The organism is Nocardioides sp. Root151 (assembly GCF_001427925.1).
GTDB lineage: Bacteria > Actinomycetota > Actinomycetes > Propionibacteriales > Nocardioidaceae > Nocardioides.
Genome location: NZ_LMGG01000001.1, coordinates 54502 through 165530 on the forward strand (window position 1 = coordinate 54502; position 111029 = coordinate 165530).

The 111029-nt window shown below is 69.6% G+C and carries 107 protein-coding genes (1 of these 107 running past the window's edge); 35 read left to right on the forward strand and 72 right to left on the reverse strand.

Features of this window, described 5'->3' with window-relative positions:
- Nucleotides 1–143: 143 nt before the first annotated feature.
- Both ASD66_RS00295 and ASD66_RS00300 read right to left on the reverse strand, forming a co-directional pair.
- Nucleotides 144–611, reverse strand: coding sequence for a Zn-ribbon domain-containing OB-fold protein (locus ASD66_RS00295; protein ID WP_082564071.1), 468 nt, complete (start codon nucleotides 609–611; stop codon nucleotides 144–146).
- 65 nt (nucleotides 612–676) lie between these two features.
- Nucleotides 677–1342, reverse strand: coding sequence for a uridine kinase (locus tag ASD66_RS00300; RefSeq protein ID WP_235529915.1), 666 nt, complete (start codon nucleotides 1340–1342; stop codon nucleotides 677–679).
- Nucleotides 1343–1412: 70 nt separating this feature from the next.
- On the opposite strand from ASD66_RS00300, the gene ASD66_RS00305 reads away from it, so the two are divergent.
- Nucleotides 1413–2081, forward strand: coding sequence for an HAD family hydrolase (locus ASD66_RS00305; RefSeq protein ID WP_056889717.1), 669 nt, complete (start codon nucleotides 1413–1415; stop codon nucleotides 2079–2081).
- A gap of 9 nt (nucleotides 2082–2090) precedes the next feature.
- On the opposite strand, the gene ASD66_RS00310 is transcribed toward ASD66_RS00305, so the two are convergent.
- The 9 genes from ASD66_RS00310 to ASD66_RS00350 all read right to left on the reverse strand — a co-directional run bounded on the left by ASD66_RS00310 (nucleotide 2091) and on the right by ASD66_RS00350 (nucleotide 11051).
- Nucleotides 2091–2423, reverse strand: coding sequence for a DUF202 domain-containing protein (locus ASD66_RS00310; RefSeq protein WP_056889718.1), 333 nt, complete (start codon nucleotides 2421–2423; stop codon nucleotides 2091–2093).
- Nucleotides 2420–2818 carry a YidH family protein gene (locus tag ASD66_RS00315; RefSeq protein WP_056889719.1) on the reverse strand — a complete coding sequence of 133 codons (399 nt, stop codon included), beginning with the start codon at nucleotides 2816–2818 and terminating at the stop codon, nucleotides 2420–2422. Before ASD66_RS00315 ends, ASD66_RS00310 begins: the two co-directional genes overlap by 4 nt.
- Nucleotides 2815–3804, reverse strand: a complete 990-nt coding sequence (locus ASD66_RS00320) for a LysR family transcriptional regulator (protein WP_056889720.1) — start codon at nucleotides 3802–3804, stop codon at nucleotides 2815–2817. The genes ASD66_RS00315 and ASD66_RS00320 overlap by 4 nt, the downstream gene beginning before the upstream one ends.
- 50 nt (nucleotides 3805–3854) lie before the next feature.
- A complete protein-coding gene (locus ASD66_RS00325; RefSeq protein ID WP_056889721.1) occupies nucleotides 3855–5048 on the reverse strand; it encodes an acyl-CoA dehydrogenase family protein in 1194 nt (397 codons plus the stop codon).
- 23 nt (nucleotides 5049–5071) lie between these two features.
- Nucleotides 5072–6262, reverse strand: coding sequence for a CaiB/BaiF CoA transferase family protein (locus ASD66_RS00330; protein WP_056889722.1), 1191 nt, complete (start codon nucleotides 6260–6262; stop codon nucleotides 5072–5074).
- Nucleotides 6259–7611 carry an MFS transporter gene (locus ASD66_RS00335; protein WP_056890514.1) on the reverse strand — a complete coding sequence of 451 codons (1353 nt, stop codon included), beginning with the start codon at nucleotides 7609–7611 and terminating at the stop codon, nucleotides 6259–6261. Before ASD66_RS00335 ends, ASD66_RS00330 begins: the two co-directional genes overlap by 4 nt.
- Before the next feature lie 258 nt (nucleotides 7612–7869).
- Nucleotides 7870–9033, reverse strand: coding sequence for an acetyl-CoA C-acetyltransferase (locus ASD66_RS00340; protein ID WP_056687013.1), 1164 nt, complete (start codon nucleotides 9031–9033; stop codon nucleotides 7870–7872).
- Between the two features lie 42 nt (nucleotides 9034–9075).
- Nucleotides 9076–9873, reverse strand: coding sequence for an SDR family oxidoreductase (locus ASD66_RS00345; RefSeq protein ID WP_056687017.1), 798 nt, complete (start codon nucleotides 9871–9873; stop codon nucleotides 9076–9078).
- Complete coding sequence (locus tag ASD66_RS00350; RefSeq protein WP_056889723.1) at nucleotides 9870–11051, reverse strand: acyl-CoA dehydrogenase family protein; 1182 nt, start codon at nucleotides 11049–11051, stop codon at nucleotides 9870–9872. Before ASD66_RS00350 ends, ASD66_RS00345 begins: the two co-directional genes overlap by 4 nt.
- 125 nt (nucleotides 11052–11176) lie before the next feature.
- Between ASD66_RS00350 and ASD66_RS00355 the strand changes: the two genes are divergently transcribed.
- From ASD66_RS00355 to ASD66_RS00370, 4 genes are read left to right on the forward strand one after another with little or no spacing between them, the layout of a single operon-like run.
- The gene (locus ASD66_RS00355) at nucleotides 11177–12058 is read left to right on the forward strand and encodes an enoyl-CoA hydratase (RefSeq protein WP_056687025.1); all 882 of its coding nucleotides are present in this window, start codon (nucleotides 11177–11179) and stop codon (nucleotides 12056–12058) included.
- Nucleotides 12055–13221 (forward strand): acyl-CoA dehydrogenase family protein, encoded by a 1167-nt coding sequence (locus tag ASD66_RS00360; RefSeq protein ID WP_056889724.1) that lies wholly within the window; start codon nucleotides 12055–12057, stop codon nucleotides 13219–13221. The genes ASD66_RS00355 and ASD66_RS00360 overlap by 4 nt, the downstream gene beginning before the upstream one ends.
- A gap of 2 nt (nucleotides 13222–13223) precedes the next feature.
- Complete coding sequence (locus tag ASD66_RS00365; protein ID WP_056889725.1) at nucleotides 13224–14204, forward strand: acyl-CoA dehydrogenase family protein; 981 nt, start codon at nucleotides 13224–13226, stop codon at nucleotides 14202–14204.
- 2 nt (nucleotides 14205–14206) lie between these two features.
- Entirely contained in the window at nucleotides 14207–15304 is a 1098-nt protein-coding gene (locus ASD66_RS00370) for an acyl-CoA dehydrogenase family protein (protein ID WP_056889726.1), read from the forward strand.
- 38 nt (nucleotides 15305–15342) lie between these two features.
- On the opposite strand, the gene ASD66_RS00375 is transcribed toward ASD66_RS00370, so the two are convergent.
- Nucleotides 15343–15969 carry a TetR/AcrR family transcriptional regulator gene (locus ASD66_RS00375; protein ID WP_056687041.1) on the reverse strand — a complete coding sequence of 209 codons (627 nt, stop codon included), beginning with the start codon at nucleotides 15967–15969 and terminating at the stop codon, nucleotides 15343–15345.
- Nucleotides 15970–16091: 122 nt separating this feature from the next.
- Between ASD66_RS00375 and ASD66_RS00380 the strand changes: the two genes are divergently transcribed.
- Nucleotides 16092–17684: a FadD3 family acyl-CoA ligase gene (locus ASD66_RS00380; protein WP_056889727.1), complete on the forward strand. Its 1593-nt coding sequence runs from the start codon at nucleotides 16092–16094 to the stop codon at nucleotides 17682–17684.
- Between the two features lie 6 nt (nucleotides 17685–17690).
- On the opposite strand, the gene ASD66_RS00385 is transcribed toward ASD66_RS00380, so the two are convergent.
- Nucleotides 17691–18641: a formylglycine-generating enzyme family protein gene (locus tag ASD66_RS00385; protein ID WP_235529916.1), complete on the reverse strand. Its 951-nt coding sequence runs from the start codon at nucleotides 18639–18641 to the stop codon at nucleotides 17691–17693.
- Between the two features lie 135 nt (nucleotides 18642–18776).
- Between ASD66_RS00385 and ASD66_RS25595 the strand changes: the two genes are divergently transcribed.
- From ASD66_RS25595 to ASD66_RS00410, 5 genes are all read left to right on the forward strand, one after another.
- Complete coding sequence (locus ASD66_RS25595; protein WP_056687048.1) at nucleotides 18777–19175, forward strand: YidH family protein; 399 nt, start codon at nucleotides 18777–18779, stop codon at nucleotides 19173–19175.
- Nucleotides 19172–19489, forward strand: a complete 318-nt coding sequence (locus ASD66_RS00395) for a DUF202 domain-containing protein (RefSeq protein WP_056889728.1) — start codon at nucleotides 19172–19174, stop codon at nucleotides 19487–19489. Before ASD66_RS25595 ends, ASD66_RS00395 begins: the two co-directional genes overlap by 4 nt.
- A gap of 92 nt (nucleotides 19490–19581) precedes the next feature.
- Complete coding sequence (locus ASD66_RS00400; protein ID WP_082599263.1) at nucleotides 19582–19914, forward strand: hypothetical protein; 333 nt, start codon at nucleotides 19582–19584, stop codon at nucleotides 19912–19914.
- A gap of 8 nt (nucleotides 19915–19922) precedes the next feature.
- Nucleotides 19923–20894, forward strand: a complete 972-nt coding sequence (locus tag ASD66_RS00405; RefSeq protein ID WP_056890516.1) for a zinc-binding dehydrogenase — start codon at nucleotides 19923–19925, stop codon at nucleotides 20892–20894.
- Complete coding sequence (locus ASD66_RS00410) at nucleotides 20891–22081, forward strand: alpha-hydroxy acid oxidase (protein ID WP_056889729.1); 1191 nt, start codon at nucleotides 20891–20893, stop codon at nucleotides 22079–22081. Before ASD66_RS00405 ends, ASD66_RS00410 begins: the two co-directional genes overlap by 4 nt.
- Before the next feature lies 1 nt (nucleotide 22082).
- Here ASD66_RS00410 and ASD66_RS00415 read toward each other — a convergent pair whose 3' ends face one another.
- From ASD66_RS00415 to ASD66_RS00450, 8 genes are all read right to left on the reverse strand, one after another.
- Nucleotides 22083–22676, reverse strand: coding sequence for a TetR/AcrR family transcriptional regulator (locus ASD66_RS00415; protein WP_056889730.1), 594 nt, complete (start codon nucleotides 22674–22676; stop codon nucleotides 22083–22085).
- A gap of 116 nt (nucleotides 22677–22792) precedes the next feature.
- Nucleotides 22793–23740, reverse strand: coding sequence for an alpha/beta hydrolase (locus ASD66_RS00420; RefSeq protein ID WP_056889731.1), 948 nt, complete (start codon nucleotides 23738–23740; stop codon nucleotides 22793–22795).
- Nucleotides 23737–25143, reverse strand: coding sequence for an MFS transporter (locus tag ASD66_RS00425; RefSeq protein ID WP_056687063.1), 1407 nt, complete (start codon nucleotides 25141–25143; stop codon nucleotides 23737–23739). Before ASD66_RS00425 ends, ASD66_RS00420 begins: the two co-directional genes overlap by 4 nt.
- Entirely contained in the window at nucleotides 25140–26792 is a 1653-nt protein-coding gene (locus ASD66_RS00430) for a thiamine pyrophosphate-binding protein (protein WP_056889732.1), read from the reverse strand. Before ASD66_RS00430 ends, ASD66_RS00425 begins: the two co-directional genes overlap by 4 nt.
- A gap of 117 nt (nucleotides 26793–26909) precedes the next feature.
- Nucleotides 26910–27524: a transferase hexapeptide repeat family protein gene (locus ASD66_RS00435; RefSeq protein ID WP_056687069.1), complete on the reverse strand. Its 615-nt coding sequence runs from the start codon at nucleotides 27522–27524 to the stop codon at nucleotides 26910–26912.
- Nucleotides 27521–27943 (reverse strand): MaoC/PaaZ C-terminal domain-containing protein, encoded by a 423-nt coding sequence (locus ASD66_RS00440; protein ID WP_200949816.1) that lies wholly within the window; start codon nucleotides 27941–27943, stop codon nucleotides 27521–27523. Before ASD66_RS00440 ends, ASD66_RS00435 begins: the two co-directional genes overlap by 4 nt.
- Nucleotides 27940–28389, reverse strand: a complete 450-nt coding sequence (locus ASD66_RS00445; protein ID WP_056889733.1) for an FAS1-like dehydratase domain-containing protein — start codon at nucleotides 28387–28389, stop codon at nucleotides 27940–27942. Before ASD66_RS00445 ends, ASD66_RS00440 begins: the two co-directional genes overlap by 4 nt.
- 26 nt (nucleotides 28390–28415) lie before the next feature.
- Complete coding sequence (locus ASD66_RS00450) at nucleotides 28416–29201, reverse strand: SDR family oxidoreductase (RefSeq protein ID WP_056889734.1); 786 nt, start codon at nucleotides 29199–29201, stop codon at nucleotides 28416–28418.
- 69 nt (nucleotides 29202–29270) lie between these two features.
- Between ASD66_RS00450 and ASD66_RS00455 the strand changes: the two genes are divergently transcribed.
- Nucleotides 29271–30071, forward strand: a complete 801-nt coding sequence (locus tag ASD66_RS00455) for a sugar phosphate isomerase/epimerase family protein (RefSeq protein ID WP_082599264.1) — start codon at nucleotides 29271–29273, stop codon at nucleotides 30069–30071.
- Nucleotides 30072–30083: 12 nt separating this feature from the next.
- On the opposite strand, the gene ASD66_RS00460 is transcribed toward ASD66_RS00455, so the two are convergent.
- From ASD66_RS00460 to ASD66_RS00485, 6 genes are all read right to left on the reverse strand, one after another.
- Nucleotides 30084–31289, reverse strand: coding sequence for an acyl-CoA dehydrogenase family protein (locus ASD66_RS00460; protein WP_056890518.1), 1206 nt, complete (start codon nucleotides 31287–31289; stop codon nucleotides 30084–30086).
- A gap of 73 nt (nucleotides 31290–31362) precedes the next feature.
- Nucleotides 31363–32337: an NADPH:quinone oxidoreductase family protein gene (locus tag ASD66_RS00465; RefSeq protein WP_056687080.1), complete on the reverse strand. Its 975-nt coding sequence runs from the start codon at nucleotides 32335–32337 to the stop codon at nucleotides 31363–31365.
- A gap of 13 nt (nucleotides 32338–32350) precedes the next feature.
- Nucleotides 32351–33262 carry an SDR family oxidoreductase gene (locus tag ASD66_RS00470; protein WP_056687083.1) on the reverse strand — a complete coding sequence of 304 codons (912 nt, stop codon included), beginning with the start codon at nucleotides 33260–33262 and terminating at the stop codon, nucleotides 32351–32353.
- A 30-nt stretch (nucleotides 33263–33292) separates the two neighbouring features.
- A complete protein-coding gene (locus ASD66_RS00475) occupies nucleotides 33293–34366 on the reverse strand; it encodes an NAD(P)H-dependent flavin oxidoreductase (RefSeq protein WP_056889736.1) in 1074 nt (357 codons plus the stop codon).
- Nucleotides 34363–35121: a CoA-transferase subunit beta gene (locus ASD66_RS00480; protein WP_056889737.1), complete on the reverse strand. Its 759-nt coding sequence runs from the start codon at nucleotides 35119–35121 to the stop codon at nucleotides 34363–34365. Before ASD66_RS00480 ends, ASD66_RS00475 begins: the two co-directional genes overlap by 4 nt.
- Nucleotides 35118–35990: a CoA transferase subunit A gene (locus tag ASD66_RS00485; RefSeq protein ID WP_321163483.1), complete on the reverse strand. Its 873-nt coding sequence runs from the start codon at nucleotides 35988–35990 to the stop codon at nucleotides 35118–35120. The genes ASD66_RS00480 and ASD66_RS00485 overlap by 4 nt, the downstream gene beginning before the upstream one ends.
- A gap of 93 nt (nucleotides 35991–36083) precedes the next feature.
- Between ASD66_RS00485 and ASD66_RS00490 the strand changes: the two genes are divergently transcribed.
- Entirely contained in the window at nucleotides 36084–37121 is a 1038-nt protein-coding gene (locus ASD66_RS00490; protein WP_056889738.1) for a phosphotransferase family protein, read from the forward strand.
- Between the two features lie 108 nt (nucleotides 37122–37229).
- Here ASD66_RS00490 and ASD66_RS00495 read toward each other — a convergent pair whose 3' ends face one another.
- The 8 genes from ASD66_RS00495 to hsaA all read right to left on the reverse strand — a co-directional run bounded on the left by ASD66_RS00495 (nucleotide 37230) and on the right by hsaA (nucleotide 45586).
- Nucleotides 37230–38108, reverse strand: coding sequence for an ATP-binding cassette domain-containing protein (locus ASD66_RS00495; protein ID WP_056687093.1), 879 nt, complete (start codon nucleotides 38106–38108; stop codon nucleotides 37230–37232).
- Complete coding sequence (locus tag ASD66_RS00500; protein WP_056889739.1) at nucleotides 38105–39130, reverse strand: ABC transporter ATP-binding protein; 1026 nt, start codon at nucleotides 39128–39130, stop codon at nucleotides 38105–38107. Before ASD66_RS00500 ends, ASD66_RS00495 begins: the two co-directional genes overlap by 4 nt.
- Before the next feature lie 2 nt (nucleotides 39131–39132).
- Nucleotides 39133–40035, reverse strand: coding sequence for an ABC transporter permease (locus tag ASD66_RS00505; RefSeq protein WP_156388482.1), 903 nt, complete (start codon nucleotides 40033–40035; stop codon nucleotides 39133–39135).
- On the reverse strand, nucleotides 40032–40976 hold the full coding sequence (locus ASD66_RS00510; RefSeq protein WP_162254232.1) for an ABC transporter permease: 945 nt from the start codon (nucleotides 40974–40976) through the stop codon (nucleotides 40032–40034). The genes ASD66_RS00505 and ASD66_RS00510 overlap by 4 nt, the downstream gene beginning before the upstream one ends.
- A gap of 156 nt (nucleotides 40977–41132) precedes the next feature.
- The gene (locus ASD66_RS00515) at nucleotides 41133–42017 is read right to left on the reverse strand and encodes an IclR family transcriptional regulator (RefSeq protein WP_056687105.1); all 885 of its coding nucleotides are present in this window, start codon (nucleotides 42015–42017) and stop codon (nucleotides 41133–41135) included.
- Nucleotides 42014–43519 carry an FAD-dependent oxidoreductase gene (locus ASD66_RS00520; protein ID WP_056687108.1) on the reverse strand — a complete coding sequence of 502 codons (1506 nt, stop codon included), beginning with the start codon at nucleotides 43517–43519 and terminating at the stop codon, nucleotides 42014–42016. The genes ASD66_RS00515 and ASD66_RS00520 overlap by 4 nt, the downstream gene beginning before the upstream one ends.
- 41 nt (nucleotides 43520–43560) lie before the next feature.
- Complete coding sequence (locus tag ASD66_RS00525) at nucleotides 43561–44301, reverse strand: SDR family NAD(P)-dependent oxidoreductase (RefSeq protein WP_156388483.1); 741 nt, start codon at nucleotides 44299–44301, stop codon at nucleotides 43561–43563.
- A 118-nt stretch (nucleotides 44302–44419) separates the two neighbouring features.
- Entirely contained in the window at nucleotides 44420–45586 is a 1167-nt protein-coding gene (gene hsaA / locus ASD66_RS00530; protein ID WP_056687116.1) for a 3-hydroxy-9,10-secoandrosta-1,3,5(10)-triene-9,17-dione monooxygenase oxygenase subunit, read from the reverse strand.
- Nucleotides 45587–45747: 161 nt separating this feature from the next.
- Here hsaA and ASD66_RS00535 point away from each other — a divergent pair, with 161 nt between their 5' ends.
- Complete coding sequence (locus ASD66_RS00535; protein ID WP_056889741.1) at nucleotides 45748–46890, forward strand: Rieske 2Fe-2S domain-containing protein; 1143 nt, start codon at nucleotides 45748–45750, stop codon at nucleotides 46888–46890.
- 11 nt (nucleotides 46891–46901) lie between these two features.
- Here the strand turns inward: ASD66_RS00535 and ASD66_RS00540 are convergent, their stop codons facing one another.
- Genes ASD66_RS00540 through ASD66_RS00560 form a run of 5 tightly spaced genes read right to left on the reverse strand, consistent with a single transcriptional unit; the run spans nucleotide 46902 to nucleotide 52202 of the window.
- Nucleotides 46902–47807, reverse strand: a complete 906-nt coding sequence (locus tag ASD66_RS00540; protein WP_056687119.1) for an LLM class F420-dependent oxidoreductase — start codon at nucleotides 47805–47807, stop codon at nucleotides 46902–46904.
- Entirely contained in the window at nucleotides 47804–49321 is a 1518-nt protein-coding gene (locus ASD66_RS00545; protein WP_056889742.1) for an FAD-dependent oxidoreductase, read from the reverse strand. Before ASD66_RS00545 ends, ASD66_RS00540 begins: the two co-directional genes overlap by 4 nt.
- Nucleotides 49322–49330: 9 nt before the next feature.
- Nucleotides 49331–50518 (reverse strand): MFS transporter, encoded by a 1188-nt coding sequence (locus ASD66_RS00550; protein WP_056889743.1) that lies wholly within the window; start codon nucleotides 50516–50518, stop codon nucleotides 49331–49333.
- A gap of 35 nt (nucleotides 50519–50553) precedes the next feature.
- On the reverse strand, nucleotides 50554–51426 hold the full coding sequence (locus ASD66_RS00555) for a TIGR03619 family F420-dependent LLM class oxidoreductase (RefSeq protein WP_056687128.1): 873 nt from the start codon (nucleotides 51424–51426) through the stop codon (nucleotides 50554–50556).
- Nucleotides 51426–52202 carry an SDR family oxidoreductase gene (locus tag ASD66_RS00560; protein ID WP_056889744.1) on the reverse strand — a complete coding sequence of 259 codons (777 nt, stop codon included), beginning with the start codon at nucleotides 52200–52202 and terminating at the stop codon, nucleotides 51426–51428. The genes ASD66_RS00555 and ASD66_RS00560 overlap by 1 nt, the downstream gene beginning before the upstream one ends.
- A 169-nt stretch (nucleotides 52203–52371) precedes the next feature.
- Between ASD66_RS00560 and ASD66_RS00565 the strand changes: the two genes are divergently transcribed.
- Together ASD66_RS00565 and ASD66_RS00570 are read left to right on the forward strand one after the other, a co-directional pair.
- Nucleotides 52372–53436: a DUF1214 domain-containing protein gene (locus tag ASD66_RS00565; protein WP_056889745.1), complete on the forward strand. Its 1065-nt coding sequence runs from the start codon at nucleotides 52372–52374 to the stop codon at nucleotides 53434–53436.
- 59 nt (nucleotides 53437–53495) lie between these two features.
- Nucleotides 53496–54314, forward strand: a complete 819-nt coding sequence (locus tag ASD66_RS00570; RefSeq protein ID WP_056889746.1) for a TIGR03619 family F420-dependent LLM class oxidoreductase — start codon at nucleotides 53496–53498, stop codon at nucleotides 54312–54314.
- A 66-nt stretch (nucleotides 54315–54380) separates the two neighbouring features.
- On the opposite strand, the gene ASD66_RS00575 is transcribed toward ASD66_RS00570, so the two are convergent.
- The 6 genes from ASD66_RS00575 to ASD66_RS00600 all read right to left on the reverse strand — a co-directional run bounded on the left by ASD66_RS00575 (nucleotide 54381) and on the right by ASD66_RS00600 (nucleotide 62116).
- Complete coding sequence (locus ASD66_RS00575) at nucleotides 54381–54887, reverse strand: VOC family protein (RefSeq protein WP_056687139.1); 507 nt, start codon at nucleotides 54885–54887, stop codon at nucleotides 54381–54383.
- A gap of 12 nt (nucleotides 54888–54899) precedes the next feature.
- On the reverse strand, nucleotides 54900–57095 hold the full coding sequence (locus ASD66_RS00580) for an arylsulfatase (protein ID WP_056889747.1): 2196 nt from the start codon (nucleotides 57093–57095) through the stop codon (nucleotides 54900–54902).
- Between the two features lie 48 nt (nucleotides 57096–57143).
- Entirely contained in the window at nucleotides 57144–58067 is a 924-nt protein-coding gene (locus ASD66_RS00585; RefSeq protein ID WP_056687146.1) for a VOC family protein, read from the reverse strand.
- A 33-nt stretch (nucleotides 58068–58100) separates the two neighbouring features.
- Nucleotides 58101–59282, reverse strand: coding sequence for an acyl-CoA dehydrogenase family protein (locus ASD66_RS00590; protein ID WP_056687150.1), 1182 nt, complete (start codon nucleotides 59280–59282; stop codon nucleotides 58101–58103).
- A gap of 111 nt (nucleotides 59283–59393) precedes the next feature.
- The gene (locus ASD66_RS00595) at nucleotides 59394–60428 is read right to left on the reverse strand and encodes a ferredoxin--NADP reductase (RefSeq protein ID WP_056687153.1); all 1035 of its coding nucleotides are present in this window, start codon (nucleotides 60426–60428) and stop codon (nucleotides 59394–59396) included.
- 11 nt (nucleotides 60429–60439) lie between these two features.
- A complete protein-coding gene (locus ASD66_RS00600; protein WP_056687156.1) occupies nucleotides 60440–62116 on the reverse strand; it encodes an FAD-binding protein in 1677 nt (558 codons plus the stop codon).
- Between the two features lie 150 nt (nucleotides 62117–62266).
- On the opposite strand from ASD66_RS00600, the gene ASD66_RS00605 reads away from it, so the two are divergent.
- The gene (locus ASD66_RS00605) at nucleotides 62267–63439 is read left to right on the forward strand and encodes a hypothetical protein (protein WP_056687158.1); all 1173 of its coding nucleotides are present in this window, start codon (nucleotides 62267–62269) and stop codon (nucleotides 63437–63439) included.
- A 39-nt stretch (nucleotides 63440–63478) separates the two neighbouring features.
- Complete coding sequence (locus tag ASD66_RS25600) at nucleotides 63479–64330, forward strand: IclR family transcriptional regulator (RefSeq protein WP_082599266.1); 852 nt, start codon at nucleotides 63479–63481, stop codon at nucleotides 64328–64330.
- A 21-nt stretch (nucleotides 64331–64351) separates the two neighbouring features.
- Here the strand turns inward: ASD66_RS25600 and ASD66_RS00615 are convergent, their stop codons facing one another.
- On the reverse strand, nucleotides 64352–65518 hold the full coding sequence (locus tag ASD66_RS00615; RefSeq protein ID WP_056889748.1) for a Rieske 2Fe-2S domain-containing protein: 1167 nt from the start codon (nucleotides 65516–65518) through the stop codon (nucleotides 64352–64354).
- 184 nt (nucleotides 65519–65702) lie between these two features.
- Nucleotides 65703–66449: an SDR family oxidoreductase gene (locus tag ASD66_RS00620; protein ID WP_056889749.1), complete on the reverse strand. Its 747-nt coding sequence runs from the start codon at nucleotides 66447–66449 to the stop codon at nucleotides 65703–65705.
- 186 nt (nucleotides 66450–66635) lie between these two features.
- Between ASD66_RS00620 and ASD66_RS00625 the strand changes: the two genes are divergently transcribed.
- A complete protein-coding gene (locus ASD66_RS00625; RefSeq protein ID WP_056889750.1) occupies nucleotides 66636–67406 on the forward strand; it encodes an SDR family NAD(P)-dependent oxidoreductase in 771 nt (256 codons plus the stop codon).
- A gap of 32 nt (nucleotides 67407–67438) precedes the next feature.
- Entirely contained in the window at nucleotides 67439–68143 is a 705-nt protein-coding gene (locus ASD66_RS00630; protein ID WP_056889751.1) for an EthD domain-containing protein, read from the forward strand.
- A gap of 55 nt (nucleotides 68144–68198) precedes the next feature.
- Here ASD66_RS00630 and ASD66_RS00635 read toward each other — a convergent pair whose 3' ends face one another.
- The 9 genes from ASD66_RS00635 to ASD66_RS00675 form a co-directional block, all read right to left on the reverse strand.
- Complete coding sequence (locus ASD66_RS00635) at nucleotides 68199–68723, reverse strand: nuclear transport factor 2 family protein (protein ID WP_056889752.1); 525 nt, start codon at nucleotides 68721–68723, stop codon at nucleotides 68199–68201.
- A gap of 53 nt (nucleotides 68724–68776) precedes the next feature.
- Nucleotides 68777–69943, reverse strand: coding sequence for a sulfotransferase family protein (locus ASD66_RS00640; RefSeq protein ID WP_235529918.1), 1167 nt, complete (start codon nucleotides 69941–69943; stop codon nucleotides 68777–68779).
- A gap of 44 nt (nucleotides 69944–69987) precedes the next feature.
- Nucleotides 69988–70803 carry an SDR family oxidoreductase gene (locus ASD66_RS00645; protein ID WP_056889753.1) on the reverse strand — a complete coding sequence of 272 codons (816 nt, stop codon included), beginning with the start codon at nucleotides 70801–70803 and terminating at the stop codon, nucleotides 69988–69990.
- Nucleotides 70800–72056 (reverse strand): sulfotransferase family protein, encoded by a 1257-nt coding sequence (locus ASD66_RS00650; RefSeq protein ID WP_056889754.1) that lies wholly within the window; start codon nucleotides 72054–72056, stop codon nucleotides 70800–70802. The genes ASD66_RS00645 and ASD66_RS00650 overlap by 4 nt, the downstream gene beginning before the upstream one ends.
- A 121-nt stretch (nucleotides 72057–72177) precedes the next feature.
- Nucleotides 72178–74526: an arylsulfatase gene (locus ASD66_RS00655; RefSeq protein WP_056889755.1), complete on the reverse strand. Its 2349-nt coding sequence runs from the start codon at nucleotides 74524–74526 to the stop codon at nucleotides 72178–72180.
- Complete coding sequence (locus ASD66_RS00660) at nucleotides 74523–76076, reverse strand: FAD-binding protein (RefSeq protein WP_056687197.1); 1554 nt, start codon at nucleotides 76074–76076, stop codon at nucleotides 74523–74525. Before ASD66_RS00660 ends, ASD66_RS00655 begins: the two co-directional genes overlap by 4 nt.
- The gene (locus ASD66_RS00665) at nucleotides 76073–78430 is read right to left on the reverse strand and encodes an arylsulfatase (RefSeq protein ID WP_082564079.1); all 2358 of its coding nucleotides are present in this window, start codon (nucleotides 78428–78430) and stop codon (nucleotides 76073–76075) included. The genes ASD66_RS00660 and ASD66_RS00665 overlap by 4 nt, the downstream gene beginning before the upstream one ends.
- Nucleotides 78427–79350, reverse strand: a complete 924-nt coding sequence (locus tag ASD66_RS00670) for a carboxymuconolactone decarboxylase family protein (RefSeq protein ID WP_056687200.1) — start codon at nucleotides 79348–79350, stop codon at nucleotides 78427–78429. The genes ASD66_RS00665 and ASD66_RS00670 overlap by 4 nt, the downstream gene beginning before the upstream one ends.
- Nucleotides 79350–79721: a nuclear transport factor 2 family protein gene (locus ASD66_RS00675; protein WP_082564080.1), complete on the reverse strand. Its 372-nt coding sequence runs from the start codon at nucleotides 79719–79721 to the stop codon at nucleotides 79350–79352. Before ASD66_RS00675 ends, ASD66_RS00670 begins: the two co-directional genes overlap by 1 nt.
- A gap of 168 nt (nucleotides 79722–79889) precedes the next feature.
- Here ASD66_RS00675 and ASD66_RS00680 point away from each other — a divergent pair, with 168 nt between their 5' ends.
- From ASD66_RS00680 to ASD66_RS00690, 3 genes are all read left to right on the forward strand, one after another.
- On the forward strand, nucleotides 79890–80873 hold the full coding sequence (locus tag ASD66_RS00680) for an alpha/beta fold hydrolase (RefSeq protein WP_200949817.1): 984 nt from the start codon (nucleotides 79890–79892) through the stop codon (nucleotides 80871–80873).
- A gap of 90 nt (nucleotides 80874–80963) precedes the next feature.
- A complete protein-coding gene (locus ASD66_RS00685; protein WP_056687206.1) occupies nucleotides 80964–82004 on the forward strand; it encodes an LLM class flavin-dependent oxidoreductase in 1041 nt (346 codons plus the stop codon).
- On the forward strand, nucleotides 82001–82750 hold the full coding sequence (locus ASD66_RS00690) for an SDR family NAD(P)-dependent oxidoreductase (protein ID WP_056687209.1): 750 nt from the start codon (nucleotides 82001–82003) through the stop codon (nucleotides 82748–82750). Before ASD66_RS00685 ends, ASD66_RS00690 begins: the two co-directional genes overlap by 4 nt.
- An 18-nt stretch (nucleotides 82751–82768) precedes the next feature.
- On the opposite strand, the gene ASD66_RS00695 is transcribed toward ASD66_RS00690, so the two are convergent.
- From ASD66_RS00695 to ASD66_RS00710, 4 genes are read right to left on the reverse strand one after another with little or no spacing between them, the layout of a single operon-like run.
- Nucleotides 82769–83233: a nuclear transport factor 2 family protein gene (locus ASD66_RS00695; RefSeq protein WP_056687212.1), complete on the reverse strand. Its 465-nt coding sequence runs from the start codon at nucleotides 83231–83233 to the stop codon at nucleotides 82769–82771.
- Nucleotides 83234–83279: 46 nt separating this feature from the next.
- A complete protein-coding gene (locus ASD66_RS00700; protein ID WP_082564099.1) occupies nucleotides 83280–84530 on the reverse strand; it encodes a sulfotransferase family protein in 1251 nt (416 codons plus the stop codon).
- Nucleotides 84527–84955 (reverse strand): SgcJ/EcaC family oxidoreductase, encoded by a 429-nt coding sequence (locus ASD66_RS00705; protein WP_056687218.1) that lies wholly within the window; start codon nucleotides 84953–84955, stop codon nucleotides 84527–84529. The genes ASD66_RS00700 and ASD66_RS00705 overlap by 4 nt, the downstream gene beginning before the upstream one ends.
- 1 nt (nucleotide 84956) lies before the next feature.
- Nucleotides 84957–85565 carry a TetR/AcrR family transcriptional regulator gene (locus ASD66_RS00710; protein ID WP_056687221.1) on the reverse strand — a complete coding sequence of 203 codons (609 nt, stop codon included), beginning with the start codon at nucleotides 85563–85565 and terminating at the stop codon, nucleotides 84957–84959.
- Between the two features lie 103 nt (nucleotides 85566–85668).
- On the opposite strand from ASD66_RS00710, the gene ASD66_RS00715 reads away from it, so the two are divergent.
- The 4 genes from ASD66_RS00715 (at nucleotide 85669) to ASD66_RS00730 (ending at nucleotide 88611) form a co-directional block, all read left to right on the forward strand.
- The gene (locus tag ASD66_RS00715; RefSeq protein ID WP_056687225.1) at nucleotides 85669–86403 is read left to right on the forward strand and encodes an SDR family NAD(P)-dependent oxidoreductase; all 735 of its coding nucleotides are present in this window, start codon (nucleotides 85669–85671) and stop codon (nucleotides 86401–86403) included.
- Between the two features lie 5 nt (nucleotides 86404–86408).
- Entirely contained in the window at nucleotides 86409–87716 is a 1308-nt protein-coding gene (locus ASD66_RS00720) for an alkyl sulfatase dimerization domain-containing protein (protein ID WP_162251034.1), read from the forward strand.
- A gap of 2 nt (nucleotides 87717–87718) precedes the next feature.
- Nucleotides 87719–88093, forward strand: coding sequence for an EthD domain-containing protein (locus ASD66_RS00725; protein WP_056687230.1), 375 nt, complete (start codon nucleotides 87719–87721; stop codon nucleotides 88091–88093).
- Nucleotides 88094–88185: 92 nt separating this feature from the next.
- A complete protein-coding gene (locus ASD66_RS00730; protein ID WP_056687232.1) occupies nucleotides 88186–88611 on the forward strand; it encodes a universal stress protein in 426 nt (141 codons plus the stop codon).
- Between the two features lie 78 nt (nucleotides 88612–88689).
- On the opposite strand, the gene ASD66_RS00735 is transcribed toward ASD66_RS00730, so the two are convergent.
- The 3 genes from ASD66_RS00735 to ASD66_RS00745 form a co-directional block, all read right to left on the reverse strand.
- A complete protein-coding gene (locus tag ASD66_RS00735; protein WP_056687235.1) occupies nucleotides 88690–90255 on the reverse strand; it encodes an ABC transporter substrate-binding protein in 1566 nt (521 codons plus the stop codon).
- Nucleotides 90256–90412: 157 nt separating this feature from the next.
- Entirely contained in the window at nucleotides 90413–91978 is a 1566-nt protein-coding gene (locus ASD66_RS00740; RefSeq protein ID WP_162254233.1) for an ABC transporter substrate-binding protein, read from the reverse strand.
- A 105-nt stretch (nucleotides 91979–92083) separates the two neighbouring features.
- Nucleotides 92084–92953, reverse strand: coding sequence for an alpha/beta fold hydrolase (locus tag ASD66_RS00745; protein ID WP_056687243.1), 870 nt, complete (start codon nucleotides 92951–92953; stop codon nucleotides 92084–92086).
- Nucleotides 92954–93094: 141 nt separating this feature from the next.
- Here ASD66_RS00745 and ASD66_RS00750 point away from each other — a divergent pair, with 141 nt between their 5' ends.
- Together ASD66_RS00750 and ASD66_RS00755 are read left to right on the forward strand one after the other, a co-directional pair.
- Nucleotides 93095–93541 carry a nuclear transport factor 2 family protein gene (locus tag ASD66_RS00750; RefSeq protein ID WP_056889756.1) on the forward strand — a complete coding sequence of 149 codons (447 nt, stop codon included), beginning with the start codon at nucleotides 93095–93097 and terminating at the stop codon, nucleotides 93539–93541.
- Nucleotides 93534–94400 (forward strand): SDR family NAD(P)-dependent oxidoreductase, encoded by an 867-nt coding sequence (locus tag ASD66_RS00755; RefSeq protein WP_156388484.1) that lies wholly within the window; start codon nucleotides 93534–93536, stop codon nucleotides 94398–94400. The genes ASD66_RS00750 and ASD66_RS00755 overlap by 8 nt, the downstream gene beginning before the upstream one ends.
- Nucleotides 94401–94451: 51 nt before the next feature.
- Here the strand turns inward: ASD66_RS00755 and ASD66_RS00760 are convergent, their stop codons facing one another.
- Nucleotides 94452–95267 (reverse strand): TauD/TfdA dioxygenase family protein, encoded by an 816-nt coding sequence (locus ASD66_RS00760; protein ID WP_200949818.1) that lies wholly within the window; start codon nucleotides 95265–95267, stop codon nucleotides 94452–94454.
- 103 nt (nucleotides 95268–95370) lie between these two features.
- On the opposite strand from ASD66_RS00760, the gene ASD66_RS24640 reads away from it, so the two are divergent.
- Nucleotides 95371–95976: a TetR/AcrR family transcriptional regulator gene (locus ASD66_RS24640; RefSeq protein WP_162254234.1), complete on the forward strand. Its 606-nt coding sequence runs from the start codon at nucleotides 95371–95373 to the stop codon at nucleotides 95974–95976.
- Here the strand turns inward: ASD66_RS24640 and ASD66_RS00770 are convergent.
- Nucleotides 95966–97555: an ABC transporter substrate-binding protein gene (locus ASD66_RS00770; RefSeq protein WP_056889758.1), complete on the reverse strand. Its 1590-nt coding sequence runs from the start codon at nucleotides 97553–97555 to the stop codon at nucleotides 95966–95968. The genes ASD66_RS24640 and ASD66_RS00770 overlap by 11 nt on opposite strands.
- Nucleotides 97556–97775: 220 nt before the next feature.
- Here ASD66_RS00770 and ASD66_RS00775 point away from each other — a divergent pair, with 220 nt between their 5' ends.
- The 3 genes from ASD66_RS00775 to ASD66_RS00785 are packed head-to-tail and all read left to right on the forward strand — an operon-like array spanning nucleotide 97776 to nucleotide 101310.
- Nucleotides 97776–99515, forward strand: a complete 1740-nt coding sequence (locus tag ASD66_RS00775) for an N-acyl-D-amino-acid deacylase family protein (protein WP_056889759.1) — start codon at nucleotides 97776–97778, stop codon at nucleotides 99513–99515.
- Between the two features lie 43 nt (nucleotides 99516–99558).
- Nucleotides 99559–100644, forward strand: coding sequence for a TauD/TfdA family dioxygenase (locus ASD66_RS00780; protein WP_056889760.1), 1086 nt, complete (start codon nucleotides 99559–99561; stop codon nucleotides 100642–100644).
- 33 nt (nucleotides 100645–100677) lie between these two features.
- Nucleotides 100678–101310, forward strand: coding sequence for a TetR/AcrR family transcriptional regulator (locus ASD66_RS00785; RefSeq protein ID WP_082599268.1), 633 nt, complete (start codon nucleotides 100678–100680; stop codon nucleotides 101308–101310).
- Nucleotides 101311–101338: 28 nt separating this feature from the next.
- Here ASD66_RS00785 and ASD66_RS00790 read toward each other — a convergent pair whose 3' ends face one another.
- Genes ASD66_RS00790 through ASD66_RS00815 form a run of 6 tightly spaced genes read right to left on the reverse strand, consistent with a single transcriptional unit; the run spans nucleotide 101339 to nucleotide 109544 of the window.
- On the reverse strand, nucleotides 101339–102313 hold the full coding sequence (locus tag ASD66_RS00790; protein WP_056889762.1) for a transketolase family protein: 975 nt from the start codon (nucleotides 102311–102313) through the stop codon (nucleotides 101339–101341).
- Complete coding sequence (locus tag ASD66_RS00795) at nucleotides 102310–103188, reverse strand: transketolase (RefSeq protein ID WP_056889763.1); 879 nt, start codon at nucleotides 103186–103188, stop codon at nucleotides 102310–102312. The genes ASD66_RS00790 and ASD66_RS00795 overlap by 4 nt, the downstream gene beginning before the upstream one ends.
- Nucleotides 103189–103203: 15 nt before the next feature.
- Entirely contained in the window at nucleotides 103204–104970 is a 1767-nt protein-coding gene (locus ASD66_RS00800; protein ID WP_268788303.1) for a thiamine pyrophosphate-requiring protein, read from the reverse strand.
- Complete coding sequence (locus ASD66_RS00805; RefSeq protein WP_056889764.1) at nucleotides 104912–107116, reverse strand: arylsulfatase; 2205 nt, start codon at nucleotides 107114–107116, stop codon at nucleotides 104912–104914. Before ASD66_RS00805 ends, ASD66_RS00800 begins: the two co-directional genes overlap by 59 nt.
- Nucleotides 107113–107883 (reverse strand): SDR family NAD(P)-dependent oxidoreductase, encoded by a 771-nt coding sequence (locus ASD66_RS00810; RefSeq protein ID WP_056889765.1) that lies wholly within the window; start codon nucleotides 107881–107883, stop codon nucleotides 107113–107115. Before ASD66_RS00810 ends, ASD66_RS00805 begins: the two co-directional genes overlap by 4 nt.
- Nucleotides 107880–109544 carry a flavin-containing monooxygenase gene (locus ASD66_RS00815; RefSeq protein WP_056889766.1) on the reverse strand — a complete coding sequence of 555 codons (1665 nt, stop codon included), beginning with the start codon at nucleotides 109542–109544 and terminating at the stop codon, nucleotides 107880–107882. Before ASD66_RS00815 ends, ASD66_RS00810 begins: the two co-directional genes overlap by 4 nt.
- Before the next feature lie 205 nt (nucleotides 109545–109749).
- Between ASD66_RS00815 and ASD66_RS00820 the strand changes: the two genes are divergently transcribed.
- Together ASD66_RS00820 and ASD66_RS00825 are read left to right on the forward strand one after the other, a co-directional pair.
- The gene (locus tag ASD66_RS00820) at nucleotides 109750–110817 is read left to right on the forward strand and encodes a DUF1214 domain-containing protein (RefSeq protein ID WP_056889767.1); all 1068 of its coding nucleotides are present in this window, start codon (nucleotides 109750–109752) and stop codon (nucleotides 110815–110817) included.
- 68 nt (nucleotides 110818–110885) lie between these two features.
- On the forward strand, nucleotides 110886–111029 hold the 5' portion of the coding sequence (locus ASD66_RS00825) for an SDR family NAD(P)-dependent oxidoreductase (protein WP_056889768.1). It continues 633 nt past the right edge of the window; only the first 144 of its 777 coding nucleotides appear in the window; it begins with the start codon at nucleotides 110886–110888; its stop codon lies off the right edge, out of view.

Consider the following 111029-nt stretch of genomic DNA (forward strand, 5'->3'; position numbering starts at 1 on the left):
GCCGACGATCAGGCCGACGTCACTCCAGTCGACTCCCGCATCGGCCAACGCAACACGGGCAGCGTGGACGCCGTACGACACGAACGAACGACCCCACTTCCCCCACGGGTGCATGCCGACACCGGCCACCACGACATCGCGCTTCATGCCCGGGCTCCCATGTTCTCTACGGTCCCTGTGGACTCGACCGACGAGGCGGGACGCCAGCGCCAGATGGTGCGCTCTCCGGACTCGTCGACGTACAACGTCTCGACGACGAGCTCGACCTGAGCTCCGACCTGCAGGTCGGTGACACCGAAGCCGGTGGCGACCTGGCCCAGCACGACCAGGCCCTCGGGGAGCTGGACAGCGGCGATGGCGAACGGCTCGTGCGACTCACTGGCCGGGATGTACGGCGGCGGCGGCTGGTACTGCGCATCGGTGTAGGACCACACCGTTCCCGTGCGCGAGAACTCGTAGGTCTCGAACTCCTCGCCCGAGCACGCGGGGTTGCGGCAGAAGCCGGTCTCGCGAGGGAAGTAGACGGTGGCGCACGACGTACAACGCGTGCCGAGCAGGGCGGCTGCCTCACCAGTGGTGAACCAGCCGTCGATCACGGGGGTGGCGGTCATGGCACCACCTTGGTGCACCATGCCGCTCGGGGCGAGGGGAGTCCCGCTGATCGGTAGCGCGCAGCCTACATCCGCGTGACGACGGGAGCGGCCGGATCGTCGTACGCAACGACGATGCTGGCGCGCTCGACCGGACGCTCCTCGGCCACGTAGATGTCGCAGGCCGCCATGTAGCGGGCGTCGTACGCCGCCCTGGCCTGTTCCTCGCCCCCGAGGGCCGACGAGTCGCGCCCGACGCCACGCAGCATGGCCGCCTCCCGCGTCGTGTCGAGGTAGATCACCTCGTCCCACAGTTCGCGCAGCTCACCACGCTGGAGGAAGGTGCACGCCGCGACCAGCACTGCGTCCGGTTCAGCGGTGGCGACCCGGTCGTTGAACACCTCGTCCGTCTCGAGGTCGTGCACCTTGGTGGCGTAGGTCAGCGAGCCGCCGGGACCGAGTGGACGCAGCACCCGCTGTGCCAACGAGTCGAAGTCATAGGCGCTCTCGTAGTAGACCCGCGCCTGGTCGTCGGACTGGCGTCGGCGTACGGCGCGCACGTGGTGGAAACCGTCGGAGTCGAGGTGCACCGCCGGCACACCACGGGCCGTCAACCGGTCGGTCAGCTCGTGGGCGAGGGTCGTCTTGCCCGAGCCACAGCGTCCGTCGATGCCCACACGGAGCGGGTGGTCGGTGCGGGCGGAAGCCAGCCGGTCGGCGAGCCGGTCAAGGACGGCGTCACGATCAGTCACCCCCACAGCATGCCGAACCGGCCGTGACGGATGCCGGAGGCATTGCGGGGCATTCGATAGTTTCGCCCGTGTGACCGATGCTCCCGCCCTGGTGATCCTCGACTGCGACGGCGTGGTCGTCGACACCGAACGCCTCGTGCAGGAGGTCGACCTGGCGATGATCTCCGACCTCGGCTGGCCGATCACGCTGGCCGAGATCCACGAGCAGCACCTGGGTCGATCAACCGCGGACGTGGCCGCGAACGTGGCGCGCCACATCGGCCGCCCACTGCCCGGCGGGTGGCTCGACGCGCGCCGCCGAACCTACCGAGAGGCCTTCGCCGAGCGCCTCCAGCCGGTGCCAGGTTTCGTGGATGCGCTCGGCCGGATCACCGCCGCCGGCCATCCGACCTGCATCGCCTCGTCGGGCACCCATGACGCGATCCGGTTCAGCCTCGGCCGCACGGGGCTGCTCGACACCTTTGCCGGCCGCATCTTCAGCAGCCAGGACGTCACGCACGGCAAGCCGGCTCCCGACCTGTTCCTGCTGGCCGCACGCGAAATGGGTGCGGCGCCTCGCGAATGCGTAGTGGTGGAGGACAGCCCGTCGGGAGTCGCCGCAGCTCGCGCCGCCGGCATGCCCGTCGTGGGGTACGCCGGGCTCACGCCCGCGCGCCTGCTGGCCGAGGCCGACGTCGTGATCGACGACATGGCCGCCCTGGTGCAGGCATTGCGTCGAGCCGCAACGCCAGACGCCTAGTGTCGTGGGTCAGGGGGCGACGCCGGCACAGAGCGCGAGCACGACAAGGCACAGTCCCCCGGCCACCACCGAGACCGCCAACGGAAGCATCCCGTCGCGCAACAGCAGGACGAACTCCGGCTCGGCCTTCGAGCGCACGCTCCACCGGCCCCGGCGCAGCGCCGAGGCCGCGACCCACAGGGCCAGCACCGCACCGGCCGCTCCCCCGACGAACAGCACCGGCGCCGACTCGACCAGCGCGATCCTGCTGATCACCAGCGCAGCGACGAACAACGAGAGTCCACTCCGGCGCCAGGCCAGCAGGGTGCGCTCCTGCTGGAGCCCGGGCGCACGGGTGCTCACCCGACCAGGCCCACGACGACCATCACGATCGACACCGCCGCCACGGCGATCGCGAGGACGATGCCCATCGAGTTCGACGGCAACGGGTGACCGCGCCGCAGCGCCTTCTCGGTGCGGGCCCAGCCGAGCCAGGCATGCACGGCACACCCGAAACCAGCCAACGCCAACAGGGCGGCCGTCGTCCGCGCGACCGCCTCAGGCACACCCAGGTCGAGGGCATGTACGGCGGCAGCACCCGCCAGCAGCGCGAGCGTCGTCCGGATCCAGGCCAGGAACGTGCGCTCATTGGCCAGGGAGAACCGCGGGTCTGGCTCACGGCCCTCGGCGTACACCGCGGCCGGCCGGCGCGTGTCGGGGACGTCGAGCGTGTCGTCATGGACGGAGGAGGCGGTCATTCAGGTACCTGTTCTTTCATGCGTGCCTGGCGCAGTTCGTCGTCGGCGAGCAGCGATGCATCGAGGAGGGAGAGCCCGTCGCGCTGGTGAGCGGCAATGCCCGCGCGCCACTGCACGAGGTCGGCATGGCTCTGCACGATGAAGCTCTGCGCCGCCGGATTGAGGGCGCTGCTGCGGTGCACGATGCCGAACGCGGTGGTGATTGCCGGCTCGGTCTCGAAGACCGCCGCACCGAGTCGGTGCGCGGCGGTCGCCATGCGCAGGGGCAGGAACGCGCTGGCCGCGCCGTTGAGGACCAGCGTCATCTGGGCGTGCCGGTTGGGCACGTGGGCCGTGATGCGCGGTGAGATCGACTCGTTGCGCAGGATGGTGGCGACGATGTCGTTCTCCCGGGCGGCGGCGCTGCTGGCCACGAGCGGCACCTTGGCGAGGTCGCGGATCGGGATCGGTGTGCGAGCCGGCTGTGTGCCGGGCGGCATCACCAGCAGCAGTCGCTGCACGCCGAGGTCGATGCGCTCGAGGGTGTCGGTCGGCACGGGGAACGTGGTGAACCCGATCTCGCAGTGCCCGACCAGCACCTCGTCGCAGAGCTCGGCGGCACTGTCGAACTCGGAGAGCTCGATGCGGATCTCGGGGTGCAGCCTGGTGAACGACGCACTCCAGGCCGCGACCGCCTCACTCGACATCTCGGGCATCGTGCCGATCGAGATCGACCCGACCTGCAGCTCACGCGCCTCACGCATGATGTCCTGCGCGGCCAGGAGATCGGCGAGCACCCGGCGGGCCGGCTCCACCAGCAGCTGCCCCGCCGAGTTGAGCACGAGGTTCCGACCAGTGCGGTGGAAGAGGGTCAGCTTCAGCTCGCGCTCAAGCTGCCGGATGCTCTGCGAGATCGAGGCCTGGGCGACGTTGAGGTGCGTCGCAGCCTTGTTGACCCCGTCGCACTCGACCACGGCGAGGAAGTACTCGAGCTGACGGATGTCCATCTTCACGTCCTCACCGTGGGCCTCATCGCTGGCAACCTGATCGTCTCAGGTCACGCGCGGAACGTGTTGGGAAGCGTCCCGTCAGCTGACACCTGCTTGACCATCGCGCGGCCGAGGTTGCGCTCGTGGATCGGCGAGGAGCCTTCGTAGATGCGCAGGGCCCGCACGTCGCGCCACATCCGCGGCACCGGGTGGGGACCCACGATGCCCTCGCCGCCCAGCAACTGGACGCAGCGGTCGGCCACTCGGCTGGCCATCTCGGAGCCGTAGAGCTTGGCGGCCGCGATTCGGTGCCGAGGGATGACGCCGGTGTCGAAGCTGCGCGCACTCTCGATCACGAGCGCCCGGCCGGCCTCCATCTCGGCGAAGCTCTCGCCGAGGGTGGCCTGGACGGCGCCCAGCTCGGACAGCGCGGAGCCGAACTGCTCACGACCGTTGACGTGGGCGGTGGTCTCCTCGAGGATCCGGGTCGCCTGGCCCACGCAGGTTGCGGCGACGTGCATGCGTGCGTGGTTGATGCCGCGGAGCGCCATGGTCAGGCCGGTGCCCTCGACACCGCCGAGCAGGTTGGCGGCCGGCACCTCGACGTCCTCGAAGTGGATCTCGCCGACCGGAGCCTCCGCGTGGCCGTTCATGATCTCGGGGAGCGCGGTGGTGACGCCGGGCGTCGCGGCGTCGACGATGAACGCGGAGACGCCGTTCGCCCCGGGCTGGTTCGGGTCGGTGCGGGCGAAGACGACGAACGCGTCGGCCCAGGCGGCGTTGGTGATGTACCGCTTGCTGCCGTTGAGCACGTAGACGTCGCCTCGGCGCTCCGCGGTGGTGGTCAGGTTGGCGGCGTCGGAGCCGGCGCCCTCCTCGGTCAGTGCGAAGGCGGTGACCAGCTCGCCGGCGGCCATCCTCGGCAGCAGCTCTTGGCGTTGCTCGTCGGTCGCGTGGTCGAGGATCCCCTGTGAGCACAGGCCGATGACGGTCGAGAACCTCGACCGATAGACGCACGACGCCCGGGTGAACTCGAAGGTCAGCAGCACCTGCTGCTCCATGCTCCAGCCGAGCCCGCCGTACTCCCTCGGGATGGTGATGCCGAAGAGTCCGAGCTCGCCCATCCGCTGGACGAGGCGCTCCGGCACGGCACCGGCGGCGACCATCTCGTTCTCGGCCGGGATCAGCTCGTCCTGGGTGAACTCGGCGATCAGCTTGCGGTAGCCGTCGAAGTCGAGGTCGTGGATTTCGGGGGCGATCATGGTCGATGTTCCTAACTCGTGGATCAGTGGGTGGTGACGACGCGCGATGCGGTGAACACGTCGATCTCGTGGTCGGAGTAGCCGAGGCCGGCGAGCACCTCGGCAGTGTGCTGGCCCAGCTCGGGCGCAGCCTCGGAGGCGGTACGGCGCTTGCCGTCGAGCGTGAACGGCAGGCCGGGGCTGGTGTAGGACGCGCCGTCACGCGCGGAGACGTGCACCAGCACCTCGGACTCGATGACGTCCTTGTCCTCGGCGATCTCGTCGTAGGAGCGGACGGCGCCGGCCACGATGCCGACCGACATCAGCAGCTCGACGGCCTCTTCACGGGTCTTGGTCGAGAGCGCCTCGGCCAGCGCAGCCATCAGCTCCGGCCGGTTGGCAACCCGGGCCGGGTTGTCGGCGAAGCGGGGGTCCTGGGCCATCTCGGGGCGGCCGATCACGTTGCACAGAGCGACGAACTTCGACGCCGTGTAGGCAGAGAGCACGATCGTGCCGTCGGCGGTGGAGACCGCGTCCGCCGCCGGAGCGGCCAGCGCCTGGCCGTTGCCGCAGCGCTCGGGGGCTTCGCCGGTCACCGTGTACTGCCCCCAGCTGGCTGCCTGGACCGACAGCGCCGCCTCGAGCAGCGAGGTCTCGACGTGGGTGCCGCGGCCGGTCGACGTACGTGTGAAGAGAGCGGCGAGGATGCCGGTGACCAACGCGTTGGCGGCGGCCGTGTCGACGGCGTGGAAGCCCATGCGCTGCGGCTCTCCGTCGGCCTCGCCGGTCGTGTGCATCATGCCGAACTCGGCCTGGGCCGCGATGTCGAGGCCGGGTCGCGACTTCGACGGACCACGGGTGCCGTAGCCGCTGACACTGGCGTAGATGAGGCCCCGGTAGAGCTCCATCAGCTCGGTCGCGCCCAGCCCGAGGCGCTCGGCGGAGCCGACCCGGAAGTTCTGCACCAGCACGTCGGTGTGCGCCAGCAGCCGGTGCAGGATCTGCTTGCCGGCCTCGGTGGTGAGGTCGAGCGAGACGCTGCGCTTGTCGCGGTTGAACGCGCGGAGCATGGATTCGCCGAAGTCACCGATGCCGCGGACCTGGTCGCCGGCGACGCTCTCGATCTTGATCACGTCGGCGCCGAGGTCGGACAGGGTCTGTCCCGCGCTGGGGCCGGCGATGTACTGGCCGAGGTCGAGCACCCGGATTCCGGTGAGGGGGCCGTGGGTGGTCATCGCGCGTCCTCCTTGGCGGCGTACTCCAGGGTGAGCTTCTCGAGCGTGCGGCGGGCGCGCTCGGGGTTGAGCATGAGGCCGCCGATGATGCCGAAGACGCAGACCGCGATCCCGACGTACATGAAGCCGGTGGCGTAGCCCTCGGCGGGCGTCGCGGCGTGGTCGACGATGACGCCGAGCACGTACGGCGCGACGATGCCGGCGACGCTGTAGGCCGCGATGATGCAGCCGAAGAACCCGACGCGCTGGTGGGCCGGCAGGAAGTCGGAGGCGCCGGCGAAGGCGACCGAGAAGGCGACGCTGTTCACGGCGAAGCCGCAGATCACCAGCACCAGCTGGATCGGTCCACGCTCGAGCTGGGTGAAGACGACCATCGACAGGCCGCCGAAGACGAGGTAGGCGGTGGTCAGGTAGCCGCGGGCCACCCGGGAGGAGTAGCCGCGTCGCAGCAGGCGGCCCGACAGCATGCCCGCCGAGAGCAGGAAGACGACCGCGACGGCGTAGGGAATGGTGACCAGGGTGCCGACCGAGCTCGAGGAGTAGCCCAGGCCCTCGTGCATGTACGCCGGCAGCCACGCGACCTTGAGCGAGGAGATCAGGTAGCCGGCGAACGAGAGCATCACCAGGCCCCAGAAGCTGCGCAGGGTGAGCAGGCGGTGGAACGGGACCACGATGTGGCCGTTGGGGTCGATCTTCTTCTCTGCCTTGGCGACGGTGCTGGTCGCCTCGGCGCCCTTGCGGAACGGGAGGCGCTCGGAGAACCACGCCCAGCCGATGATCCACAGCGTGCCGACCGCGACCAGGACGACGAACGCGCCGTGCCAGTGCCAGGTCAGGATCACCCAGGTGAGCGTCGGGGCGGCGACCAGCGGACCGACCGAGGAGCCGGCGTTGACGATGGCGCCGGCTGTCGCGCGCTTCTCGGGGGCGAAGCGGTCGGCGACGATCGACTGGCACAGCGCGTGGGCCGGGCCTTCGAAGAAGCCGAGGGCGACGCGGGCCGCGAGCAGCACGCCGAACGAGGTCTGCACGGTCAGCGGGAGCATGCACAGCACCCAGGAGGCCATCAGCAGGCCGGCGCCCCAGGTGTAGGAGATCTTGCGCAGCGCCGCGGAGAGCACGACGGCGCCAAGGGCGAACATCCAGAAGAACGCACTGGAGAGCAGGCCGTATTGGCCGGCGGAGAGCCCGAGGTCTTCACGGATCTGCGTGCTGGCCAGGCCGACGGCGGCCTTGTCGGCGAAGTTCAACGTGAAGAAGAGGAACATGAAGATCACGATTCCCCAGGCTCGCTTGTCGAGCGGGGGCTTGCGCTCCGACGTGGAGCGGATTGCTTCGACTGTCACCATGACGACCTTCTCGATGTGGGATGTCGCGATGCGCAGTCGGTGGGTGACTGGCATCACAAGCGGTGTCCTCACATGAGACCTGCGGACGGGCAGGGCGATCAACGGGATCTTCGAGGTCACTCCGTTCGGCTGCGCCTATAGGTGCAGGTCAGAGGCCTGCGGCGCGGCCGTCGTACGGCGACCTGATCGACGATCCCACGCAGGAATGCCCCGCGGAAGAGTCCAGGACTCCTCCGCGGGGCAGGTTCGAGGCGTGTGTCAGAGGCGCTCGATGATGGTGACGTTGGCCTGGCCGCCGCCCTCGCACATCACCTGCAGGCCGTAGCGGCCGCCGGTGCGCTCGAGCTCGTTGAGCAGCGTGCTCATCAGGCGGGTGCCGGTGGCGCCGATCGGGTGGCCGAGGGCGATGCCGCCGCCGTTGACGTTCACCTTCTCCAGCGGCGCACCGGTCTCCTTGGACCAGGCGAGGACGACGGACGCGAACGCCTCGTTGCACTCGAAGAGGTCGATGTCGTCGATCGACATGCCGGCCTTCCTCAGCGCGTGCTCGGTCGCCGTGATGGGACCGGTGAGCATCCAGACCGGGTCGTCACCACGCACGGACAGGTGGTGGATGCGGGCCCGGGGCGTGAGCCCATGGTCCTTGACCGCCCGTTCCGAGGCGATCAGCAGGGCCGACGACGCGTCGCAGATCTGCGAGGCCACGCCCGCCGTGATGCGCCCACCCGGCTGCAACGGCTGCAGCCCGGCCATCTTCTCCAGCGAGGTGTCACGGGGGCACTGGTCGGTGTCGAAGACGGAACCGTCGGCCAGCGTGACGGGCTCGATCTCGTTGACGAACCGCCCCTCGGCGATGGCCGCCTTCGCGCGCACGTGCGACGAGAGGGCGAACTCCTCCATCTGCTCCCGCGAGATGTCCCACTTCTCGGCGATCATCTCGGCCGAGTTGAACTGCGAGACCTCGACGTCGCCGTACCGCGCGAGCCAGCCGGGCGACTGGGCGAAGGGGGTGGTGAAGCCGTACTGGTCGGCCACGATCATGGCCGCCGAGATCGGGATCGCGCTCATGTTCTGCAGGCCACCCGCCACGACGAGGTCCTGGGTGCCCGACATGACTCCCTGGGCGGCGAAGTGCACCGCCTGCTGCGACGAGCCGCACTGCCGGTCGATGGTCACGCCCGGCACGTGGTCGGGCAGCCCGGCCACCAGCCACGCCGTGCGCGCGACGTCGCCGGCCTGCGAGCCGATCGTGTCGCAACAGCCCATGATCACGTCGTCGACGGCACCCGGGTCGACACCGGTACGCCGCATGAGGGCGGCCAGGGAGTGGGCGCCGAGGTCGGCCGAGTGCATCTCGGCCAGGGCGCCGCCGCGCTTGCCGACCGGTGTGCGGACGGCGTCGATGATGTAGGCCTCGGCCACGGTGTTCCTCCGGTGTTCGTTTCTCAGAGTGGGTGGAGCGGATCAGGCGTGCTGGCTGCTGACGGAGACGACCTCGCCGGTCATGTACGACGAGTAGTCGCTGGCCAGGAAGACCATCACGTTGGCGATCTCCCACGGCTCCGCGGCGCGACCGAAGGCCTCCTTGCCCTTGAGCTCGGCGAGCAGCTCGTCGGAGGTGACCTTGGCCAGGAACGGGTGCATGGCCAGGCTCGGCGAGACCGCGTTGATGCGGATGCCGTGCTCGGCGACGTCGATGGCGGCGCAGCGGGTCAGCGCCATCACGCCGGCCTTGGCCGCGGCGTAGTGCGCCTGGCCGTCCTGGGCGCGCCAGCCGATCACCGAGGCGTTGTTGATGATCACGCCGCGCTTGCCGGCGGCGACCATGCGGTTGGACGCCGCACGAACGCAGCGGAACGTGCCGGTGAGGGTCACGTCGAGGACCTTGCTCCACTGGTCGTCGGTCATCTCGAGGATCGAGGCGGTGCCGCCGAGGCCAGCGTTGTTGATCATCACGTCGACGCCGCCGAAGGCCTCTGCCGCGTCGAGCAGCGCGGTGACGTCGTCGTCATTGGTGACGTCGCAGACCACGGAGGTGACCCGGTCGGCGCCGAACTCCTCCCCCAGCGAGTCGACGGCCTCCTTGAGGCGGCGCTCGTGGGTGTCGCCGAGCACGACGGCCTTGGCGCCCTCCTCGAGGCACTTGCGGACGACGGCCGCACCGATGCCGGCTCCCGCGGCCGCGGTGACGACCACGGTGCGGTCGGCGAGCAGGTCGTGGCCCGGGACGTAGGTGGGGGCAGGCTGTTCGGGACGGGTCATCCCCGTGGCTCCTTAGGTAGGCCGAGCACACGCTCGGCGATGATGTTGCGCTGGATCTCGTCGGAGCCGCCATAGATGGTGTCGGCCCGACTGAAGAGGTAGAGGCTCTGGTGCTGGTCGAGCTCGTACGGCGGCTCGGCGACGGTCAGCCCCCGGGCGCCGTGCACCTCCATGGCGAGCTCGCCGAGGTCACGGTGCCACCGGGCCCACAGCAGCTTGGAGACCGAGGCCTCCGGGCCCTGCGAGCCGGAGTCGTAGGAGCTGAGCGTGCGCAGTGCGTGGGTGCGGATCACCTCGAGGCCCAGGCGGGCGCGGGCGATCTTGTCGGCGATGACCGGGTCGTCCCACGTGCCGTTGGCCCGGGCGACCTCCTCGACGCCCTCGAGCTCGCGGGCGAAGCCGATCTGCTGCGCGATCGTGGAGACCCCGCGCTCGAAGCCGAGCGTGGCCATCGCGACCCGCCACCCGTCACCGGGAGCGCCGACGACCAGGTCGGCGCTGGTGCGGGCGCCGTCGAAGAAGACCTCGTTGAACTCCGAGGTGCCGGTCAGCTGCAGGATCGGCTCGACGCGTACGCCGGGCTGGTCGAGGGGCACCAGCAGGTAGGAGAGCCCTGCGTGGCGCTCGGATCCCGGCTCGGTGCGGGCGATGACGAAGCACCAGTCGGAGTTGTGCGCGAGCGACGTCCAGATCTTCTGGCCGTCGATGACCCACTCGTCGCCCTCGAGGCGGGCCCGGGTGCGCACGCCGGCCAGGTCCGAGCCGGCGCCGGGCTCGGAGTAGCCCTGGCACCACAGCTCGGTGGCGTTGACGATGCCGGGCAGGAAGCGGTCGCGCTGCTCGTCCGTGCCGAGGGCGATCAGGGTCGGGCCGAGCAGCTCCTCGCCGAGGTGGTTCACGCCGGCAGGCGCGTCGGCGCGGGCGTACTCCTCGTGGAAGATCACCTGCTGGAAGAGGCTGAGGTCGCGGCCGCCGTGTTCCTTCGGCCAACCCAGGCAGGTCCAGCCCGCCTTGGCGAGATGCTGGTTCCAGGCCACACGCTCGTCGTACGACTCGTGCTCGCGGCCCGAGCCACCACGGCCCTTGATCGCGGCGAAGTCACCGACGAGGTTGTCGGCGAGCCACTGGCGCACCTCGTCGCGGAACTCTTCGTCCGCGGCGGAGTAGGTCAGGTCCACGTCAGGTCTCCTTCTTGGTGCAGGAATGGCGGCCGGCCACCACTGGGACTCACCTTACCTAACCAAGCACTTGTTTGGTAGTGTCGTCCCAGTTCCCCACCGCTGAGGTGACACTGAGGAGAGAGATGCCCCACGACGAGCCGACCGCCGCGAGCACCTCGGTGGTCACCTACGAACGGCGCGGGCCGGTGGCCGTGGTGACGCTGAACCGCCCCGACTACGCCAACGCGCAGAACTCCGAGATGACCTACGCACTCGACGCGGCGTTCGTCCGCGCGGTCGACGACGACGAGGTGAAGGTGATCGTGCTGGCCGGCAACGGCAAGCACTTCTGCGGCGGTCACGACATCGGCACACCCGGCCGCGACATCGACCAGAGCTTCACCCGCCAGGCGGTCATCCACTGGGACCACGTCGACAAGCAGGGCGTCGAGTCCCGCTTCGCCCGCGAGTCCGAGGTCTACCTGGGCATGTGCCGGCGCTGGCGCGAGATCCCCAAGCCGATGATCGCGATGGTCCAGGGCGCCTGCATCGCCGGCGGCCTGATGCTGGCCTGGTCGTGCGACTTCATCGTCGCCTCCGACGACGCCTGGTTCGCAGACCCGGTGGTGCGCATGGGCATCCCCGGCGTCGAGTACTTCGCGCACCCGTGGGTGATGAACCCGCGGGCCGCCAAGGAGCTCCTCTTCACCGGCGACCGCTTCCCCGCACAGCGAGCCCAGGAGCTCGGCATGGTCAACCGTGTGGTTCCCCGCGCCGACCTCGAGCGCACCGTCATGGAGATTGCAGAGAGGATCGCCACGATGCCCCGTCTGGGACTCGCGCTGACCAAGAAGGCCGTGAACCAGGCCGAGGACCTGCAGGGGCTGCGCGCCGGCATCGACTCCGTCTTCGGCCTCCACCACGCGGCCCACGCGCACAACGTCGAGGTGGGCGGCGACCCGCTGGCCGACCTCGACGGCCGTGCGATGGCCACCGCGAACAAGAACGGAGCGGTCACCCGATGAGCCTCGACTTCACCGAGCACGAAGAGGCCTTCCGCGCCGAGGCCCGCGCCTGGCTGGCGGAGCACTCGCCCGGCCGGCTGCCCTCGATGGACACCGCCGACGGCGCCGCCGCGCACCGCGACTGGGAGAAGAAGCTTGCCTCCGGTCGCTGGTCGGTCGTCGCCTGGCCCGAGCAGTACGGCGGCCGCGAGGCCTCGCTGACCGAGTGGGTGATCTTCGAGGAGGAGTACTACCTCTCCGGAGCCCCGACCCGCATCACGCAGAACGGCATCTCGCTGCTCGCCCCGATCATCTTCGAGCACGGCACACCCGAGCAGCAGCAGCGCTTCCTGCCCGCGATGGCCGACGGCACCGATGTCTGGGCCCAGGCCTGGTCCGAGCCCGAGGCCGGCAGCGACCTGGCCGGCATCCGCAGCACCGCCACCCGCGACGAGGCCCGTGGCGGCTGGGTGCTCAACGGACAGAAGACGTGGAGCTCGCGTGCGCCGTACGCCGACCGTGGCTTCGGTCTCTTCCGCAGCGACCCGGCCGCCGAGCGGCACCGCGGCCTGACCTACTTCCTCTTCCCGCTGACCGCCGACGGCATCACCGTGCGGCCGATCCCCCAGCTGGACGGCGACCCGGGCTTCGCGGAGATCTTCTTCGACGACGTGTTCGTGCCCGACGCCGACGTGCTGGGCGGGGCCGGCGACGGCTGGCGCGTGGCGATGAGCACCGCCGGCAACGAGCGCGGGCTCTCCCTGCGCGCGCCGGGCCGCTTCATGGCCGCCGCCGACCGACTGCTCGACCTGTGGCGCGAGCGGGGCGACGAGACCCCCACGCTGCGCGACGACGTCGTCGACGCGTGGATCGGCGCCCGGGCCTACCAGTTCTACACATGGGGCACCGTCGACCGCCTCCAGGACGGTGGCGACATGGGCGCGGCCGGCAGCGTGAACAAGCTGTTCTGGTCCGACCTCGACGTCGACCTCCACGAGACCGGTCTCGCACTGCTCGGCGCCGACCAGGAGCTGCGCGGCGAGGCCGCCCCCAACGGCGGACGATGGATGGACGACTACCTGTTCTCCCTCTCCGGTCCGATCTACGCGGGCACCAACGAGATCCAGCGCAACATCGTTGCCGAACGCATCCTCGGGCTGCCCCGGGGCGAGAAGAGGTCCTGACCATGCGATTCGCCATGTCCGCGGAGCAGCGCTCCTTCGGCGATGCCCTGACCGGCCTGCTCACCGCCTCCGACGTCCCTGCCGCGAACCGGGCCTGGGCCGCCGGCGACGACACCGCCGGCCTGCGCCTGTGGGAGAAGCTCGCCGAGCTCGGGGTGACTGCCCTCGTCGTGCCCGAGGAGGCCGGCGGCATCGACGGCACTCCCCTCGACCTCGCGGTCGCCTTCGAGTGCCTGGGCCATCACGGCGTCCCCGGTCCCTGGATCGAGTCGGTCGCCCTCGCCCCGTCGCTGCTGGCTGGCACGAAGCACCACGACGTCCTGGCCGACGTGGCCGAGGGCTCGGCACGGGTCACGATCGCCGCACCCCCGTTGGCGCCGTACGCCCTCGACGCCGGGTCGGCCACCCACGTGTTCCTCCTCGAGGCAGACACGCTCTCCCCCGCGCGGTCGACGCGCGCGCTCACCTCGGTGGACCCGTCGCGCCGGCTGCAGGCCGTCGAGGCCGACGGTCCGCGCGAGATCCTGGCCGACGACGCCGTCGCGCGTGGTCTCGACCTGGCCACCCTGGCCTGCTCGGCGAGCCTGGTCGGCACCGGCGAGAGACTGCTGCGCGACTCCGTGACGTACGTCGGCCAGCGCCGCCAGTTCGGCCGGGTCATCGGGGAGTACCAGGCGATCAAGCACGCCCTCGCCGACGTCCGCGTGGCCCTCGACTTCGCCCGCCCTCTGGTGCACGGCGCGGCCCGCGGTCTCGAGTCCCGCGACGACGACGCGACGCGCGACGTGTCGGCCGCGAAGGTGGCCGCCACCGACGCCGCCCACCTCGCGGCGCGTACGGCGCTGCAGGTGCACGGCGCGATCGGCTACACCATGGAACACGACCTGAGCATCTGGATCCTGCGCGCCCGTGCGCTGGCCGGCGCGTGGGGCAGCACGTCCCACCACCGCGGCCGGGCGCTCGACCACCTGATGAGGAGCTGAGCGTGCACTTCGGACTGAGCGAGGAGCAGGAGGAGCTGGCCGGTGCCGTGCGCACCCTCGTGGAGCGTCGCGCGGGCCAGGTCGACCTGCGTGCCGCGACGCAGGCTGCCCGGGGCTTCGACGAGGCACTCTGGGAGACCCTGTGCGGCCAGATCGGCGTGGCCGCGCTGGCGATCCCCGAGGAGTACGGCGGCGCCGGGTTCTCCACCTTCGAGACCCACGTCGTCCTCGAGACGCTGGGCCGCACGCTGACGCCCACTCCCCTGCTCGGGTCGGGCGTGCTGGCGACCCGGGCCGTGCTGCTGGCCGGCACGCCCGACGACTGCGCGCGCCTGCTGCCGCCGCTCGCCGAGGGCACCCACGTGGCCGCCCTCGCCTGGGCCGACGCATCGGGTCAGTGGCGTGCCGACGGCTCCGACGTACGTGCGACGGCGGACGGCGACAGCTGGCGCCTCGACGGCGCGGCCACCCTCGTGCTCGACGCGCACGGAGCCGACCTGCTCATGGTCGTGGCAGCCACCGAAGACGGCCCGCGACTCTTCGAGGCCGACCTCTCAGCGGGAGTCGAGCGCACGGCCACACCCGCGCTCGACCTGACCCTGCAGCTCGACACCGTCACGTTCGACGGCGCACCGGCGACCCCGGTCGGCGGCGTGCTCACCGACGAGCTGGCCACCCTGCGCGCGGAAGCGACCGTGGCCGTGACCGCGCTCCAGGTGGGCGGCGCACAGGGCGCCCTCGACCGCACCGTCGCGCACCTCAAGGAGCGCGAGCAGTTCGGCCGGCCGCTCGGGTCGTTCCAGGCGCTCAAGCACCGGGTCGCCGACCTGCTCGTGGCCGTGGAGACCTCCCGGTCGATCTCCTGGTCGGCTGCGTGGGCCGCTGCGCAGGGCGACGCCGACGTCGTGCGGCAGGCCGCCCTGGCCAAGGCCTGGTGCTCCGAGGCGTTCGCAGAAGTCGCCGCCGAGATGGTGCAGCTGCACGGTGGCATCGCGATCACCTGGGAGCACGACGCGCACCTCTTCTTCAAGCGCGCCCACGCCACCGGAGAGCTCTTCGGCTCCGCGCGCGAGCACCGGCGCAGCCTGCTGCCGGCATGACGATGCGGTCCACGGTCGAGCAGCCGGCGGGTCGGGGCTCAGCCGGCCAGCAGCCCGCCGTGCAGCATCGCGAGGTACTGCTCGGCGACCTTGTCGTGACGCAGCTTGCCGCGGGGGTTGTACCACTTCACCGCGGACCACACTCCGTCGCGGATGAACCGGTAGATGACGCCGCTCTCGAGGTCGGCACGGAAGTCTCCGGACTCACGCCCCTGCACCAGCACCTGCAGCCAGACCCGCTCGATCTTGCGGCTCGTCTTCGCGACGACCTCGAACTCCGGCTGGGTCATCAGCAGGTTGGACTCGTTCTGGTAGAGCGCGACGGCGTGCCGCTGCCCGTCGATGGCGACGAAGCTCGCCCGCACCAGCTCGTCGAGGGTCTCGCGCGGGGTGCCGGACTCGTCGACGATCGTGCGGAACGTGTCGTGCAGGCCGGTCAGGAACTCGCGCAGGATCTCGTTGAGCATCGACTCCTTGGAGTCGAAGTGGTGGTAGAGGCTCCCGGACAGGATGCCGGCAGCGTCCGCGATGTCGCGCACGGTCGTCTGGGAGAACCCGCGTGTGGCGAAGAGCTCGGCCGCCAGGGCGAGCAGTTCCGTACGCCGGGCCGAGCCCTGGCCGTTGCCGTTGGCACGGCCGGCCTTCTCGTTGCCTCGTGGCGTCATCGACAGATCCCTTCTCATGGGGTGGCGGTGCGGGAGTCTGCTCCTGCGCCCTGCCTGCGGCCCTCGAGGCCACGTTCCGTGACTAGGATACCTAACAAGCACTTGTTCAGTAAGGAGTTGGCATGTCTCATCTGACCGTGCCCGCACTGATCGACGACAGCGCCCGGCGCTTCGGCGACTCTCCTGCGGTCGTCGACGGCGACCAGCGGCTCACCTACGCCGACCTCGCGGCCGAGTCGCGTCGTACGGCGCGGGCCTACCTGGCGGCCGGCGTACGACCGGGCGACCGGGTGGCGATCTGGGCGCCCAACCGCCTCGAGTTCGTGCTCGCCCTGCTGGGTGCGCAGGTGATCGGCGCCTCGGTGGTGCCGCTCAACACCCGCTACCGCGGCCGCGAGGCGCGGGTGGTGCTCGAGCGCGCCCGGGCCAGCGCCCTGGTGCTGGTCAACGGCTTCCTCGGCGCCGACTACTTCACGATGCTGACCGAGTCGGTCGAGGACGGCACCGAGTCGGGCGAGGGCCCCGTCGCGGGTCTCCCCCACCTGCACACCGTCGTCGACCTCGGCTCGACCGGCCAGGAGGGAACCATCGGCTGGGACCGGTTCCTGGCCGGTGCCGAGTCCGTCACCCCCGAGGCACTGGCCGAGGCCGAGGCCACGGTCACCTCCGAGACGGTCTGCGACATCCTCTACACCTCCGGTACCACCGGCCTGCCCAAGGGCGTGATGAGCGCGCACCGGCAGACGATCGGGGTGGCCGACGTCTGGGCCACAGGCGCCTCCCTCACGGAGGCCGACCGCTATGCCATCGTGAACCCGTTCTTCCACAGCTTCGGCTACAAGGCCGGCATCATGGCCTGCCTCACCGCCGGTACGACGATCTATCCGGTGCGCACCTTCGACCCGCCGGAGCTGATGGCGTTCATCGAGAGCGAGCGGATCACCGTGCTGCCCGGTGCGCCGACGATCTTCCTCACCCTGATCAACCACCCGCGCCTGGCCGACTTCGACCTGTCGTCGTTGCGCTTCTCCATCGCGGGTGCCGCCTCGGTGCCCGAGACGCTCTTCAAGGAGATGCTCGAGGTGCTCGGCTTCGACCAGGTGGCCCAGGCCTACGGACTGACCGAGTGCGTGGTCGCCACCCAGTCGCGGCCCAACGAGGATCCCCTGCACGTCGCGGAGACCACCGGCCCGGCCTGCCCCGGCATCGAGGTGCGCACCGTCGACGCCGAGGGCGACGACGTGGAGGTCGGCGCGGACGGCGAGATCCTGCTGCGCGGCGACAACGTCATGCTCGGCTACTTCGAGGACGAGGCAGCCACGGCGGAGGCGATCGACCCCGACGGCTGGTTGCACACCGGTGACGTGGGCCGCCTCGACGAGCACGGCTGCCTCAAGATCACCGACCGGATCAAGGACATGTTCACCGTCGGCGGCTTCAACGTCTATCCCGCCGAGATCGAGGGCGTGCTGACCAGCCACCCCGATGTCGTGGAGTGCGCCGTCATCGGCATCCCCGACGAGCGGATGGGCTCGGTCGGCCGGGCGTACGTCGTGCCCCGGCCCGGCGCCACGATCGACGTCGTCGCGCTGACGGCGTACTGCAAGACGCGCCTGGCCAACTTCAAGGTGCCCCGCGAGATCGTCACCGTCGCGGAGTTCCCGCGCAACGCCAGCGGCAAGATCCTCAAGCGCGACCTGCGCGACGACGCCTGACCCTGGTCAGGCGTCGTCGTTGGCGCAGCGGAAGCCCATGTTGCCGCTGGCCGAGTCGGGTGTGTTGCTCGACCGGGCGGAGACCCGGTAGCGGTGGCAGTAGGAGTCGTGGCACAGGTAGGAGCCACCGCGCATCACCCTGGCCGCGCCGGTGTCGGGGCCTCGCGGGTCCGCTGCAGGGCTGACCTCGTAGTAGCCGGGGTCGAACCAGTCGGCGCACCACTCCCAGACGTTGCCGGCCATCTGCCACAGGCCGTGTCCGTTGGGCCGGTAGGTCTTGACCGGCGCGGTGGCCAGGTGGCCGTCGTCCTCGGTGTTGCTGCGCGGGAAGTCGCCCTGCCAGATGTTGCACTGCCAGCGGCCTCTGGGCGTCAGCTCGTCGCCCCAGGCGAACCGGGCGCCGTCGAGTCCACCTCGTGCGGCGTACTCCCACTCGGCCTCGGTCGGGAGGCGCTTGCCTGCCCAGGCGGCGTACGCCGACGCGTCGTTCCACGTCACGTGCACGACGGGGTGGTTCTGCCGGTCCTGGATGCTCGAACCGGGACCGCCCGGCTGCCGCCACGACGCACCCTTGACGGCCAGCCACCACGGCGCCTCGGCGACCTGCTGGAGCACGTCGGAGCGCTCGCCCCGGAAGGCCAGGTGGAAGACCGCGGAGACGCCCAGCTCCTCCGCCTCGGTGACGTGGCCGGTGTCCTTGCAGAAGGCCGCGAAGGCGGCGTTGGTGACCGTGGTCGCGTCCATCCAGAACGACTCGAGGTGCACCCGGTGCACGGGGGTCTCGCCGTCGCCGGCGTAGCCCTCGCCGAAGGGGTCGCCCATCGCGAAGTCACCGGCCGGGATCCGCACCTGGCCACGCGTGCTGCGCGGTCGCGCGACGGCGTGCGCCGGGGGCCGGACCTCTGCGGGCCCGTCGGCGGGACGGCCCGGGGAGCAACAGGGTGACGGTTCGTTCACGCTGCCGATTCTGGTCCCGGCACCGACCGGCCCCTGCAGCGGGTTCGCTGAGTGGGACATTTCCACGCGCCGGGGAGCCGTCGGCATTGACTTCGCCAGAGACCCGGACGACCGAGCACAGGAGTGGCCGCACCCATGGACAGCGACCCGGTAGCGCAGACCACGCAAGGGAATCGGAGTCCCGACGGCCGTTGGCCCGAGTCCGTGTACGGCGCAGGATCCGAACCCGACTACCGGTTCAGCTTCGCCAACGAGCGCACGTTCCTGGCCTGGATCCGGACGGCGCTGGCGCTGCTCGCCGCCGGCGTCGCCATCGACGCCGTCGACCTGCCCCTGAGGGCAGAGTCGCAGCACCTGCTGGCGATCCTGCTGACGGTGACCGGCGCACTGTGCGCCGTGATCGCGTGGATCCGCTGGTCGCGTGCGGAGCGGGCCATGCGCCGTTCCGCGCCGCTGCCGGGCTTCGGGCTCGGCGCCCTCTTCACCGGCCTGGTGGTCTGCGCGGCCGTCGTGGTGATCGCGTCGGTCGCGTGAGCGTCGCGGCCGACCCGGGGCTGGCCAACGAACGCACCGCCCTGGCGTGGCAACGCACCGCCCTGAGCCTCATGGTGTGCGCGGCGATCCTGGCCCGCCTGACGTACGGCGATCTCGGGGGCGCCGCCTTCACCGTCCTCGGCCCGGCCTTCCTGCTCAGCCTGTGGGTGTTCGTCGAGAGCCGCGGCCGCTACCGGCGTACCCGAGGCACCCGGGCGGCCCGTCGACGCCGAGGGGGCCGGGCCCCGCTGACCGTTGCCGTGGCGACCTGCCTCCTGTGCCTGACCGAGACGACCGTGCTCCTGCTGTCGTGAGGAGCCCCGGTTTCGCTGAGCGGGACATTCCCGGCAGCACGACCAGCCGTGGAGAGACTTGCGGGGCACGCACCCACGACACAGGAGCCCCGATGAGCGAGCAAGTGATCCGGCCCGACGTGAGACTCGAGGACGGCCCCATGTGGCCGGTGGCGTGCCGATCCTGCTCCGCGCTCGTCGAGGTGCGCAAGAGCAGCTGGGAGCAGACCAGCATCCAGTGGCACGCCGACGGCCTGCGGGTCTGCGAGGAACGCAGCGCGACGGGATGGACCGAGGACGGCCGGCTCTTCGGCGGCTGCGCGCGGTTGGGCGACTCGATCCGGGCGGCCGTGTCGAACGGCGACCTGCCGATCCAGTCCTCCGACCCGATGCCGGTCAACACCGACCCGGACAATGGTCCGTCCGGCCACGGCATCGGCCACTGATGGCGACGATGCGGGCCCAGCAGCTGGTCCGCCCCAGGGAGTTCGTCGAGGTGGAGACGCCACGCCCCGGGGCCGACGACCTGGTCGGCGGCGAGGTGCTCCTCAAAGTCCTGGCCGGGGCGATCTGCGGCAGCGACCTCCCCGTCTTCAACGGCCTGCTCACCCTCAAGCAACGTGATGAGCCCGGTGCCGGCAGTCCGCCCGGTTCGCCACTGCACGAAGTGGTGGGCGAGGTGGTCGCCACTCGCGATCCGCGGCACCGGGTCGGTGACCACGTCGTCGGCTGGGGATCTCGCCTCAATGCCCTTGCCGAGTTCACGATCAGCCTCGGTGACGACCTCTTCTCCTTTGACCCGCAGCTGAGCCCCGAGCGGGCCGTGATGCTGCAGCCCCTGGCCTGTGTGCTCTTCGCCGTCGATCAGCTCCCGGAGGTCGCAGGCTCCCGGGCCGCCGTGTTGGGGCAAGGACCCATGGGCCTGCTGTTCAACCACGTGTTGCGTACGGCGGGGGCTCGGTCGGTGGTCGGCGTGGACCGCCTCGACCGCACCGTCCTGGGCCTGCGCATGGGCGCGGACGAGGTGGCGCACCTGCACACGAGCCGTTGGGCCGGTCAGCTGAGCGACGCCGACCGGCCAGACGTGGTGATCGAGGCGATCGGGCACAACATGTCCACACTGAACCATGCCCTCGAGGCCGCAGCTCCGAGCGGCCACATCTTCTACTTCGGCATCCCCGATGACGCCCACTATCCCGTCAACATGCAGTTGTTGCTCCGCAAGAACCTGTCACTGAGATCGGGAGCCACCCTCCAACGTCGGGCCATGCTCGAGAAGGCCGGCGACTACCTGGCCGCGCACCCCGCCCTCGTGGACATGTTCGTCACCGACACGTTCGACGTCGACCGGGTCCAGCAGGGCTTCGAGCTGGCCTGCGCACCCACCCCGGAGACCGCCAAGGTCACCTTGAGGGTGGCGTCATGAGCGGCGGCCTCCGCTTCGCCCTGTCCGCCCGCAGCGGTGGACCGATCACCGTCGAGGACTACCGGGAGCGGGCCCGGCGGGCACTGCCCGGCATGGTGTGGGCGTTCGTGGACGGCGGCGCCGAGTCCGGGCTGACCCTGCGCGCCAACCAGGACGCCTTCGACCGTTGGTCGCTGCGCTCGCGCGTGCTGACCGGTCACACCGGCACCAACCTCGCGACCAAGGTCGGCGACACCGACCTCTCGCTGCCGGTGTTCCTCTCCCCCACCGGGATGACCGGCCTCGTGCACTGGCAGGGCGAACGCGCTGCCGCACGGGCCGCGGAGGCGGCGGGCACCCGGGCGGTGATCAGCACCGCGTCGAGCTGGACCGTGGAAGAAGTCGCCGAGGCGACCGACGAGAACCACTTCTTCCAGCTCTACCCCTGGACCAGCCAGACCACCGGCCAGCCGCTCTCGAAGGCGTTCATCGACCGGGCACGCAATGCCGACTACGCCGCTCTCTTCGTCACCGTCGACGTACCCGTGGCAGGCAACCGTCTGGCCGAACGCAAGCGTGGCATGGGGATTCCGCCCACACTGACCCCGGCTCGCGCTCTCAGCGCCGCCGTCCGCCCGCGCTGGGCCTGCGGCTTCCTGCGGCACCAACGCATCACGTCGCGGATGCTGGTCGACGAGCGCGGCACCAAGGCGGCCGTGGCCTCGGCCCGGGCGCAGCAGACGCTGCTACGACCCGACCTGGTGTGGGACGACTTCGCCCGCATCCGCGACATGTGGGACGGGCCGGTCTATCTCAAGGGAGTCCTCGAGGCCGACGACGCCCAGCGTGCCGTCGAGCTCGGCGCCGACGGCGTGCTGGTCTCCAACCATGGCGGCCGCCAGCTCGACGGCGCCCCTGCTGCCCTCGACGCCCTGCCCGCCGTGGTGGAGCGTGTCGGCGGCCGCGTGCCGGTGTTCCTGGACGGCGGCGTACGACGAGGAACGGACGTCGTCAAGGCGCTCGCGCTGGGTGCCACTGCAGTCGGGATCGGCCGGCCCTACGTCTACGGCCTGGCCGCGCGCGGACAGGAGGGCGTGGAGCACGTGCTGGAGATCTTCCGAGACGAGATCGTGCGCACGCTCACCCTGATGGGGGTGGCCGACGTGGCGAGCCTCGACCGCTCACACGTGCAGCCGATGGTGGTCTGACTCAGCCAGCGGTGGGTGCGACGGTGAAGCCGTCGAGGAAGATGCGCGCGGTGTCGTCGGCGAGCTCCTCGATGCCGTAGACCTCGCTGCGGTGGTACCACCGTGAAGCGAGGAACACGGCGTCGCGCAGGAAGCGGTGGAAGACGCGCGGGTTGACGTCGGAGCGGAAGTCGCCGCTCTTCACTCCCGAGTCGATCACCCCGGCCCAGGCCAGGTGGACGGCCGAGGCCAGGTCGCGCACGGACTTGAACCGGTCGCTGGTCTCGAAGTACTTGCGGTTGGCCTGGTAGATCTCGCTGGCGTGCTCGTGCTCGTCGACGACCTGCAGCGACGCCAGCACCAGCGCGTGCAGCCGGGCTCGTGCGTTCAGCTCCGGCAGCACCACCTCGGCATAGCGCTGGGTGAGCGCCTCGAGGTATTCGACGACGATGGCCTCGACCATCGCGTCCTTGGAGTCGAAGTGGTGGTAGAGGCTGCCGGACAGGATGCCGACGCCGTCGGCGATGTCGCGCACGGTGCTCGCGTTGATGCCCTTGTCGGCGAACAGCGCGGCTGCCGATTCCAGGATCCTGGACCTGCGATCAGTGGGCGGCACGTGGGAGACCTTGTCTGGCTAGTGATTTCGGCTGCGTCGTAGCGTACCCACGATCCGGCGTGTTCTTGGGACGTGGCGAGGGACGACTTTGCCGACGCCTCAGGCTCCGGCGTCGGTCACGGTGCGACCCGTGTCCTGTCCAGCAGCACCGCCAGGTCACCCCAGAGCTGTTCGCGCGGCCCTACGGCGGCACGCATCGACAAGATGGTGAGGAACCCGTGGAAGAGGTCGTCGTAGCCGCGGTGCACGACGGGGACACCGGCGTCGGCCAGTGCGGCGGCGTACTGCTCCCCCTCGCTGCACAGCGGGTCGAGGCCGGCGGTCACCACGATCGCGGGCGGCAGCCCGCTCAGGGTCGCGGCCGTCAGCGGTGCGACGTACGCCGTGGGCTCGGGAAGCACACCGTCGTCGGGCAGGTACTGGGTCCAGTACCAACGGGTGGCGGCGAGGGTGTTGAAGTATCCGGTCGCGTAGCGCTGCGCGGACTCCGAGTCGCAGGCCGGGTCGATGACCGGGTAGACCAGCACCTGCGCGGCGGGCATCGGGCCGCCGTCATCGCGTGCCATCAGGCAGACCGCGGCGGCGAGGTTGCCGCCGGCACTGTCGCCCATCACCACCACGCGGTGCGGGTCCCCGCCCAGCTCGGCTGCGTGCTCGATCGCCCACCGGGTGGCGGCGAACGCGTCCTCGGCCGCCGCGGGGGCCCGATGCTCGGGCGCCAGCCGGTAGTCGACGGACACGACCACGGCATCGGTGCCCCTGGCCATCGCGCGACAGAAACCGTCGTGCGTGTCGAGGTCACAGAACACGAAGCCGCCACCGTGGAAGAAGACCACCACCGGCCGGTCGGCGGAGTTGCCGTGCGGCCGGTAGACGCGGGCCGGGATCTGGCCGTGCGCGGCCTCGATGGACACGTCGTCGGCACTGGCCACGTCGTCGAGGTTGGTGACGGGTTGACGCCTGGCCGCCACGGCCGCGCGGGCCTGTGCGCCGGTCATCTCCTCGACACGGGGAAAGCCCGCGTTGAGCAGGGCCAGCATGTCGTCGATCTCTGGGTTGGTCATCGCACCTCCTGGAGGGTGGGTTCGGGGTCGGTCACGGACCGGGCCAGCACGAAGCCGAGCACCGCGGCCACGCCCGACACCGCCGAGGCGGCGAGTGCCGCCACGGTGAAGCCGGTCGCGGTCAGTGCACCGTCGGGACCGGCGTAGAGCTGAAGGACGGCCAGGACCAGGGCGCTGCCGGCCGAGAAGCCGAGGTAGCGCAGGATCTGGTTGAACGCCATCACGCTGCCCGTCTCCCCAGCAGGCGTGAAGCGCACGATCAGTCGCGGCATGGCGGCGAACGACGCCCCGGCTCCCAGGCCGCCGATCACCATGGCCAGCACGCAGCCCCACAGGGTGTCCCGGAATCCGGCCAGCACGAGGGTGGCCACCAGGAACAGGCAGGAGCCGATCGGCAGCAGCATGTCGGGGGCGACACGTCGGTCCAGCGCGCGCAGGATGCGGTTGCCCAGGACGTTTGCGAAGGAGAACGGCACCAGCATCAGGCCGGCGACGGTGAGCGAGTGTCCGAGGCCGTAGCCGGTCGCGGTGGGCGCCTGCACGATCAGGACCACCATCGTGATCAGCATGTACATCCCGCATCCGGCCAGCAGCGCGGTGACGTTGGCGCCGAGCACACCGTGCCTGGTGGCGAGGCGCAGGTCGACCAGCGGGTCCCTGCGCGCGAGGGTCCAGCGCACCCAGGCGGCGAGCATGGCAAGGGAGGCGAGCGCGATGCCGATCGTCAGCGGACCGGACCAGTGGTGGGCCTGGCTGACACCGAGCAGCAGTCCTCCGGCGCCTCCGCCGAGCAGCACCGCGCCGACGAGGTCGAGAGGGCGAGGCTCGCTGCCGCGATTGGCCGGGATCGCCAGCACCGCCGCGGCCAGGGTCAGGGCCGCCATGGCGGCTCCCACCCAGTATGCCGCGGAGACGCCGTACTCCTGGACGATGTAGGAGGCCAACGGGTAGCCCATGCCCGCGCCGGCCACGGTGGTGATCGACAGGGTGGCCAGCGTGGCCAGCTGCTTCTCCTCGGCGACGAGCTCGCGGGCGACCGCGATCGCCAACGGGGTCAGGCTCAGTCCCACTCCCTGGAGCACCCGGCCGAACACCATGGCGCCGAAGCCCAGCGGCAGCGCGGCCAGCACGGAGCCGAGACAGACGGCGAGCAGCCCGGCCAGGATCACGGGTCGTCGGTGGCGGCCGCCGCCGAGGCGCCCGATGATCGGCGAGGTCACCGCGCCGGTGAGGAAGGTGACGGTCAGGATCCACTGCGCGTTCGAGAGGGAGACACCTTCGTCACGGGCGATCATCGGCACCAGAGGCGCACCCAGACTGGCCACCACGGCGGTCGAGGAGGCGATGAGAACGAGCGTGGGCACGAGGGCCCGCTCGCGCACGGTCGGGACTGCGGCGCTCATGTGCCCCACGTACGACGCAGGGGTGTCAGCGCGCGCAGGTCGACGTGGAGCAGGGTCGGTCCGTCGTGGTCGAGGGCGACCACGAACTCCGCCTCGAACTCGTCCGGGTTCGACACCCGCGCCGCCCTGGCGCCGAAGGCCGTGGCGACCGCGAAGAAGTCGGGTGTCGCCAGGTCGAACCCGCTGCCGGATCCCCCACCGCTGAGGGCGTCGATGTCGCGGAGCATTCCGTAGCCGCCGTCGTCGAAGAGGCACACCACGATGCGTGACTTCGCCTGCACCGCACTGGCCAGCTCCGCGATGCCGAGCATGAAGCCACCGTCGCCCTGGAGCAGCACGGTGTGGGAGTCGGAGGCCGTGGCGGCGCCGAGTGCCATCGCCATGCCGGGCCCGATGCCTGCGGCGGCGGAGCGGATCGACGTACGTGGTGCGGCGATGGGCACCAGCCGGTCTCCCCAGACGTAGGCCGGCACGGTGGCGTCGCAGACCAGCACGCCGTCGGTCGGTCGGTGCCGAGCGATCGTGGCACTGATCCGCAGGTGGTCGGGGCCGGCCTGCTCGACCACCACGTCGCGTGCCACGGCGGCGGCCTCCTGCCCGGCCTTGAGGTGGTCACTGCGGCTGGTGGCCACGGCCTCGTCGGGCTCGCCCACCAGGTCGGTGAGGGCCGTCAGCCCGAGACGCGCGTCGGCGACGAGGCTGACCGCCGCGGGATAGCTGCGGCCGATGATCGTGGGGTCGACGTCGAGGTGCACCAGGGCCTGTGGGATCGGCAGCTGCCACTGCGCGGTGGGATACATCTGGAACCGGGTGCCCACGGCGAGCATCACGTCGCAGTCCGCGAGGAAGTCCCTGACCGACGGCAGGGTGGCGTAGGAGCCGATGCTCAGCACGTCGAGCTCGCTGATCGCGCCGCGGCCCTCGCGACTGGTCAGCACCGGTGCCTGCCAGCGGCGGGCCAGCTCGAGCAGCTCGTCGGCGGCACCGGAGCGGATCACTCCCCCGCCGGCCCAGATCACCGGCCGCTCCGCGGTGGCCAGCAGTCGGGCGGCGGCTTCGAGGCTCGCGGCGTCGGGCGCCGTACGCCGCAGCGGGCGACGTGCGCTCTCAATCAGTGCGGCATCGTCGAGTGATGTGACGGTGGCGGTCTGGAGGTCGAGTGGCACCTCGAGGGCGACCGGCCGGGGGCGGCCGGTGCAGGCCAGCCGGGCCAGTCGCAGCACCGTCTCGGCAAGGTCGTCCGCGGTGGTCTCGGTGACCACCTCGCGGCAGACGGTCGCCAGCATCTCCGCCTGGCTCTCGGCCTCGTGGACGTAGCCGCGTCCCCTGCCGAGGTGGGCACTCTCGACCTGGCTGGTGATCAGCAGCACCGGCGACGACGCGAAGTGCGCTTCATACATCCCGCCCATGGTGTTGGCGGTTCCCGGCCCACCGCTGACCACACCCACGGCCAGGGTGCCCGTCGTGCGTGCATGGGCGTCGGCCGCGTGGGCGACGCCCTGCTCGTGGCGGCAGCCGACGGTTCGGATGCCGCGGCGCTCGATCGCGTCGAGGATCGGCAGGTTGTGCGCACTCGGCACGAAGAAGACGGTCTCCACGTCGAGAGCGTCGAGAGCGGCCGCGATCGCGTCGCTTCCGTTCCAGGTCATTGGGTTCACCGGTCCTCACAGGATTCGGGCGGGCTGCCGCCGTGCCCAGCCTGCTGCGAGCTGGGCTGCGGTTGGCCTCCGGTCCCGACCAGCAGGACCGGCGCCGATGCCCAGTGCCTAGGCGCCTTCTGCGCGGATCTCGTGCAGCGGGGTCGACGTGTCGCGGCCGGTGCTGACCCGCTTCCGGTCCGGCTCGACCTCACGCAGTGGGGTGACCTCCCGGAGGCTGGCCAGGCTGCGGGCGGCGAGCTCGCGATAGACGTCGGCGCCGTTCGCCTTCCAGGCAAGGGTCACCTCGTCGAGGCGCCGGATGAACTTGGCCGGGCTGCCGGCGATCAGCGACTCAGCCGCGTAGTCGCCACCGGCGCGGACGAAGCTGTGCGCTGCGACGAGGGAGCGGGGGCCGATCCGGGTGCCATCCATGATCACCGAGTTCATGCCGACCAGCACGCCGGGCTCGAGGTGGCAGCCGTGCAGTACGGCGCCGTGCCCGATGTGGCTGCCCTCCTCGAGGATCGTGTCCTGACCGGGGAAGACGTGCACCGTGCAGCTGTCCTGCACGTTGGAGCCGGCGCGCACGTCGATCCGTCCGAAGTCGCCACGCAGGCTGGCGAACGGGCCGATGTAGCACTCCGGCCCGATCACGACGTCGCCGATCAGGCTGGCCTGCGGGTGGACGAACGCGGTCTCGTGGACCACGGGGCTTACCCCGTCGATGGAGTAGGCAGTCATGACGCGGCCGGTACGACGAACGTGGCCCACGCGGTGATCGCGACGCCACCGGTCTGACGCGCGCAGGTCAGCTCGAGGTCGACGCGCTGCTCGTCGCCCTCGGCGTACTCCCTGGTGACGGCGCCGGTGCAGGTCAGCACGTCGCCGGGCCAGACCTGCTCCTTGAAGCGCACCCGGTAGGAGCGCACGTTCTCCGCGCCCAGCCAGGCAGTCGCCCACGAGGCGAGCAACCCGGCCTGGAACATGCCGACCGCGAACGGGGCCGGGAAGCCAGCAGCCTTGGCGAACTCCTCGTCGTGGTGGATCGGGTTCATGTCGCCCGAGGCGCCCTGGTAGCGCACGAAGTCGGTGCGGGTCACCGGCCCGAAGACCAGCGCCTCCGGCACGACCAGCGTGGAGCTGTCGATCGACGTACTCACTTGTCCTCCTCGGGTGCGCGACCGGTCTCGACGCCGGTCATCTTGGCCTGGGCGACCAGCGCGCCGGACTCGTCACGGAACTCGGTCACCATCTCCACGAACGTCATCGGCCCGCCGCGTCGGCCCTGCTTCTCGAACATGTTGGTGATCGTCGACTGCGCGGTGAGCCGGGTGCCGGCCTTCGGTGGCGGCCCGAAGAAGGTGTACTCCTGCTCGGCGTGCAGGCCGCGCTGCTGGTTGAGCTCCACGAGCTGCCAGGCGTTGGCGTCGCCGTCCTGCCAGAAGAACTGCGTGGTCAGGAACGTCGGCGGCGACACCGGGTGGTCGCCCTGGAGGTAGGCCGGATCGGAGGATCCGGTGGCCCGGGCGAACTCACGGATCTTGCCGCGTTCGACGTCGAGGGTGAACGGGGAGCCGGAGCGCCCCACTGCATCTGGGTTGGCCATGTCTCTTCCTTGTGGGTGTCGGGTGCCTACGCGTGTTGGGCGCTGACCGAGATGACCTCGCCGGTCAGGTAGGACGCGTAGTCGCTGGCGAGGAACACGATCACGTTGGCGATCTCGGAGGGCTCTCCGGCGCGACCGAGGGGCTGTTGGGCGCCGAGCTGGTCCATCACGCCGGGCGGCATCTTCGCGGCGAGCTCGTCGTGGGCGACCAAGGTCGGCGCCACCGCGTTGATGCGGATGCCCGCGCCGGCGGCCTCGAGTGCCGACGCACGGGTCAGTGCCATCACGCCGGCCTTGGCGGCGGCGTAGTGGGCCATCCCGGGAGAGGCCTTCCAACCCACGACCGAGGCGTTGTTGACGATCACGCCGCTCTTGCGCGGCAGCATGAGGCGCAGTGCGGCCCGGGTGCAACGGAAGGTGCCCTTGAGGGTGGTGTCGAGCACGGCGTCCCACTGCTCGTCGGTCATCTCCGCGACCGGGGCCATGCCACCGACGGCCGCGTTGTTGACCAGCACGTCGAGGCCGTCGAGCCGCTCGTCGGCAGCGGCGATCATCGCCTGCACCTCGGACTCGACGGTGATGTCGCAGACCGTGGTCACCGGGCGAACCCCGACGAGCTTCTCGAGCTGGTCGGCAGCGAGCTCCACCTTCTCGGCGCTGCGGGCGCTGATCGCGACGCGGGCACCTTCCTCGGCGCAGCGCAGGGCGGTGGCGAAGCCGATGCCCGTGCCCGCGGCGCCGGTGACGAGCACCGAGCGGCCGGCGAGCAGGCCTCGCCCGGGCGCGTTTCCTGGTCCGTTGTCCTGTGACATCCGTGTGGCTCCTGTCGATGTGGTGCGCTCACCCTAGCCCCTCAACCAAGCGCTTGCTACCCTCGTCCCATGGTTTTGTCCAGCATCAGCACGATCGCCATGAACGCCTGGGCGCTGCCCGACCTGCTCGCCTGCCTGTCCCGTCTCCGGGTGGACCGGGTGGCGATCGGTTCGAGACAGCTCGAAGGTCATGGGTGGCGCGAGGCCGAGGCCGCGATCAAGGCCTCGGGGCTGGTGGTCGGCTCGATCGGCAGCGGCCTCACCACGCCGGCGTCCGTCGACTCCCCCGCAGGCCGGGAGCAGCTGGAGCTTGCCGCGCAGTCGATCGACTTCGCGGCCCGGCTGGGAATCCCGGTGGTCACCCTCACCACGGGACCCGCTGGCCCCCTGTGCTGGGAGGACGCGCTGGCCTCGTTCGCCGTACGCCTCGCGCCACTGGCCGCCCGAGCGGACGACCTCGGCATCACCCTGACCGTGGAGAACACCCACTCGCTGCGCAGCGACGTGTCGTTCCTGCACACGCTGCGCGACGCGGTGGATGCGGCACGCCACCTGGGCGTCGGCGTGTGCGCCGACCTCTACTGCTGCTGGGCCGAGCCGAGGCTCGCCGCCACGCTGGCCGACGGCCTCGACGTGATCCGGATCGTGCAGTACGGCGACTTCGTGCACGGCACGCTGGAGCAGCCGAACCGCTGGGTGCCCGGCGACGGGGACCTGCCACTCGACCGACTGGTCCGCGACGTCGTGGCGGCCGGCTACACCGGCGTCCACGAGATCGAGATCCTCGGACCGCGCATCGACGCTGAAGGCGTCGAGGGCGCGCACGTGCGCGCCCTCGAGTGGCTGGATCGCCAGCTCAGCAAGGGCTGAAGCCCGCGCGGATCACGCGCGGTGCTTCTTGAGCTCGACCCGCGCGACGCTGCGGATGTGCACCTCGTCGGGTCCGTCCGCGATGCCGAGGATGCGACCGGTGGCCCACATCCGGGCGATCGGGAAGTCGTCAGTCACGCCGCCGCCACCGTGGCACTGGATGGCCCGGTCGAGCACCGATCGTGCGACGCGTGGGGCGACGACCTTGATCGCGGCGATCTCGGTGGCGGCGCCCTTGACGCCGACCTGGTCGATCAGCCAGGCGGTCTTGAGGACGAGCAGGCGGGCCTGCTCGATCTCCATGCGCGACTCTGCGATCCAGGTGCGGACCACGCCCTGGTCGGAGATCGGACCGCCGAACGCCTCGCGTCCCATGGTCCGCTTCACCATCAGCTCGAGACCGCGCTCGGCCATGCCGATCGCCCGCATGGCGTGGTGGATCCGACCGGGGCCGAGACGGGCCTGGGCGATGGCGAAGCCAGATCCTTCGGCGCCGAGGAGGTTGCCGATCGGGACCCGGACGTCGTCGAAGGTGATCTCCGCGTGCCCGTGCTGGTCGACGTAGCCGAAGATCGGCAGCGAGCGCACGATCGTGACGCCGGGGGTGTCCACCGGGACCAGGATCATCGACTGCTGGCGGTAGGTCTCGGCCTCCGGGTCGGTCTTGCCCATCAGGATCAGCAGCTTGCAGTTCGGGTCGGCGGCACCGGTGGTCCACCATTTGCGGCCGTTGATCACGTACTCGTCGCCGTCACGGGTGATGGACGTGGCGATGTTGCGCGCGTCGGACGAGGCGACGTCCGGCTCGGTCATCGAGAAGCCGGACCTGATCCGTCCGTCGAGCAACGGCTCGAGCCACTGCTGCTTCTGGGCGTCGGTGCCGAACATGTGCAGCAGCTCCATGTTGCCGGTGTCGGGTGCCGCGCAGTTCAGCGCCTCGGGGGCGATGTACGGCGACCGTCCGGTCAGCTCGGCGACGTACGCGTACTCGAGGTTGCTGAGCCCGGACAGGTCGGGCAGGAAGAGGTTCCACAGCCCGCGCGACCGCGCCTCCTTCTTGAGGTCCTCGACGACCTGGGGCAGCACGTGGGTGCCCTCCGGCCCGGCGTCCGCGCGCTGCTGCGCGTAGACGGCCTCGGCCGGGTACACGGCCTCGTCCATGAACGACTGGAGATCGGCCAGCACCTCGCGGACCCGGGCCGAGGGGCCGAGGTCCATCACGGGCAGGTCGACTGCAGGAGGTGCTTCGGTGGTGGTGCTCATCAGGGTCATCCGTTCGGGTCAGGGGTTCTCAGGTGAGCAGGACGATCTTGCCGAGGGCGGACCTGTTCATCACGGTCTCGAGGGCGGCCACGCCGTCCTCGAGCTGCCAGGTGCCGCCGATGTGTGGGCGGATCATCCCTTCGCCGTGCCAGGCCAGCAGGCGCTGGACGTTGGCGGCGTTGCGGTCGGGGTGGCGTCGGGCCCAGGCTCCCCAGAGGACGCCGAGCAGGTTGCCCTCGTTGAGCAGCAGCCGGTTCATCCCCACGCGGGGGATGTCGCCGGAGGCGTAGCCCACGGTGAGGTGGCGCCCGCCCCACGCCAGCTTGCGTACGGCGGACTCCGCGGCAGCACCACCGACCGGGTCGTAGACCACGTCGACGCCCGCACCGCCGGTGAGCTCGACGATGGCCTCGGTGAGGTCGTTGTCGCGGTAGTTCACCAGGTCGTCGGCGCCGTGCTCGGCGGCCAGCTTGAGCTTCTCGGGCGTCGAAGCCACCGCGATCACCCGAGCCCCCAGGGCGTGGCCGATCTCGACCGCGGTCAGGCCGACCCCACCGGCGGCGCCGAGCACCAGCAAGGTCTCCCCCGCCGCCAGCCCGGCCCGGTCGACGAGCCCGTGGAACGACGTGCCGTAGGCGACGGGCATGGCCGCCGCGTCGACGGCACTGGTCGCGTCGGGGAGGGCGTGCACCTGGTCTGCGCGGACCGCGACCTGCTCGGCGTACCCGCCGATGCCGCAGAACGCGGTGACCCGTTGCCCCACCTCGAGCCCCGGCACCTCCGGGCCGAGTGACCGGATCGTGCCGGCCACCTCCGACCCGGGGACGAACGGGAGCTCCGGCTTGGTCTGGTACTTGCCGGCCACCATCAGCCCGTCGGGGAAGTTGACCCCGGCGGCCTCGACGTCGACGACGACCTCGCCCGAGCCCGCTGTGGGATCGGGCAGCTCGCCGTACTCCAGCACGTCAGGAGCGCCGAGGTGCCGGCAGATCAGTGCACGCATGTGTCGGCCCGGCTCAGTTGTGCGGGTCGGCGGCGGCGTCGGCAGCCTGCGCGGACCGCGAGCGGATCTCGTGGTCGAGCTCCTCGATGGTCCAGCGCTGGCCCTTGTCCACGGTCCACTCGTAGGACCAGCCGGCGAAGCGGCGGATCTCGCCGCCCTTGGCGTACCAGACCGACCCGTTCTCCGGGCAGCCCTCGGTGAGCAGCCAGCCGACCAGCGGCGAGACGTTCCCGGGGTGGTAGACGTCGAACAGGCTCGGGTCGGTCGGCGCGGCGACCATCTCCCCGATCTTCGGCAGGTCCTCGGTCATCCGGGTGCGAGCCACCGGGGTGACCGCGTTGACGCGGACGCCGTACCGACCCAGCTCCTGGGCGAGGATCACGGTCAGGGCCGCGATGCCGGCCTTGGCCGCGCCGTAGTTGGTCTGGCCGACCGCGCCGATGAGCCCGGAGGTGGAGGGCACGTTGACCAGCGAGGCCGACGGCTGGCGCCCGGCCTTGGACTCGTCGCGCCAGTGCGCGGCGAAGATGCGGCTGGGTGCGAAGGTCGCCTTGAGCTGGCCCTCGATGACCGCGTCCCAGTCGTCCTCGCTCATGTTGGCGAACATCTTGTCGCGCAGCACGCCGGCGTTGTTGACCAGTCCGTCGACGCGGCCATAGGTGGCCAGCGCGAGGTCGAGCAGCTCCTGGGCGCCGGCCATGGTACGCACGTCGGCCGTGCTGCCGACGGCGGTGCCACCGGCTGCGGTGATCTCGTCGACCACGGCGGCCGCGACGGAGCCGTCGCTGCCCCGGCCGTCGGAACCGGCACCGATGTCGTTGACGACCACCTTGGCACCCTCCTCGGCGGCGAACAGGGCGTGGGCGCGGCCGATGCCGCGGCCCGCTCCGGTGATGACGACGACGCGGTCGTTCAGTGCGGACATCTCGAACTCCTTGGTGTAGTGGTTGGTGGCCTAGGCGCCGAAGCGCTCGAGGACGTCGGTGGCCTCGCGGACGATGCGCGAGACCAGCTCGTCGCAGCTGGGCAGGTCGTCGATCATGCCGACCACCTGACCGGTCGCCATGACGCCGGCGTCGGCGTTGCCGTCGATCAGGGCCGTGCGGTAGAGCATCGGAGCATTGGCGGCCATCACGACCTGGCTCCAGGTGAGGTCCTCGTGCTTGCGCATGGCCAGGCCCTCGCCGACCATGTCGCGCCAGCGGGCCCCGGAGATCTTCTGGAACCTGCGGGCGTTGCTCGCCGCGCGCAGCACGCGTGCGGCCGGGCGGGTCTTCTCGATCTGGGCGATCGGGCCGACGCGGAGCACGCGTTGCGGAATGCCGTCGACCTGGGTGGTGAGGACCGTGTCGTTGACCGACTTGGAGAGGTAGACGTCCTTGACCTCCTGCGCGACCGGTGAGTCGGAGGTGAGCATGAAGCGGGTGCCCATCGCGATCCCGTCGGCGCCGTAGGCCAGCGCGGAGACCAGGCCCCGGCCGTCGAAGAAGCCACCGGCACCGATCACCACGAGGTCGACCGCGTCGGTCACCTGGGGCAGCAGCAGGCTGGTCGGGACCTGGCCGGTGTGGCCGCCACCCTCACCGCCCTGCACGATGACCGCGTCGGCGCCCCACGAGGCCACCTTCTCGGCGTGGCGGACGGCGCCGATCGACGGCATCACGACCAGACCGGCGTCCTTGCACTTGGCGATCAGGTCCTGCTTGGGGGCGAGCGCGAACGACGCCACCTTGACCCCCGCGCTGATCATCAGGTCGATCCGCTTGTGCACGTCGGGCTGGTTGGCGCGCACGTTGACGCCGAACGGCTTGTCGGTGGCGGCCTGGATCTCGTCGATCGCGGTCACCAGCTCGTCGTACGACAGCAGTCCGGCGGCGAGGATCCCGAGCCCACCGGCGTTGGCCGTGGCCGCGGTCAGCCTTGCGTCGGAGACGTTGCCCATCCCGGTCTGTACGACGGGGTGGTCGACGCCGAACAGCTCGGTGGCGCGGGTCTTCAGCGCCGGGTGGACCACACGGGTGTCCGTCATGCCGGCACCTCCTTGTCGCGCAGGTTGCGCGGGTCGATGACGTCGCGGATCAGGGCGAGCTCGTCGTCAGTGGGCAGCCGGGTCACCGGCACCTCACCGTCGACGACGAGGTCGAACCCGGTGGCGGCGTGCACCTCGTCGACGGTCACTCCCGGGTGGACCGAGACCAGTCGCATCGCGCCGGAGGCGGGGGCGTAGTCGAGCACGGCGAGGTCGGTGACCACCTTGCGGAGATCGTGGTAGCGGCTCGCACCGGTTCCCGCGGCCGCGGCCCGGTCGTTGCCCGCGCCGGAGACCATGTCCACGGCCGGGACGAACGTCCGGGTGCTGTGCTTGGCGATCCAGTAGCTGGTCGCGTGGTAGACCGTGTTGCCCGGCGCGCCCCGCACGCCGACGAGCTGGACGGACGGCTTCGCGTGGTCGCCGATGGCAGAGATGTTCACGTTGCCGAAGCGGTCGATCTGCACCGGCACCATCACGATGTGCCGTTTGCCCGTCCAGTTGAGGTCGAAGATGCCGCGGAAGGGCGACCATCCCTCGACGACGCCCTCGGCCGGACCGCCGACCGCCCAGGTGCCCTGCACCAGGTGGGACTCACCGTCGGTCAGGAGCAGGTCGGGCGAGAACGTGTGCCGGGCGAGCCGGACCCCGATCGCCGGAATGGTGCCGAACGCGCTGGCCAGGATCTCGCCGTTGTCACGGTAGATCTCGGCGCAGGCGGCCACGCACACCTCGGCACGGCTGATGTCGCTCATGCGGACAGCTCCTCGTCGTCTCGGGCAGCGATCGCTCGCTGGTAGGTCTCTTCGTCGCCGGAGAGGTAGGTGGCGGAGAACGCCTGCCAGGCCTCGGGCGACTTCGCCGCGGCGGCGTACTCGCGCAGGAAGCCCTCGTCGGTGCCGTAGTCGGGCGCGCACGAGGTGAGGTGCGCGCCGTTCGGGGCCTCGACGACGCCGTCGACGAACAGGCGTCGGAGCGCGATCGTCGCGGCGTGGTGGTCGCGGGTCAGCTCCTCGGTCGGCACGACCTTCTCGCAGGACACGAACGCCTGGTCGGCGGCCATGCAGAAGAGGTCGTCGAAGTAGGGGTCCGGCCCGAGGTACTGCGCGTTGCCGGCAGCGTCGGCGCGGTTCATGTGCACCAGGGCGGCGTCGAGGTGGATCGCCGGCATCGCGATCAGCTCGTCACCACTGCCGTAGGGATCGGTGATGAGCTGCAGGTCCGGGTTCGTGTCGGTGACCGAGGTGGCCAGGCCGGCACGCGTGGGCAGGAAGGGCAGCCGGATCGAGGCTGCGTACAGGCCCCACTGGAGCATGCCCTCGTCGTACTCGGCGACCTCGATCGAGCCGCTCTGCCGAGCCGCGCGGAAGTGCGGGTCCAGGGGAATCGAGTCGAGGGTCACGAAGCCGAAGACCAGCTTCTTGACCTTGCCGGCCGCGCACAGCAGGCCGACGTCGGGGCCGCCGTACGAGACGACGGTGAGGTCGGTGAGGTCGGAGCGCAGGATCTCGCGGACCAGGGACATCGGCTTGCGGCGCGAGGCCCAACCGCCGATCCCGATCGTCATGCCCGACTCCAACCGCCCGACCACTTCGGGGCCGGTCATCCGTTTGTCAGCCATCATCTGCCTTTCGATGTAGCAAGCGCTTGGTTGAACGGCTACACTAGCCGAATTCCGACGAACGTCAACCTCCGATCCCACTTCCCAGGAGCCCCCGTGGCGGCACGCGAATCCCCCACCATCACCGGCCTCGATCTCGACACCGTCGCGCCCTGGCTGGCCGGTCAGATCGACCTGCGGCTACCCCTCGACGTGAGTCGGCTGGCCGGCGGCCGCTCGAACCTCACCTACCTGCTCACCGACGACACGGGTCGCCGGACGGTGCTGCGCAGGCCTCCCCTGGGCGACCTTCCGGCCACCGCGCACGACGTCCTCCGTGAGGCGCGACTGCTCGAGGCGGTCGCCGGCCGGGTGCCCGTCCCCGCAGTGCTGGCGACCTGCCCCGACCCCGCCGTGACCGGGGCGCCCTTCTTCGTGATGGAGCACCTGGACGGCACGGTGGTGCGCGATCCCGAGGGTGCCCTGTCACTGGACCCGCAGGTGCGCGCCGCCGTCGGGCCGTCGCTGGTCGATGCGCTCGTGGCCCTCCACGAGGTCGACCCCGACCGCCTGGGCCTCGGCGACCTCGCCAAGCGGAGGGACTACGCCGAGCGCCAGCTCCGTCGCTGGCACCGCAACTGGGAGTCCACCCGCACCCGCGACCTGCCCGACCTCGAGCGGACCCATGCCTGGCTGGTCGAGCACTGCCCGGAGCAGAGCCGGTCGAGCATCGTGCACGGCGACTTCCGGGTGGACAACTGCATCCTGGGCGCGGACGGCGCTGTGCTCGGCCTGCTCGACTGGGAGCTCAGCACGGTCGGCGACCCGCTCGCCGACCTGGGCCAGCTCCTCGTCTACTGGGCAGAGCCCGACGATGATTTCACCGCGCTGAACAGCCCCCCGACGCGGGTGCCGGGGTTCGCCAGCCGTGACGAGCTGCGCGACCGGTATCTCGCCGCGAGCGGGGCGGACCCGGCCGAGGTGGCCTACTACGTCGTCTTCAACTGGTGGAAGACCGCCTGCATCGTCGAGGACGTCCACACCCGCATGCTGCGCGGCGCGATGGGCGCCAGCGACCGCACGCCCGAGTCGTTCGGCGTGCAGGCGCAGGGCCTGGCCGCCCGCGCCTGGCAGGAGACCCACGCGCTGGCCTGACTTCCCGGTTGCAGCGATCCCCGGCGCACCGGGGAAACAGGTGCTCCCCACGGCAAATATGCCGTGGTAGGTGCAGGTTTCCCCGGCGCACCGGGACTCCTGCAGGGGCTAGACGACCACGGCCTCTTCCCGCTCGGCCTCGTCGAGCTCCACGGATGCGGCGGTCTCTCCGTTGAACCGGCGGTGCCTCGGGCTGCGACCCGGGATGGCGGCCAGGAGCTCACGCGTGTAGTCGGTCTCCGGCGCGGCGAAGACCCGCTCGGCCGAGCCGGTCTCGAGGAGCTTGCCGGCGCGCATGACCGCGACCTCGTCGGCGATCAGCCGCACCAGGCGCAGGTCGTGGGAGATGAACAGGTAGGAGATGCCGCGCTCGGCCTGCAGGTCGTTGAGCAGGTTGATCACCTGGGCCTGCGTGGAGACGTCGAGGGCGGCGACCGGCTCGTCACACACGATGAAGGACGGGTCGGTGATCAGTGCCCGCGCGATGGCGACGCGCTGGAGCTGGCCGCCCGACATCTCATAGGGGAAGCGCTCCATGTGTGCGGTGTCGAGCCCGACCCGGCGCACCATCTCGAGTGCCTTCTTGTGCCGGGTGGCCCGGTTGTCGTCGGTGTGCACGATCAACGGCTCGGCGACCGAGTCCTTGATCAGCATGCGCGGGTCGAGCGACGTGTACGGGTCCTGGAAGATCATCGTGGCGTGCGACCGCATCCGCCGCAGGTCGCCGCGCGACATGGTGGAGATGTCGGTGTCGAGCAGGTTGATCGTGCCGGCGTCGGGCTCGATGAGCCGGAGCACCAGTCGTCCGACCGTGGACTTGCCGGCGCCGCTCTCCCCCACCAGCCCCAGGGTCTTGCCCGGAGCGATGTCGAGGTCGACGCCGTCGACGGCCTTCAGCTGGTGCGGGTGCCGGCGCAGCAGCGTGGCGCGGCGTCCGTAGACCTTGGTCAGGCCGCGCACGGACAGGGTGGGGTTCGTGGTGGTCATGCGCGCACTCCCGGGAGGTCGAGTTCGGCGGCCCGCGCGCATCGGCTCAGGTGGCCGGGCGCGACGGAGGTCAGCGGAATGGTCTGGCGGCAGGTCTCCTCGACCGCGTGCCGGCAACGGTCCTGGAAACGGCACGTCGCGGGGAACTCGTGCGGTGCCGGCACCAGCCCGGGGATGAAGCCGAGCGGCTCTCCTCGCCGGGACGGCTCGAGCATCGACTGCAGGAGCGCACTGGTGTAGGGGTTCTGCGGGTTGTGGAACAGCTCGTCGGCGGGGGCCTCCTCGACCACCTGGCCGGCGTACATCACCGACACCCGGTCGCACATCTCGGCGACCACGCCGAGGTCGTGGGTGATCAGCAGGACGCCGAGGCCGAGCTCGGCCTGGAGCCTGCGGATCAGCTCGAGCACCTGGCGCTGCACCGTCACGTCGAGCGCCGTGGTCGGCTCGTCCGCGATCAGCAGCATCGGGTCGCAGGCGATCGCCATGGCGAGCATCACCCGCTGGCACATGCCGCCGCTGAACTCGTGCGGATACTGCTTGACCCGGTGCTCGGCCTGCGGGATCTCGACCAGCTTGAAGAGCTCGATCGTGTGCTGCATCGCCCGCTTGCGGGACCAGCCGCGGTGTCGGCGCAGGGACTCGGCGACCTGGTCGCCGACGGTGAACGCCGGGTTGAGGCAGCGCCGCGGCTCCTGGAAGATCATCGCCGCCTTGGCGCCACGGACGTCGGCGAGCTTGCGCTCCCCCATGTCCGAGATGCGTTGGCCCATCAGGTCGACGGACCCGCGACTGATCCTCGCGTTCTTGGGCAGGAGGCCCATCACCGACAGCGAGGTGAGGGTCTTTCCGGAGCCCGACTCACCGACCAGGCCGACCACCTCGTTGCGGTTCACCGTGAGGTCGACGCTGTCGACGATCGTGACCCAGCCCCTCTCCGTGCTGACCTCGACGGTCAGGTCGGTGGCCTGCATGACCACCTCGCCCACGTGGGGCTCGGCCGTGATCTCGAGGGCAGACATGTTCATTTCCCGTCCGTGGTCTGGCGCCCGAGGGCGTCGCGGAGGCCGTCGCCCAGCAGCGAGAAGGCCAGGATGGTGATCGCGACCATGACGGTCGGCGGGTAGATCAGGTAGGCGCTGGTGGTGAGGTTCGACGAGGCGTCGTTGAGCATCAGCCCCCAGGTCGCCTGAGGCACGCGGGCGCCGAGGCCCAGGAACGACAGGCTGGCCTCGGCCACGATCACGACCGACGCGGAGAACGACGCCTGCACGAGCAGCGGCGGGGCGACCGCGGGCAGGATGTGCCGCCACAGGATCCGCCAGGTGCCGCAGCCGCTGGCGCGGGCGCTCTCGATGTAGAGCTCGTTGCGGGCGCCCTGCGTGGAGGCCCGGACGATGCGGTAGAAGCTCGGCACGATCAGGATGGCGATGGCGAACATGGCGTTGCGCAGGCCAGGGCCGAGAATGGCGACCACCACCACCGCCAGGATCAGCGGCGGGAGGGTCATCAGAGCGTCGATGACCCGGCTCAGGACTGCGTCGGTGAACCCGCCGAGGTAGCCGGCCACGATGCCGAGCGGTACGCCGACCGAGAGCGCGATGCCGACCGCCTGGGCCGAGGCGAGCAGGTCGACGCGGGTGGCCACGATCAACCGGCTCAGCACGTCGCGGCCGAGCTCGTCGGTGCCGAGCAGGTGGTCGCCGGAGGGGCCCATCAGCCGCAGGGACAACGTGACCTTGTTCGGGTCGTGGGGTGCCAGCAGGTCACCGAAGACGGCGACGACGACCAGCAGGAAGATGACGACCATGGAGGCGACCGCGGCCTTGTTGCGCATCAGGCGCCGCAGCACCCGGTTGTTCAGCCGGCGACGCCGCTTGGGCGGGGTGGCGCTGAGGTTCGTCGAGTCGGCGAGGGACATGGTCATCGGGTCCTCAGTCTCGGGTTGAAGTAGCCGTAGGAGGCGTCGACGCACAGGTTGACCACGGTCACCAGCACGGCGACGAGGAGCACGAGGCCCTGCAGCGTGATCAGGTCACCGTTGAGCACCGACTCGACGCTGACCGAGCCGAGGCCGGGGATCGCGAAGATCCGCTCGACCACGACGGCTCCGCCGAACATCTGGGTGATCACGAGCCCGAGGACGGTGACCACCGGTACGGCGGCATTCTTGGCGGCGTGCTTGCCGACGATCAGGCGTCGCTGCAGTCCCTTGGCCCTCGCGGTGCGGACGTAGTCCTCCTCGAGTGCGTCGACCAGGGCTCCGCGGACCTGCCTGGTCAGCAAGGCGCCGGGGATGATCGCCAGGGAGAGCGCGGGAAGCGTGGTGAACTGCAGCCACGGACCGATGCCGGTCGACAGGTCGGCGTAGCCCGTGGCCGGGAAGACCGGCGACAGGATGGCCAGGAACAGGACCAGGAGCACGGCGGCGACGAAGGGCGGGATCGCCATCAGCAAGTTGGCGATCGAGTTCATCAGCCAGTCGACGAAACCACCCTTGTTGAGGGCGGCGACGGTGCCGAGCACGACACCCATCACCAGGCTGAAGAAGAGCGCCAGCACCACGAGGGACGCAGTGATCGGCAGCCGGTACATCAGGTCGGCGAGCACCGACTGGTGCGTCACCGGGGAGACCCCGAAGTCACCCTGGAGGGCGTTCCAGCCCCACTCGAGGTAGCGGGTCAGGAAGGGCCGGTCGAAGCCGTGCAGCTCGCGGATCTCGGCGAGCCGCTCGGGGGTGGGGTTGTCACCCGCGAGGACTGCCGCCGGGTCGGTGGGCGAGAGCTCCATCAACACGAACACGAGCAGCGTCACGAGGATGATCGTCGGCACCGCCAGCAGAAGGCGCTTTCCGATAAATCGGGTCATAGAACTCACCATCGTTGTCGTCCGGGAGCCGGCAATGCCGACTGTCGGGGTGGTCTTGTGCGCGGCGGCCACGCCGGCATTCGTGAACCTAGGTCAAGCGACGTGCGTCACATCCGGTTTCCCACTGACTGGGAGTACGGATCTGTGTCTGACGGGTCAGATCCAGTCGGAGCCGGAGCCGACCGAGAGCAGGGCGTCCATGGCCTCGGTCGACCAGGTCTCCTCCAGCGGCGCCACTGACGGGCGATTGCGGTTCGACTTGCGGCGCGGGAACAGCTCTTCGGCCGTCGCGCGCGCAGCGTGGGCAACCAGCGGCGCGACCTTCTCCAGCGGCACCCCGGCCTCGCCGCACAGCGAGATGCTGGCCACCGGGCCCTCCGGCGAACGGATGGCTGCGGCCACGCAGGCGATGTCCGGGAAGCACTCTCCGCGTTCGAAGGCGAGCCCGTGGCGGCTGCGGATCCGGCCGAGCTCCTGGTGCAGGGTGGGCAACCGCGAGATGGTGCGGTTGGTCAGCCTGCCCAGGGAACCCTCCAGCTGCAGGTCGACCTGTTCGGGCGAGAGCCAGGCCAGCATCGCCTTGCCGAGCGCGGTGGAGTGTGCGGGCGCCCGCCCTCCGACCCGCGACGGGATCTGGGCGGCGAAGCGGCCGCCGACCTTGTCGAGGTAGTGGATCTCGCTGTCGGAGAGCACGGCCAGGTGCACGACCATGCCGGTGCGCAGCGCGAGGTCGTGCAAGGTCTCGGCGGTCGCCTCCCGGAGCCGCCCGTGGCCCTCGTCGCCGCCGCCGAACATCAGCTGCCGGTGACCGAGGCAGTAGCCCTCGGTGCCCAGCGCGAGCCAGCCGAGCCGCACGAGATCGACCAGGATCCGGTGCGTGGTCGACCGTGGCAGGTGGGTCGCCGCGGCCACGTCCTCCAGGGTGCGACTGGCGGCACGCGCCGAGAAGCACTCCATGATCAACGTCATCCGGTCGAGCATCGACGGCGGTGTCGACCGCGCCGGAACCTCGGCCTCGGGTACGACGGACAGTGTGGTCATGACGAGGCTCCTTGAGTCGATGCCGATGCGGTTCTTCCTGCGACACGTCCGAACGCCAGCGCGTCGGCGATGTGCATGCCGCTGTCGCGGGCCCAGCTGTACGTCGAGCTGACGCTGCCCGCCGCGTAGAGGCCATCGATGACATCGCCGAACGGGTCGAGCACACGGCAGTGCTCGTCGCGACGAGGGCCGCCATTGGTCCAGGCAAGCATCGGCGCCGAGGTGAACGCGTAGTAGGGCCCGTCGCCGAGCGCCACGAGAGTGTCAGGGTCTCGCCCGAACTGCTCGTCCTCACCGGCCTCGCACGAGGCGTTCCACCGTGCGACTGTGCGGTGCAGGGCCTCGGGATCGACCTCGAGGCTCGCGGCCAGCTCGTCGAGGGTCTCGCCCTTGTGGAGCCAGCCCTTGTCGACCTCGACCGAGTTGTCGGCGCTCCACTCATAGCCCTCGACCAGCACGTTCCACCCGACGGCGAGGACGTCACCGTTCGGCGAGACGGGTCCGGCCAGTCTCGTCGCCTCGTCGAAGATCGCGTGCACCCGTCGTACCGGCGAGTGCTCGTAGGCGCCGTGCCGCAGCGCGTGCCCGTGACCGATGCTCGGCAGCTCGTCGTCGCAGCGCTTGCCGAGCGAGTCGACGAAGATGAAGCCGTTGCTGAAGAAGAAGCGCCCGTAGAACCCGCTCTGGTAGCCGGCGACGGCGAAGCCCTCGATGCTCATCATGTTGTCCATGTGCCACAGGTCCGCGCCGACCTTCTGCGCCATCTTGTGGCCGTCGCCGGTGTTGTACGGCGAGCCCCAGGGCAGGTTCTGCGGCAGTCGCAGGTAGTCGCGCACCATCTCGACGTTGCCCTCGAACCCGCCGGTGGCCAGCACGACGCCGCCCCGGGCACGAACCCGGAGCGTTCCACCGTCGGGAGTCTCGGCCAGCACACCCGTGACCGCCCGGGACTCCGGGTCCTGGACCAGGCGACGCGCGGGCGTCGCGAGTCGTACGTCGATGGCCCGGGTCTCGAGCCCGGCGAACAGGGCGTTGAGGAGACGCGATCGGCCGAGCTGTCCGTCCACGGCGACCATGCCGCCGTAGGAGTCGCTGCCCTCCAGGCCCGGGAACTCCGACGGGATCCCCCGACCCTTGCCGTTGACGGCTTCACCGACCAGCGCGGTCGTGGCGCCCAGCGCGCTCTCGACCCACTCGGTGAGCTGGGCGGTCTCCCTGGCCCAGGTGCTGACCACCGCCGGCGGCAATGGGTAGCCGCCCGACAAGCTGTTGAGGTAGGTCTCGGCCCCTTCCACGTCGTGTGTGCGGAACCAGGCGCCTCCCGAGACGCGGGTGTTGCCGCCCTCGAGCCCTCCCGAGAGCTTCTCGAGGAGGACCACGCTCGCACCGGACTCGTGGGCCTCGATGGCGGCCGCGCATCCCGCAGCACCCATGCCGAGCACGACGACGTCCACCTCGAGGTCCCAGCTGCCTGAGCCCTGGTCCCTTGTCCGTTCACTCATCACATTCGCTCCTGATTCGTGTGCCCGCGATGCGGGGATCGTCAGATCGACTGACCGCCGTCGACGATGAAGTCCTGTCCGGTGCAGTAGCTGCTGGCCTCGCTGGCGAGGAAGGCCACCAGGGCCGCCACCTCCGCCGGTTGCCCGACCCGGGCGATCGGCTGGGTGGCCACCGCTCCCCCGCCGGCGCGCGTCGCCTCGGTGATCATCGGGGTGTCGATCGCGCCGGGGCAGATGCAGTTGACCCGGATGCCCTTCGGCCCCAGCTCCATGGCGGCCGACTTGGTGGCCCCGCGCAACGCCCACTTCGACGCGGCGTACGAGATCGCTCCCGGATAGCCGCCCAGCCCCGCGGTGGAGGCGATGTTCACGATCGATCCGCCACGGGGTTCCATCAAGGGAACGACCCGCTGCATGCCGAGGATCGGCCCGAGCACGTTGACCGCCATCGCGGCCTCGACCTCGCCACGCTCCAGGCCCTCGAGCGCACCGAGGCGGTAGAGGCCGGCGTTGTTGACCAGCACGTCGAGCCGCCCGAACGCCTCGACGGTCGCGGCCAGCGCCGCGTCCCACGACTCCTCGCTGCGTACGTCGAGGGCGACAGCGAGCGTCGGGCCCTCGATGCCGTCGGCCACCGAACGCGTCGCTGCGAGGTCGAGGTCGGCGAGCACCACCGAGGCGCCCAGCTCAGCACACACCCGGGCGTGCTCGACGCCCTGGCCGCCGGCGGCGCCGGTGATGAGCACGACGCGGTCCGTCAGATCGACCAGCGGTTCCACCACGGTCATCCTCCTCGTTCATGAGTGTTCTGGATCACATGTAGCAAGCGCTTGGCAGGTAGACTAGCAAGCGACTCGGCCCGCCGACAGGGCTTTCCCCGAACCGGCGCGGCCGCGGGTTTCACATCAGGCTGTCCTCGACGACGAAGCCGAACTCGTTGCGGCCGTACATCGCCAGCGCCCGCTCCACGTCGTTGGCCACGTGCACGCTGCCGGCATGGGCGTCGCGCCAGGACCGCTCGATCGGGTTGCCCCGCTTCAAGGAGTTGCCGCCCGCGGTCTTGAACAGGATGTCGATGGCCTCGAGCACCCGCTCGGTGCCACGCACCTGGTCGCGACGGGTCCGCAGCCGCAGCTCGTCCGGAAGCTCCTCGCCCTGCACCACATGGTCGTAGAGCTCGGCGATGTTGCGGTCCATCTGCAGGGTCGCGGCGTCGATCTCGGAGGCGGCCCGCGCCACTGCCACGTGCGCGAACTCGTCCTCCGCGTAGCGACCGCCGCCCAGGCTGAGCCGGGTCCGGTTGCGCATCGCGGAGATGTAGGCCGAGTAGCAGCCGCCCACCGCACCGATGATGGGTGCGGTGATGGTCGAGGTGAAGATCGAGGCGAACGGCATGCGATAGAGCGGGCCGGTGTTGACTGCCTGTCCGGGGCCGCGCAGCCGGGCCTGGTCGAAGTTGCGGATCGTGCGGTGGGCGGGCACGAAGACCTTGTCCACGAGGATGTCGTTGCTCGCCGTACCCCGCAGCCCGATCACGTCCCAGACCTCCTCGATCCGGTAGTCCGGTCGCGGCAGCAGCAGGGTGATCACGTCGACCGGCTTGCCGGCGCTGCCGGTCAGCAGGGCGCCGACCAGCACCCACGACGCGTGCCCGCACCCGGAGGAGAAGCTCCAGCGCCCGCTCAGCTCGTAGCCACCGTCGACCTGCCTGAGCCGCCCGACAGGGGCGTACGCCGACGACACCAGCGTGTCCGGGTCCTCGCCCCAGACCTCCTCCTGTGCCCGGGCGTCGAACAGCGCGAGCTGCCAGGGGTGGACGCCGAGCACGGACGTGACCCATCCGGTGGAGCCGCAGGCACCGGAGACGGCCCGGACCACCTCGTAGAAGTCGACCGGGTTGCCCTCCATCCCGCCGAACTTCTCGGGCTGGAGCATCCGGAAGACCCCCGCGGCCTTGAGCTCGGCGATCGTCTCGGGTGGCACAGCACCGTCGGTGTCGGTGGCGGTGGCGCGCTCGGCGATCTTCGCGAGCAGCGGGCGCACCTTCTCCAGAACCTCGTTGGGCATGGTCTCTCCGTTTCTTGCGGCCGTGCGGCGACCCCAGCGATCGTGCGACCCGGCTCACCCCCACATGGCCCGTGTCCCGGACAGTGGGACCCCCGCGCCGAGGGGCACGGCCGCGACCGAGCCTCGGGAGGACACCGACTGACGAAAGAGGGCGCGAGACGATGACTGTTGAAGCTGACGAGGTCCGGGCGATCGAGGCCGCCGAGGTCGAGACGCGGTTCGCGCGTGGCTGGCACTGCCTGGGCCTGGCGCGGGACTTCCGTGACGGGCAGCCGCACTCGATCACCGCATTCGGCACCAAGCTCGTGGTCTTCACCGGCGAGGACGGCACGGTCAACGTGCTCGACGCCTACTGCCGCCACATGGGCGGCGACCTGTCCCAGGGCACCGTCAAGGGCAACGAGATCGCCTGCCCCTTCCACGACTGGCGCTGGGGCGGTGACGGCCGCTGCAAGAACATCCCCTACGCCCGACGCGTCCCGCTGCGGGCCCGCACCGCGGCCTGGCCGACCCTCGAGCAGGACGGCATGCTCTTCGTCTGGAACGACCCCGAGGGCAACCCTCCCATCGAGGAGCAGGCGCCGCCCCGGATCGAGGGAGCACTCGAGGACGGGTGGACCGACTGGGTCTGGTACGAGACGCCCGTGCACACCAACGTGCGCGAGGTGATCGACAACAACGTCGACATGGCGCACTTCTTCTACGTGCACAAGTCGTTCCCGACGTACTTCAAGAACATCTTCGAGGGGCACGTCGCCGCACAGCACATGAACGGCCTGGCCCGCGAGGACGCGCGCGTCCCCACCGCGGACGACTCACCCCAGATGCGGGGGAACACGTCGGTGGCCGCCTACTACGGCCCGTCCTTCATGATCGACGAGCTGACCTACCACTTCGACGACATGGACCTGAAGACCACGCTGATCAACTGCCACTACCCGGTCGACGAGAACTCGTTCGTGCTGCAGTACGGGATCATCGTGCAGGTGCCCGAGGGACTGGACAACGAGGCCGCCCTCACCATCGCGCGGGAGCAGGCCGGGTTCGTCAAGGCCGGTTTCGAGCAGGACGTGGAGATCTGGAAGAACAAGACCCGGATCGACAACCCGCTGCTCTGCGAGGAGGACGGCCCGGTCTACCAGCTGCGCCGTTGGTACCAGCAGTTCTACACCGACGTCGCCGACATCGCCCCCGAGATGGTCGAGCGGTTCGAGTTCGAGATCGACACCACGAAGCCGGTGGAGATGTGGCGTCGGGAGGTCGAGGAGAACCTCGCACTGGAGGGCGCGGGTTCGCCCGGCTGACCGCTCGCCGTTCACGGTCCCGTCGGATCCTCCGGCGGGACCAACGCCTCGAACACCCCGAGGCCCGCGACCGCCTCGAGTTGCTCGAGGTAGTGCTGCACGGACCGGTGGACCGGCCGGAAGGGAACCATCGTCACGCCGGCCGCCGCGGCCGCGTGGAGTGCCTCCTCCACCCGATCGGGATCAGTGAGCGGGTCGAGCGCCCCATGGACGCCTGAGACGACCTCGAAGCCGGCCGGTCGTTCGGGGTGTTCGGCGAGCATGGTGCGCAGTGTCTGGAGATCCGGTGCGCCGGGGAGCCAACCGTCCGCCAGTGTGACGGCGCGGCGAAGTGCCCGTCGGGAGTGCCCACCGACCCAGAGCGGCACTCGCTCCTGCACCGCGCACGGGTCGACCACCAGCCCCGCGAAGTCGTAGAACTCACCGTGGTACTCGGGCTCCACCTGGGAGAGTGCCGCCCGCAGCGCCCGGATCGCGTCGTCCGCACGAGGACCGCGATCTTCGAACGCGGCCCCCAGGGTCCGGAACTCCTCCTCCGCCGTTCCGACGCCCAGCCCGAGGTTGACCCGGCCTGAGCTCATCCGGTCCAGCGTGCCGTATCTCTTCGCGATGGCCAGCGGGTGGTGGTAGCCGAGCACCAGGACGTTGGTGAGCAGCCGGATGCTCTTGGTGCGGGCAGCCAGCCAGGACAGCGTCGCCAGCGGGTCCCAGTAGCGCGTGCCACGGCCTTGTGGCAACTGTGGTGAGTGGATGCCACGGGGCATCGCGATGTGCTCGCTGCAGGTGAGGAAGTGGAAGCCCAGTCGGTCGGCGTGCTCGGCGACGAGGGTGATCTCGGCGATCCCCGCGGTGTCCTCCCACTCCGCGGTCAGGCCGGGGACCTTGACCACCACCGGCGTGGACACGCCCAGTCTCATCCGGCGTCCTGCGCACCACTGTCACTGGTCGTGTTGCCGATTCCGACGGCAGCGGCGCGGCCGGCCCTGCGGCCGAAGAACGTGCCGTCGCCCAGCGACGTGCCGCTGATGTAGCCCTGGCCGAACATGCCCGCGCTGGCCCGCCCGGCCGCGTAGAGGCCCGGGATCTCGTTGCCGGACACGTCGAGGACGCGACCGTCGACCGTGGTGCGGAGTCCCCCGAGCGTGAAGCCCGCGACGCCCGTCGTTCCGCCGCCACCCTCGCTGCCCGAGTCGAAGCCCTTCCTGGGATCGATCGCCGCGAAGGGCGCCTTCAGGGAGCGCAGCCACCGCTTGTTCTTGTGGAACTGCGGGTCCTCGCCCCGTTCGGCCCAGTGGTTGTACGCCGCGACGGTGCTCTCCAAGGACCCCTCCGGCAGGCCGAGCTCCTCCTCCAGCTCGCCCAGGCGCTCACACACGTGCGAGGGCCGGACGTTCCAGAGGTCGCGCTCGGGGATGTCGTCGTAGCCCTCCTGGTCGATGATCACCCAGTAGGGGCCGGGCTGGTGACGCACCGCGGCAACGCTGGCCAGGCCGGGATAGACGTCCTCGTTGATGAATCTCTGACCGAGGCCGTTGACCAGCATCCCCCGCGCGATCATCGCCGGCAGGACCTGGGCGGCGATCTGCGTCACCGACATGCGGCGTACGGCGGCTCCGATGGCGAGGCCCATCGAGATGCCGCTGCCGTCGTCCAGCCCGTCACTGACCTTGGCGTGACCGCTCAGCACCGGCGCGTGCTCGAAGAGCATCTCCTCGTTGTCGACGAACCCGCCCGTGGTCACGATGACGGCCTTGCGGGCGCGGTAGGTGACCGTGGTGCCGTACTGCCGGGCGACCACGCCCACGACCCGGCCGTCGTCGTCGAGCATGAGGCGGGTCGCGACGGTGTCGACATGGGTCTCCACACCGGCCGCCTTCACCGCGGCCACCAGCTTCTCCATGATCAGCCAGCCACCGAAGGACTCGGTCGCGGGCCGGTGGCCACGCGGCACGGCGTCGGCCAGCCGGTCGTAGGGCCAGGCGTTCTCGCCGAGCCACATCAGGCCGTCCTGGGTCGGGGGCATCCAGCTCTGGCCGTCGTACAGGCCGGGGTTGAAGGTCAGCCCGAGGCCGCAGAACCAGTCGAAGTGCTCGCGGCTGCCGTCGCAGTAGAGGCGGATCTTCTCCTCGTCGGCGTCGGGCCCGAGGGCGGCCTTCAGGTAGGCGAACATGTTGTCGGGGCTGTCCCGGTAGCCGGAGGACTGCTGCAACGGGGTTCCTCCGCCGAGGTAGAGCTCCCCGCCGGACATCGCCGACGAGCCGCCCGGGCCGCCGGCACGTTCGATGACCAGGACGTCGGCTCCCGAGCCCGCCGCCTCGAGGGCCGCGGCGCCTCCCGCGCAACCGAAGCCGACCACCAGCACGTCGGTCTCGTGGTCGAAGGCCTCGATGTCGGAGGCGTGGGCGGGCGCGAAGGTCGGTTTGCTGCTCATGGCCGGAAGTTAGCCAGCGCACCTGCCCGACCCGGGCACGATCCCGATCAGCGGGATCGGGGCGGGCGAACGGCGCCCGAGCACGAACAGCGCGGCGAGGCCAGCGGCCCCTGCTGCGGCGGCGGCGACCGCGAACGGGACATGGGCGTTGTACGTCTCGCCCAGGTGCCCGGCCAGCCAGGGGGCGAGCGCGGGCCCGGCGTTGCGCATCAGGTTGTACGCCGCGGAGGTCGTCGCGTGGTCGCTGGACGAGGACGACATCACTGCCTCGGTCATCATCGTGTTGCAGATCCCCAGGAGGAGGCCCGAGCACACCACCCCGGCAGCGAGGGCGGGCCCGCTGCCCGCGAGGAACGACATCACCGCGAGCAGGAGGGCGAAGCCGACCGTGGCACCCGCGAAGGTCGCCACGGTGCCGAAGCGCCGTTGCAGCGGCGGGCCGATCACGGTGGAGGAGAGCACCAGGGTCACACCCCAGCCGCAGTAGACGAGGCCGACCACCTCGGGGCTCTGGGCCAGCGGGAACGGCGTGTAGGTGAACATCATCAGGAAGCCGGCGTTGTAGAGCAGTGCCGCGACCGAGAGGGTCAGCACGACCGGGTCCCGCAGGGCGCGAAACGTCGACGAGAACCTCGTGGGCGATCGTTCGTCCCGGTTCGGGGGCATCAGGACGACCAGGGACAGGGCGGCCACCAGCATCATCGACGAGGAGCCGAGGAAGGCGATCCGCCACGAGATCGCTCCCAGCAGTCCGCCCGCCAACGGCCCCGCCGCGATGCCGACCCCGACCGCGGCCTCGAAGAGCTTGACCGCCCGGCCGGAACTTCCTCCAGCCTCCTCGAGCACGGCCACCAGCACGGTGGCCAGGAACAGCGCACTGCCCAGGCCCCATCCGGCCCGCGACACGATGACCCAACCGATGTCCTGAGCCGTGGTGGCCACCAGACCGCAGGCGACGTTGACCAGCAGCGCCGCGATCAGCGACCTGCGGATGCCCAGGCGGCTCGAGACCATGCCGGTGAACGGCATCGCCCCACCGCACGCGACCAGGTAGACCGACACCAGCAACAGCGTCTCCGACGGCGAGGCGGAGAGATCGACACTCATCGGGCGCAGGATCGGAACCACGAGGCCCATGCCGATCGTCGCCGCGACCAGGGCGAACAATGCCGCCCACACCGATCGGGGCAGGGTCATGTCAGGTCTCGGGTCACGGCGACGCGGAAGTCACGTCAGTACTTCCCGATGACCGTCTCGGCGAAGCGGCGCAGGGACTCGATCCGACCAGCTGTGGTCTGCTCCTCGCCGAACATCCGCCAGGGCGAGACACGGCAGATGGTCACCCCGGCCTCCTCGAGGTCGCGGTAGCCGGACACGTCGTGGACGTCGGTCGGCGACACGTCGATCTCGAAGGGCAGGTCGGCTCTGCCGTACTCCTCGCGCAGGACACCGAGTCGGGCGATGGCGACCTTCAGCTCGTCGGCGGGGACGTTGACCGAGATCCAGCCGTCGCCGATCCGCGCCGCGCGCTTGAGGCCGGCCTCGCTGTGCCCGCCGACGTAGACCGGGACCGGCCTGTCGGGGGCCGGGCTGATCATCAGCCGGTCGAAGTCGTAGTGCTTGCCGTGGTGCTCGACCCACTCGGGACCGTTGCCGGCGCAGACCGACTTGATGATCGCGATCGCCTCGTCGGTCCGGGCGCCACGCGTGCGCATGTCGGTGCCGGTGAAGGTGAACTCCTCCGGGATCCACGAGAGGCCCACGCCGAGCGCGATCCGGTTGTCCGACAGGACCGCCATCGTGGCGACCTGCTTGGCGGTCAGCAACGGGTCGCGCAACGGCAGCTTGAGCACGTTGGTCGAGATGATCAGGCGTTCGGTCACCGCGGCCAGCGCCGACATCATCACGAACGGGTCGGGCATGGGGGTCTCGCCGCTCCACATCCGCTTGCCGTCCGCGGTGTAGGGGTAGTCGGCCGAGACCTTCTCCGGGTAGAAGACCGAGTCGGACAGGCCGACACCGTCGTACCCGAGCTCCTCCGCGGCGACAGCGACCTCGAGCAGCTCCTTCGGGCCCATCATCGCGCCCGACAGCGCCCACTTCATCAGAACGCCTCGGGGCCGCGGACCACTGCTTCGGCGCCGCCGTCCATGAAGAGGATCTGTGCGGTGGTGTGCGTGTTCCCCGGGCGGACCAGCCACACGAGCGCATCGGCGATCACCTCCGGGCCCATCCAGCCGCCCAGCTTCGAGGGCACGGCCTTCTTCATCATCTCGACACCCTGCTCGGACGCGCGCAGGCCCTCGGTCATCGGCGTGACCACGACGCCCGGGCCCACGGCGTTCAGCGAGATGCCGGCGCCGGCCCAGTCCTCCGTGACGGCGGTACGACGCAACCACCGGGTCAGCGCGTTCTTGGACGAGGCGTAGAGCAAGGAGCCCTTCCCGTCGGCGTGCAGCTTCTCCGCGAGTGCGACGGCGCGCTCCTCGTCGCCGTCGAGGCAGGCGTCGACCACCTCTTGGTCGGTCGGCTGCGTCGACGAGATCGACGAGGTCACCGACACTCGAGGTGCCTCCGCGCGGGCCAGTGCCGGTCGCAGTCCCTCGAGGAAGTCGACGACACCGAAGAAGTTGACCTTCACGTCCAGCGGGCTCAGCGACGACGTGCCGGCGCACGCGACCACGGCGTCCACGACGCCACCGGTCTGCTCGAGCACGTCGGCGACCGCCTGCTCGCGGCCCTGACGGGTGGCCAGGTCCGCGACGACGTCGGCGTCGCGCAGGTCGACACTGATCACGTGGTCACCCTGTGCCGTGAGCATGGCGGCGGTGGCCGCTCCGATTCCGGATGCGGCGCCGGTGACGACGACCTGACGAGTCATGCGAGATCTCCCTGATGTCGTGGGTGGTCCGCTCAACCTAGGGAGCCGACCCTGCCGGCGTCGGCCGCATCCCGGACAACGGGATCCAGTCCTTGCCAGCGGGACGCCCCCGGCCTCGAGGCTTCGTACGTCGTACCGTCCGAGGAAATTGACTACTCGGAGGAGCGACATGGCCAACAAGGTGTGGGACGAGTTCTGCGACCAGCTGCGAGAGGCGGGGCAGGGGCTGATCGACGAAGCCGCCCCGCAGGATGCGCTCAACCAGGACGAGGGCGTCCGCTACCTGATCCGGCTGCTGCGCTACGCGTCCCTCAACGCGATCGAGAACTCCGACCCGATGTTCCCCGCGATCACCGATGCGCTCGATCCCAACCTCAAGTGCAAGATCGGCGCGGACAACCCGGACAACATCTACATGCGCGCCAACGTCTCAGGCAAGCACCGCTACCGGATCAGCGGCAGCCGCGGCACCGTGCCCCTGATGACGTTCGGCTCGAAGGCGAACCGCTACCACATCGACGGCACGATGGCCTCGACCGGCGAGATCTCCAACGACGAGATCCCCGTCGACGCCGACGGCAACTTCAGCTTCATCGCCAGTGCGGATCGCCCCGCGGAAGGAGCCTGGCTCCCCCTCGCCGAGGACACCACCAACCTGGTCGGCCGGCAGTCCTTCCAGGATCGCAGCACCGAGGTCGCGGCACAGGTCCGCATCGAGCTCATCGACGAGATCCCCCGGCCGACGCCGATCGACAGCGACGCCTTCGCCCGTCAGCTCAAGCTGACCACGGACTTCGTCAAGGGCACCTCGGCCACGTTTGCCCGGTGGACGAAGCTCTTCATGGAACGGCCCAACGAGCTTCCCGACTGGGGCCAGGAGCTCTTCCAGGGGGCCGGCGGCGACCCGACCATCTTCTACCTGCACGGCTACTGGAAGCTCGCGCCCGACGAGGCCTGGGTGATCGAGACGGCGGTCCCGGACTGCGAGTACTGGAACTTCGTGCTGCAGAACTGGTGGATGGAGTCGCTGGACCACGACCGGATGAACACCTACATCAACAACCACACCGGCAAGCTCAACGACGACGGCACCCTGACGATCGTGGTCTCGGCCAAGGACCCGGGCTACGGCAACTGGATCTCCACCGCCTTCCACGAGGAGGGCACCGCCCTCATGCGCTGGGTGAAGGCTGACAACCACCCCCTGCCGACCTGCAAGGTCGTGAAGCTCTGAAGATCGGGGCAACCATCCCTGCTCGGGGGCGCGCTGCCCTCGAGCGGGGATTCGGCGCCATGGCCAGGGACCTCGAGTCCGCCGGGTTCGAGTCGGCCTGGGTGGGCGACCACGTCGCCATGCCGCGGACGCACACGTCGCGCTATCCGTTCTCCCCCACCGGCGAGATGCCGTGGCCCGCGACGGAGCCGTGGTGCGACTCCGTCGTGGCGATGGCGTCGATGGCCGAGGCGACCTCGACGATCAGGGTCGGCACGGGAGTGATGGTGGCCGGCCTGCGCAACCCCGTCGTCCTGGCCAAGCAGCTCGCCACCATCGACGTGCTCAGCGGCGGACGGCTCGAGCTGGGCGTCGGCGCAGGTTGGCTCACCGAGGAGTTCGGCATCGTCGGCCTCGACGCGAAGGATCGCGGACGCCGCCTCGACGAGGCCGTCGCCATGATCCGACGCTGCTGGGAAGGCGCGCCCGACGGCTTCGAGGGCCACTTCTACTCGCTGCCGGAGGGATCGCTCTTCTACCCCGTCCCGCTGCACGACGTGCCCGTCATCATCGGCGGTGTGTCGGAGCGCGCCTACGAACGGGTGGTCCGCTACGGCTCGGGCTGGATGGGCACCACGAACCTCAAGGACCTCCAGCGCGGCGCGGTCGAACCGATCACCCGGATCCGCCAGATCGCCACGGACCACGGCCGGGACCTCCACGAGATCGCCCAGCTCGTGCGGGTGCACACGGGGCCGTCGTTCGACGTCGACGGACTGGTCGCGGCGATTCCCGTGCTCCGGAACGCCGGCGTCGACGAGCTGCTGGTGGACATCCCGTGGTCCGGCGAGCTCGACCTGGCCCGGTGGTACGACCGGCTCAGCGCTGTCGCGGGCTGAAACTGGCGACAGGTCGATCAGAACTCACGACGGGTCGACCTGAACTCACGACGGGTCGATCAGAACTCACGACGGGTCGACGGTTTGGGAGGCGAGCCGCATGGCTTCGAACCGACTGCTCAAGGACGCCGACGGTCGCATCAGCTCGACGTACTGGACGCCCATGTCCGCCGCCTCCAGGTAGACGAAGTCCATCTCCTTCGTGCTCCCCTGCTGTACGACGGCAAGGCCGGCACGCCGCGCCTCGTCGAGTGCGGCGTCGTAGTCCTCCGGGATCCACCCGAGGTGGTGCATGCCGGGCCCGGATCGCTCGAGGAACTCGGTGTAGAGGTTCACGCCTCGCACCGGCTCGATCAGCTCGATCTGCTGCGAGCCGGCGTACCCGAGCGACACGTGGATCACGAAGTCGGCCGGCTCACCCCGATAGGTCGTGCGCTCGGGGCTGAACGCGATGTCGCGCATGCGCGTCCAGATCGGCACGCCGAAGCTCGCAGAGTGGATCCGTTCGGCCTCGGCGAGGTCCTCGACGACGCAGCCGATCTGCATGATGGCGCCGTGGGCGACGAGGGGCATGACCTGCCTCCGTCAGCGCAGGCTGAACTCGACGCGGTCCAGCCCACCCTCGAACGGGAAGACGTGCGGGTAGTCCCCGACGGGAGAGCCCGACGTCATCGCGATGTCGAAGGTCTCGTCGATCGAGTAGAAGCCCCGCGGGGTGCGCTCCGTGCGTCCGCTGCCGAGGGCCACGCCGTCCAGGGAGAGCGTGATCGTGGCGCCCTTGCCGACGCCGCCACCGTCGTAGTCGACGTCGACCTCGAGGACGTGCGCACCGACGGCGACGGCGGTGTCGCCGGCCAGGCTCACGGTGCCGGCCTCGAAGGCCCTGAGCCGGAACTCGGGTCGGCCGTCCTCGGTGAGCCAGAGCGCCCAGCCGGCGGTGTTGCCGCCCATGGTGGCCAGGACGCCGCGGGACCCACCCTCGGGAACGTCGACGTGTGCCCGCATCGTCCACGAGCGACCGTTGAGCCGCGGGCCGTTGGACTCGGGGATCCCGAACGCACCGCGACGGTAGACGAACTCGGTCCGGTTGCCGGCCAGGTTCGGCGTGCCTCCGCGGCGGGTGCGCGCGTCGTGCAACGGCAGGATCTCGACGCGCGCGGCCTCGCGCTCGAAGAGCTCCTGGAGCTGGGCCAGCCTGGCGGGCTCGGACGCCGCCAGGTCGTGGGCCTGGCTGAAGTCACGGGTGGTGTCGTAGAGCTCCCACACGTCCTGGTCGAAGGGTGCGTCGGTCGGTGGCAGGCCCACGGTCCACGGCATCCCGGCCCGGTGGAAGGCCGAGGCGATCCACCCTTCGTGGTAGATCGAGCGGTGCCCGTACACCTCGAAGTACTGGGTGGTGTGGCGTTCGGGCACCTCGCCGTCCGCGAAACTGTAGACCAGGCTGGTGCCGTCCATCGGCGACTGCTCGACCCCGTTGACCACCTTCGGCGCCTCGATGCCGGCCGCCTCGAGGATCGTCGGCACCACGTCGTTCACGTGCGAGAACTGGGTGCGCAGGCCGCCGGCATCCTTGATGCCGGCGGGCCACGAGACCACCATCGGGTTGCGGGTTCCACCGAAGTGCGAGGCCACCTGCTTGACCCACTGGAACGGCGAGGTCATCGCCCACGCCCACCCTGCCGGGTACTGCGGGTAGGACTTCTTCCCACCGATCTCGTCGAGCCGTTCGAGCTGGGTCTCCAGCGGCTCCTGCATCCCCTGCAGGGCTCCGAAGTAGTTGATGCTGCCGAGGAGTCCGGCCTCCGCGCTGCTGCCGTTGTCACCGACGACGTAGACGAACATCGTGTTCTCGAACTGGCCGCTCTCCTTGAGGGCGTCGACCAGGCGACCGATCTGGGTGTCCGTGTGCTCCAGGAAGCCCGCGTAGACCTCCATCAGCCTCTCGGCCACCTGCTTCTGGCCGTCGCTCAGGGTGTCCCAGGCGGGCAGTTCCTCGGGGCGCGGCGTGAGCACGGTGTCCTCGGGGACCACGCCGAGCGCCTTCTGGCGGGCCAGGGTCTCCTCCCGTACGACGTCCCAGCCCTGGGCGAACCGTCCGCTGTACTTCTCGCTCCACGCACTCGGCACGTGCAGCGGCGCGTGCGTCGCGCCGGGGGCCAGGTAGAGCATGAACGGCTGGTCGGGAGCGACCGACTCCTGCATCTGGATCCACTCGATCGAGCGGTCGACCAGGTCCTCGGTGAGGTGGTAGTCGTCCCCGTCAGGTCGGTGCACCGGCGTGGTGCCGGCGTACAGGGTGGGCTCGTACTGGTGGGTCTCCCCGCCGAGGAACCCGTAGAACGTGTCGAACCCCCGACCGGTCGGCCAGCGGTCGAACGGACCGACCTGCGAGGTCTCCCAGGCCGGCGCCAGGTGCCACTTGCCGAAGCAGGCGGTGCTGTAACCGTTCTGCTTGAGCACCGTGACGATCGTGGCGGAGCTGTCTCGCAGGATGCCCTGGTAGCCCGGCTGGTCGTTCGCGCTGTTCATCACCGTGCCGACGCCGGCCACGTGCGCGTCCCGGCCGGTCAACAACGCGGCCCGGGTCGGCGAGCAGATCGCGGTCGTGTGGAACCGGTTGTAGCGCAGCCCCTCCTCCGCCAGCTGCGAGATGGCGGGGGTCTCGATGATCCCGCCGAACGGCGCGGACGCACCGAACCCGACGTCGTCGAGCATCACGAGCACGACGTTGGGCGCTCCCTGGGGAGCGACGGGCAGGGAGAGGTCAGGCCGTTCGGTCATGTGACGATCCGTTCAGGTCGATCCGGGCAGTGTGTCGAACTCAGGCGCTCAGGAGGCCGGCGGCGTGAAAGCGGCCAGGGGCTCCGCACCCGACCAGTCGTGGCCCCAGTAGGAGTCCGCGGATATCTCCTCGGAGGTGTACCAGGTCTCGTCGACCAGCATGCCCTCACAGCCGTACTCGATGTCCCAGCCGCCGGGTGCCCGGACGTAGAAGGAGACCATCTTGTCGTTGGTGTGCCGGCCCAGGGTCGAGGAGATCGTGAAGCCGGCCTTCTGCACGTTGTCGAGCGAGCGACCGACGGCGTCGAGGGTGTCGACCTCCACCATCAGGTGGATCATGCCCGGCGCACCGCCGTGCGGGGCGGGGCAGACGGCGAGGCTGTGGTGCCGCTGGTTGATGCCCATGAACCGGATCCGGGCCTGGCTGCCGTCCTCCGCCGCAGGACCCACCTTCATCGCGCCGCGCGGGAGGAAGCCGAGGACCTCGGTGTAGAACGCGACGGTCTCCTCCATCTCCGTCGTCGGGAGCACCACGTGGCCCAGCCCGCACTTGCCGGTCACGAACTTCTGGCCGGCGCCGGTCAGGACGGGCGAGTGGTCGAGCACCGGGCCGAAGAACACCTCGACCGGGATGCCGGCCGGGTCGGTGAACGTCATGGCCGCCTCAACGCCACGGTGCGCCGCCTCCCCCGTCGACAACATCTTCACGGGGGTGCCGGCGGCCTCGACGGCGCGGCCGACGGCAGCGAGCGCGAACTGGTCGCGGACCTCCCACCCGACGGCGAGCACCTCGTCGGTCTCCCCAGGCAGGATGATCACCCGCGAGGACCGCTCGTCCATGCGCAGGTAGAGGCCGTCGGGTTCGGGGCCCGACCCCTCGGCGAAACCGAGCGAGTCGATCATCAGCTCACGCCAGCGAGGGACGTCGGTGGTCTGGACCTTGAGGTAGCCGAGGCCGCGTAGTTCCGTCATGGGATGTCCTTGTCAGTCGTTGGGTTGGGCCGGTCAGATCATCGAGCGCATCGGCCCGGCCGGCGGGTCGACGTCGAGGTTGGTCAGGGCCGAGGCGTGGAAGACCGAGCCCGGCACGTGGATCGCGTGTGCCATGCCCATGTGGGCGTCGCGCCAGAAGCGCTGGATCGGGTTGCTCATGCGCATCCCGTTGCCGCCGGAGCGACTGACGATCTCGTCGACGGCGCGTACGGCGCGCCAGGCCGCCTGCACCTGGATCCGGCGCCCGACGGCGCGCTCCTCGAAGGTCGCGGTGATGCCTGCCTCGGCCTGGTCGTGGAACCGGCTGATGTTCTCGATCAGGGCCGTGCGGGAGGCGGAGATCTCGGCGGCCGCCTCGCTGACCGCGTACAACGAGTAGGGGTCGTCCTTGATCTTCGTGCCGGTGACCGAGGTGCGGCCCTTCTGGTAGGCCAGGTGGTGGGCCAGGGCTCCCTCGGCGATGCCGATCACGGCCGAGGTGATGCCGAGCGGGAAGGCCTGCGAGAACGGCACGCGGTAGAGCGTGCCGAGGCCGGCCTCGATCGCCGCCGAACCGTCGGCGAGCTTGTCGTAGGCGAGCACCCGGTAGTCGGGGATGAAGGCGTCCTTGACGATGATGTCCTTGCTGCCGGTGCCCTTGAGCCCGACCACGTCCCAGGAGCCCTCGACGATCTCGTAGTCGGCGCGGGGCAGCACCACGTGGTACATCTGCGGCGGCATCAGCGCCTCGCCGGAGTCGTCGCCGAGCCAGGCGCCGAGGAAGATCCAGTCGCAGTGGTCGGTGCCGGAGGAGAACTGCCAGTGCCCGTTGAACACGTAGCCGCCGTCGACCGGGCGCAGCACGCCCATCGGTGCGTACGGCGAGGCCAGCCAGGTGTCCTGGTCCTGGCCCCACACCTCGTCCTGGACGCGGGAGTCCAGCATGGCCAGCTCCCACGGGTGTACGCCGACGATGCCGGCGACCCACCCCGAGGACCCGTCGAGGCTGGCGATCTTCATGACCGTCTCGGCGAACTCGCGCGGGTGCGACTCGAGGCCGCCGTGCGTCTTCGGCTGCAGCATGCGGATCACGCCTGACTCGCGGACCAGCTTCGCGGCCTGGTCGTCGAGCTTGCCCAGCGCCTCGTTGGCCGGCCCGAGGGCGGCGATCTGCTCCGCCGACTCCATCACGTTGTCGAGCACCTGGTTCGTCATGCGTCTTCCTCGCTTCTCGGGCCTTGTGGTCTGGGACCACAGTTGCGCGCGAACCCACCCGATGGGCGAGGTCTCTCGCTCAGTGAGAATCGCCGGTTCTGGTGCTCGTCGTCACTGGTCGTAGGTGATCCGGAGCCGGTCGCTGAGCGGGACTGCCTGGCACCCGAGCACGATGCCCTCGGCGATGTCCTCGGCCTCGAGGACCTCGTTGCGCTCCATCTCCAGGTCGCCCTCGAGGACGATGCAGGCGCACGCGCTGCAGTTGCCCTCACGACACGAGTACGGCGCCTCGAGGCCGGCGGCCAGCAGCACGTCGAGCAGCTTGTTGCTGCGCGGCCACGCCAAGGTCGTCGTCGCTCCGTCGAGGGTGACCTCGACCGTGCTGGTCGGGCCGGCGTCGTCGAGCTCGACGACCGAGTCGGCGAACGGGTCGCTTCCCAGCGAGAGGAACTTCTCGTGGTGCACACGATCCGGGGTGACCCCGGCCTCGGAGACCGCGGCCGTCACCGCGTCCATGAACGGCTCCGGGCCGCACATGAACACGTGCCGGTCCGCCCACATCCCGGCGAGCTGCTCCAGGGTCCGCGCCCGGGGCAGTCCCTGCACCGACTCGAGCAGGTGGATCACCCGCAGGCGGTCGTCGTACGCCTTCTCGAGAGCGACCAGCTCGTCACGGAAGATCACCGACTGCTCGTCACGGTTGGCGTAGACCAGCGCGACGTTGCCCGAGCCCTCGTGCAGCGCCGTCTTGAGGATCGACATGACCGGGGTGATCCCGCTGCCCGCGGCGAAGAGCAGGAAGTCGACGTCGAGGGAGCGCGGGGTGAACGTGCCGGACGGTGCCAGCACCTCGATCACGTCGTCGACCCCGAGGTGGTCGCACACCCAGTTCGAGCCGTAGCCACCCTCTGTCCGCTTGACCGTGATCTTCAGCCGCTCGTCCAGGGACGGTGAGCTGGACAGTGAGTAGCAGCGCGCGGCGCCGCCCTCGCGGTCGGTGGGGATGTTGAGGGTGAGGAACTGGCCCGGCCGGTAGCCGAAGTGGGAGGCGTCGGCGGTCTCCGGCTCGACCACGATCGAACGGGCGTCCGGGGTCTCGGCGATCACCTCGACCACCCGGACCTTGAAGGCGCGCTGCTGCGACATGGCCCCTGTCCCTACCGCTGTGCGTCTGCCACGTGGGCAGGAGTGCGTACGGCGTGCCGGGCGGCCACGTAGCCGAAGACGATGGAGGGCCCGATGGTGCCGCCGGCTCCGGGGTACTCGTTGGCCATCACCGAGGCGGACGTGTTGCCGGTCGCGTAGAGGCCCTCGATCACCGAGCCGTCGGCCCGAAGGACGCGGGCGTGCTCGTCGGAGACCAGGCCTCCCTTGGTGCCGAGGTCACCGGCCTCGACCTTGACCGCGTAGTAGGGGCCCCGGTCGAGGGTGTCGATCGCCGGGTTCGGCAGGGTGGGGTCGCCGTAGTAGCGGTCGTAGGCGCTGTCCCCGCGACCGAAGTCGGCGTCCTTGCCGGACCGGGCGAAGCCGTTGAACCGCTCGACGGTCGCGGTCAGCTTGTCGGCGGGCACGCCGATCTTGCCGGCCAGTCCGGCGATCGTGTCGTCCTTCACCACGGTGCCCGCGTCGTACCACGGTGCCGGGAAGTCGACTCCGGGCAGCACCCGGGCGAACGGGTAGCGGGACCGGGCCTTGGCGTCCATGACGAACCAGACGGGGATGTGGCCGCCGTCCAGCTGGTCGTGCACGAAGTTGACGTACGGCGCAGCCTCGTTGGTGAAACGCTCACCGGTGCGCGCCGAGACGATCACCGAGGGCGGGATGGACCGCTCGGAGACCAGGGGCACGATCGCGCCGGCGGGGTGCTTGACCGATGGCATCCACCACGCGTCGTCCATGAAGTCGGTGTCAGCGCCGAGGCGCTCGCCGGCCAGGATGCCGTCGCCGGTGTTGCTCCGGGCGCCACCGCTGATGTCGTCCTTGCCGCCCTCGGGCAGGTGCTGCTTGCGCATCTCGTCGTTGTGGTCGAACCCGCCGGTGGCCAGCAGGACTCCCTTGCGGGCGCGGATCCGGGTCGGCACGCCGTCGCGTTCGACGACGACGCCGGTCACGACGCCGTCCTCGACGACCAGGTCGGACATCGGCGTCTCGAGCCAGACCGGAACGCCGGCGTCCTTGAGCGCCAGCCGCAGCCGGGAGACCAGGGCCCGACCCGTGGTGGCCATGTGGCGGCGGCGGATCACGTTGGAGGAGACCCGCCAGGCGGCGACCACCGACATCCACCGGCCGCGCCACGTGCGCTTGACCATGGCGAGGTCGTGGTAGTCCTTCGCGGTGACCCAGAGCCCGAGCGGTCCCGCCATGCCGTTGGGGTGAAGTCGCTGCTCGTCCTCCCCCAGCTTGCGGGTGTCGAACGGCTTGGCCTCGATGGAGCGGCCCAGCGCCCGCCCACCCTCGAGCTCGGGGTGGTAGTCGGCGTACCCCTTGACCCAGAAGAAGTCGACCCACTTGCTCTTCTCGAGCAGCTCCATCGCGGCCGGGCCGTTGTCGATGAAGGCATCGATCCGGGCCTGGGAGACCTTGCCCTCGGTGAGGGTGTTGAGGTAGGTGCGGATCGACTCACGGCTGTCGTCGTGACCGGCTCGGCGCAGGGCCGGGTTGTTCGGGATCCAGATTCCGCCACCGGAGATGCCGGTGGTTCCGCCGAACACCGCGGCCTTCTCCACGATCAACGTGTCGAGGCCCGAGTCGGCCGCAGTCAGGGCTGCCGCCATGCCGCCGCCACCGCTGCCGACAACGACGAAATCAACCTCGTGGCTCCATGTCTCTTCCATGGTCGAGGACGCTAGTCAAAGCGCTCCGGGGCGCCGTCCCGGATCCCGATCACCGGGACCCGATCGACCTCGCCGGGACGCCGGCGGCGGTAGCCTTGGGGCTGGGGGACGACACACGACCCCAGCCAACAGCTCGCCGGAGGACCCTGCGTGAACGCCGACGTTCTCGAATCCGTGAGGACACTGCTGCCCGACATCCGGAAACGAGCCGAGCGCACCGAGCTGGACCGCAAGGTCTCGACGCAGACCATGTCGGCGCTGACCGCGAGCGGGCTGTTCCGGATGCTCCAGCCGCGCACCCACGGTGGCCTCGAGAGCGACCCGAAGACGTTCTTCACCGCGATCCGGGCGGTGGCCGCCGCCTGCGGTTCGACGGGCTGGGTGGCCTCGATCATCGGCGCCACCCATTGTCACGTGGCACTCATGGAGCCCCAGGCAGCCGAAGACGTCTGGGGCAAGAACCCGGACGCCCGGGTCACCGCGTCGTACGGCCCGGTCGGGCGGATGACGCCGGAGTCCGACGGCTATCGACTCAGTGGCGAGTGGAACGCCGCGGCCGGAGCCGAGCACGCGGACTGGTTCCTGCTCGGCGCGCTCCTGGTCGGACCGGCCCACGACGTCGTCGACTACTCCGTGGCGCTGGTGCCGCGCTCGGACCTGACGCTGACCGATGACTGGAACGTGGTGGGACTGCGCGGCAGCGGCAGCAAGGGCGTGGTGGTCAGCGGTGTGGTCGTCCCCGCCCATCGGGTCTACGCGTCGATTGGCCGCACGCGGGTGGAGGAGCGTCGGAGCGAGCCCGGGACTCCCGCGCTCTACCGCATCCCGCTGATCGCGGTCTACAGCACCTCCATCAGCGTCCCGCTGGTCGGCACCGCCGAGGGAGCCTACGACTACCACCTCGACCGGATGCGCGACCGCGCCCAGTTCAGTCACGGCGGCAGCAAGGGCAATGACGACAACTTCCTCCATGCCGCCCTCGCCCGCGGGTTGACGGAGCTTGATGCGACGGTGCTCCAGGTCGATCGCAACCTCGACGAGCTGTACGACCTGGCAACCCGCAACGCGGCGATCCCCGTGGAGACCCGGTTGCGCGCTCGACGCGACCAGGTGCGCAGCACGGAACGGGCAGTCGAGGCCATCGACCTGCTGCTCAAGGTCTCGGGCGGGCACGGCGTGCGCAACAGCACCGTGATCCAGCGATGCTGGCGTGACGTGCACACGGGCGCGGCACACCTGGTGAACAACGTCGAGCAGAGCCTGGTCCCCTACGGGCGTTGGGCGTCGGGATACGGGGTCGACGACGCCCTGATCCTGTCCTGAGCACTCCTGCACGAGCACCATGAAGAAGGGTTCCATCCGATGACTTCGACCGACGCCGACGGTGCGTCCTCGGCCCCTCCCTCCATGGTCGAGCGCATGACCCTGATCCTGGAGATGTTCGACGACCGCGCCGTGCGGCTGCGTCTCGACGAGGTCTCCAGCGGCACGGGTCTGCCGCGGTCGACCAGCCACCGGATCCTCGAGCAGCTGGTGCGCCTGCGCTGGCTGCGGCACAGCGAGGGCGGCTACGGCCTCGGCCAACGGGCCATCCAGCTGGGCGGCGACGTCGGGCACCACGACCAGCTGAGGTCGGTCGCCGTGCCGCTGCTCCAGGAGCTGCACGACAAGACCGGTCGCGTGGTGCAGCTGGGGATCCTCGACTTCTCCGACGTGGTCTACCTCGACCAGTTCGGTGCCGGCTCCCTGCCCGGGCTGCCGAGCCGCGTGGGCGGCCGGGCACCGGCGTACGCCGTGGCGTTGGGAAAGGCGCAGCTCGCCTGGGTGACGCCCGAGGAGGTCGATGCGCTGTTCGAGGGCGGTCTGCGACCCCGCACCCCCGCCACCATCACCGATCTGTTCGTGATGCATCAGGAGCTTCGCCGGATTCGCGGCCGGCACGGCCTGACGTTCGAGAAGGACGAGTACGTGCAGGGCGTCTCCGGAGTGGCCTCGGCGATCCGCGGTCCCGAGGGACCCGTGGCCGCCGTCGCGCTGTGTGGCTCCTCGGCCAAGCCCCTTGAGCGCTATGTGCCGCTGGTGCTCGACGCCACCCGACGGATCTCCCAGCGACTGTTCCCCGACAGCTCCCCCGAGGACCGGCCGTCCACCGTCTGGTCGGACGGCATGATGGAGAACATCCTCGCCCGGCTCGACGACGATGCCATCATGTGAGTCCCGACGTGCGGGTCCGTGTCAGGCGGGTGCCCCGGCCGTCTCCTTGAGCGCGATGTTCTGCTCGACCTCGGCGGTCCAGGCCTTCACTGCGGCGGTGGTGTCGATCTCGAACTCGAAGCGATCGGTCATCTCGGGGGTCACGTCGGCGACGTCGACGTAGAACTGCTGGTACCAACGGCGCAGCTGGTAGACCGGGCCGTCCTCCTCGCAGAGCAGCGGGTTGTCGATGCGGGTCTTGTTCTTCCAGATCTCGACGTCCTGCATGAAGCCGGTGAGGATCCCCTGCCCGGTTCGCTGGGCACCGGCCTCCGCGGCCTCGGCCGTCATGCCCTCGCGTCGCTTGACCCTGAGCCCGAAGATCAGCATGAAGCTGTTGTTGTCGATGGGATAGTGGGCGTTGATCAGCACCGACGGGTTCGACCCGTCCTCGAACTTGTGGTCGAGGTGGTCGATCATGAACGACGGTCCCCAGTAGGCGGCCTCCGACTCGGAGCCGATGAACTTGGGGGCATCCGCAGCAGCGACCGCATCCTGCTGGTGCACGACGTCCTCGCGTTGGACACCGTCGAAGTACTGCGTGGCGACGTGTCCCTCGAAGACGTTCTTGAAGTACGTCGGGAACGACTTGTGCACGTAGAAGAAGTGCGCCATGTCGACCACGTTGTCGATCACCTCGCGACAGTTGGTGTCGACGACCATCTGGTTCCAGACCCAGTCGGTCCACTCACCGTCGTTGAACTTCTCGATGACCGGAATGGTGACCTCCGCAGGCGGCGGGTTGCCCTCGGGGTCGTTCCACACGAAGAGCATGCCGTCCTGCTCGAGGGTCGGCCAGGCCGCGGTGCGGGCCCGCAGCGGGACTCGGCGGGCGTAGGGGATGTTCTTGCAGCGGCCGTCGCCGCCCCAGCGCCAGTCGTGGAAGGGGCAGGCGATCTCGTTGCCCTTGACGGTGCCCTGGGACAGGTCGCCGCCCATGTGCCGGCAGTAGGCGTCGAGCACGTTGACCGTGTCGTCCTCGCCGACGAAGACCACGAGCTTGGTGCCGAACGCGGTGATCGAGTGCGGCTGGCCGTCGCGGAAGTCCCGGGCCAGGCCCAGGCAGTGCCAGCCACGCGCGAACCGCGTCTCGACCTCGGCCGCCTCGATGGTGCGGACCTCGTTCTCGTTGATCTCGGCTACTGACATGCTCAGCACGTTCCCTTCCGCCTGCAGGCCGACTGGTGTCGACCTGCTTCCACTGGTTCGGGAAACGTAACGACGGCGAAGGGGCACTCCGGGGGCGATCCTGATGATCGGGACTGCCGCCGGGACCAGCCTTGCGGCGGCCCGGCGGCAGTCCCGGTCGGTGGAACGTGTCGCGACCCGAGGGTCAGAAGCCGGCGCCCGCCGACATGCCACCGTCGATGACGAACTCCGAGCCGGTGGAGTAGCTCGAGCTGTCGCTCGCCAGGAAGAGCACCATCTCGGTGACCTCGTGGGCGTAGGCCATCCGAGGGATCGGGATGTTGGCCATCGGTCCGTTCGAGCTGTCCACGTCGTCCTCGGCCCTGCCCAGCATCGGTGTCGCCACACCTGCTGGATGGACCGAGTTGACCCGGATGCCCTTGGGGCCGAGCTCGATCGCCGCCGACTTGGTCAGGCCCCTCACCCCGAACTTGCTGGCTGCGTAGGCGGTCAGGTTCATCCCGCCGACGAGCCCGTTGAGCGAGGAGATGTTCACGATCGACCCGCCTTCGCCCATCACCGCGCTTGCGTACTTCAGCCCGAGCCACTGCGAGACCAGGTTGACGTCGATGACCCGACGAAAGTCCTCCAGGGAGGTCGAGTCCAACGACCCGAAGCCCAGGATCCCGGCGTTGTTGACGAGGACGTCGACCCTGCCGAAGGTCGTCATGGCGAGGTCGACGATCGCCGCCCACCCTTCCTCCGACGTGGCATCGTGCGGCAGGAAGCGACAATCCTCCCCCAGCTCCTTCTCGAGCAGCCGCCCCTCGTCCTCCAGCACGTCGCCGAAGACGACCCGTGCGCCCTCGCGCAACAGACCGCGCACGTGCGAAGCGCCCATGCCGCGGGCACCTCCGGTGACGATCGCGACTCTTCCTTCCAGCTTGCCCATGTGTCGGTGTCCTCTCGAGTGGGGTGCCCGGGTGCTTCGGCAACTGGACGCTAGGCGCGATCCAGAGGACCACTGACACACGATCCCGGACACCGGGATCGTCGCCAGGGACGTGATCCGGGCCACTTAGCGTCAGGAACAAGTCACCTCCACCGGACCGTGGTCCGGCCACCACGAAGGAGAACCATGCACCGGTTCGAAGGCAAGAACATCCTCATCACCGGAGCCTCCTCGGGCATCGGCCAGGCGTCCGCTGTCCGCTTCATCGCCGAAGGTGCCACCGTGTTCGGCCTCGGCAGGAGTGCCGAGGGCCTGAAGGAGACCGAGGGCCTGGTCGAGGACCCGGCGCGCTTCCGCTCCCACTTCGTCGACATGACCGACGACGACAGCATCGTCGATGCCGTGCGGGCCGCAGGTGAACAGCTCGACGGCCGCATCGACGTCGTGTGCAACGTCGCCGGCGTCTCGCTGCGCACCCCGATCGACACCTTCGACAGCGACCTCGCGCGCAGGATCGCCCAGATCAACTTCATCGGCCCCCTCTTCCTGATCAACCAGGCACTGCCGTTCATCCCTGCGGGCGGCACGAGCAGCATCATCAACATCGCCTCGACGTCGGCCACGCAGGCCGTGCCGACGATGGCGTCGTACGCCGGGTCGAAGGCCGCGATCGTCTCGGCCTCGCTCACCTTGGCGATCGAGCTGGCCCCGCAGCGGATCAGGGTCGTGCCGATCTCCCCCTCCGGCGTGCAGACGAAGATGATGTGGGAGATCTGGGAGCAGATGAAGGACTACCAGGGCGAGTGGCTCAGCCGCCTGATCCACCCGTGGGGCCAGGAGGAGTCCGCCACGGCCGACGACATGGCCGCCGTGATCGCCTTCGCCGCATCGGACGAGGCGCGCTACTGGAACGCCTCGGAGCTGCGGCTCGACGGCGGCGCCCGCGCGTCGTTCTGAACCGTCCGACCCTTCGAACGAGGAGTACCTCTGTGGAGAAACTGATCTATGCCGTGACCTGGCCGGCCGACGCTGACACCGAAGAGCTGTCCACCCGTCTGCGAGGACCCGTGGCCGACGAGCTCCGAGCCTCCGGCGCGCGTGGTCTCCAGGTCAACGTCTCCGACTCAGCCGTCGCGTCGGCGACCCTGCGACGTCCTCCGTCCGGACACCGGGTGGACGCCGTGGTCAGCCTGTGGGTGGACAGCTGGCGCGACGCCGTCCGTGGGCCGTTGGAGCGTTCCCTGCTCTCGGTGGCTGACACGATCGCCGGTTGGGTGGTCACCGAGAGCGTCCCGATCGAGCCGTCGGATCCCTCACCGGGCGAACGGACACCCGGCCTGTCGAACATCGCCTTCATCCGACGGCGGGAGGCGATGTCGCATCCGGACTGGCTCGACTACTGGCACAACCACCACACGGACGTCGCGATCGAGACCCAGGCCAGCATCGGATACGTCCAGAACACCGTGGTGCGCAGTCTCACGGCCGATGCCTTCCCGGTCGACGCGATCGTGGAGGAGCTGTTTCCCATCGAGGCACAGTCCGACCAGCACGTCTGGTACGGCAGCGGCGGCGACCAGCGCGAGCTCGATCGCCGCATGGGCCTGATGTTCGAGAGCTGTGCGAAGTTCCTCGGCCCTGACGTCGGCGTCGTGCCCTCCAGCCGGTTCGTGCTGAGCTCGCCGTTCGCCTGAGTGGCTGGTGCCGGCAGGGCAGGCGCATCCGGCTGCCCTGCCGGACGCAGGTCTCCTACTTCGTGGGGAGTCTGCGACCGTGGTCGGCCAGGTAGTGCGCGCTCAACGCCGGCGGCTCGGGGTCCTGGGTGACGGTCTCGTAGATCCGGAAGTAGCCGGTCTCGATGATCTGCCAGGCACCGTCGGTCTTGAGGTACTGGTCTGTGTAGATCGCGGTTCCGACCGTGGTGCACGCCCGGGCCAGGTTGATCGCGACGTCGGAGAGGTACCACTTGCCGGTCGCCTCGGTCGCGCTGTGGACGTCGATCTCGGGGTGGTGGCCGTTGTGCTGTCCGACGAACTCCGCGTGGAAGGAGTTGGCGAGCGTCTCGAGGTAGTCATCACGGTTGTCGAACTCGAGGCGGTAGTGCCCACCCACGATGTTCGCGCGCATCTTCGGGTGCAGCAGCTCCCGGAGCTCGCTCCAGTTCGCTGTGTCGAGGCACCGGAAGTACGCGTACTTCACCCGCTTGATCGCCTCGATGTCCTTCAGGACCCGGACGTCGTCGCGGAGCTGCTCGAACTCGGTCAGGTCAGCCATGGTGCCTCCGTCTCGGGCGTCATGCCCTGTTGTCCCGTGGAGCCGCGCCGTCCTCAGGAGACCGGTGTGGCGGTCGTGAAGTGTCCGTCCACGTAGCCCGCGAACTGGGCGTCCACCTCGGCCTCGGTCAGGCCGAAACCGGCGAGGTCGTAGGTGTGCACCGGACGCCGTTCACTGGCCAGGCTCTTCTGGTGGCTGGCCGTCACAGCCGCGCGCACCTCGTCGTGCAGTGGCAGGCCGAACTGCTCGTGGATCCGCGCCACGACACCCGGGGCGTCGGCCACGAAGTCCTCGTAGTTCACGTCGATGAACTGGCTCGGGTCATGGCGCTCACGGGCCTTGGCGAACTCCCGTGCTCCTCGGGACCAGAGCTCGAGGGAGTTGCGGCCCACCTGCTTCGCGTCGTACGTCGTGGACGTGCCCTTGCTGGCCGTGTGCACCAGGCTGCTCACCGACGCGACGATCGTGCGCGGGTCCCGGTGGGTCTGGATGATCAGGGCATCGGGATAGGTGTCCATCAATGCATCCAGGCCGAAGAGGTGGCTGGGGCTCTTGAGCACCCAGTGCCTGTCGGGGTCGTTGAGCCCGATCATGCGCAGCATGTCGCGGTGGGCGTCGTACGCCGGCGCCAGGTCCTGGCCCGCCAGCCAGGACGAGTAGGTCGGCAGGTGCGCCGTGTTCTGGAAGGCGATCGAGCGGAACGAGAGCCGCTCCGCGCGCCAGCACTCCTCGACCATGTCCGCGGACATGAAGTGGATGCCCTTCATCTCGGGCTTCTCGGCGTCGTGCTGGGTGAGCGACTCCACCATGCGCCGGCGGTCGGGATTGTCGTCCCAGGTGTTCCTCGGCGGTCGCGGCTGCGGGGCCTCGGTCAGCCAGTGCTCGAGGCCCTGGCTCGCGGGGTCGAGGCAGAGCAGCCGGTGCAGCGCGGTGGTGCCGGTGCGCGGCAGGCCGGTGACGAAGATCGGCCGCCGGATCGCGACCTGTCCGGCCTGCGGCCAGCGTGCGTACGCCTGCTGCAGGCGGAGCCTGGTCTCCAGCACCGTACCGAGCATGGCCTTGGTGCGCACCATGCCTGCCTCGGTGAGCCCGGCGTCACGGACGTAGCTCTCCATCAGCACCTGCATCGGCTCCCGATAGCCGGGGTCGCCGAAGTCGTCGAGCCCGGCGCGGGCCGACGCGGCCTCATGGAGTTCCTCGATGGTGCCCAGAGTGGTCACGGTGATCCTGGTCCTCCTCGCGGCGGTTCGTCGCCGCAGTGTCGTCAGTGGTGGGTGTGACCGCAGGTCACGTCGAGGCACTGGCCGGTGATCCCGCTGGCCATGTCGGAGGCGAGGAAGACCGCCGCATCGGCGATCTCGTCCGGGGTCGGCAGCCGGCGAAGGTCCGTGCCGGCAGCCACCTCGTCGTACACCTCGTCGAAGGTGACGCCCGAGGCCTCGGCCCGTCGCTCGAAGGAGCGGCGCACCTTGTCGGCCCAGATGTAGCCCGGTGCCACCGAGTTCACCCGCACGCCGTGGGGCCCCAGCTCCACGGACAGGCTCCGCGCCGCAGCGAGGAGAGCGGCCTTGTCCATGCGGTAGGCGCCGAAGCCGGGCAGCCGGTTGCGCAGCACCATCGAGTTGATCAGCACGACCGCACCGCTGTTGGCGACCAGCGTCTTCTGGAGCTGTTGCACCAGTCCGACCGAGGCCAGCACGTTGAGGTCGGTCCAGCCGCGGATGGCCTCGACGTCGGTGTCGAGGAGCCGTTCCTGCGGCGGCTGGACGAACGCACTGTTGACCAACGCGTCGACCCGGCCGAACTCGTCGATCGCCCGCTGGACGAGCTGCTCACGCGACTCGGGGTCCGTGATGTCCGTCGGTACGGCGAGGGCACGCCGACCGAGGGCGGTCACCTCGTCGGCGACCTCTGCCAGTCGTTCCGGCGTGCGCGCTGCCAGCACCACGTGGGCGCCGGCCTGGGCCGAGCGGACGGCCAGTGCCCGGCCCAGGCCGGGGCCGATGCCGGTGACCAGGACGACCTTGTCGGTGAGCAGCGGCGCTGCCAGGGCGCGCGAGTCTTCGACGCTCTCGGTCACTTGACCTCGATCCGGACCGGGTGGCGCTCGAGGTAGGCCTCGAACGGCTTGCGGACGTCCTCGGGCTCGACCCCGAAGTGGCCACGCAGGTCGTAGACGATGCGTCCGTCGCGACCCTGGGCGTTGTTGTCGATGAACGCCTGGATCTCCGCCCGCGACTTGTCCGTCATCTCGATGCCGGCCTTGTCGTACACCGCATTCACCGCCGACCAGTTGTCGGCCACCATCTCGTCGTAGTAGACGTCCACGACCTGGTCCTCGACCAGATGACGATCACGCACTCCCGCCTCCAGCAGGCGTTGGCTGAGGTCGCGCCAGTAGTCCAGGTGATGCGCGTAGTCGATCTCGTGCTGCCAGGTGCGGGCCATGTAGGAGTGCATGGTGGCGGCGGAGACGACCGCGCCGACAGGGTCACGATGGGTCTCCACCACGATCACGTCGGGGAAGACACTCAGCAGCGCTGGCAGGCTCTCGATGTGAGCCGGATACTTCGTCAGCCAGCGCTCGCCGGGCCGGTGCCAGTCCATGACCTGCATGCACAGCTTCTGGAACTCGTAGTGCTGGGTCTGGTCGTGCGCGAGGTGGTAGTCGCGCCACGGCTCGGCGTGCTGGAAGAGGTGCTCGGGATAGGTGCCGGAGAAGTTCGACGCCAGGATCTCGATGTCCTCCTCGATCCGCCACGGATCCATCGGGTGCCAGGACTTGATGTAGGGGTTGGCAGCCTGCGCCATCTCATAGTTCTCGGCCGCGCGGGTGAACCGGGGGTCGACCCCGTCCGGGCCCGCTCCGTCACCGTGTCCGGGCACCATCTGGTTGAGCTCCCACAAGGGAGCGCCCCGGAATCTCGTGTCGGCCGCGAGGAGGTTCACCAGGTGGGAGGTGCCACTGCGGAAGAGTCCGCTCACCATCACGGGCGCGGCGATCTCGATGTCACGTACTTCGGGGTGGCGGGCCGCGAAGTCATGGACGCGCATCCGGTTGGAGAGGAACTTCGTGGACAGGCCGAGCATCGCCATCCGCGCCATGTTCGTGCGGTTCGGCTCGTGGGCGACGTCGATCCAGACCTGGAGCCGTTCGTCCCACCCGTCATCGGGCCCGACGTCCTCGATCCCGGTCATCGCACGGGCACCGGCGACAACCGCGTCGACGCTGTAGTCGACCGGGTTTGCGTTCGCGTAGTCGACCATCTGCTGTTGGGCCGGTGTCAGGACCGGGTCCAGCAGGTCGTCGAATCTCAGTTCCGTGGCGGCCATGGCGTGCTCCTCAGTCGAAAACGTCCTCTGGGGCAACCTTCGCGGCGGAGGAGGCCGGGCGGCTGGGTGGTCCCAGTGATCGGGATCACCTTTCACCGCCCGGCCGCCCGGCAGCGCCACGTCAGTGCGTGGTCATCACGACGCGTCGCCGCTCCTCCACGCTGGGGCCGTCGACTCGCTCGGCGAGGTCGATGCGGACCTGCTTGAGCCCACCTCGATAGGCGTTGTCACGCGGGAGTGCGGCGTACTCCTCGGTGACGGGGGTGCCCCGGTCACGCCCGACGTCCATGGTCTCGTCCATCGAGAACTGGAAGCCGATCGTGCGCTCGAGGCGGCCCGACCCGCACACTGCCCCGTCGACGGTCAGGACGACGTCGGCGCCCTTGCCCACGCCTCCCCCGTCGTAGGTGACCTCGAGCCCCACCACGTGGTCCCCGGCCGGTACGGCGGAGTCCCCACGGATCCAGGTGCGTTCGCCGGCACGGTTGTAGCAGTAGACCGGACAGCCGTCCTTGACGTAGAGCGACCAGCCCGAGAACCGTCCGCCCTGGGCGATCAGCACACCGTCGGCGCCGCCGTCCGGAACCGTGAGGTCGGCGGTGATCGTGAACGACGTGTTCTTCACGTCGGGCGCGATGCCCTCTCGCAGTCCGTGCATGGACGGCCGCAGGGTGACCGAGCGCCGGTCACCGAGCAGGTCGGGTCGTGGCGCCGCAGCCGGGTCGAAGCGCTCCTGCATGCGGTCGTCCAGCGGCAGCACCTGGTAGCGGCCGGCCTCGACCAGGAACTTCGCCTTGAGCTCCTCGAGCTTCTCGGGGAACTTCTCGGCGACGTTCTCGGCCTGGGTCCAGTCGGAGGTCGTGTCGTAGAGCTCCCAGACGTCCTCGGCGAAGGGCGGGGCCGGGCGGTAGGGCCGGCTCCATGGCATCGACATGTGGCGGGTGACCGCCGTCCAGCCGTGGTCGTAGATGCCCCGGCTGCCATGGATCTCGAAGTACTGCGTGGTGTGGCGTTCCTCGGCGTCGGGGTCGGTGAAGGTGTCGGCGAACGACGTGCCCTCCATGGGCGCCTGGGGCACGCCGTCGACGACGTCGGGCACCGGGATGCCGGCGGCCTCGAGCACGGTCGGCGTCAGGTCGACGCAGTGCTGCCACTGGTGGCGCACGCCGGCCTCGGTGATCCTCTCCGGCCAGTGCACGATCATCCCGTTGCGGGTGCCGCCGTAGTGCGAGGCGTACTTCTTCGACTGCTGGTAGGGGGTGTTCATCGCCAGCGCCCAGCCCGCCGGATAGTGCGGGTAGGTCATCGGGCCGCCCAGCTCGTCGAGCTGCGCGACGATGTCCTCCACCTTGTAGGGCACCCGGTTGAGGTTGCACACGAGGTTCGCCGAGCCGTTGATGCCGCCCTCGGCGGCCGCACCGTTGTCGCCGAGCATGTAGACGACCAAGGTGTTGTCGAGCTGGCCGAGGCCCTCGAGCGTGTCGATCAGCCTGCCGATCTGGGTGTCCATGTGCTCGGCGAACTCGGCGTACAGCTCCATGAGTCGCTCGCACACGATGCGCTCGTCGTCGCCCATGGATTCCCAGTCGGGCACGTCCGGGTCGAACTCCGGCAGCGTGGCGTCCTGCGGCACCAGGCCGAGCTCCTTCTGCCTGGCCAGGGTCTCTTCCCGCTGGGCGGTCCAGCCCCGCGAGAACTCGCCGCGGTAGCGACCGCGCCAGGACTCGGACTCGGGCACGTGCAGCGGGTCGTGACAGGCACCGAAGCTCAGGTAGGTGAACCACGGGCGGTCGGGCTCGAGCGAGCTCACGTTCTCGATCCAGGTGGTGGCCTGGTCGACCAGGTCCTCGGAGAGGTGGTAGCCCTCCTCCGGGGTGCGCGGCGGGTCGATCGGGGTGAAGCCGTCGATCAGCGCCGGGGTGAACTGGTTGGTCTCGGCACCGATGAAGCCGTAGAACCTGTCGAAACCCTCGTTGAGCGGCCAGCGGTCGAACGGACCGGTCTCGCCGACCTCCCACATGGGCGTCTGGTGCATCTTGCCGAAGGCCCCGGTCAGGTAGCCGTTGCCCGACAGGATCTCCGGCAGCGTGGCCATCGTGTCGGGCCGGATGCAGTCGTAGCCGGGTGACGAGGTGGCCATCTCGGGCACGGTGCCCATGCCCGCGCTGTGGTGGTTGCGACCGCTGAGCAGCGAGACCCGGGTCGGCGCACAGATCGCGGTGGTGTGGAACCGGGTGTAGCTCAGCCCGCCCGCGGCCAGTCGGTCGGCAGTCGGCATCCGGCACGGGCCGCCGTACGCCGACGAGGCCCCGAAGCCCATGTCGTCGACGAGGATCACCAGCACGTTGGGGGCGCCCTCAGGTGGGGAGACCCGCTCCCGCACGGGGAACGCCGGGTCCTGGTGCACGCGGTCGACGGAGGGCGCAATCGTCTGCCGTGGCTGGGGAACGGGCAGGATCTTGCGGTTCACTTGTCACCCGCCATGTCGAGTGCCGCGAGGTGGCTGAAGACCATGCTGGTGCCGACCGGATTGCCGCCGCCGGGGTAGACCGTGCCGCTAGGGGCCGCCATCGAGTTGCCGGCGGCGTAGAGCCCACGGATCACGGCACCCTCGGGGTCCAGCACACGTGCGGAGGCGTCGGTTCGCAGCCCGCCCTTGGTGCCAAGGTCGGAGAGGCCGAAGGCGGCCGCGTGGAACGGGCCCTTCTCGATCGCCACGAGCGGCGACTCCCCACCGGAGAAGGACCGGTCGTAGGGCTCGTCGCCACGGTTGAAGTCGTCGTCATGACCGGCCTCGACGAAACCGTTGAACCGCGCGACGGTCTCGGCCAGCCGGTCCGCCGGCACCCCGATCTTCGCCGCCAGCTCGTCCAGGGTGTCGGCGCTGAACCACAGCCCGGCCTCCTGGTAGTCGCGGGTCTCCCCCGCCGGCACGCTGGTCGCCCGCACCGGGGGCCGCTCGCCGTCGCGGTCGTCGTAGACCATCCAGAACGGCAGCGTCACGTCGCCGGCAGCGATCTTGTCGATGACCTCGCGGCCGATCCGGTCGTAGGCCCAGGACTCGTTGACGAAACGCTCACCGTTGTCGTCGACGAAGATGCCGCCGGTGAACCAGAGGGAGAACGTCGAGGACCCGTCGGGGTGGGTCAGGCCCGGTGACCACCAGGCCTCCTCCATCAGGTCGGTGTCGGCGCCGACGTCGATGCCGGCCTTGATGCCCAGGCCCAGGTTGGTGGCCGGCCCCATGGCGTCACGGGACGCGCCGGGCACGCCGTACGCCGTCCGCATCTGCTCGTTGTGCTCGAAGCCACCGGCCGCGACCAGGACGCCACGCCTGGCGCGGATCCGGCGACGGACTCCTGCCTGGGTGACGACCGCTCCGACCACGGCGTCGCCCTCACGGACCAGTTCGTCGCACGTGGTGTCCAGGCGCAGGTCGACCGCCTCGCGGCGGGACAGCGCGAGCAGCAGTCGGCCGATGAGCGCCTGTCCGCCGTCGATGCTCTCGGGCAGCGGTGCGCCGGCGCGCTCGACCGGGAGCGTGGAGCGCAACGAGTCGCGCAGGGAGCCCAGCTCGTCGGGTCGCAGCGACTTCATCATGATGTGCCGGCCGGTGGCGCTGGCCTTCGGTGCCGAGCCGTAGTAGTCCGGCCACGGGAAGACCAGGAACTCGAAGTCGTCGTCCTGCTCGAAGTAGTCGACGAGCCGGGCGCCGGTCTCCAGGTAGGCGTCCTGAAGCTCACGGGGGGTCCGGTCACCGACGATCGAGCGGTAGTAGGTCGTCGCGTCACGGAAGGTGTCGGTGCTCCCGGCCCGCTCCAGCACGGCGTTGCAGGGGAACCACATGCCGCCGCCCGAGTAGGCGGTGGTGCCGCCGAAGCGGTCACTCGCCTCGGCGAGGATCACCGAGAGCCCTTCTCGTGCCGCGGTGTAGGCGCCGGTCAGGCCACCGCCACCCGAGCCCACCACGAGCACGTCGCACTCGTCGTCCCACTCCGTCGTCGTTGTCGTGTCGCTCATTCGAAGGCCATCCCGATCTCTCGTTGTCGTGCCAGGGTTTCCGGTCCGGTGCCGGGGGCATGGGCTCCCGGTGTCCAGGTGACTGCATGCAGGTCTCCACGCCAGGCGAAGGTGCCCTCGGCGTCGAAGCGTTCCCAGCTCACGGGTGAGCCGCGGTCGACGCCGATGTCGATGCCCTGGAACATTGCCTGTCCCATCGGCATGACCAGGCCCTCGGCGCTGCCGCGGGGCTCGCCCGCGACTCGTGCCCGTACGTCGACCAACAGGCCGCCGGTGCCCGCCTCGACGTCGAGCACGATCTGCTGCGGGCCGGGCGCGAGGAGCCCGAGGTCGAGCACGTCGACGGTGCCCGAGTGATTGTGGAAGTAGCTGAGCCGGTCGCCGTCGACGGACAGCGAGTAGCCGCCGCTCTGGCAGCCGTGCGCGAAGAGCACGCCACGGTCACCGGGACTGAAGTCGAGGTCGACCGTGACGGTGAACGAGCGCCGGTAGACCAGCATCAGCGACCGATAGCGTTCCAGCGTCGGCGTGCCGGGCACCAGGCGCACCGGCAGGGCGTAGACGTCCTCCCGCTCGGGTCGCAGGTTGCGCATCAGGCCGGAGCCCTCGTTGAGCGGGAACACCTGGTTCTCCCAGGCGGCTCGGTCCCAGCACGCGGCCAGCTCGGCGACCAGGTCGGGGTGGTCCTTGGCCAGGTCGCGGGTCTCGGTCGGGTCGGTGCGTACGTCGTACAGCTGCCACTCGTGGTCGCCGAACGGAGTGAGCGGGCGGTGCCTGGTCACGATCTCCCAGCCGTCGCGGTAGTAGCCGCGGTGGCCCTGCATCTCGTAGTACTGCTCACGATGGGTCTCGGGCGCCTCCGCGTCGGAGAGCGTGGGCAGGAAGCTGGATCCGGCGAGGGGCTTGAGGGGTACGCCGTACCGCTGGTCGCTCGCCGTCGCCCCGGTGACCTCGAGGAGGGTCGGGAACAGGTCGGTCACATGGACGTACTGCCGCCGCAGACCGCCGCCGTCCGTCGTGAGCCCGGCCGGCCAGCTGACGATCGTCGGCACCGAGTGGCCGCCGGCGTGGGTGTTGGTCTTGTAGAGCCGGAACGGCGTGTTCGAGGCCATCGCCCAGCCGCGCGGGTAGTGCGGCAGCGACCGTGGCCCGCCGATCTCGTCGATGCGGGCGAGGTCGCGGTCGAACTCGGCGTCCATCCCGGCGCCGCCGCCGTGGTAGTGCCGCAGCACGTCGAAGTATTGGCTGCTCCCCTGCGTCTCACCGTCACGCGAGGCCCCGTTGTCGGAGGTGAAGAGCAGGAAGGTGTTGTCCCACTCGCCGAGCTCCTCGAGCGCCGCGCGGAGCCGGCCCAGTGAGGTGTCGACGGACTGCACCATCGCGGCGTACACCTCCATGTAGCGGGCGAACACCTGCTTGCGCTCGGCGGGAAGCTCGTCCCACGGGGGCACGTCGTCGCCCTCCTCGCTGTTGCGCGGAGCCAGGGTCGTGCCCGGCGCGACGACGCCGAGCTCCTGCTGACGGGCGAACCGCTCGGCGCGAATCCGGTCCCAGCCGGCCTCGTAGGCACCGCGGTGCCTCTCGATGTCGGCGGCCGGCGCGTTGAGCGGCGCATGCACGGCCCCGTGGGCGAAGTAGAGGAACGCCGGCTTCGTCGGGTCGGAGGCCTTGACCGCGCGCATCATCGCGATCGCCTCGTCGGTGAGGTCGTCGGTGAAGTAGTAGTCGTCGGGGTGCTCGGCGGGCGTGATCCGACTGTTGTCGCGGTAGAGGGCATGCGGGTGGAACATGTCCGTCATCCCGTCCATGATCCCGTAGAACCGGTCGAAGCCGCGCTGCAGTGGCCACGACTTGCGGGAGCCGGTGTCGGTGACGTCGGCGTCCTTGCACAGGTGCCACTTGCCGACCATCAGGGTCGAGTAGCCGTTGTCGCGCAGCACCTCGGCGATGGTGCTGACGTCGTCGGCCAGCTCCATCGCCTGGCCCGGGAACCCCGGGTCGGCGTGGGCGACGTAGCCGATGCCGGCCGCGTGGGAGTTGCGCCCGGTCAGCATCGCGGCCCGGGTCGGCGAGCACATCGGAGTGACGTGGAAGTTCGTGTAGCGCACGCCTTCGTCGGCGAGGCGGTCGAGGTTGGGAGTCGCGATCTCGGAGCCGAAGCAGCCGATGTCGGAGTAGCCCATGTCGTCGCACAGCACGACGATGACGTTGGGTGCCTTCTCGGTGGCCCGTGGCCTCGGTGGCCACCACGGCTCGGATCCGGCGATGGTGCGACCGACCCTGCCGTCGAAGCCGGCGTACGCACGCCCCGCTTCGGGCAGGTCGTCGGGAATGCCTCTGGGGTCCGTGGTCATCGCAGCTCGAACCGACCGCCCGGTGTGGCGAAGACGCGCACCTGCTCCCCCACGCCATCGCCGTCCGTGCCGCGCGCTACCGCGATCTTGTTGCGGGCGTTGCGTACGACGTCCAGCACGATCTCGAGCGCTTCGGTCGGTGCGAACTCGGCATGCACCTGGTCGGCAAGGCCGTCCGGGAAGTCGCCGGGTCGCGCCAGGATCGCGTCGGCCAGGCGCAGCGCGACCGTGTGGCGGTCGGAGAAGCCCGCCGTCTCGTAGTCGTCGACCTGCGCGAAGAAGTCCTCAGTGCCGCCGGCCGCGAGCGCATCGGCATGCCGCAGCGACTCGCAGAGCCGACAGTGGTGCAGCCGCGCGCCGCGCAACCGGACCAGCTCGGTGGTGAGCGGGTCGAGGGTGTCGAGCCTGCTGATCTCGGTGGTCACCAGGTTCAGTGCATCGGTCAGTCCGACCCCGAGGTCGGGCGCCACGTCGGCCACCGGGTCCTCACCGAACAGCTGCCGGGTCGCCGCGCACAGGCGGAGCTCGGCGTCGACGGCGTACAGCACCTCGAGCAGCGCCTCGGCGTCCTCACCGAGCGCGTCGTGCAGGTCGGCCCGCTGCTGGTCGGTGCTCCCCGCCACGTCCAGCTGGAACTGCTCCGCGACGGAGAGGATCGCCCGATCCGTCGCCGAGAACGCCGGAGAGGTCGGCCAGTCGGCCAGCTTCTCGAGTCGTACGTCGCCGATCACCGGATGCCAGCCGTCGTCGACGCCGAGGAGGTGAGCCATGCGGAGGCGGACCAGGGCGTAGGTGCCCGAGGGCAGTGACCGGCTCGCCTCACGCTTCGCGCTCTCCACCATGGTCGCGATCGCGTGCAGTGCGTCCTCCGCCATGCCGGCCAGCTGGTGTGCCCGCCCCGAGGGACGCAGCAACGTCATCACGGCGTCGCCTCGGCGTCGGGGAGGACGACGATTCCGGAGATCAACCCCTCGTCGTCGACGGTGACGAGATCAGTCGCGGTCATCGACTTGGTGCCGTCGGGGGTAGGGATGTCGACACGGACCTGGAAGGCGCCCCGGTTGCCGACCACCGTCACGGGCCCGAGCCGGGTGAGCTTGAAGCCCAGGTCCTTGTACTGGTCGAGGAAGGCGAAGATCTCGTCGCGGCCGTGGCGCACCGGGGTGTCGATCGGCTCCTCGTGCGTGGCGGTCGGTGAGAACAGGCTCGCCGTCTTCTCCGGGTCACCGACGGTCATCGCGGCGATGTAGGCGTCGCACACCGCGACAACGGTGTCTCTGCTTGTGCTCATGGGAGGACTCCTCGGCGGGGTGCGAGACAGCCAGGCGGGCTGCCCTCCCGCATGAACGTAGGGAAACCGGTTTCGATCGGCAGCCTTGGTCCTACCCACTGGGATCACCGACCGCTCCCTCCGGACGGTGTCGGCAGGCTGTCGCCGGGACCCGGCCGAGGAGAGGACATGGACCCGATGACAGCATCCGATCCGATGCAACTGCGCGAGCGCCTGGTCGACGTCGGCGAGATCAGGATGCGGGTCCTCGAGCAGGGCACCGGGCCGGCGGTGGTGATGTGCCACGGGTTCCCGGGCCTCGCCCACAGCTGGCGCCACCAGCTCCCGGTGATCGCGGCCACGGGTCACCGTGCGATTGCCGTCGACATGCGCGGGTACGGCGGCACGGACCGGCCCACGAATCCCGCTGCCTACTCCCGCACCCACACTGTCGCCGACCTGGTCGGCCTGCTCGACGCCCTCGCGATCGACGACGCGGTGTTCATCGGTCACGACTTCGGCGCGGGGCTGGTCTGGGACCTCCCCCAGTGGGCGTCGGGCCGAGTGCGTGGCCTCTTCCAGCTGAGTGTGCCCCGGGCCGACACGTCACCGATGCGACCGAGCGCGGCGTACGCCCGGGTCGCGACGCAGCACTTCTTCCACATGCACTACTTCCAGCAGCCCGGAAAGGCCGACGCGGAGCTGGACGCCGACCCCGCCGGGTTCCTGAGCCGGGTGTTCTGGGCGCTCAGTGGCGGCTACCGCTACGCCGACATCTTCGAGCACACCAGCGAGGGCAACGGCTATCTCGACGTGCTCCCCACGGCACCTCGTCTGCCCTGGCCCTGGCTCTCCGAGGAGGAGTTCGGCCACTACGTGCAGGAGTTCACCCGCACAGGCTTCACGGGTGGACTGAACTGGTACCGCGCCGCGGATCACGTCTGGGCCGAGAAGCAGGAGCGGCCTGACGAGCCGATCACGCTGCCCGTCCTCTTCGTCACCGGCGACCGTGACCCGGTCCGGCAGATCACGGGCGCCGGATCGATGGACGCCATGCGTGCTTCGGTCCCCGGGCTGCTGGGTGTGCACGTGATCCCCGGCGCCGGCCACTTCGTCCAGATGGAAGCACCGGCTCAGGTCAACGACCTGCTCGTCGACTTCCTGACCCGGTAGCCGGGCGACCGAGGTCCCACCCAACAGGATCACCGACAGCGACTGCACGGACGCTGGCCAGTCTTGGGGCTCACGGTCCTTGGAGGTCCCATGCCCCGCACCGCCCTGCGCTTCACGTTCGCCCTGCCCGACCCGGATCCCGTGCAGCAGTCACACGTCTTCCGCGCAGCACTGGAGATGGCGCAGTTCGCGGACACGAAGGGCGTCGACCTGATCAGTCTCGATGAGCACCACTCGAGCGGTTTCGGCTGGAGCAGCAACCCCATCCTCACCGGCGGCATGATCCTGGCCAGCACCGAGCGCATCCGCGTGGGCGTGGCCGCGGCACTCGGGCCGCTGTGGGATCCGATCCGGCTCGCTGAGGACCTCGCGGTCGTGGACCAGGTGAGCGGCGGCCGGATGAGTGTCACCCTCGGACTCGGCTACCGCCCGGTCGAGTACGCCGCGATGGGCAAGGACTACAGCCAACGCGGCAAGCTGATGGACCAGTTGTTGGAGACGTTGCTGAAGGCCTGGACCGGCGAGCCGTTCGACCACAACGGCACCACCGTCGCGATCACACCGCGACCCCTCACCCAGCCGCATCCGTTCATCATGGTCGGCGGCTCGGCGAAGGCGACCGCCCGTCGCGCCGTCCGCTTCCGGCTGCCACTGCAGATCCCCGACCACCTCCCGGACCTGTTGGCCCACTACGAGGAGCTGTGCCGTGCTGAGGGCATCGAGCCCGTGGCCAACATGGTCGCCGCGCACCGCCCCGGAATGGTGATCCTGCACGAGGATCCCGAGCGCGCCTGGTCGCAGCTGGGCAGGCACCTGATGTGGGAAGCGGTCGAGTACGGCGCCTGGGCAGCCTCCGACATGAAGTCGGTGATGCACGTGCGCGGAGTCAGGTCCATCGAGGACGTTCGCGCCTCCGGTCGCTACCGCGTGCTCACTCCGGAGGAGTTACTCGCGGAGTTGGCCGAGCAGGGTCCGGAGGCATCGGTGACGCTGCACCCCCTGGTCGGCGGGATGCCGATCGACGAGGCCTGGAAGAGCGTGCACCTGCTCACCGACGAAGTCATCCCCCGGCTGCAGGCGCAGCATCTCCCCGGCACCGACCGTGCCGAGCGTTCGGCCGCCACCTCATGAGGCGCTTCGACGACAGGTCGGTCCTGGTGACCGGGGCCTCCTCCGGCATCGGCCGGGCGACCGCGGTGCGGCTGGTCGCCGAAGGCGCCCGTGTGTTCGGCGTCGGCCGGGACGAGGCCGGCCTGCGTGAGACTCTTCGCCAGGTCGCTGAGCCCGAGCGCTTCACGCCGTTCGTCGCGGATCTCACCGACGAGGACTCGCTGGTCTCCGCGGTCGAGGCGGCACGCGCCACGATGGGCTCGATCGACGTGCTGGCCAACGTCGCCGGCATGACCGATCTGACTCCGGCCGACGCCGTCACCGCCGAACAGCTGGCCCATGTCTTCATGGTCAACACCTTCGGGCCGATGCTGCTGTGCCGAGAGGTGATCCCCCACCTGCCGGACGGAACCGGGGTGATCGTGAACGTCTGCTCCACCGCGGCGACGCAAGCCCATCCCGGCATGTCCGGGTACGCCGCCTCGAAGGCAGCGCTCCTCTCCTACTCACTGAGCCTTGCCGCCGAGCTGGGCGAGCGCCGGATCCGGGTGGTGCCGATCTCCCCCGGCGGCGTACGGACCCCGATGATGAACGGAACCGTCGGCGCCCTGGACCCGACCTGGTACTCACGTCTCGCCACGCTCTGGCATCAACCGGGTGAGCCCGAGGATCTCGCCGCCGCGATCGCGTTCGCCGCGTCGGCCGACGGCGCCTACCTCAACGGTGCCGAGATGCGGGTCGACGGCGGTGCACGCAGCGCGATGTGACGAAGCTGCCAGGACCGGTCAGCCCTTCTCGACCATGCGTCGAGTGAGGCCCAGGGATTGTGCTTCGTCGAGATGCTGGCTCACGTCCCCGACCTGGTCGACCTGGAAGGTCCGGGTGTCGAACCACCAGCGACCGTCGCGGACGTGGAAGGTGTCGTGGTAGCGCCCCGTGATGATCGCCTGGAGCGGCAACGCCGCTGTCTGTTGGAACACGGTGTAGTAGCTGCGACAGGACGCCGTGCCACGTTCCTCGTCCACCTCGATGATCGCGTTGGTCGTCACGTGCTTGGTCCGCGGTGTGCCGTCCGCGTACAGCCTGGTCCGGTACGTCCGGCGGACGGCGTCGCTCCCCTCGGCCGGTGGCCCGTCACCACGTACGACGCGGCCGTGTGCGAAGAGTGCGGCGACGCCGTCCAGGTCGCCGTTGTCGATGCGTTCGGCGTAGAGGTACAGCAGGTTTTCAATCTCGCGGGCACTGTCCATGACCTTCTCCTCCTGTGGTTTCGGCACGCGCGCGGGGGTGACGTGTTCAGTGCACCTCGACGGGCACCGGATGCCGCTCGAGGTGGAAGAGGTAACGCTGACGAAGCGTCTCGGGCGTGACACCGAAGTCTGCTCTCAGGTCATAGGTCATCGACCCGTGCTTGTCGCGTGGGTGCGCGTCGACGTACGCCGTGATCTCGGAGCGGGCCTGCTCGGTGAGCTCCAGCCCGGCGTGCGCGTAGACCTGCTCGACCGTGCCCATGGTGTCGGCCATGTACTCGTGGAAGGGCACGTCGAGGATCGCGCCCTCGGGAAGCAGGTGGCGGTCGCGCGCTGCTGACCGGAGCAGTCGCTCCACCAGGGCCGCCCAGTAGTCGAGGATCTCGTTCACGTCGAAGCGGTGGTACATCGTGCGGGCGCCGTAGGCACGCAGGGTCGCGGCCGACTGCACCACACCCACGGGGTCTCTCTGCGTCATCACCAGCGTCGCATCGGGGAACACCTTCGTGAGGGGGCCGAGGTTCTCCAGGTGCTGGGGGCACTTCAACAGCCAGCGCTCGCCGGGGCGGTACCACTGGAGGATCTTCAGCACGGTGCGAAGATATTCGTAGTGCGGTGTCTGGTCGTGGTCCAGGTAGTGCGCCTGCCACTTCGGCATCATCTGGAAGATCCACTCGGGGTTGTAGCCGGCGAAGTCATTCGCCCAGAGCTCGATGTCCTCGTGGATCGAGTCGGGGGCCATCGTGTGCCACGCCGCGAGATAGGGATTGCCCGACCGCATTCGGTCCCACGCCTCGTCACACCGGGCGAACCGCGGGTCGAGTCCGTCGCGTCCCGGTGACTCACCCCTGTCTGGCACCGGCTGGTCGGCCTCCCACAACGGCAGGGACCTGAACCTGGTGTCGGCCGCGAGCAGGTTGACGAGGTGAGTGGTGCCGGACCGCGGCAGCCCGGTGACGAACACCGGCGCGACGATCTGCTGGTCGTGGATCTCCGGGTGCCGCGCGAGCAGGGCCTCGATGCGCAGTCGGTTCGAGGCGTGCTTGACGCAGAGGCCGAACATCACCCGGCGAGCCAAGGCGGTGCGGTTGGGGTCGGTCCGGACCTCGTCGAGCCAGACCCGCATCCGCTCGCGAAAGTCGTCGGCGCCGAAGTCGTCGAGCCCGGTCGCCTGACGGGACCGGGCCAGAACCGCCTCGACGGTCAGGTCGACCGGGTGCTGCTCGGCATCAGCGAGTGCCATCCGTTGTACGTCGGTCAGCACGGGCTCGGTCAGGTCGTCGATGCGAAGCCTCATGTCACGCTGCTCGTCTTCGCCCACGAGTCGGCGAGCAGGCGGGCTCCCGGTGCGTCGTCGGGGTCTCCCTCGCGGTCGGGGAAGGCAAGGAGCTCACTGATCAGGCAGTCGTCATCGACCGTGATCACGTCGGTGGTGGTGATCGCGACCGAGCCGTCAGGTGTGTCGATGGCGACGTACGCTTGAAACGCCGCCCGGTTGCCGACCACGTTGACCGGTCCGAATCGGGTCACCGTGATCGGCGCTTCGCGGTGGCCCTCGAAGAAGGCCAGGATCTTCTCCCGGCCGACGTTGGGGGCCGAACCGACCGGCTCCTCCTGCACGGCGTCCTCGGCGAAGAACGCGATCACTGCTTCAGGGTCGCGGCGGTTGAGCGCGGCGATGTAGCCATCGCACAGGCGGCAGATCTCTTCACGGGTGGGCATGTCACTCCTTGATCGGCACGAGGACGTGTTCCTCGATGGCGCTGACGGTGATGTCGGTGAGTCGGTCCTCGTCAATGGGGGTCACCCAGCCTTGGGCGTGCAGGTCGGCGATGCCCATCAGCGAGGCCCAGACGAACGGCACGATCTCGGGCTCGGCGCGCAGGGTGCGCCCCTCGGCATCGGCGCACTCCCGCAGTGCTCGCTCCAGCGCTTCGAACTGCATGCGAGCACTGCCGAGCTGTTGCTCCCTCGCCTCCACAGTCACGTCGGGACGCTCGGCCCGCCACACCCCGACCAGGCGCCCCACCTGGAGCCACTGTCGCCGGGTCGGCTCCACCATGGCGAGGAGCAGGGACCTCAGCCCCGGGTCGCGCGGCTGGCTGTCGAGCAGCTCCACCATGGTGGCCTGCTGGTCGCGCATGAGGGCCGCGAAGACTGCGTGCTTGTCGGCGAAGTAGTAGTAGAGGAGCCCGAGGCTCATCCCCGCCCGAGACGCGAGCGCGCGGATCGACAGCGCTGAGTACCCGCCCTCGGAGACGAGCTCAACGGCCGCGTCGAGGATGAGCCGACGCTTGTCGTCGGCGGCCGATGGTTCCTTCTGACTGGTCACGACGTGGAGACTAGCGAGGACTTGAACATTGTTCAAGAATCTCTTGAACAATGTTCAAGAATTGGCTACGGTCGCCGGACCCGACCAGAAAACGAGACCCCCGATGAACGTTTCCTTCGACTTCAGCGACCGGCACGTCCTCGTCACCGGCGGCTCCAGCGGCCTCGGCCTGGCCATGGCCCACGACTTCCGATCGGCCGGCGCCAAGGTCACCGTCACTGGCCGCCGCGACTCCGCCGACGAGTACGACGCGGACCTCGACGGCATCAGCTACGTCCAGTGCGAGATGTCCGAACCCACCCAGATAGAGGCACTGGCCGCCGGGTTGGGCCAGCTCGACGTGCTGGTCAACAACGCGGGCCAGAACCTCGTGCGTCGCGACGAATGGGACCCCGACGTCTTCGAGGACGCGCTGCGGATCAATCTCTCCTCGGCCTTCAGGCTCTCGAACGCCTGCCACGACCTGTTGTCCTCCGCGGATGGCGCGGCGATCGTCAACCTGGCCTCCATGACCAGCTTCCAGGCCGTGGAGGTGGTCCCGGGGTACGGCGCCGCCAAGGCAGGCATCGTGCAGATGACCAAGTCCCTCGCCCTTGCCTGGGCGAAGGACTCGATCCGGGTCAACGCGGTGGCCCCCGGCCTCGTCGAGACCAACATGACCTCCGGCCTGGTCGGCAACGACGCTGCCGTCGCGCCCACCATCGCGCGCACGCCGATGGGCCGGGTCGGGCAGCCTGATGACATCTCTCCGGTCGTCCTCTTCCTGGCCAGCAACGCTGCCAAGTTCCTCACCGGACAGACCATCGCCGTCGACGGCGGCTACCTGATCAAGGGATGACCACCATGACCTCTCCCAGCAACCTGGCCGCCGAAGTCGACCGACTCATCGACGAGCGACCCGGCAAGGTGCTGCTCGACTTCGTGTACGACGACGAAGCCGTGCCGTTGACCGATTTCCTGTACCGATCCAGCGGGGCGTCCTACGCCTACATGCTGGTCACGGATGCCGGCCGGATCATCGTGAACACCGGCCTCGGCTACGAGTCGGTGCACCACCGTCACCTCTTCGACCAGGTGTGCCCGGGTCCCACGCCGTACGTCATCACCACGCAGGGCCACACCGACCACGTCGGCGGGGTGGCGAACTTCCGCGACGACGGCACGGTCTACGTCGCCCAGGCGCGCAACCAGTTCGCCCAGGGCCAGGACGCCCGGATCCGCGGACGGATGCGTCTGTGGAACGCGGCCTGGTTCGACCTCTCGCCGACCGCTGAGATCAAGAGGTTCGCCGCCGAGCGGCCCGATCTCTCGCTCCAGCAGGACTCGCCCGTTCCCGACCTGACCTTCGAGGACCGGATGGCCTTCACACTCGGCGGCCTGGACGTCGAGCTGTGGCACGGCACCGGCGAGACCACGGACGGCGCGATGGTCTGGCTCCCCCAGCACCGGATCGCCCTGATCAGCAACCTGCTGGGGCCGCTGTTCTGCCACTTCCCGAACCTGAACACGATCCGCGGCCACGAGTACCGCCAGGTGGAGCCCTACCTCGCCACGATCCGCCGACTCCGGGACCTGCGTCCAGAGATGCTGGTCACCGGGCGGGGCGACCCGATCGTGGGCGCCGACCTCATCGACGCCTGCCTGCAACGCATGCACGACGCCGTGTCCTACGTCCGTGACGAGACCCTTCGCGGCATCAATGACGGCGTCGACCTGCACACTCTCGTCCGCGAGGTCGCCCTCCCGCCCGAGCTGCGGGTCGGCCAGGGCTATGGCCGGGTCGCCTGGGGTGTCCGCACGATCTGGGAGACCTACCTGGGGTGGTTCCGTCACGAGCGAACGTCTGAGCTCCTCGCGATCGGGCCGAACCAGGTGCTCGCAGACCTCGTCGAGGCCGGTGGCGTCGACAGCGTGCTCCGGTTGGCCGCGACCCGCGCCGGGGAGGGCCAGCATGCCGAGGCCACCGCCCTCGCGGAGGCCGTGCTCGCGCACACCCCGGACCATCCGCAGGCGAGCCGGCAGCTGCTCGACTCGCACCGCACGCTGCTCGAGGACCCAGCCCACGAAGCGAACTTCTGGCTCTCGGGCTGGCTCGAGCACCGCATCGACCAACTCGAGAACGCCACCAGGGTCGGACAGAGGAAGGTCTGAGCATGCCCAAGTTGATCGGACTGTTCCATCGCAAGGAAGGCCTGTCCGCCGGCGAGTTCCGGGACTACTACGAGAACCACCACGCACCGTTCGCGATGTCTCACTTCGCGCACCTGTTCGCGAGCTACACCCGCAACTACGTCGACCCGCCGTACGCCGAGGGCGGTGCTCCCGCGAACCACGACGGGATCGACGTGGTGACCGAGATCGTCTTCCACGACGACGCCGCCATGCACGAGATGTTCGCGATGGCCGACCGCGACCCGTCGCTGCGCGAGGCGATCGCCACCGACGAGGCCGCCTTCATGAACCCCGCGGCCAATCGCATCCTGCTGGTCGCCGACCATCCGTCCACCCCGCGAGCTCGCCCTGTCTGATGGCAGTCCCGGGTGGCGAGACTCGGGCCCGACCGGGTGACTCCGCGCGACTAGCGTCCACAGTCCACGCGCGATCATCCGAGGAGCATCAAATGTCAGGACTCATCATCGTCGGGGTGGACGACAGTCCCACCGCACGGCAGGCGGCGCAGACCGCGGCGAATCTGGCCGCCGGCATCGGCGCACGTCTGCACGTGATCTGCGCCTACGACCGGGACCGGGTGGCCGAGGTCGTCGGCACCGGCACCGACCGCTGGATGCTCTCCACTGCGGACGAGGCCGCCGCCACCGCACGGGAGGTCGTCCGGTCCCTGGACGCCGACGGTGTCGAGGTGAGCAGCAGTGCCTCTCCCGGCAAGCCCGGAGAGGCACTGGTCGGCGAGGCCGAGCGCCACAAGGCGACGTTGATCGTGGTCGGCAACAAGCGGGTCCAGGGCATTGCCCGCGTGCTCGGCAGCATCGCGACCACGGTCGCGCAGCACGCGCCCTGCGACGTCTACATCGCCAAGACCGTCTGAACGCCCCAGCCCGCACACGGGCGAAGACAACTGTGGCCGGTCGATCCTCGGATCGACCGGCCACAGGCTTGTGAAGGACTACTTGGTCATGCTCACGTAGCGCAGGTTCACGACCCCGATCTGGGCGGCGAGATTGTCCAGCCCCTTGACCTTGTTCGAGGCGGCCAGTCCGCCGACACCCTGGAACAGCGGGGCGTACAACGCATTGTCGGTCGCATACTGAACCGCCTTGCTGATCTTGGCGCCACGCTCTTCATCAGTCAGCGTGGGGTCGTCGACGCCCTCCATCAGGGCGACCAGCTCCGGCGAGGCACCAGCCGGGCTCCACACCGGGTTCACGAACAGTCGGTCCAGCCAGGCCGAGTTGTCGACCGACGCGAGCGACATGTACATGAATTGCCCCGAATAGCCGCCCTCGGCGTAGCCGGTGATCTGGGAAAGGACGTCCATCGGGCGCAGCTCGAACTTGATCCCGACCTCGGCCAGGTTCGCCTGGACCACTTCGCTGATCTTGTCGATGTTGGAGGTGTTGTTGGTCAGGAACTCCCCCGGAATGGTGAACCCGTCCGGGTAGCCGGCCTCGGCCAGCAGGTCCTTCGCGGCCTTCGGGTCGTAGGCGTACTGCTCCTCGAGCGAGTCCTCGAAACCACCCAGGCCCTTGGGCCACGGCTGCACGCGCACCTCGTTCACCGGGGCGAACGCCTCCACGATGCCCTTGCGGTCGATCGCCAGGTTGATCGCCTGGCGCACCTTCACGTCATCGAGCGGCTTGACCTTCGGGTTGAAGTACATGCCCACCATGCCCAGCGAGGTGTTCAGGTCGACGGTCTGGAACTGTCCCTCGGGGAACAGGGCCGGATCACCGGTCCACGTGGTGAGGTCGATCTGGCCGCTCTTCAGCGCGTTGTGCTTCGCGTCGTCACTGGCGATCTTCTTGATCACGACCTTGGCGACGTTGCCGGTCTTCGGATCCCACGTCGCACCCTCGTCGGTACGACGCACATAGACGGCCTCCTCGCCCGGCTTGAACGACTCGATCGTGTAGGCCCCGGTGCCGACCGGCTTGCTCTTCAGGTCGCCCGACGTCAGCGCCTTCGGCGAGATCATGATCCCGCCCAGGTTGCTGGCCAGCGCCGAGAGGATCAACGTGGTCGGATGGTTCAGCTTCACGTCCACGGTGAGGTCACCGGTGGGCTCGACGCTCACCACGGAGCTGAGTGCGGCCTGCACGGCCGACTTGTCGGCGGCCAGGTAGCGGTCGAGGTTCGCCTTCACCGCCGCAGCGTCGAACGGCGTGCCGTCACTGAAGGTGACCCCGTCACGCAGGGTGAGCGACAGCGTCTTGCCGTCGGCGGAGAACTTCCACTCGGTGGCCAGCATCGGCTGGTAGGTGGAGTCCGCACCGATCGTGATCAACGTGTCGTAGACCGGCCAGATGGCGAAGGTCAGCTGCGCGGCCTCCGGAGCATCCACCGGGTCGAGCGACGCCGTCATGCCGTACATGATCCGTAGCGTGGCGTCCGGATCGTTCTCACCGCCGCCGGCCGCGTTCGTGCCGCCGCCACAGCCGGCGAGCAACATCGCCCCCGCCGCGACTGCCACCACCGCCGCCTTGATCTTCCGCGTACCCAGAGTGACTCTCATCACTGACCTCTCTGCCGTTTCCCGCCACCGGATGTGGTAGTTGGAAAGTAGGGCGCCCGGGAAGTGCCCCACGACACATCCCGGTGACCGGGAACACATGCACACACCAAGGGCCGGTCGATCCGAGGATCGACCGGCCCGTGGTGTGGTGCGTGAGCTACTTGGTCATGCCCAGGTAGCGCAGGTTGGCCACGCCGCTCTGCGACGGAAGCACGTCGAGACCGGTGACCTTGTTCGATGCCGCCAGCCCGCCGACGCCCTGGAAGATCGGGGCGTAGAGCGCGTTGTCGGTTGCGTACTGCACGGCCTTGCTGACCTTGGCCGCACGCTCGTCGTCACTGAGGGTCGGGTCCTCGGCGCCGGCCATCAGGGCGGTCATCTCGGGAGACGGGCCGGCCGGAGACCAGACGGGGTTGGCGAAGAGGCGCTGCAGCCAGGCGGAGCTGTCGATCGACGGCAGCGACATGTACATGAACTGACCCGAGTAGTTGCCCTCGGCGTAGCCGGTGATCTGGGACAGGATGTCCATCGGGCGCAGCTCGAACTTGATCCCGATGTCGGACAGGTTCGCCTGCACCACCTCGCTGATCTTGTCGATGCTGGAGGCGTTGTTGGTCAGGAACTCACCGGGAATGGTGAACCCGTCGGGGTAGCCGGCCTCGGCCAGCAGGTCCTTCGCGGCCTTCGGGTCGAAGGTGTACTGCTCCTCACGAGAGTTCTCGAAGCCGCCCAGGCCCTTGGGCCACGGCTGCACGCGCACCTCGTTCTCCGGGCCGAAGGCCTCGGTGATGCCCTTGCGGTCGATCGCCATGTTGATCGCCTGGCGCACCTTCACGTCGTCGAGCGGCTTGACCTTCGGGTTGAAGTACATCCCGACCAGGTTGAGCGCGGTGTCGAGGGCGACGGTCTGCACCTGACCCTTGGTGAAGACGGTCGGGTCACCGGTCCAGGTGGTCACGTCGATCTGGCCGCTCTTGAGCGCGTTGTACTTCGCGTCGTCGCTGGCGATCTTCTTGATCACGACCTTGGCGACGTTGCCGGTCTTGGGGTCCCACTTCGCGCCGGCGTCGGTACGGCGGACGTAGACCGCCTCCTCGCCGGGCTTGAACGACTCGATCGTGTAGGCGCCGGTGCCGACCGGCTTGCTCTTCAGGTCGCCCGACGTCAGCGCCTTCGGCGAGATCATGATGCCGCCCAGGTTGCTGGCCAGGGCGGACAGGATCGCCGTGGTCGGCTGCTTGAGCTTCACGTCCACCGTGAGCTTGCCGGTGGTCTCGACGCTCGCCACGGAGCCGAGGGCGATCTGCACCGCCGACTTGTCGGCGGCCAGGTAGCGGTCGAGGTTCGCCTTCACCGCCGCGGCGTCGAAGGGCGTGCCGTCACTGAAGGTGACCCCGTCGCGCAACGTGAGGGACAGCGCCTTGCCGTCGGCGGAGAACTTCCATTCCGTGGCCAGCATCGGCTGGTAGGTGGAGTCGTCACCGATCGTGATCAACGTGTCGTAGACCGGCCAGGTCGAGAAGGTCAGCTGCGCCGGTTCGGGAGCATCGACCGGGTCGAGGGACGCCGCCATGCCGTACATGATGCGGAGTGTCGCGTCGGGGTCGTTCTCCCCACTGCCAGCAGCGTTCGTGCCCCCGCCGCAGCCGGCGAGCAGCATCGCCCCCGCCGCGACCGCCACCACCGCCGCCTTGATCCTGTGTGTAACCAAAGTGACTCTCATCACTGTCCTCTCTCGCATTCCCCGGCCACTGAATGTGGGTAGGAGGAACCTAGGCCGCCACCAGGGGCCACAACGCCGCGTCCCGGTGACCGGGAGCGACCGAGGTCATCGACCGGCGGCGTCGCGCGTGAGGAACGCGAGGACGGCGCTCTCCCACGCCACCTTCTGCTCGATCATCACCCAGTGCCCACAGTTGGGGAACACGTGCAGCTCCACGTGCGGGATGGTGCGCATCGGCAGGAGCGCCATGTCCATGGGGCTCACCCGGTCGTCACGCCCCCAGGTGATCAGGGTCTCCGCCTTGATCTTGTGCAGCTTCGCCCAGTACGGCGCCTCGTCGGACGCGGCGGCGGCCTTGAAGTTGGCCGTCATCGCGGCCGTGGAATACATCTTGCGGGCACTCGCCAGGGTGGCCGGGTCGGTGGCCTGCTCCCACCGCTCCTCGATGAGCTCCTCGGTGACCATGGCCGGGTCGTAGACCATCGAGTGCAACCACTTCACGAGGCGTTCGCGGGTGGGCTCGTCGGTGAACTCCATCAGCAGCTTGATGCCCTCTCCGGGGCCGGGGCTGAAGATGTTGCGCCCCATGCCGCCGATGGTGACCAGTCGGCGGACCCGGTCGGGTTGGGCCAGGGCGAACTGCGTGCCGACGATTCCGCCCATCGAGTTGCCGATGACGTCGACCTGGTCGAGGCCGAGCCCGTCGAGGAACGCCCCCACGGCAGGTACGGCGGCCGCCATCGGGTGGACGTCGGCACCGTCGCTGACCCCGAAGCCGGGGAACTCCAGCACCAGGCAGCGGAAGTGCTCGGCGAACCGGGCGAGGTTGCCGCGGTAGTTGCGCCAGCCGGTCACACCGGGCCCGGAACCGTGCAGCATCAGCAGCGGCGGCCCCTCTCCGGCCTCGTGGTAGCGCAGCACGCCCTGGTCCGTGGACAGTTCGCGCAGGGTCGATTCGTGAGTCAGCTCGGTCATGTCGCGAACCTAGCGACGAGGCGAACCTGACCGGCGCAGGGTCCCGACCACCGGAACCACTCAACGGGACAGATCGGGTCCGTGGCGCCCCGTTCGCATAGAACCGGAGCATCCGACCGGACCCACCTGAGGAGCACACCCATGACGGCAGTCCAGCGATCTGGAGCCGAGCTGCACTCTGCGAAGGACGAGCTTGCGGAGGCCCTGTTCGGTCTGCAGAAGGCCATCGACACCCGCGACTGGGACACCGTGCGGGCCACGTTCGCCGACGACGGGTCAGGCTACGGCGCGACCGGTCTGGAGGACACGATCGCCAAGATGCGCGCCCACCTCGACGGCGTCGGCCCGACCCAGCACCTGATCGGCAACCTGCGCGTCGAATTCACCGAGGGCGGAGCACGCACCCTCGCCTATGCCCGGGTGCACCACGTCGGCGCCGGCCCGATGGCCGGCTCCTTCTTCGAGTGCATGGGCGAGTACGACGACCGCTGGGTGAGCACCACGGACGGCTGGCGGCTCGCGTTGCGGACGTTCGACATGCAGATCACGCTCGGTGACTTCGCGGTGCTGCGAGGCAGTGATGACTGACCTGCGCGAGACCTTCGGCGGCGGGACCGCCGTGATCACCGGAGCCGGTGGCGGCATCGGCGCCGGACTCGCCCACCTCGCCGCAGACCTCGGCATGAAGGTGGTCGTCGCAGACCTGGACGCCGCGAGGCTCGACGAGGTGGCCGGTGAGCTCGCCGCCCTCGGGGCCGACGTGCTGGCCGTGCCCACCGACGTCCGCGATGCCGCGGCGGTGGATGCGCTGGCCGAGGCCGCCTTCGACACCTACGGCTCGGTTGAGCTGCTGGTCAACAACGCCGGCATCGAGTCCGTGGGTCGCATCTGGGAGACCTCCCCCGAGACCTGGCAGCGCATGCAGCGGGTGAACGCGGACGGCGTCTTCCACGGGATCCGTTCCTTCGTGCCGCGGATGGGCGCCAGCCCGCGGTCGACGTACGTCGCGAACGTGGCGTCGGTCGCCGCGGTCAGCAGCAGCCCGATGAATGCGGCCTACCACGCCTCGAAGCACGCTGTGCTTGCGATGACCGAGTGCTTGTACCTGGAGGCCGCCGAGCAGTTCCCGCGGATGAGTGTCTCTGTGGCCTGCCCGGCCGCCGTGCGGACCCGCATCTTCGAGGATGCGCTGACCGACACCGTCGACCGGGCGGCCACCGAGGAGATGCTCGACACGATGCGCGGGCACCTCCGCGACGACGGCATCACCCCGGAGGTCGCCGCCCGGCGGATCCTGCTGGGTGTGGCCGATCGGCAGTTCTGGGTGGCGACCCACCCCCAGCGGTTCGCCGAGATCGCCGCCCGGCGGGCCGCGATGCTGACCGACCGCACACCGCCGAGCGCCAACGTGGCGGAGGAGATCGCGCGTCGCACGGCGGTCATCTGAGCCCGCGCGACCGGGACCGTTCCCGGCCCCGGTCGCGGAGGCCCATCCACCTCACGCCGGCGCGTCACCGTCGATGACCACGCGGTGCATGCGACGGCGGCCCGCGTAGTCGGCCACGGCGTAGTGCTGCGTGCAGCGGTTGTCCCACAACACGACCGAACCGGGGGTCCAGTGGAAGCGCACCTGGAAGTCAGGAGACCGCACGTGGTCGGTCAGCATCGGCAGCAGCGACTCGTTCTCGCGGTCGGTCACTCCGTCGAGCCGCGTCGTGAACGTCTTGTTGACGAACAGCGCCTTGCGACCGGTCACCGGGTGCGTGCGCACCACCGGGTGGTGGACGGGCTGGTAGTCGGCATTCACGCTCTTGCGTGCGTGGCTGGTCGAGTTGGACGAGTCGTGCACGGCGGTCATCCCCTCGATCAGGCGCTGCACGTGCGACGACAGGGCGTCGTAGGCGGCGTACATCGAGGCCCAGAGGGTGTCGCCGCCGACGTCCGGCAGGATCACCGCGCGCAGCATCGAACCGAGCGGCGGCTCCTCCAGGAAGGTCGCGTCCGAGTGCCAGATATCGGCGTTGGCGGTCTTCGGCTTGGCGCCGTCGATGTCGATTGCGTGCACCTCGGGCACGTCCGCGGAGACCGGCGGCAGGAACGCGAAGTGCTGCAGCGGGCCGAAGTTCCTGGCGAAGTCGCGGTGCGAGACGTCGTCGAGCTGCTGGTCGCGGAAGAACAGCACCTGGTGCTCGTGGAACAGGTCGACGAGCTCCTTGGCGACGGCGGGCTCGACGCCCGCGGCCAGGTCGACGCCGGAGATCTCGGCACCGATGGAGTGGGTCAGGCGAGTGACGGTCAGGGACGGGTGGCTCACGATTTCCTCCTGGAGGGCAAGTAAGACGTAGTGTCTTAAACGCAACGTAGGCGTGACCGATGCGGCCGAGCACGGCCGTCCCACTGACAAGGAGCACACGCCGGTGACCACCGACGCCCGCACGACGATCCTGCTCGCGGCCGAACGCCTCTTCGCCGAGCGTGGGGTCGAGTTCGTGTCCCTGCGACAGATCGGCGAGCGCGCCGGGCAGCGCAACAACTCCGCCGTGCAATACCACTTCGGCACGAAGGAGGGGCTGATCAGGGCGCTCTACGACCTGCGACTGGTGCCGCTCCAGGAGGAACGCAGCCGCCTGCTCGCCACCCACGAGAGCCCGTCGTTGCCCGACCTCGCCGATGCCTATGTCACGCCCCTGGCCGACCTCGTGATCGACTCACGCGGCGACAGCGCCTACGCGCGGTTCATCGACCGCTACCTCGGTCGCGGACGCGACTTCGAGCCGTTCGACGACCGCCACAGCCACAGCTCCCAGGAGGTACGGCGCCTGATGGCGTCACACCTGTCGGGGGTGCCGGACGACGTGCGCGAGGAGCGGCTGCGCCTCGTCCAGGTGATGGTGACCCGCTCACTCGCCGATCTCGAGCAGCGTCTCGAGGACGGCAACGCCGACGCGGCGGAAGCGCACCTCACCGTCGAGGTGCTGCTCCGCGCCGTCGTCGACGTGTTGGGCGGGTCAGCTACTTGCTGATCCAGGCGTAGCGGAAGTCCTGGCCACCCAGCGGCGCGAGGAACGCCTTGCCGTCCTCGACACCGTGCACCTTGTTGGTCATCACCCACCCGGGAACGCCCTGCCACAACGGTGCGTAGAGCGCCTGGTCGGTGGCCCACTTGACCACGGCACCGGCACGCCCGGCCCGCTCCTCCTGCGTGGCGGTCGAGTCATCGATGGCGGCGATCTGCGTGCCCACCTCGGCAGGCACGCCACCGGGGAACACCAGCGGGTTCTCGAGGAACTGGCTGAGCGCGACCCCCGGCTCCAGGCTCGGGTAGGACATGAACATGAACGCGCCGGGACGATCGCTGTCGCCGTACGTCCCGCTCGAGAGCTGGCGGATGTCGTAGAGCTCGAGGTCGACCTTGATGCCCACGCTGGCCAGGTCTGCCTGCACGACCTGCGCGGCGTCGGGGAACGGCTCGTAGTTGGCGACGTAGAAGGTGCCGCCGTCGACACCGTTCTCGTGGCCAGCCTCCTTCAGCAGCTCCCGCGCCCGGTCCGGGTCATAGGAGTACGTCGACTCGAGGGACTCGTCGAAGCCGTTGACCACCGAGGCCATCGGCTGGACGCGCGCGGTGGTGGTCGGCACCAGGGCATCGACCAGCGGCTTGCGGTTGATGGCGTAGTTGACCGCCTGCCGGACCCGGACGTCGTCGAACGGCTTGACCGTCTGGTTCAGGTGAAGCGCAGCGGTGGTGGAGGCGTTCTTCAGCGGGCGGATCTTCAACGTGCCCTGGTCGATCCCGGACTTCAGCTCACTGACGTCACCGCCCGACAGGACGACGTCGACCTGACCGCTGCGGATGGCCGCGAAGGCCGTCGACGTCGTGCGCACCGCGATCTCGACCTTGGCGACCTTGCCGGTCTCCTTGTCCCAGATGCCGTCCTTGTCGCTGCGCAGCTTGTAGGTGACCCGCTCCGCCGGGCGGAAGCTGTCGATCACCCAGGCACCACTGCCGACCGGGTTGGTGCCGAGGTCCGGGTTGTCGAGCGCCTTCTCGCTGATCATGATGCCCGGCGCTGCCGCGGCCAGGGAGCCCAGCACGGCCCGGCTCGGCGAGGCGAGGTGCAGGTCGACGGCATGCTCGTCCACGACCTCGACGTCCTTGATGATCGCGGTGGCGCTCTTGCTGACGTCTTCGCCCCGGTAGCGCGCGATGTTGGCCTTGACCGTGTCGGCGGTGAACGGGGTTCCGTCGGAGAAGGTGACCCCGTCACGCAGGTCCAGGCGGAGGGTCAGCCCGTCCTTCGAGAACGTCCACTTGGTGGCCAGCATCGGGAGGTACTCGCCGTCCTCGGAGATCTGGAGGAGCCGGTCGTAGACGGGCCAGGTGTTGGAGAGCACGGCGGTCGAGCCCGGCGTCGTCGCCGGGTCGAGGGTCTGCACGCCGGTGTAGGTCAGCCGCAGCGTCGCCGAGCTGTCGATCTCCCCGTCTCCTGACGTGTTCGCGCTCGAGCCGCAGGAGGTGAGCAGCAGGGCGAGCAGCCCGAGGGCCACGCCCAGGACGAGCCCCGGTCGGCGCCGCAGCGAGAGGGTCTTCTGGTCCGGCATTCTTTCGACTCCTTGATGGGGGGATCGCTCGGCCGTTACGGCCGTTCGGCGAAGGTAGCGTTTGCTTGGTCGTCAATATCCTTGGCGCCGAACCCCCTGTCAACAGGCGAGATCCGCGAAAGTTGCAAACGCTTGCCAAAGTTCTAGCCATGCGGCTAATCTCAGTTCTCGACCCACCCAGTGAGACTTCTGCGCGACCGTGCGAAACAGAGAGGCAGAGATGTCCGAACTTGATCTCGTCATCCGCAACGGCACCGTCATCGACGGCTCCGGCGAACCCCCGCGACAGGCCGACGTCGCGATCCGTGACGGCGTCATCGTCGAGGTCGGTGAGGTCACCGCTTCGGGCCGCGAGGAGATCGACGCACGCGGCCAGCTCGTCACGCCGGGCTTCGTCGACGTACACACGCACTACGACGGCCAGGCCACCTGGGAGAACCGCCTCGTGCCCTCGACCAACCACGGAGTGACCACGGTCGTGATGGGCAACTGCGGTGTGGGCTTCGCGCCCTGCAAGCCCGAGGACCGCGACCTGCTGATCAGGCTCATGGAGGGCGTCGAGGACATCCCCAACGTCGTGCTCAAGGAGGGCGTCGACTGGCAGTGGACCAGCTACCCCGAGTTCCTCGACTTCCTGAGCAGTCGCGAGTTCGACGCCGACATCTGCAGCTACGTCCCGCACGCCGCCCTGCGCACCTACGTCATGGGCGAGCGGGCCTACTCCCGGGAGCCGGCCACTTCCGACGAGATCCGGCAGATGGGCGAGATCCTGGAGGAGTCAGTGCGCGCAGGAGCCTTCGGGTTCGGCACCTCACAGACCATGTTCCACCGCTCCAGCGACGGCCAGCTCACCCCGACGCTGGCCGCGACCGAGGAGGAGTACGCCGGACTTGCCGCGGCCCTCGATCGGGCCGGGGCCGGGCTGATCCAGTTCGTCATCGAGTACAACGACGACTGGGAGCAGGTCCTCGACATGGGCCTGCGTCGCGCGAAGGAGTCGAACCGGCCGTTCAGCATGGCGTTGGTGCAGAGCCACGGCAATCCCCGGATCTGGCGCACGATCCTCGACAAGTTCGACGCGTTCAACGCCTCCGGTGGCACCGGCACCCTGCAGATCCTGCCGCGGCCCCTGGGCGTGCTGCTGGGCCTCGAGCTGACCCTCAGTCCGTTCTACTCGACGCCGACGTACCTCGCGATGGCCGACCTGCCACTGGCCGAACGGGTCAGCGAGCTGCGCCGGCCCGAGGTGAAGGAGCGCATCCTCGGCGAGACCAACGACCCGGACCCGGACATGGCGATGGGAATGCGGGTGCGCGACTTCGACCAGCTCTTCGAGATGGGTGAGGGCTTCGACTACGAGCCCGCCAAGGAGTCCAGCATCGGCGCGCAGGCCCGCCGACTGGGCGTCTCCCCCGAGAGCTTGGTCTACGACAGCCTTCTGGAGCGCGACGGCCGCAACATCCTCTACCTGGCGTTCTCGAACTTCGCCGACTTCTCGCTCGAGCCGTGCCGCGAGATGCTGCTCAACGAGCACGTCGTTCCCGGCCTGGGTGACGGGGGCGCGCACCTGGGAGTCATCTGCGACGGCAGCATCTACACCCACCTGCTCACCCACTGGGGTCGGGACCGTCACCAGGGCGAGCGTCTCCCGCTGCCCTATCTGATCCACCTGATGACCAGGCGGTCCGCCGAGATGGTCGGCCTGCACGATCGCGGCCTGGTCGCCCCGGGCCATCGTGCCGACCTGAACGTCATCGACCTCGACCACCTCGGCCTCGACCTGCCCCGCGTCGTACGCGACCTGCCCGCCGGCGGCCGGCGCCTGATGCAGGACGCGCGCGGCTACACCGCCACGGTCGTGGGCGGCACCGTCGTCACCCGCGACGGCCAGCCCACCGGCGCCCTGCCGGGTCGTCTGGTCCGGGGCCCGCAACCCGCACTGACTTCCGCTCCCGCCTGACCGCTGTTCACCCTTCCCGCAAGCCCACCCTCTGGAGAGAACCATGACTGACACCCTCACCCCCGTCGGCGGCCGTTCCGCCTGGCTCGGCAGCACCCTGGACTACCGCCAGGACGGCCTCTGGCAGCTGTCCGACGACGAGCTCGCCGAGATCGACGCGGCACTCACCACCCTCAAGGGCCACGGTGACCTGGACCTGACCGAGATCACGCCGTTCACCTTCCCCTTGCGCAACGTCGGAGACTTCCTCTCCCGGTTGCGTGACGAACTGCGCACCGGCCGCGGCTTCGTGCTGATCCGGGGCCTCTCCCGCGAGAAGTACGGCGACGACGACCTGGCCCGCATCTACTGCGGCCTGGGCGCCCACCTCGGCGACGTCATCCCGCAGTCGGGCCACGGCGAGGTCCTGGGCCACGTCCTCAACGTGGCCGACCTGGTCGACGAGAAGGTCCGCGGCTACCGGTCGGCCCAGTCGATGAACATGCACTGCGACGGCCACGACGTGGTCTCGCTGCTCTGCCTGCGCGCGGCGAAGGAAGGCGGGGCCAGCCGCATCGCCAGCGCCGCGGCCGTGCACGACCGCATGGTCGAGACGCACCCCGACCTGGCCCGGGTGCTCTACGACGGCATGCCCGTGATGCGGGGCCAGATGGACGCCGAACGCGGCGACGGCAAGATCGTCACCTCCGACAACGTGGCCCTGTTCGCCAGCACTGACGGGGTGTTCAGCTCCTGTGTGCACGTCGCCCAGACCCGCGACGCCGCACGCGCCGGGCACTTCGACCTCACGCCGGAGCAGGAGGCCGCACTCGACCTGTTCTGCGAGCTCTCGTCCTCCCCCGAGTTCTACCTCGACATGAACATCGCCCCGGGCGACATCCAGTTCCTCAACAACCGACTGATCGTCCACGGCCGCACGCCGTACGTCGACCACGACGACGTCAACCAGCGCCGGCACCTGATGCGGCTCTGGGTGAACATCCCGTCGTGGCCGCGACGTCCGGCCAACCAGCAGGACGTCTACTCGATGGACGACCTGCCGTTGTGGGCCCGGTTCCGCACGCCGTTCATGGAGCTGCCGGAGACGTACATGGCCGAGGTCACCGCGAAGCAGGCGGCTGTCGTGTGAGAGACATGCGTCGTGCTCATCTAGGCTTCGTGGATGGCTGAAACCCCCACCAGCACAGGCCCCTCGCGCGCATCCCGGCCCGGCGAGGAGTCGCAGGCTCGCGCACGGGTGGTCCAGCTCCTGGTCGATGCGGCTCGGCCGCTCTTCGCGAGCCGCGGCCCCGCCGCTGTGTCGCTGCGCGAGGTGGCCCGGGCCGCCGGCGTCAACTACGGGCTGATCCATCAGTACGTCGGCACCAAGGACGACCTGCTGAAGCTGGTCTTCCAGAGGTCGTCCGACGCCTATGCCCAGCAGTTCAGTGCGGCGGCAAGCACCGAGGACGCGATCGCGATCCTGATGCGGCCCAAGAGCTCGGAGTACGTCCGGATGCTGGCGCGCAGCATCCTCGAAGGACGAGACCCGGCAGCCATCCTGGGCCGCTCCCCCGCCATGGACGAGCTGAGCCGCCGGATCGTGCAGGGCGAGGGTGACGCGGGTGACGACGTCGAGTCCCGCATCCAGGTGGCCGCACTCACCAGTGCGGCCCTCGGCTGGGGGCTCTTCGGCTCGTTCGTCAGGGGCATCACCGGTCTCGAGGACCAGTCCGACGAAGACCTCACCCTGGCCGTCTACGCGCTGGTCCGCCGGGGGGTCTTCCCGACCACGGACCAGGCCGACCCGAGCTGACCGGTCACCAGGGTGCGTCGCGCGTCCGTCAGGCGAGCAGGTCCCGCGCCGTGCGGGCGACGCCCTCGACCGTGATGCCGTAGACCTCGAGCAGCTCGGCGGGAACGCCCACCTCGAGATCGGCGTCCGGCAGCGCGACGCTGCCGAAGCGGGTGGCGACGCCGTTGCGTCCGAGCACCTCGGCGACGGCCGCACCGAGGCCACCGACCTCGCTGTGCTCCTCGACGGTGAGGATCGCCCGGGTCGACCCGGCCGCCTCCAGGACGGCCGCCACGTCGAACGGCTTGAGGTACGCCGCATCCAGCACGGCGACGCCGAGGCCCTCTTCCTCCAGTGCCCGTGCGGCACCGAGCGCGCAGCCGACACCGGCGCCGGTCCCGATGATCGTGAGGTCATTGCCCTCGCGCACCCGCACGAACCGGCCCGGCTCCAGCTCGGGCACCGACGAGTAGACCGGTGCGGTCGCCTCGCTCACCCGCAGCAGCACGGGTCCGGCCGACTGGTGGCTGGCCTCGAGCAGGCCGAGGGTGGCGTAGTTGTCGGCCGGGGTCATCACGGTCAGGTTGGTGATCGACCGGGCGATCGCGAGGTCCTCCACGGCGTGGTGGCTGGCCCCGAAGTAGCCCATCGCCAGCCCCGACAGGCGGGTGACCAGGGTGACCGGCAGCATCGTGGCGGCCCAGTCGGTGCGGATCTGCTCGGCGCACTTGATCATGCCGAAGGGCGCGAAGGCCATCACATAGGGGCGGAACCCCGATGCGGCCAGGCCTGCGGCCACCGAGATCGTGTTCGTCTCGGCGATGCCCAGCTCGACGTACCGGTCGGGGTGGCGCTCACGCAGCTCGGAGAGCGCGGAGCCCATGTCGGCGGAGATCACCACGACGTCGTCGTGACGGTCCGCGAGCTCGGCCATCGCGTGACCCAGCAGGTTCAGCGAGGACGCCTGCCCCTCGTCGGAGAACACGTCCTCCATCGCGGCGGCTCGGTTCGTGGTCGTCGTCATGCGGAGACCTCCTGCATCCTGGCGCTGATCTCTGCGATCGCGTCGTCGCGTTGTTCGGGGGTGAGGCACCCGACGTGCCAGGCCCGGGGTGCCTCCTCCATCAACGAGACTCCCCGGCCCTTCTGGGTGCGGGCGATGAGGCACACCGGGCGGTCCGACCCGGGGGCCGGCAGGTCGGCGAAGGTGGTCACCAGGGCATCCACGTCGTGGCCGTCGAGCTCGATGACGTGCCAGCCGAACGCGGCAAACCGATCGGCCAGCGGCTCGATGCTCATCAGCTCCGACGTCGGGCCGCTGCCGATGAAGCCGTTGGCGTCGACGATCGCGACCAGGTTGCCCAGCTCGTAGTGGCTGGCCGCCATCGCGGCCTCCCAGACCTGACCCTCCTGGATCTCACCGTCACCGGTCAGCACGAAGGTGCGGTGGTCGGAGCCACGCAGCCGTGCGGCCATCGCGATGCCGAGGCCCACCGAGAGGTTGTGACCCAACGACCCGGAGCTGAAGTCGACGCCCGCCGCCTTGCGCATGTCGGGGTGGTCGCCCAGCGGGCTGCCGATGTAGCCGAAGGTGTCGAGGTCCTCGCGAGGGAAGTAGCCCAGGTCGCTGAGGATCGGCCACAGCCCGACGGCGGCGTGGCCCTTGCCGAGCAGGAAGCGGTCGCGGTCGGCCCAGTCAGGAGTGGCCGGGTCGAGGCGCATGACCCGGTAGTAGAGGACCGACAGGATCTCCGCGCACGAGAAGGTGCTCGAGTAGTGCCCGAGCCCGGCCTTGTCGATCATGCGGATCACCTCGAGGCGGAGCCAGTCGGCACGGACCCGGAGGTCCTGGACCGTCGTGGGTCGGTCCCGTTCGAGTCGGGTGAGTGTGGCAGTCATGTGGTTCCTCGACATTCAGCGGAAGTTGTCGGGCACCGGCGACATGTAGGTGTCGCCGCCGTGGGTGGAGACGCGGAGCTCACGCGAGGTGATGAACTCCAGGAGCACGGGGCGACCGGCCTCGGTCTCCTTGATGCCTCGGCGGATCGCGTCGGCGATGTCGGCCGGGTCGGTGACCTTCTCGGCGTACAACCCGAGCGACTGGGCCATCGCCGTGTAGTCACCCGAGATCTCCATCGTCTGGTACTTCGACTGGGAGAGGCCCATGGCGTTGGTCTCCATCGCCATGTAGGAGTTGTTGAACAGGATCGAGAGCACGGGAAGCCGCTCCCGCACACAGGTCTCGAGCTCGAGACCGGTGAACCCGATCGCGGCGTCACCCCACAGGTTCACGCACAGCTTCTCGGGGTGCACCAGCTTCGCGCCCATCACCAGGCCGAGGCCGTAGCCGAGCTGGGTGGTCTTGCCCCAGCCGAGATAGCTCAACGGCGCGGTGCTCTTCCAGAACGGCGAGAGCTGGTCGCGTGGCGAGCCGGCGTCGTGCGTGATGATCGTGTTGTCCGCGTCGGTTGCCGCGATCAGCTCCCAGATCACGCGGTAGGCCGTCATCGGGTTCTCGTCCGACGTCAGGATCGGCAGCCACTCGGCCAGCCACGCGTCGTACACCTGCGTGATCTCGGCCTCGATCGGGCCCCGGTCGCGATCTCCGTCGACGAGCTCGTCGACCGCGGCCAGCAAGGCGTCCAGGGTGAGCGCGGCGTCGCCGATCAGGCCGACGTCGGCCTGCACCACCGTGTCGAGGTGCGCCGGGTCGAGGGTCGCGTGGATGATCGTCTTGCCCGTCGGCATGGTCGTGGCGAAGTCGGACGGCGTGAAGCTGCAGCCCATCCCGAGGATCAGGTCCGACTCCTTGAGGAAGTGGTCGACCGTCCTGGGCACCGCCCGGCCGCACGACCCGAGGGAGAGCGGGTGGTCCTCCGGGAAGGCGCTCTTGCCCTGCAGGCTGGTGGTCACCGGGATCGCCAGCTTCTCCGCGAGCTGCTTCAGCTGGGGCCATGCCTCGGCGTAGTGCACGCCCTGGCCGGCGTAGATCACTGGTCGTTCGGCGGCCACGAGCAGCTCCGCGGCCCGTCGTACGGCGACCGGGTCGGGGCCTGAGCGGGTGGTGATCACCGGGCGGTAGTCGAGCGGAACCGTGACGTCCTCGAACCACATGTCGCGCGGGATCTCGACGACCACCGGTCCCCCGCGGCCGTTGCGCAGCCGGCTGAAGGCACGCCGGAAGACGGCGACCACCTGGTTGGCATCGTTGAGCGGCTCGACCGACTTGGCGATCGAGCGCAGGCTGATCGTGGAGTTGAAGTTCGGGGCGATGTGCGCCTCGTCGCGGCGGTAGCCCATCGGCAGCACCAGGATCGGCACCGACTCACCGAAGGCCTGCGCGACGGCGCCCATGCCGTTCTCGATGCCCGGCCCGTGCTGGGTCGCGTAGACCCCGATCTGCTTGCCGCTGGTGACCCGGGAGATGGCGTCGGCCATGTGCCCGCCGGTGCGTTCGGCCCGGGCGATCACGGGTCGGATGTCGGCGTCGGCGGCGTACTCGAAGACGTAGTTCAGCGGGTAGCCGCAGACCATCTCGACGCCTTCGGCCTTCAGGATCTCGGCGATTGCCGCACCCAGCTTCATGATTCCTGCTCTCGTTCGGATGCGGTCGATGACCGCGTCATTCGTGCACTCGGGCCAGGTCGGCGTCGTCGGGTTCGAGCGCCTCGGCACTGGCACTCGCCACCTCGAGTCGCTCCAGCACCCCGGGCGCCAGGGCGTACGGCGGCGCGTAGCTCTCGTCCACCGGGAAGCCGGCGTCGAAGCCGATCCGCAGCCCCGGGCCGCCGATCTGCCAGCGCACCGGCAGCGGCCCGTCGACGGACAGCTCGGCGGTGACCGTGCCCGCCTGGTGGAGGGCGAACGTGCCACCCCCTTCACGCAGGCGGTAGGTGAGCCGGACCTCCTCCTCGCCGGCAGCGAGCGGCGTCGAGGACTCGACCCGGTGGCCGACCCCTGCATAGTTGGCCGAGACCACCAGGTGACCGTCACGGAGGTACCACGCAAGCCCCTGGGTCCAGTCACCGATCGCGGCCAGGATGCCGCTCGGTGCCTGCTCACCGACGTCGAGGTGCGCGGTCATCGTGAAGCCCTCGGTGAGCACCGGGTGCATGAACTCGGAGACCGCACCCGGCCCCGGGCGGTAGGTCATCCGCGACGGCTGGCGGTGCCCGGGCGGACGTTCCATCTGCGGGCGCCCGGTGTAGCCGTCGTTGAGCGGCAGCACGTTGTTGCGGCCCGCCTCGGTCCACCACATCTGGACCAGCTCGCGGACCAGCTCGGGGTGCTCGGCAGAGAGGTCGGTGGTCTCGGCGAAGTCCTCGTCGAGGTGGAACAGCGCCCAGTGGTCCTCGTCGTACTCATGGCTGCCGGGGATCAGCTCACGCTCGAGCAGAGGCGTCGGCCCGACGTGGTCGGTGCGGATCTTCCAGCCGCGGTGGTAGAGCGACCGCGAGCCGGCGCACTCGAAGTACTGCGTCTCCCGGGGCGCGGCCACCTCCGGTGCGAGGAAGGAGTCGAGGATGCTGGAGCCGTCGAGCGACATCTGCTCGACACCGTTGAGCCGTTCGGGCACCGGCACGCCGGCCGCCTCCAGCACCGTCGGCATCAGGTCGGAGACGTGGCAGAACTGGTCACGCACCTCTCCCGGTGTGCCCATGCCGTCGGGCCAGTGCACGATCAGCGGGGTGCGGACGCCACCGAGCGCGGTGAACCTCTTCCAGAGCCAGAACGGGGTGTTGCCCGCCCACGCCCACGGCCAGGCGTACTGCATGTAGGCGTGGTCGCCGGACATCTCGTCGACCTTGGCGAACGTGAGCTCGCGGTTCGCCTCCCGGTCGCGGTGCAGGCCGTGGTAGTTGAACGAGCCGTTCGGCCCACCCTCGGCGCTCGTGCCGTTGTCGGAGATCAGCATGACGATCGTGTTGTCGAGGGTGTCAGTGTCACGGAGGTGGTCGAGCAGCCGGCCGATCTGGGCGTCGGTGTAGCTCAGGTAGGCAGCGAAGATCTCCATGCTGCGCGCGGTGACGCGTCGCTCCTCGTCACTGAGCTCGTCCCACGGACGCACCCAGGGCGGGCGCGGCGTCGCGTCCGCGTCCTCGGGCACGACCCCGATCTCCTTCTGTCGCGCGACGATCGCGTCGCGCCACTGGTCCCAGCCCTGGTCGAAGGCGCCCTCGTAGCGGCGTACCCACTCCTCGGGTGCCTGGATCGGCGCGTGCATGGCGCTCGCGGCGTAGTAGAGGAAGAACGGACGCTCGGGAGTGTTCTGCTGCTGGTCGCGGATGAACCCGATGGCCTCGTCGGTGAGGTCCTCCATCAGGTGGTAGCCCTCGTCGGGCGTCCGCGGCTGCGGCACGTAGGAGTTGTCGCGGACCAGGGTCGGGGTGCGCTGGCTGGTCTCGGCGCTCAGGAAGCCGTAGTAGCGCTCGAAGCCGAGACCGAGGGGCCAGCGGTCGTACGGCCCGGCCGGATTGACCTCCCACCGCGGTGCGAGGTGCCACTTGCCCGCGGCGAACGTGCTGTAGCCGGCCTGCTTGAGCACGGCGGGCAGGGTGCCGGCGGACGGCGGGATGGCGCAGGTGTAGCCGGGGTCCGGGGTCGGGATGTCGGTCAGGTAGCCCATGCCGACCCGGTGATGGTTGCGCCCGGTGAGTAGTGAGGCGCGCGTCGGCGAGCAGAGCGCCGTGACGTGGAACCTGTTGTAGCGCAGGCCGTCCGCGGCGAGGGCGTCGATGTTCGGCGTGCTGATGTCGGAGCCGAAGCACCCGAGCTGGGCGAAGCCGGTGTCGTCGAGGACGATCATCACGACGTTGGGTCGGGTCATGCCAGCGCCGCCATCGCGTCGTTGGCCAGCACACCACCGTCGACGTTGATCGTCGCACCCGTCACGAAGCTCGCCTCGTCGCTGAGCAGGAACCGCACGACCGCGGCCACCTCCTGGGGCTCCCCCATCCGCTTGACCATGGTCAGGGCAGACATGTTCGCGGCCTTGCGCTTGTCGGCCAGGACGCGCTTCAGCATCGGGGTGGCGATGTAGCCGGGGCACACCGAGTTGACCCGCACCCCGGCCGGGCCCAGCTCGGCCGCGAGCGACCGGGTCAGGCTGAGCACCCCGCCCTTGGACGCGGTGTACGACGGGATGGTGCCCTGCCCGACCACGGCGTTGATCGACGCGATGGCCACCACGGCCGAGCCCGGCTGAGCGCGCAGGTCATCGGCGAGGGCGGCGACCAGGAAGCCGTACGACGTCAGGTTGACGTCGATCACCCGCTGCCATGCCTCGAGGGTCAGCTCGGTCATCGGCGTGGAGTCGACCACCCCGGCGCAGCTCACGAGCCCACCGATCCGGCCGACGACCGCGCGGGCCTGGTTCAGGGCGTAGGCGAAGCCGTCGAGCCGGCGTACGTCGACCGCCTGCCCGAAGGTCGGCACGCCGTACTTCTCGGAGAGTTCCTCGGCGACCACAGTGACCTCGGTCTTGTCGAGGTCCCAGAGCACGACCGGACGACCGGCCTCGGCCAGCGCCCGAGCGCACGCCGCGCCGATCCCGGAGGCGGCCCCGGTGACCAGCACCGGAGTCGTGGTCGTCATCGACGGGCCCCTTCGGCCAGTGCCGGCGCGCCGGTCAGCTCGAAGCCCCGGTAGCCGTCGGCCGCGATCTCCTTGCACACTCCGGCGTAGGTGCCCAGGCCACCGAGGTAGAGCATGAACCGCTTGGGCTTGCCCTCGATGTTGGCGCCCATGTACCACGAGTTCGCCCGCACGAAGAGGGTCGACTCGGCCGCGGTCTCGAGCTGGGTGGTCCATTCCGTCGCTGCATCGGGGGACGCGGCGATCCGGTCGACGCCCTGTTCATCGGCCGCGTGGATCAGGTCGAGCAGCCAGTCGACCTGCATCTCCGAGCCCATGACCATGTTGGCCAGCACCGCGGGCGAGCCCGGGCCGTTGACGATGAAGAAGTTGGGGAACGCCGGCACCTGGTAGCCCAGGTAGGTCACCGGTCCGTCGGCCCAGGCGTCGCGCAGCAGCACGCCGTCCTCGCCGCGAATGTCCATGCGGGTCAGGGCTCCGGTCATCGCGTCGAACCCGGTGGCGAAGACCAGCACGTCGAGCTCGTAGGACGAGTCGGCGGTCTTCACACCCCAGTCGGCGATGTGCTCGATCGGCTCCCGGCGCAGGTTGACCAGCGACACGTTGTCGCGGTTGAACGTGTCGTAGTAGCCCGAGTCGGTGCAGATGCGCTTCGTGCCGATCGGGTGGTCCGTGGGGATCAGGTCGTCGGCGACTCGCGGGTCGTCGACGATCGAGCGGATCTTGGCGACCGCGAAGTCGCGGGCGTAGTCGTTGGACACGATGTTCGTGTACTGGTCGGGGAAGGTCTTGCCGAACAGCACTCCGCCCGTCGTCCAGCCCTTCTCCAGGGCGGCCTCCCGCTCCTCCGGGTCGCACTCCTCGGCACTCCTCGGGTGGGCGATGTACGGCGACCCGCCGCCGCTGATCCGGGACTTGCGACGCCGCTCCGGGTATTCCTCGCGGATCCGGCGCTGGTCGTTCTCGTCCAGCGGCCGGTTGAGCGCCGGCACGCTGAAGTTCGGGGTGCGTTGGAAGACCGTCAGCTCCCCGGCCTCACGCGCGATCATCGGGATCGACTGGATGCCCGACGAGCCGGTGCCGATCACGCCGACCCGCTTGCCCGTGAGGTCCGGCGCGGGCTCCGGCCACTGCGCGGTGAAGAGCACCTCGCCCGCGAAGTCGTCGACCCCGGGGATCGGTGGCTTGTTCGGCACCGAGAGCGAGCCGGCCGCGCAGAAGACGTGGCGCGCGACATGGGCGTCGCCGGCCTCGGTCAGCACCCGCCACACGGCCGACAACTCGTCCCAGTCGGCAGACGCCACGCGGGTCTCGAGCCGGATGCTGCGCAGGAGGTCGAAACGCTCGGCGACGTGGTTGATGTAGGCCAGGATCTCGGGCTGGGTGGCGTAGCGCTCACTCCACGTCCAGTCGTTCTGCAGGTCCTCGTCGAAGGAGTAGGAGTAGTCGATGCTCTCGACGTCGCAGCGCGCACCCGGGTAGCGGTTGAAGAACCAGGTGCCACCGACACCCGCTCCGGCCTCGAGGCACACGACATCGAGCCCGGCCTCACGTGCGGCGTGGACGGCGTACAGGCCGGCGAAACCGGCACCGATCACCAGGACGTCGAGGACGTCGGCGTCCTCACGGGACGACGTGGACGGACGGGTGTTGGAGGGCACGCGAACCTCTTCTCAGCAGCCGCACTGGTGTGCGGGAACGGTCGGTTCGACAGTAGGTAGCGGACCTGCCCGGCCGGGAAGAATCCCGGTCAGCGGGAGCCGGTCCCGGCCGCTTCCCGCCTCGCGGACGCTCTCACTCAACGGGACGCTGCACGGTCGGCGTACGCCTGGCGGCTAGACAGCGTGAAACGACCAGGGAGATGACATGACGAACCCCATGTGGGACGAGTTCTGCGACAACCTTCGCGCAGCCGGGAACACGCTTGCGTCCGAGTCCGCACCGATGACCCCGTTGGACCAAGCCGAGGGGGTCCGCTATCTGATCCGGCTGCTCCGCAACGGGACGCTCACCAGCATCGAGCACAACGACCCGCGCTACCCGGTCTTCACCAACATCCTCGACCCGAACCTGCGCTGCAAGATCGGGGCTGACAACCCCGACAACATCTACATGAGTGCGCGCGTCTCTCCCGAGCACCGCTATCGCATCAGCGGGACCCCCGGAAACTCGACTGTGTTCAGCATCGGGTCGAAGAGCAAGCGCGACTGGAGCGAGGAGACCCAGGTCTCCCACGGCGAGATCGACGTGCACTCCCTCCCCCTCGACGACCAGGGCCGGTTCAGCTTCGTGGCCAGCAAGGAACAGCCCGCGTCGGGCCCCTGGCTCCCGTTGCCGGACGGCACCGACAAGCTCACCGGGCGGCAGAGCTTCGTCGACCACCCCAACAACGACCCCGCCCGGATCACCATCGAGCTCCTCGACGAGGAGGTCCCCTACGAACCACTCGACGTCGATGAGTTCGCCGACCAGCTCCGCGCCGCAACCCTCCAGGTGTCCGGCATCTCGAAGATCTTCGCCGAGTGGACCCGGTTGTTCATGACCCGTCCCCACGAGCTCCCCGACTGGGGCCAGGACCGGTTCCTCAACGCCGGTGGCGACCCGACGATCTTCTACCTCCACGGCTACTGGAACCTCGCCGAGGACGAGGCCTGGGTGATCGAGACCGAGGTGCCCGACTGTGAGTACTGGAACTTCGTGCTGCAGAACTGGTGGATGGAGTCGCTCGACTACGACCGCACCAACACCCACCTCAACAACCACACCGCGAAGCTCAACGCCGACGGCACCCTGACCATCGTGGTGGCGGCGAAGGACCCCGGCTACGGCAACTGGGTCAACACCGCCGGGCACGCCGAGGGCACGGCCCTGCTGCGCTGGGTCAAGGCAGGCGGCCACCACCCGATCCCGACCTGCACGGTGGTCAAGCTCTGACCCGCGCCCCGGGTCCCGGTGATCAGGACACACACCGGGATCCGGGGGCCCGACCCTAGAGTCCAGTCATGACGATCACCCTCGAAGACAAGGTCGCCGTGATCACTGCGGCGGGCCACGGAATCGGGCGCGCGAGTGCCCTCGAGTTCGCCGCTGCGGGCGCCACCGTGGTGCTGGGCGACCTGAACGGCGACACCGTCACCGCCGTGGCC

What these genes read in the sequence shown, in the direction of transcription:
- ASD66_RS00460 (WP_056890518.1), bottom strand. Translation starts at nt 31,289, where the DNA reads ATGGACCTCGGCCCCTCGGCCCGGGTCCGCGAGGTGCTGGCCGATCTC.
- ASD66_RS00685 (WP_056687206.1), top strand. Translation starts at nt 80,964, where the DNA reads ATGCCCCGCACCGCCCTGCGCTTCACGTTCGCCCTGCCCGACCCGGAT.
- ASD66_RS00735 (WP_056687235.1), bottom strand. Translation starts at nt 90,255, where the DNA reads ATGAGAGTCACTCTGGGTACGCGGAAGATCAAGGCGGCGGTGGTGGCA.
- ASD66_RS00375 (WP_056687041.1), bottom strand. Translation starts at nt 15,969, where the DNA reads ATGACGCCACGAGGCAACGAGAAGGCCGGCCGTGCCAACGGCAACGGC.
- ASD66_RS25595 (WP_056687048.1), top strand. Translation starts at nt 18,777, where the DNA reads ATGGACAGCGACCCGGTAGCGCAGACCACGCAAGGGAATCGGAGTCCC.
- ASD66_RS00720 (WP_162251034.1), top strand. Translation starts at nt 86,409, where the DNA reads ATGACCTCTCCCAGCAACCTGGCCGCCGAAGTCGACCGACTCATCGAC.
- ASD66_RS00410 (WP_056889729.1), top strand. Translation starts at nt 20,891, where the DNA reads ATGAGCGGCGGCCTCCGCTTCGCCCTGTCCGCCCGCAGCGGTGGACCG.
- ASD66_RS00500 (WP_056889739.1), bottom strand. Translation starts at nt 39,130, where the DNA reads ATGTCTGCCCTCGAGATCACGGCCGAGCCCCACGTGGGCGAGGTGGTC.
- ASD66_RS00505 (WP_156388482.1), bottom strand. Translation starts at nt 40,035, where the DNA reads ATGACCATGTCCCTCGCCGACTCGACGAACCTCAGCGCCACCCCGCCC.
- ASD66_RS00545 (WP_056889742.1), bottom strand. Translation starts at nt 49,321, where the DNA reads ATGAGCAGCAAACCGACCTTCGCGCCCGCCCACGCCTCCGACATCGAG.
- ASD66_RS00475 (WP_056889736.1), bottom strand. Translation starts at nt 34,366, where the DNA reads ATGACGGACACCCGTGTGGTCCACCCGGCGCTGAAGACCCGCGCCACC.
- ASD66_RS00430 (WP_056889732.1), bottom strand. Translation starts at nt 26,792, where the DNA reads ATGACCTGGAACGGAAGCGACGCGATCGCGGCCGCTCTCGACGCTCTC.
- ASD66_RS00820 (WP_056889767.1), top strand. Translation starts at nt 109,750, where the DNA reads ATGACGAACCCCATGTGGGACGAGTTCTGCGACAACCTTCGCGCAGCC.
- ASD66_RS00805 (WP_056889764.1), bottom strand. Translation starts at nt 107,116, where the DNA reads ATGACCCGACCCAACGTCGTGATGATCGTCCTCGACGACACCGGCTTC.
- ASD66_RS00535 (WP_056889741.1), top strand. Translation starts at nt 45,748, where the DNA reads ATGACTGTTGAAGCTGACGAGGTCCGGGCGATCGAGGCCGCCGAGGTC.
- ASD66_RS00570 (WP_056889746.1), top strand. Translation starts at nt 53,496, where the DNA reads ATGGCCAGGGACCTCGAGTCCGCCGGGTTCGAGTCGGCCTGGGTGGGC.
- ASD66_RS00345 (WP_056687017.1), bottom strand. Translation starts at nt 9,873, where the DNA reads ATGACCCGTCCCGAACAGCCTGCCCCCACCTACGTCCCGGGCCACGAC.
- ASD66_RS00750 (WP_056889756.1), top strand. Translation starts at nt 93,095, where the DNA reads ATGACGGCAGTCCAGCGATCTGGAGCCGAGCTGCACTCTGCGAAGGAC.
- ASD66_RS00335 (WP_056890514.1), bottom strand. Translation starts at nt 7,611, where the DNA reads ATGGTGACAGTCGAAGCAATCCGCTCCACGTCGGAGCGCAAGCCCCCG.
- ASD66_RS00520 (WP_056687108.1), bottom strand. Translation starts at nt 43,519, where the DNA reads ATGAGTGAACGGACAAGGGACCAGGGCTCAGGCAGCTGGGACCTCGAG.
- ASD66_RS00480 (WP_056889737.1), bottom strand. Translation starts at nt 35,121, where the DNA reads ATGAGCGACATCAGCCGTGCCGAGGTGTGCGTGGCCGCCTGCGCCGAG.
- ASD66_RS00360 (WP_056889724.1), top strand. Translation starts at nt 12,055, where the DNA reads ATGAGCCTCGACTTCACCGAGCACGAAGAGGCCTTCCGCGCCGAGGCC.
- ASD66_RS00320 (WP_056889720.1), bottom strand. Translation starts at nt 3,804, where the DNA reads ATGGACATCCGTCAGCTCGAGTACTTCCTCGCCGTGGTCGAGTGCGAC.
- ASD66_RS00795 (WP_056889763.1), bottom strand. Translation starts at nt 103,188, where the DNA reads ATGACTGCCACACTCACCCGACTCGAACGGGACCGACCCACGACGGTC.
- ASD66_RS00295 (WP_082564071.1), bottom strand. Translation starts at nt 611, where the DNA reads ATGACCGCCACCCCCGTGATCGACGGCTGGTTCACCACTGGTGAGGCA.
- ASD66_RS00580 (WP_056889747.1), bottom strand. Translation starts at nt 57,095, where the DNA reads ATGACCGAACGGCCTGACCTCTCCCTGCCCGTCGCTCCCCAGGGAGCG.
- ASD66_RS00405 (WP_056890516.1), top strand. Translation starts at nt 19,923, where the DNA reads ATGCGGGCCCAGCAGCTGGTCCGCCCCAGGGAGTTCGTCGAGGTGGAG.
- ASD66_RS00650 (WP_056889754.1), bottom strand. Translation starts at nt 72,056, where the DNA reads ATGGCCGCCACGGAACTGAGATTCGACGACCTGCTGGACCCGGTCCTG.
- ASD66_RS00400 (WP_082599263.1), top strand. Translation starts at nt 19,582, where the DNA reads ATGAGCGAGCAAGTGATCCGGCCCGACGTGAGACTCGAGGACGGCCCC.
- ASD66_RS00615 (WP_056889748.1), bottom strand. Translation starts at nt 65,518, where the DNA reads ATGTCAGTAGCCGAGATCAACGAGAACGAGGTCCGCACCATCGAGGCG.
- ASD66_RS00495 (WP_056687093.1), bottom strand. Translation starts at nt 38,108, where the DNA reads ATGACCACCACGAACCCCACCCTGTCCGTGCGCGGCCTGACCAAGGTC.
- ASD66_RS00585 (WP_056687146.1), bottom strand. Translation starts at nt 58,067, where the DNA reads ATGACGGAACTACGCGGCCTCGGCTACCTCAAGGTCCAGACCACCGAC.
- ASD66_RS00745 (WP_056687243.1), bottom strand. Translation starts at nt 92,953, where the DNA reads ATGACCGAGCTGACTCACGAATCGACCCTGCGCGAACTGTCCACGGAC.
- ASD66_RS00450 (WP_056889734.1), bottom strand. Translation starts at nt 29,201, where the DNA reads ATGTCACAGGACAACGGACCAGGAAACGCGCCCGGGCGAGGCCTGCTC.
- hsaA (WP_056687116.1), bottom strand. Translation starts at nt 45,586, where the DNA reads ATGCCCAACGAGGTTCTGGAGAAGGTGCGCCCGCTGCTCGCGAAGATC.
- ASD66_RS00785 (WP_082599268.1), top strand. Translation starts at nt 100,678, where the DNA reads ATGGCTGAAACCCCCACCAGCACAGGCCCCTCGCGCGCATCCCGGCCC.
- ASD66_RS00420 (WP_056889731.1), bottom strand. Translation starts at nt 23,740, where the DNA reads ATGACCAACCCAGAGATCGACGACATGCTGGCCCTGCTCAACGCGGGC.
- ASD66_RS00635 (WP_056889752.1), bottom strand. Translation starts at nt 68,723, where the DNA reads ATGGCTGACCTGACCGAGTTCGAGCAGCTCCGCGACGACGTCCGGGTC.
- ASD66_RS00690 (WP_056687209.1), top strand. Translation starts at nt 82,001, where the DNA reads ATGAGGCGCTTCGACGACAGGTCGGTCCTGGTGACCGGGGCCTCCTCC.
- ASD66_RS00730 (WP_056687232.1), top strand. Translation starts at nt 88,186, where the DNA reads ATGTCAGGACTCATCATCGTCGGGGTGGACGACAGTCCCACCGCACGG.
- ASD66_RS00515 (WP_056687105.1), bottom strand. Translation starts at nt 42,017, where the DNA reads ATGACCACACTGTCCGTCGTACCCGAGGCCGAGGTTCCGGCGCGGTCG.
- ASD66_RS00590 (WP_056687150.1), bottom strand. Translation starts at nt 59,282, where the DNA reads ATGACGAACCAGGTGCTCGACAACGTGATGGAGTCGGCGGAGCAGATC.
- ASD66_RS00445 (WP_056889733.1), bottom strand. Translation starts at nt 28,389, where the DNA reads ATGGCCAACCCAGATGCAGTGGGGCGCTCCGGCTCCCCGTTCACCCTC.
- ASD66_RS25600 (WP_082599266.1), top strand. Translation starts at nt 63,479, where the DNA reads ATGACTTCGACCGACGCCGACGGTGCGTCCTCGGCCCCTCCCTCCATG.
- ASD66_RS00670 (WP_056687200.1), bottom strand. Translation starts at nt 79,350, where the DNA reads ATGACGTTGCTGCGTCCCTCGGGGCGGGCACACCAGCTGGCCGGCATG.
- ASD66_RS00355 (WP_056687025.1), top strand. Translation starts at nt 11,177, where the DNA reads ATGCCCCACGACGAGCCGACCGCCGCGAGCACCTCGGTGGTCACCTAC.
- ASD66_RS00625 (WP_056889750.1), top strand. Translation starts at nt 66,636, where the DNA reads ATGCACCGGTTCGAAGGCAAGAACATCCTCATCACCGGAGCCTCCTCG.
- ASD66_RS00465 (WP_056687080.1), bottom strand. Translation starts at nt 32,337, where the DNA reads ATGCGTGCACTGATCTGCCGGCACCTCGGCGCTCCTGACGTGCTGGAG.
- ASD66_RS00620 (WP_056889749.1), bottom strand. Translation starts at nt 66,449, where the DNA reads ATGGGCAAGCTGGAAGGAAGAGTCGCGATCGTCACCGGAGGTGCCCGC.
- ASD66_RS00365 (WP_056889725.1), top strand. Translation starts at nt 13,224, where the DNA reads ATGCGATTCGCCATGTCCGCGGAGCAGCGCTCCTTCGGCGATGCCCTG.
- ASD66_RS00810 (WP_056889765.1), bottom strand. Translation starts at nt 107,883, where the DNA reads ATGACGACCACGACTCCGGTGCTGGTCACCGGGGCCGCCTCCGGGATC.
- ASD66_RS00595 (WP_056687153.1), bottom strand. Translation starts at nt 60,428, where the DNA reads ATGTCGCAGCAGCGCGCCTTCAAGGTCCGGGTGGTCGAGGTGATCGCC.
- ASD66_RS00755 (WP_156388484.1), top strand. Translation starts at nt 93,534, where the DNA reads ATGACTGACCTGCGCGAGACCTTCGGCGGCGGGACCGCCGTGATCACC.
- ASD66_RS00575 (WP_056687139.1), bottom strand. Translation starts at nt 54,887, where the DNA reads ATGCCCCTCGTCGCCCACGGCGCCATCATGCAGATCGGCTGCGTCGTC.
- ASD66_RS00435 (WP_056687069.1), bottom strand. Translation starts at nt 27,524, where the DNA reads ATGACTGCCTACTCCATCGACGGGGTAAGCCCCGTGGTCCACGAGACC.
- ASD66_RS00770 (WP_056889758.1), bottom strand. Translation starts at nt 97,555, where the DNA reads ATGCCGGACCAGAAGACCCTCTCGCTGCGGCGCCGACCGGGGCTCGTC.
- ASD66_RS00560 (WP_056889744.1), bottom strand. Translation starts at nt 52,202, where the DNA reads ATGACTCGTCAGGTCGTCGTCACCGGCGCCGCATCCGGAATCGGAGCG.
- ASD66_RS00665 (WP_082564079.1), bottom strand. Translation starts at nt 78,430, where the DNA reads ATGACCACGGACCCCAGAGGCATTCCCGACGACCTGCCCGAAGCGGGG.
- ASD66_RS00705 (WP_056687218.1), bottom strand. Translation starts at nt 84,955, where the DNA reads ATGCCCACCCGTGAAGAGATCTGCCGCCTGTGCGATGGCTACATCGCC.
- ASD66_RS00675 (WP_082564080.1), bottom strand. Translation starts at nt 79,721, where the DNA reads ATGAGCACAAGCAGAGACACCGTTGTCGCGGTGTGCGACGCCTACATC.
- ASD66_RS00660 (WP_056687197.1), bottom strand. Translation starts at nt 76,076, where the DNA reads ATGAGCGACACGACAACGACGACGGAGTGGGACGACGAGTGCGACGTG.
- ASD66_RS00540 (WP_056687119.1), bottom strand. Translation starts at nt 47,807, where the DNA reads ATGAGACTGGGCGTGTCCACGCCGGTGGTGGTCAAGGTCCCCGGCCTG.
- ASD66_RS00325 (WP_056889721.1), bottom strand. Translation starts at nt 5,048, where the DNA reads ATGATCGCCCCCGAAATCCACGACCTCGACTTCGACGGCTACCGCAAG.
- ASD66_RS00425 (WP_056687063.1), bottom strand. Translation starts at nt 25,143, where the DNA reads ATGAGCGCCGCAGTCCCGACCGTGCGCGAGCGGGCCCTCGTGCCCACG.
- ASD66_RS00380 (WP_056889727.1), top strand. Translation starts at nt 16,092, where the DNA reads ATGTCTCATCTGACCGTGCCCGCACTGATCGACGACAGCGCCCGGCGC.
- ASD66_RS00775 (WP_056889759.1), top strand. Translation starts at nt 97,776, where the DNA reads ATGTCCGAACTTGATCTCGTCATCCGCAACGGCACCGTCATCGACGGC.
- ASD66_RS00680 (WP_200949817.1), top strand. Translation starts at nt 79,890, where the DNA reads ATGGACCCGATGACAGCATCCGATCCGATGCAACTGCGCGAGCGCCTG.
- ASD66_RS00695 (WP_056687212.1), bottom strand. Translation starts at nt 83,233, where the DNA reads ATGGACAGTGCCCGCGAGATTGAAAACCTGCTGTACCTCTACGCCGAA.
- ASD66_RS00470 (WP_056687083.1), bottom strand. Translation starts at nt 33,262, where the DNA reads ATGTCCGCACTGAACGACCGCGTCGTCGTCATCACCGGAGCGGGCCGC.
- ASD66_RS00780 (WP_056889760.1), top strand. Translation starts at nt 99,559, where the DNA reads ATGACTGACACCCTCACCCCCGTCGGCGGCCGTTCCGCCTGGCTCGGC.
- ASD66_RS00315 (WP_056889719.1), bottom strand. Translation starts at nt 2,818, where the DNA reads ATGACCGCCTCCTCCGTCCATGACGACACGCTCGACGTCCCCGACACG.
- ASD66_RS00330 (WP_056889722.1), bottom strand. Translation starts at nt 6,262, where the DNA reads ATGACCACCCACGGCCCCCTCACCGGAATCCGGGTGCTCGACCTCGGC.
- ASD66_RS00715 (WP_056687225.1), top strand. Translation starts at nt 85,669, where the DNA reads ATGAACGTTTCCTTCGACTTCAGCGACCGGCACGTCCTCGTCACCGGC.
- ASD66_RS00455 (WP_082599264.1), top strand. Translation starts at nt 29,271, where the DNA reads ATGGTTTTGTCCAGCATCAGCACGATCGCCATGAACGCCTGGGCGCTG.
- ASD66_RS00740 (WP_162254233.1), bottom strand. Translation starts at nt 91,978, where the DNA reads ATGAGAGTCACTTTGGTTACACACAGGATCAAGGCGGCGGTGGTGGCG.
- ASD66_RS00725 (WP_056687230.1), top strand. Translation starts at nt 87,719, where the DNA reads ATGCCCAAGTTGATCGGACTGTTCCATCGCAAGGAAGGCCTGTCCGCC.
- ASD66_RS00700 (WP_082564099.1), bottom strand. Translation starts at nt 84,530, where the DNA reads ATGAGGCTTCGCATCGACGACCTGACCGAGCCCGTGCTGACCGACGTA.
- ASD66_RS00790 (WP_056889762.1), bottom strand. Translation starts at nt 102,313, where the DNA reads ATGACGACGACCACGAACCGAGCCGCCGCGATGGAGGACGTGTTCTCC.
- ASD66_RS00600 (WP_056687156.1), bottom strand. Translation starts at nt 62,116, where the DNA reads ATGGAAGAGACATGGAGCCACGAGGTTGATTTCGTCGTTGTCGGCAGC.
- ASD66_RS00485 (WP_321163483.1), bottom strand. Translation starts at nt 35,990, where the DNA reads ATGATGGCTGACAAACGGATGACCGGCCCCGAAGTGGTCGGGCGGTTG.
- ASD66_RS00565 (WP_056889745.1), top strand. Translation starts at nt 52,372, where the DNA reads ATGGCCAACAAGGTGTGGGACGAGTTCTGCGACCAGCTGCGAGAGGCG.
- ASD66_RS00555 (WP_056687128.1), bottom strand. Translation starts at nt 51,426, where the DNA reads ATGAAGTGGGCGCTGTCGGGCGCGATGATGGGCCCGAAGGAGCTGCTC.
- ASD66_RS00510 (WP_162254232.1), bottom strand. Translation starts at nt 40,976, where the DNA reads ATGACCCGATTTATCGGAAAGCGCCTTCTGCTGGCGGTGCCGACGATC.
- ASD66_RS00550 (WP_056889743.1), bottom strand. Translation starts at nt 50,518, where the DNA reads ATGACCCTGCCCCGATCGGTGTGGGCGGCATTGTTCGCCCTGGTCGCG.